Here is a 115343-nt window from a genome sequence, read left to right on the forward strand (position 1 = left end):
GCGAGCGGCAGGATTCGACGATGCCCGCGAGATCGGACGCGGAGGTTTCGGTGTGGTGTACCGCTGCACCCAGATCGGGCTGGATCGCACGGTGGCGGTGAAAGTCCTCACCGCCCACCTCGACGAGGAGAATCGGGCTCGCTTCTTTCGGGAACAGCGGGCCATGGGGCGCCTGACCGGACACCCGAATATCGTGGGCATCCTGCAGGTCGGAACCACCGATACCGGTCGCCCCTACCTGGTGATGCCCTACCACCGGCAGGGGTCCGTCGACACCAAAATTCGCGAGAACGGGCCGCTCGACCTGGAGGAAGTCCTGCGACTCGGGGTCAAGATGGCAGGCGCGCTCGAGACCGCGCATCGGCTCGGCATTCTGCATCGTGACGTCAAACCGGCCAATATTCTGCTCACCGACTACGGTGAACCGGCCCTGGCAGACTTCGGGATCGCACACATCGCAGACGGGTTCAAGACCGCGACCGGCACTGTCACAGGTTCGCCCGCCTTCACTGCTCCGGAGGTGCTCGGCGGTGAACCGCCCAGTCCGGCGTCCGACGTGTACGGGCTCGGGGCCACGCTGTTCAGCGCGCTCACCGGTCACGCGGCTTTCGAGCGCCGCAGCGGCGAGCAGGTTGTTGCTCAGTTCCTGCGGATCACCGCACAACCGCTGCCGGACATGCGCGAGCACGGCTTCCCTGACGACGTGTGTGGCGTCATAGAGAAGGCAATGTCCCGCGATCCGCTCGACCGTCCTTCCACATCGGTGCTGGGCGACGAACTACGGGAGTTGCAGGTCCGCCACGGATTGGTGGCCGACAGCATGGCGCTACGCGCGGAGCATGGGGCCGACCCGCGAGATCCGCGGCCGCAGCCGACGCGATGGCGTCCACCCGCATCGCCGGTGGTTCGGAGGGCCGACAAACATCTGCCGCTGGAGCTGACCAGCTTCGTCGGTCGACGCACCGAGTTGGCGGAGGTGAAGAATCTGTTATCGGTGTCGCGTCTGGTGACGTTGACGGGAATCGGTGGTGTCGGCAAGACACGTCTCGCGTTACGTGTCGCGTCGAATGTCCAGAAGGACTTCGTCGACGGTGTGTGGTTGGTCGAGCTGGGCGAGTTGCACGACGAATCGCTGGTGGTCGGCGCGGTGGCTGCAGCCCTCGGCGTACGTGACCAGTCATCACAGCCGCTGCAGGATATTTTGGTGGAGTTCCTGGCCACTCGGACGTTGCTACTGGTTCTCGACAATTGCGAGCAGGTGATCGATGCGGTGGCAGGGTTGGTCGAAGTGCTCCTGCGCGCGTGCCCGGAGTTGCGGATCCTGACAACCTCGCGCGAACCTCTCGGTATCGGTGGGGAATCGGTATTGCGCGTGTCTCCGCTGGCAGTCCCGGACCCGGATCGGGAGCCGTCACTGCGGGGGCTTCCCAGGTATGACGCGTTGACGTTGTTCGCTGAACGGGCAGCTGCTGCGGTCCGTGGTTTCGAAATCACGGAGGAGAACAAGGCAACGGTGGCCCGGATCTGCCAGCGTCTGGAAGGTCTGCCGCTGGCGATCGAGTTGGCGGCTGCCAGGCTTCGGGCGATGGCGCCCGAGCAGATCCTGGCGCGGTTGGACGATCGCTACGCGCTCTTGACCCGCGGCAGCCGGGGCGCTCCGACACGGCAGCAAACCTTGAGGTGGAGCATCGACTGGAGCTACGACCTGTGCACTCCCCGAGAGCAGGTGCTGTGGGGCAGGCTGTCGGTCTTCGCCGGAAGTTTCGAACTCGATGCGGCCGAGGCGATATGCGGTGGTGATCTGACACCGGAGGAACTACTCGACACGCTGGGGTCACTGGTGGACAAGTCGATCCTGATCCGGGAGGAATCGGACACAGTGGTCCACTTCCGGCTACTCGAGACACTTCTGGACTACGGCCGGGAGAAGATCCAGGAGGCGGGCGACTACGATGCGTTACGTCGCCGGCTCCGGGACTGGTACCAGCAATTGACGCTCGACGCGGAAGCCGAATGGATCAGTCCTCGGCAACTCGAGTGGATCGATCGACTCGATCGGGAGCGGCCGAACATACGGGAAGCGCTGGAGTATTGCCTCTCCGGCGACGACGAGGGTGTTGCCGCCGGACTACGCATGGCTACCGCGCTGTACCAGTTCTCGCTGACCCGCGGTCTGTACGGTGAATCTCGGCATTGGCTCGACCATTTTCTCGCCCGCGACGCCGGAAAGCCTACGGCGGAACGTATCCGGGCGATATACGCGGACAGCTTACTAGCGGCGGTACAGGGCGATCTGCTGGCGGCGACTGCACTGATAGAAGAGGGGCGCGCCCTTGCCGAGCAGTTCACCGATCCCCTTATTCACGCTCTTCTCGACAATGCAGATGGGATGCTTGCGCTGTACCGCGATGATCTTCCCCGTGCCGCCGTACGCCTCGAAGATGCACTCGAAGTGTTCGACGTACACGGCGACCTCGTTCTGGAAGTCGGTGTGCTGCAGACACTCGGGTTGGTGTACGAGATGCTCGACGAATCGAGGCGGTCGATCGGCTGTTACGAAAAAGCGCTCACAATCACCGAATCTCACGGCGAATCGGTGTATCGCTCATACACGTTGTGGGCCATGGGGGTCGCGGTGTGGAGGCAAGGTGACCAAGATCGAGCGGTGGTGTTTCTCGGGCAGGCGTTGCAGCTCACCGAACAGGTGAACTCCCCGCTCACCTGCGCAGCCTGTCTGGAGGTATTGGCCTGGATTGCGGCCGAAGAACCGAATCCTCGACGCGCCGCCGTGCTCATGGGAGCCGCCGAGGAATTGGGTCACTCCGTAGGCAGTGTCACGATCGTGTTCCCCACCTTGCAGCCCTACCACGATGAATGTGAGACGACGACGCGACGTGCATTGGGGGAGAAGGCATTCAAGGCTGCGCACCGGCAGGGTCGACTCATGACCATGGATGGAGCAGTCGCATTTGCGCTCGGCCGGCAGCCACTGGACGCGACGCAAACGGGGCCGTCGGTGGTGCTGACCAAGCGTGAGCGTGAGGTTGCCGACCTGGTCGCCCAGGGACTCACGAACAAACAGATCGCTGCCAAATTGGTGATCTCGCTCCGCACCGCGCAGGGCCATGTGGAGCACATACTTACCAAGCTCGGATTCACTTCGCGTACGCAGATCGCAGCCTGGGTGGTCGAGAAGTCCAGCAACGGGGAGGCGTGATTCTGCTGTGCGCCTTTATTAACCGCGGGCGGTTGACAAAGGCGCACAGCAAGCGCCCGGATCCCCGCATTCGAGGTCAAGTAAAATCCCTGTGACCAGTAACGAGAAGAGAAGGGGATCGAAGTGACCGCGCATACCGAGCAGCTCGAGTTCCAAGCAGAAACACGTCAGCTGCTGGATTTGATGGTTCATTCAATCTATTCGAACAAGGACAGTTTCCTTCGTGAGTTGATCTCCAACGCTTCGGACGCGCTGGACAAACTCCGTCTCGAGGCATACCAGGACAAAGACCTCAATGTCGACGTCTCCGATCTTCACATCGAGATCGACATCGACAAGGACGCACGCACGCTCACGATCCGCGACAACGGCATTGGTATGTCGCGTGACGAGGTCATCGACCTGATCGGCACGCTCGCCAAGTCCGGCACCGCCGAGGTGCGTCGCAAGCTCAAGGAAGCAAAGGACGCTGCGGCTTCCGAGGAGCTGATCGGTCAGTTCGGCATCGGTTTCTACTCCACGTTCATGGTCGCGGACAAGGTCACGTTGCTGACCCGCCGCGCCGGTGAAGATCATGCGACGCGCTGGGAGTCCACCGGCGCGGGCACGTACACGCTCGAGCATGTGAACGAGGCGCCGCAGGGCAGCTCTGTGACACTGCACCTGATGCCCGAAGATTCCGAGAACGGCCTGCACGATTACACGTCGGAATGGAAGATCAAGGAACTGGTCAAGAAGTACTCCGACTTCATCGCGTGGCCCATCCGCATGGATGTCGCTCGCACGTCGACGCCGGCCGAGGGTGACGAGCCCGAGGTCACGATCGAGACCGAGACAATCAACTCGATGAAGGCGTTGTGGACTCGCTCCAAGGACGAAGTGTCCGAGGAGGAGTATAAGGAGTTCTACAAGCATGTGAGCCACGCCTGGGACGAGCCGCTCGAGGTTATCCCGATGAAGGCCGAAGGTACTTTCGAATACCAAGCGCTGCTGTTTATTCCGTCGACGGCACCGTTCGATCTCTTCATGCGTGAGCGCAAGGCCGGCATCCACCTGTACGTCAAGCGCGTCTTCATCATGGACGACTGCGAAGAGTTGGTGCCCGACTACCTGCGTTTCGTCAAGGGTGTAGTTGACGCACAGGACCTCTCGCTCAATGTTTCTCGTGAAATTCTGCAGCAGGATCGTCAGATTTCGGCGATCCGTCGTCGACTGACCAAGAAGGTCCTCTCGACCATCAAGGACATGAAGGCAAACGAGCCCGAAAAGTACTCGACCTTCTGGACCGAGTTCGGCCGCGCGCTCAAGGAAGGCCTGATGGCCGATGCCGACAACCGTAAGACGTTGCTCGACATCTCATCCTTCGCCTCGACCAACAGTGAAGATGGCGTGACCACGCTCGCCGAGTACGTCGAGCGTATGAAGGACGGTCAGGAACAGATCTACTTCATGACCGGCGAATCTCGCCACCTCATCGAAAGCTCCCCGCACATGGAGGCTTTCAAGGCCAAGGGCCTCGAGGTTCTGATTCTCACCGATCCTGTCGACGAGATGTGGGTCGACGCGGTTTCGGACTTCGACGGCAAGACCTTCCAGTCGATCGCGAAGGGTGAGGTCGACCTCGACACCGAGGACGAGAAGAAGGCTGCCGAAGCCGAGCGTGAAGAGAAAGAAAAGGAATTCGGTGCGCTCCTGACGTGGCTGACCGAAACCCTGTCGGACGACATCAAGGAGACGCGACTCTCGACGCGACTCACCACGTCGGCTGCCTGCATCGTCGGCGACGCATTCAGCATGTCGCCGACGCTCGAGAAGATGTACCGGGCATCGGGACAGCCGGTTCCGCACAGCAAGCGGATCCTCGAGCTCAACCCGTCGCATCCTCTCGTGACGGGTCTGCGCGATGCGCAGGCGGCAGACGGCGATGCTGAAAACCTCACGGAGACAGCACAGTTGTTGTACGGGATGGCGTTGCTCGCCGAGGGCGGCGAGTTGAGCGATCCGGCGCACTTCACGCGCCTGCTGGCCGACCGTTTGGCTCGCACCGTCTGATCTTCGTTCCAGTTCGGTCGACACTCCCGGCATCCGCCAATCAGGTGGATGCCGGGAGTTTTTTGTGGCGAAAATTTTTAATGAGGACCGTTTCTGTCCGCAATAGGTTTTAACGTAGTTCTCACAGAGCTTGAACCCACTACCGAAGGAAACATCATGAACGCACCGACCCTCACCGTCACCGGCGAACGTGCAGATCTCCTCCAGAGCCTGCGTCAGCATCGCGAATTCCTTCTCTTCACCGTCAAGAACCTCACCGACGAACAGGCGGCATCGAGGCCGACCGTGAGCGAACTGTGCCTCGGTGGATTGATCAAGCACGTGGGTCAGTCGGAGCGGGGTTGGGTCGACTTCATCCTGGAGGGACCGTCCGGCCTGGGCGGAGATTTCGATCCCACCGAGTGGTCGGAGGAGATGCAACAGGAGCGCGCGAAGGAGTTCGCGATGGTGGCGGGCGAAACATTGGCCGGCATTGTGGCTGAATATGAGCAGATTGCTGCCAGGACGGACGAGGTGGTGGCATCCTTGGACAGCCTCGACCTCTCGCATCCGTTGCCGTCTGCGCCGTGGTTCGAGCCTGGTGCACGCTGGTCGGCGCGTCGAGCGCTGTTGCACATCATTGCCGAGACGGCCCAGCATGCGGGCCACGCGGACATGCTTCGCGAAGCGATCGACGGTTCCAAGACAATGGGATGATCGACCCGCGTATGTTTACACATTGCATCAATGTGTAACACTAGTATCTATGAGCACCGAGAGATCTGCCTTGCAACCGCCGATGCAATGGGACGCGTGGGGCGATCCGGCAAAGAAGCGTGAGCTGTCGGACGCGGTCATAGCTCTGCTGACCGGATTTCTTGGTGTATCGGCCCCGAAGCAATCCCGACAAGCCATTGAGGACGCGCGAGTGACGCCGTCCGCTCTTTCTCCGGCGCACGTCGAAGCGCTGGCCGATGTTGTCGGTGCGGAGTACGTGACGACCGAGGATTCGGATCGAATTCTTCGGGCGGGAGGCAAGAGCACGCCGGACCTGCTGCGTCGTCGCAGCACGGACCCCCAGGACGCGCCGGATGCCGTTGTCACACCGGGAACAGGCGCGGAGGTCGAGCAAGTTCTGCGGTACTGCTCGACCAACAGGATTGCCGTAGTCCCGTTCGGCGGCGGCACGAGCGTCGTCGGCGGACTTGATCCCATCAAGAACGGGTTCGACACGGTTCTTTCTCTCGATCTTCGACGGTTCGATCAGCTCGTTTCACTGGACGAGGAATCAGGCATCGCTACCTTCGGTGGCGGAACTACCGGGCCCCGCGCCGAGGAGTTACTGCACGAGCACGGATTCTCCGTCGGACACTTCCCGCAGAGCTTTCTCTTTGCCACGCTCGGCGGGTTCGCGGCGACGCGTTCCTCGGGCCAGGCGTCGGCTGGTTACGGACGTTTCGAAGACATGGTCCAGGGCCTCACCGTGGTCACCCCGAGTGGAACGCTCGAGACGGGGCGGGCACCGGCATCTGCGGCCGGTCCGGATCTCGGCGAGCTGTTCGTGGGCTCCGAGGGGACCTTCGGTGTCATCACGCACGTCCGGGTGCGTGTTCACCGACTGCCCGAGACGACAGTACGAGAGGGATGGAGCTTCCCCGACTTCGCGACCGGCGCAGCGGCATTACGTGAGCTTGTCCAGGAAGGTTCGGCTCCGACCGTACTGAGGTTGTCCGACGAAGCGGAAAGCGGCGTGAACCTGGCGACCACCGACAAGATCGGCGAAAACGCTTTCACCGGCGGCTGCCTTGGCATCACCACCTACGAAGGAACGGCTTCGCACACCGCAGAGCGGATGGCGGAAGCCCGCGCAATTCTCACGGCGCACGGCGGAACATCGCTCGGGGAGGAGCCGGGAAACAGTTGGGAACACGGACGATTCGATGCGCCGTATCTGCGCGACGCTCTGCTCGACGTCGGCGCCCTGTGCGAAACCCTCGAGACAGCAACAACGTGGGGCAACCTTGCGAACCTGCGCTCTGCGGTCACGGAGGCGTTGACCACGGCATTGGTGGAGCAGGGCACTCAGCCGCTAGTGATGTGCCACATTTCGCACACCTACAAGACCGGTGCGTCCCTGTACTTCACCGTCGTGTGCGCTCAGACCGAAGATCCGATCGCTCAGTGGCACAAGGCGAAGACCGCTGCCGGTGACGCCATCATCGCTGCCGGTGGCACGATTACCCATCATCATGCGGTCGGTGCGGACCATCGGCCGTGGATGAAAGACGAAATCGGCGAATTGGGCGCTGATATTCTTCGCGCAGTAAAGAATGCAGTGGACCCCGCCGGCATCCTCAATCCTGGAAAGCTGATTCCTTGAGCCAAACCCGCAGTCAGATCGAGAAGGTAACCGTCCTGATCAATCCGATGGCGGGACACGGGCATGCGCCCACTGCCGGCCGCAAAGGTGTTGCGCGACTGCGTGAACGTGGAGTTGCGGTAACCGAGATCATCGGCACCGACGCGGACGACGCCAAGAAGCTGGCATGCCGGGCAATCGCGGAAGGTACCGACGCTCTCGTGGTGGTCGGCGGGGACGGCGCCATCAGTATCGGACTGCAAGCGGCAGCGCTGACGGACACGCCGATCGGACTCATTCCTGCGGGCACGGGAAATGATCACGCCCGCGAATTCGGCATTCCCACAGGTGATCCCGAAGCTGCAGCCGACGTGATCGCGAACGGCATCGTGCAGCAGTCCGATCTCGCGAAGATCACGCTGGACGACGGGTCGGTGGTGTGGTCCGGCACGATCATCGCCAGTGGATTCGACTCGTTGGTCAGTGAACGGGCGAACAAGATGTCCTGGCCGAAGGGGCGGATGCGCTACAACCTCGCGATGCTCGCCGAGTTGGCAAAGATGCGGCCGCTGCCGTACCGGATCGAACTCGACGACGAGGTGATCACCATGGACGCGACGCTCGTCGCGGTGGGTAACGGGCGCTCGTACGGCGGCGGCATGCTTATTACGCCAGGGGCGTCGAAGACGGACGGTCTGCTGGATCTGACTGTCGTCGGTCATGGTTCGCGCTTTCGTCTGGTGCGACTCTTTCCGCGGGTCTACAAGGGAACGCACATCCATTTGGATGCAGTGCAGACGTACCGATCCAAGAAGGTCCGGCTTGTTTCCGAGGGCATCATCGCGTACGCCGACGGCGACCGAGTGGGGCCGTTGCCGATCACCATCGAAGCGGTGCCTGAGGCGTTGAATATTCTGAGCGCTCAACCTGTGTAGTCCGAGGGGTTTGCCGTCCAGACGCAGGTGCTGGCGCAGCCGACGGGATTTCTCCTCCGTCTGAACGAGTGGATCATGTGGGCGGCGTGGGCTGCTTTTGCAGTCGACTACGGCGTGCGGTTGTGGTTGGCACCGAACCGCAGCCATTGGTTCGTTCGGCACTTGCTGGACTTGGCGATGGTGGTGGTTCCGATGCTGCGTCCGCTTCGTTTGCTTCGACTGGTCACCCTTCTCGCAATAATTCATCGCTCGAGCGGGCAGAGTCTGCGCGGTCGTGTGGTTGTCTATGCCACCGGTGCGAGCGCGCTGTTGATCTGCGTTGCCGCCTTGGCGATGCTCGACGCAGAGCGTCATGCACCAGGGGCGGCGATCACGTCGTACGGACAAGCGTTGTGGTGGGCGATGGAGACTGTCACGACCGTCGGATACGGAGACATGGCTCCGATCACCACTACCGGGCGACTGATCGCCGGCGGATTGATGATCGGCGGAATTGCGTTGTTGGGCATCGTCACTGCGACGCTCGCTTCCTGGTTGGTCGAGCGAGTGGCGGAACAGGACGAGACCGCGCAGGCTGCGACGCGGAAGCAGGTGGCAGATCTGGCCGAGGAGGTTCGGGCATTGACTACTCGTCCGCGCGGTGCCGATCTCGCATCCGTTGACACCGATGTGCTGCGCCGTGAATTGGCGTCGAGAGGTGCTCTGCCGCTGGGCTCGCCGTCGGAGAACTGATTCGCGGGGCAGGTAACAATAGACTGGTGGTCTGATATTCTGTCCGGATGGTGGCGACTCACGGATTCCAGCGCGCGCGCAGACCGGAGCAGATCGAGGCGCGGCGATGCGCCATTCTCGATACCGCCCGCGCTTTGCTCGGATCCAGGCCTGTTGCCGACATCAGTCTGCGCGAACTCAGTGAAACCGTTGGACTGGCAAAGTCGAATGTGCTGCGGTACTTCGACAGTCGTGAGGCCATCTTTCTCGAAGTTCTGGACGAGAACTGGGTGGCGTGGCTCGACGGGCTGGAAGCGTCACTGATCCCCACTGACGACGAATCGCCGTTTGCCGCCGAAATTCATGTGGCCTCGACGATTGCGGAATCACTTGTCACTCAACGGTTGTTGTGTGAATTGTTGAGTGTCATGGGGAGTGTTCTCGAGAAGAACATTTCGGAAGAATTTGCGCGTGACTTCAAAAAGCGTGCAACGGTCAACATGACTCGACTTGCATCGCTGGTGCATTCGCAACTGCCTGACCTCGGGGACAGCGATGTGGCACATTTTGCCAAGGCGACCGTGGTAATCGTCGCCGGGATGTGGCCGTACGCGGAACCCTCGAAATCCGTCGCTGTTGTTCTCGATGAGATGCAGACACCGCCTGCCGCTGCAATGTTTGCCGAAGGACTCCGGGAGGGTCTGGTCAATCAGCTCGTCGGGTTGTCGGCACTAGCGGCGACCCGAACGAGCTGACGGACAGTTCAGGAGCTGTGCAAGGTCAGTACGGTGATCTCGCTCGGCGCGAAGACCCGGAACGGTGGGCCCCAGAATCCTGTGCCGCGGCTCGTGTACAGCTGCGTGCGTTCGCCATGACGGCTGAGTCCGGACACTGACGGTTGATCGAGTTTGACCAGTAAGTTGAAAGGCCAGATCTGACCGCCGTGCGTGTGCCCGGCCAGCTGCAGATCCACTCCAGCAGCAGCGGATTGGGGAACCTGTTTGGGCTGATGGGCGAGCATCAGGATAGGGAGGTCGGGATCGGCTCCGGTCAACGCCTCCTCGAAGTTTGCGCCATGCCCTTCCAGTCCTGACCCCAACGCGGTGGCGTCGTCGACACCGGCGATCACGAGGCGGTCGCCGCCCTTGGTGACAACGATGTGACGGTTGTGGAGCGAGTCCCAGCCGATCGACGTCATGTAGTCGAGCCATTCCTGTGCCTCGTGGAAGTACTCGTGATTTCCGGTCACGTAGACGCGGGCGAGCGAGGCGTCTACCGAAGCGAGCGGAGACGATTGGTTGCGTCGCTGCTCGACTGTTCCGTCGGCGATGTCTCCGACATGGGCCACGATGTCGGCGTCGAGTTCGTTGACGGCGGCAACAACGCTGGCGGACCACTTCGCCCGGTTGATCGGACCGAAATGGGTGTCGGTGATTGCGACGACGCGAAGCTTGTCCATCCCGGCGCCGAGGCGGGGAATCGTGACGTCCACGTGCTTGATCCGCGGCAATCGCATCGCTTCTCGATAACCCCAGATCAGTAGAACTACCGAGATGATCAGTGCTGCAACGGCAACGATGCGTGCGCGAAGTGGGTTCTCCACACCGCCGGCAAGTAGGCCGAGGCGTAAGACCTCACCGAGCAGTGTCCAGACGAACACCACCCAGATGATTCCGAGGAGTGCATCGCCGACCAGTCGAAGTCGATCACGATCGGTGTGTCCATTGCTGAGCACAATGGTCGCCGGCAGGGCGATCAGGAGGGCGGCAAATACAACGGTGCCGATTATGGTCACGGCGGTCGGCCAGTCCGGCCGAATGACCAAACTCCACCAGGGATAGCCGAACAGCAACGCCAAGATCGACGCAACGGTCGCGCTGATGGCGACGATTCGTAGTGGCTTGCGTCGCTGAACGTGGGCGACGTCGGTCGCCGGTGGTGTAGTCACCCCGTCCAGAGTAAAGGTCCACTGGTCTATTAACAAGGGGACGGCGGTCCGCTATTTGGACGTCGGTACCTTCGGATAGGTTTCGAGATGTTGGAGCTTGATCCGAGACCAGGTGGTGGCACATGGAAAAGTTCGACGTCAAAAAGGCGTACAAGGAACTGTATGCGCCCAGCCGGCGCGATTTTTCGCTGGTGACTGTGCCGCGTTTCGGCTACTTTGCCGTCGACGGTCACGGTGATCCCAATACTGCCACCGAATATTCCGAGGCGCTCGAAGCCCTGTATGCGCTCTCTTATGCGACCAAATTCGCGAGCAAGAAGGAAATGGACCGGGACTTTGTGGTGGGACCGCTCGAGGGTTTGTGGCGGGCCGACGATCCCGAGGTGTTCGTGACGCGAGACAAGGCGTCGTGGGACTGGACGATGATGATCGCGCAGCCCGAGTGGATCACGTCAGCTGAACTGTCGGCTTCGATTGCCTCGGTGGGTGCAAAGAAGAACCTCGCAGCTCTCGACAAGGTGCGATTCCTCGAACTGGAGGAGGGCTTGTCTGTCCAGATTCTCCATATCGGGTCGTACGACGACGAAGCTCCGACGTTGGATCGCCTGCACAACAACTTCATTCCGGCGAACGGTCTGAGTTTCAATGGAGATCATCACGAGATCTACCTCAGTGATGCACGTCGGACGCAGCCCGAGAAGCTCAAGACAGTTCTGCGTCAGCCTGTTTCGAGGCCGTGATTGCGGATCCCGGCATACGCGCGTGGTGCATATCGCGCACGTAGTGGCAGAAGATGCCAGAAACGATCCGACAGCGTCAGAAAACGTGCGAACCAGACGTAGAGGCGCTCATCTCGCGCAGTCCATTCCCATTCGAGGGTCGCGCGCGCCTTGTCAGGCATCAGTGCCTTGGAGATCCAGTTCGAGGCAGCAACCGTTGGGCGCGAGATGATCGTCCACGCCCAACGTGGCACCTTGGGCGGTGGTGCGATTCGGTGTTCGGCGACGCCTGTCGACCACTTGGTGGTGTGGGTATTGATCAAGTGATTATCTAGCATGTCTTCCCAGTAGTCGCGGAAGCTCGCGTAGTTGTCGAAAGCCGGCCGGTCGGTGAGGCCGTAACAGCGCCACCACGTTACGGCTTCGCGGACAAGCTGGTCCTTTTGTTTTTCGGTGAATTTCTTGTAGGCAAACCGTTCGTTGAAATCGAGGATTACCTCGAAGAACGTGACGTGTGTCCACCAGAAAGTGTCCGGAGCCAGTGCGTGATATCGCCGGCCGTTCTCATCGGTTCCCTTGAGTTCGGTGTGAAAGTTGCGTACCAGCGTCCCTGTGCCGTGATCGTTGCGGTCGTACACAACGCCGTAAATGGGGGGAAGCGAGCGGAACAGCCGATCGAGGGGATCGTTGAAGAAGTTCGAATGATCTTGCAGCGCACCGCTGACCGCTGGATGCATGTTCTGCAGGGTTCCCGCGCGTGCGAGGTACAGCAAGCCGCGATTGTCGCCGAAGTGACGCCATGTCAAGGAGCCTGGGCCGATGGGAGCAGCGCGAAGGGTACGCGACTCAGGATTGTCGACCGACTTCTCGGAAACCGTATCTGCATCGTTGGTCATTGCGGTGACCTCTGCCTCTCGCACGGAGATGACAACGCGTGTTGTCATATTTCGACTTTCGCGTCACCGAGCAAAAATGTCAATGGTTATCCGGAAATTGGCGCCATCGAAGTTCAGAGATCGATTCCCCGTAGTTTCTCGAGATCGCGTCGTTCGCGCTTGGTGGGGCGGCCCGCTCCGCGATCGCGCATCGGTATCGACGCCAACAGTTCCGGCGGTGGCGGCGGCGGCGAAATGTCCTTCAAGCAGTCGTCGACAAGGACTGCGCCAACCCGTTTGGTGATGGGTTTGACCACGACGACGATGCGCTCGACACCTGAAACGCGTACCCGAACTTCATCGCCGGCTTTCACTTGCTGAGCAGCTTTTGCCGATGTTCCGTTCACCCGCACATGGCCGGATCGGCACGATGCCGCAGCTTGGGACCGGGTCTTGAACAGGCGGACAGCCCACGTCCAACTGTCCACGCGGACACTGATCGCGTCGGGAGGTAGTTGGGCCATGGCCACGACGATACCGGCCGCGCGACTGCTGATGCGTCACGCACCTTATGTCGACGCGACTAAGGAACCTTGACGGCAGGCGATGCGTCCGCTGGCTCCTTTTGCTCGATGTCGGCCAGTTGCTCGATACCGGTTTTGGTGCCGAGAACGGCATTCGGGAGAAAGATGACGCAGATCAGGGCGATGACGGCAAACGGAATCGAAATGAGGAATACCTCCCCAATGCCCTGCCCGTACGCCGATTCGACGACGTTTCGTACCGGATCTGACAACGTGTCGATGTTCGGGAGCGAACCCTGCGTCAGGCCACTTGCCGATCGGGGAATGCCGGATTCTTGTAGTCCGTTCTCGATTTCGGTATCGACCCGCGTAGAGAGTGCTGCTCCGAGCATGGTCACGCCGAGGACGCCGCCCAGGCTGCGGAAGAATGCGGCGGCGGAGCTGGCCGCGCCGATCTCGCGAACGTCCGTGGCATTTTGTACAACAAGGACAAGGTTTTGCAGCAGCATGCCGAGGCTGAGACCGACGAGCGGAAGAGCAAGAAAGAGCACGGCGATATTGGTGTCGACTCGCAAGGTCGAGAGCAGGATGCTGGCGACGGTGAGTAGCGAGGCTCCCGTGATCAGCCACGGCTTCCAGTGTCCGGTGCGAGAGATGAGCCCACCCACGACGGTGGATGCGATGAGGTTTCCGGCGACCTGCGGGAGTGTGATCAGACCGGCGCCGGTGGCCGATGCGCCGCGGCTGAGCTGCATGTACTGGCTGATGAAAATGGAGACGCTGTAGAGGACTATGCCAACGCACATGCTGGCCACGATCGACAGGGTGAAGGTCCTTCCCCGGAACATGTGCAGGGGGAGGACCGGGTCCTTGACCTTGCTCTCGACGCCCAACGTCACGGCGATCAGCACCGCTGTGCTGACGCCCATGCACCAGGACACCGCAGAGCTCCATTCGAAGACCTTGCCGCCGAGTGAGAGCCAGATGAGGAGTGTCGAGATCGCGGCGGTGAGAAGGACGGATCCGATGTAGTCGATCCTTCCGGTTCCTTTTCGTCTAGGCAGGATGAGCTTGAACTGGATGACGATCATCGCGACTACTGCAAAAGGAATGACAATGTAGAAGTTCCAACGCCAGCCGATGGTGTCAGTGACGAGTCCACCCACGAGAGGTCCGCCGGCGGTGCCGGCCACGACGATGGCCCCGAGGACGCCCATGTACTTGCCACGTTCGCGAGGGCTGATGATGTCCGAGATGGCGATCTGGGAGAGGGTGATGAGCCCGCCGGTTCCGATTCCCTGAATCAACCGCGCTGCGATCATCATTGGCGGCGCGCTCGCGAAACCGGCAGCAAGGGAGCCGGTTATGAAGATCAGGAGCGCGATGTGCAGAAGAAGTCGCCTACTGACAAGGTCGGCAAGCTTGCCCCAGATCGGAGTGCACACCGTCACCGCGAGCAGTGACCCGGTGACGATCCAGGTGAGGGTTGTCTGGTCTCCGTTGAGATCGGTGACGATACGAGGAAGTGATGTGTTGATCACCGACGTCGACAACACGGCGACAAGCATTCCGATGAGGATTCCGCCGAACGCTTCGTTCACTTGGCGTCGAGACATTGTCGGCGCTGGTCCGTTTTCGGCGGTCGATTCCATCATTCGGTTTCCTCGCGTAGCTGTCAGACCCGGCAAAGTATGTGACTGAAGTCAATCATCTTTAGTTGATTGACGCAACTATTCCATGAGTAGGCCGACAGGGGAGGTTCTATGCTGACCAAGTGAGGTCGACACAACCTGAAGCTGATATTCACGCGATTCAATGGGCAATCCGGCGGCTCGTGCAAGGTTCCCGCAAGACACTGATTGCCGACGCGGGTGCGGTAGCGCCGGAGATGACGCCGGCTGCGTTTGTCATCATGACCCGCATCGTCGACATGTTCCCCGTGTCGCCCGCGGCCATCATCGGGGTCACAGGTTTGGATCGAAGTGTGGTGAGTCGTAATCTGACCGCCCTCACCAGAGAGGGCTACGTGGTGTCCGAATCCGATCCACATGACGGACGGGTTTCGCTGTTCTCCCCGACGCCGGATGCTGCGGCAAAGTTCGGCGACGTGAGACAGATGAATCACGACCGAATTGCCGACGTGCTCGGTGACTGGACGCACGAGGATGTGTCGACGTTCATCACGTTGTTGGAGCGATTCACCAAATCTGCCTACGAGAGTTGAAGGCGCGCTCTACTGAAAGACTTTCGGCCCCACACCTTCGAAAAGGTATGGGGCCGAAAGTAAGAGCTGAAACGGCTAGGCGTAGTCGTAGAAGCCGCGGCCGGTCTTCTTGCCGAGGCGTCCGGCGTCGACCATGCGGCGCAGCAGCGCCGGCGGAGCGTAGTGCGGCTCGGCGAACTCTGCGTACAGCGACTCTGCCGCTGCGAGAGCAACATCGAGGCCGACGGTGTCGAGGAGCGTCAGCGGGCCCATCGGGTAGCCGCAGCCGCCCTTCATGGCTTCGTCGATATCTTCTGCGGTGGCGTAGCCGGAATCGAGCATCCGGATCGCCTGGCACAGGTAGGGGATGAGCAGTGCGTTGACGATGAAGCCCGAACGGTCGCCCGCACGAACTGTCTTCTTGCGCAACGTGTTCTTCGCGTAGTCGGTGACCGCGAGGACGGTCTCTTCGGACGTGGTCAGGCTGACCACAATCTCGACGAGCGGCATGACCGGCACCGGGTTGAAGAAGTGAACGCCGACAACCTGGCCGGGGCGCGAGGTGGCCTTGGCGATCTTGATGACGGGGATCGACGACGTGTTGGTCGCCAGAATGCCGGCAGGCTTGACGATTTTGTCGAGCTTGCCGAAGATCTCGTACTTGAGGGCTTCGATCTCGGGAGCTGCCTCGATCACCAGATCGCGATCGGCGAACTCTTCCATGTCCAGGGTGACGCGGACGCGAGCGATGGCGGCGTCTGCTTCTTCCTGGGTGATCTTGCCCTTGGCTACGCCGCGGTTGATCGACTTGGCGATCCGCTCGCGTGCGGAAGCGGCAAATTCTTCCTTGGTTTCGAGCACCAGTACCGAGCTACCGGCCTTTGCACATACCTCGGCGATGCCGGCACCCATGGTGCCGCCGCCGATTACGCCTACAAGTTCCACAATTCTCCTCAAAAATTAGGGGCAAGCCCCTGTGCGCCGTTCCAGTAGTCAGAACTACCAGAAAGGCGCACAGGGGCGCGAAGTGCCTTACTTCAACAGCGCACGCGACATCACGACGCGCTGGATCTGATTCGTGCCTTCGTAGATCTGCGTGATCTTGGCGTCGCGCATCATGCGCTCGACGGGGAAGTCGGTGGTGTAGCCGGCGCCGCCGAACAGCTGAACCGCGTCGGTGGTGACCTCCATGGCAACGTCGGATGCAAAGCACTTGGCTGCAGCGGAGATGAAGCCGAGGTTCTTCTCGCCGCGCTCTGCGCGAGCAGCGGAGGTGTAGACCATCAGGCGTGCGGCTTCGACCTTCATCGCCATGTCGGCGAGCATGAACTGCACAGCCTGGAAGTCGCTGATGGACTTGCCGAACTGCTTGCGGTCCTTGGTGTATGCCAGCGCTGCGTCGAGTGCGCCCTGAGCAAGGCCGACGGCCTGGGCGCCGATGGTGGGACGCGTGTGGTCGAGGGTTTCGAGTGCCGTCTTGAATCCGGTGCCCGGTGCGCCGATGATGCGGTCGCCGGGGATGCGGCAGTTCTCGAAGTACAGCTCAGCGGTGGGGGAGCCCTTGATGCCGAGCTTCTTTTCCTTCGGGCCGACGACAAAGCCCTCGTCGTCCTTGTGGACCATGAAGGACGAGATGCCGTTTGCGCCCTTGTCTGGATCGGTGACAGCCATGACGGTGTACCACGTGGACTTGCCGCCGTTGGTGATCCAGCACTTGGAGCCGTTGAGGATCCAGTCGTCGCCGTCAGCCTTCGCGCGGGTGCGCATGGCGGCAGCGTCGGATCCGGCTTCGCGCTCGGACAGTGCGTACGACGCCATTCCGCCGTTCACGAGGTCCGGGAGAACCTTGGCCTTGAGCTCTTCGGAGCCCTTGAGGATCAGGCCCATGGTGCCGAGCTTGTTCACGGCGGGGATCAGCGAGGAGGAGCCACAGACGCGGGCAACTTCCTCGATGACGATGCAAGTGGCGACGGAGTCGGCGCCCTGGCCGTCGTACGCCTCGGGGACGTGGATGGCGTTGAAGCCCGACGCGTTGAGCGCGGTGAGTGCTTCCTCGGGGAACCGTGCGTTCTCGTCGACGTCCTTGGCGTGCGGCGCGATTTCCTTCTCGGAGAGTCCGCGGATGGCTGCCCGCAGTTCGTCGTGCTCTTCGTTCAGTGCGAAGAGATTGAAGTCCGGGTTTCCGGCCATGAGGACACTCCTTAGTAGAAGGTGGGTCGTGCGGCGCCGACAAGACCAGCATGGCTTGTCGGCGGACTGGTGCCAATGACGTCAGTCAAACACGGCACTCAGTGCCACGTCAAGGGAATGGAGTGTGACGTTGCGGTGTACGACGAGTATCAGCCGAGTTGTTCGTGAATCTTTTTGCTGATCTCTTCAGTCGAAGTCCCCGGAGGAAATGCCACTACCAGCACAGACTTCTCTTCTCGCGGACTGGACTTTGAACCAGGGGCAACGCCGTACGTGCGACGCACATTCAGCAGTGCTTGGCGCAGTGCGTCGGCTGTGGCGTCGGAATCGCCCTTGATCATGCTGCGCAAGAGGTAGTTGTGGCACGCGGTGACAGCGGCGGCGAATCCGACAACCTCTAGCACCGGTTCGCGCGGGACAGCGCTGCGCAGATAGTCGACAAAGAGTCGCTCGTACCGGAACCCTGTCACCAGTTCGCGGTCGCGCAAAGCAGGAACGTGCTGCACGACGCGGTATCGCCGCATCGACAGATCACGATTCTGCTGGAAGAAGTCGAAGACCAGACCGGCTGCTTCACAGACCGACGCCCACGGATCTGGCGACTCGGTGGACAGGAACTGCGCGACATGCGCGAGAAGCGACTCGTGATCGGCGAAGATCACGTCTTCCTTGGAACGGAACTGCCGAAAGAACGTGCGACGCGACACCCCGGCGGCGGCGGCGATCTGTTCGACAGTGGTGGCTTCGTAGCCGTTTTCCGAGAACAACCGAATGGCTTGGGACGCGACATGGACGCGGAACTCTGTCGGATCGGTTCCGGGAATGTCTGCGCGTTCACTCATACGGACAAGTATTGCGCCTGCGGTCATTCACGTGGTGTGACGGGCAGGTTGAGGTGCAGGACAGTTCTATCTCAACGGTGTGCGGTGGATGTGAATTGGTAGGTTGCCGCCTCGACGATCTCCTCGGGGGAGATAGCGATCTCCTCGTTCAACCATGCGGTGACCAACTCGGCGAGGCCGCCCACAAAGAGCAGTCCGTTGATCTGACCTTGACGAGGTGGCCAAGCTCGGTCGCCGTACATTCGCGTGGCTTCGTCCGCGACCATCTGGGCGAAGCCGTGCAGTACTGCGCGTCGGTGTGTACGAAGGGGTTCGTATGCAGCGGATTCGATCATTGCTACACGGCCCTTACGGGGATCGTCGGTGAGGATGGTGACAAACGACGCGATGGCATCTCGTACGCGCTGCTCGAGCGTCCCGTCGCTCGCTCGTAGTGCGGCCAGACCGGCGTCGCGGACCTCGTCGGCAATCCTGTCCAGGATCTTTTCCAGCAATTCGTCTCTGCTGGAGAAACTTTCGTAAAAGTAGCGTTCCGTCAACTTGGCCTGTGCGCAGATAGCGGTCATCGTGGCGCCGCGATTGCCTGCGGCCGCGAATAGTTCCATCCCTGCCTCGAGCAAGCTCTCGCGCCGCAGCGCTGAGCGTTGGTCGCCGCTCAGGCCGGCATATCGACGCGCCGTAGGGGGAGTCATAGGTCGATATTGACAGACGCATCAGTGTGACGCAGACTACAGTCAATCTGACAGGAGTCACTGTCAGATTGAGCGAGAGTAGAGGTCACAGTGCCCAAGATCCTGGCTCGACCCCCGATGAACTCGCCGTTGCACCCGATTTCGGGTCGTTCCGGGCTGCCCCTGGTCGGGCATGCGCTGGCATACATTCGCGATCCACTCGCTCTGATGCAAGAGAACTGGGATCGATTCGGCGAGGTGTCCTGGTTCTCCATGGTCGGTCGGCGATGGATCGCTGTACTCGGACCTGACGCGTGTCAGGAGGTGCTGCAGAACAAAGATCGGGCTTTCGTCAACAGCGACGGCTGGTCGGTGCTGATCGGTCCCTTCTTTCACGGTGGGCTGATGTTGCTCGATTCCGAAGAACATCTACGACACCGTCGAATCATGCAGCAGGCGTTCACTCGATCACGACTCGAGAAGTCTGTCGACGTTCTCAACCCGGCAATCGACTCGGCACTCGACGCATGGTCTCCCGCTGACGGATTCCGTGCCTACACGGCGCTGAAGACACTGACCCTCGATCTCGCCACCGACATTTTCATGGGCGGGGCGGAAGGAAGCACCGAGAGCGAAATATCTTCGGTGAAGAAGGCTTTCGTCGATTGTGTCCAGGCAGCGACGTCTCTGATCCGCTACCCAGTGCCGGGGACGCGATGGAAGCGAGGGCTCGACGGCCGCCGGGTCCTGGAAGACTTCTTTCGTCGTTACCTGCCGGCGCGTCGAAATCGCGAAACCGATGACCTGTTCTCCGTGCTGTGTCACATCGAATCCGAAGCAGGACAACGCTTCAGTGACGACGAAGTGATCGACCACATGATCTTCCTCCTGATGGCCGCACACGATACCTCGACCATCACCCTTTCCACGATGATGCAATACCTGGGTCAGCACCCAACGTGGCAGGACAAGTGCCGGACAGAATCGCTTGCTCTGGGGACCTCGATGCCGAGTTATGCAGATCTCGACGGGCTGAGCAGTCTTGATCTGGTGATGAAGGAATGCCTCCGACTCGTCTCTCCCGTACCGGTCATGGCGCGGCGAGCGGTCCGCGACACCCAAGTGCGGGGTCGCTTCGTACCGGCGGGAACGTATGCCGCCGTCGCCCCTCATTTCACACACCACATGTCGCAGTACTGGCCTGATCCCGAGCGTTTCGATCCCGAGCGTTTCGCCGAGAATCGACGCGAAGACAAGGTTCATCGATATGCGTGGGAGCCGTTCGGCGGTGGAGTGCACAAATGTCTCGGAATGCACTTCGCCGGCGCCGAGATCAAGGCAATCATGCATCACCTCCTCCTGCGCTTCGACTGGAACGTCGACGCCGATTACGTCGCCCCGCTCGACTTCACGTCCTTACCGTTCCCTTCCGACGGTCAACCTGTCGATCTGCGTCGGCGTTCCACTCCGGTGCGCTGAGCCCCTACGGCCGAGCTACTTCGACGCTCGCAGTTCGAACTTGAGGACCTTGCCGGTCGGGGTGCGAGGAAGGTCGAGGGGGAAGACGATGTCGCGGGGAACCTTGTACCCGGCCAGCAAGGTGCGGGTGTGCTCCACGATGTCTTCTGCGGAAGCCTGTAACCCCTTGCCCAGCACCACGAATGCTTTCGGACGCTCGCCCCACTTCTCGTCCGGAACGCCGACGACTGCCACGTCGATCACGGCAGGGTGGCTCATGATCGCCTGCTCCACCTCGACGGTGGAGATGTTCTCGCCGCCCGAGATGATGATGTCCTTCGCGCGGTCCTTGAGCTGGATGTAACCGTCGGAATGCATGACGCCGAGATCCCCGGAATGGAACCAGCCACCGGCAAACGCTTCGGCAGTCGCGGCCTCGTCGCGGTAGTACCCGAGCATCACGTTGTTGCCGCGGAGCACGATCTCACCCATCGTCTGACCGTCGGCGGGAACGTCGTTCATCTCGGCATCGACAACGCGAGCATTCTCGGCCTGCACCATGCCGACTCCCTGGCGGGAGAGAAGTGCGGCGCGCTCGGACTGAGGCTTGTCGTCCCAGGCTTCCTGGTACTCGCAGATCGTGTACGGCCCGTACACCTCGGTGAGTCCGTACACGTGGACGACGGTGACGCCGATGTCCTCGAGCTTTCCGATGATCGTCGGAGACGGGGGAGCACCTGCGGTGGTGATACGCAAGGTGTCGACCTTGTGGGCCTGTTCCGCGTCGGCAATGGTGGAGCAGACGGTGGGAGCGCCGCACAGATGCGTCACACCCAAGTTGTCGATCGCGTCCCAGATCGAGTCGGCACGGACGGCGCGCAGGCAGATATGGGTTCCGGCTGCCTGGGTCACGGCCCAGGGTGTGCACCAGCCGTTGCAATGGAACATCGGGAGCGTCCACAGGTACTTGGTGGACCCGGTGAACCCGTTGTGGAAGGTTTCGCCGAGAGAGTTCAGGTATGCGCCGCGGTGCGAGTACATGACGCCTTTAGGCTTTCCGGTGGTGCCGGAGGTGTAGTTGATGGCGATGCACTGCTGTTCGTCGTCGACACCCCAGTGCAGCGGCTGATCGGCGAGTGCTTCGCCTTCGGCCAGCAGATCGGCGTACTGCCCGGTGACGATTCCGGCGGGAACCTCCGGGTACGGCACGGTGGAGTCCGGAATCTCGATGATCTCGCGCAGGCTCGGAACGTTGGTCTTTGACGAGGAGACGGAACCGACGAATTCCGAGTCGACGAACAGGATGGTGGTTCCCGAGTGATCGAGAATGTACTCGAGTTCGGGACCGGCGAGGCGCGAGTTGAGAGCGATCAGGATTCCGCCGGCCAGAGGAACCGCAAAATGCGCGAACAGCATCTCGGGGATGTTCGGCGCCAGGTAGGCGACGCGATCACCGGGCTGGATGCGCTCGCGCAGAACTCGTGCCAGGGCGGCCACCTCGTCGCCGAACTCGCGGTAGGTGTACGTCCGGTCGCCGTGGATGACGGCAGTGCGATCAGGGAACACCGAAGCGCTGCGTTCGAGAAAGCGCAACGGGCTGAGCGGGGTGTTGTTGGCTGTGAGTGCGGCGGGTGCAGACACGGGTTCCTCCGAGGTTCGCGTAGGTCGGACGTTGCAGCTCACCCGTCATCGTGAATGTGATCGGCGCTACAAACGCTCGTGTTGGACGATATTGGGACGGCGCGCCGGCCGCTACCCTACGAGGTGGGTATCTAGTTTTTCCCCGACCATGGAGTGCACGTGAACAGGGTTTTGAGGCCGAGTGACGACGACGCGTTGCGTGCGGCGTTGCGACAGTTGCAGCCGCAGACTGAACTGCCGGTTCTGTTCGGCGGAGGCGTGAGTGGCAACTCGTTGACCATCACCAGTTACGTCGGCACGCACAGCACTCTGCTGCGCAACCTCGAGATCAACGCCGAATGTGGACTCGGTGGGCGGGCTATCGCCGAGCAGCGCCCGGGCGCTGTGCAGGACTACGCGAATTCGTCGCAGATCACCCACGACTACGACTACGAGGTCGGCACCGAGCGCATCGAATCGTTGATGGCGGTTCCCGTCGTCGTGCGAGGAAAGACCCGCGGCGCGCTCTACGGCGGACTGCGCGCCAACCTGCCGATCGGGGACGTCGTTGCAGACAAGATGATGCGCGCGTCGTACTCGTTGGCCCGCGAAATCGAGATCCGCGACGAGGTGGACCGCCGCGTCGCGATGATCGACGTTGCTGCCGTGGAACAGGTTTCGACCCGCGAGGCAAAAATCTCGGAGACGTTGACGGAGAGTTTCCTTGCGCTGGGCGAGATCGCGGCAGGCTTGCAGGACGAGACACTCAGTGCGCAGGTTCAAGCCGTCGAGGCAAAGCTGCGAGCCTTGACGGCGCCTGCCAAGATCGCGAGTGCAGTAGTTCTGTCACCGCGGGAAACCGATGTGATGAGGTACGTCGCGCTGGGTCTGCGCAACGCGGAGATCGCCGAGCGGCTCTCCTTGAGCGTCGAGACGATCAAGACCTACATGCGCAATCTCATGGCCAAACTGGACGTGCGGAGTCGTCATGAAGCTGTGGTGGAGGCTCGCCGTCACGGGCTGATTGTGTGAGTGAGTCCCGGTAAGCGGAATCCCGGCTACCTCCACAGGTTGTGGTTGATATGACGGACCTCACAATCGCACACGCAGCACACGAGTGATGAGGGCATCGATGCAGGATTTGTTCGACAACAGTGACATGACGGGCCTGGCCGGGGCGATTCGCGAGGGAGATGTTTCCGCCAAGGAGGTCTTGGAGTTCAGCCTTGACCGGCTCGACGAGCGCAACCCGGCCGTCAATGCGGTGATCAGTGAGCGCCGCGACGAAGCTCGGGACGAGGTCGCTGCCGGTCTTCCCGACGGTCCACTGCACGGAGTCCCGTTCGTGATCAAGGACCTCGGACTGGACGTCGCGGGCTTGCCGAGCACCAACGGATCTCGCTTGTTCGCGGACACTGTGGCACAGGAGGATTCGACGCTCGTCGAGCGATACCGTCGTGCCGGCCTGGTGATTGTCGGTAAGACCAACACCCCGGAGTTCGGCAAGAACGCGAGCACTGAACCTGCGCTGTTCGGCCCCACCCGCAACCCTTATGCGCTCGATCGTTCCCCTGGTGGATCGTCGGGTGGCACGGCCGTAGCTGTTGCCGTGGGAATCGTGCCCGCCGGCCATGCCAGTGACGGCGGCGGCTCGATCCGCATCCCTGCATCTGCTTGCGGCCTGGTTGGACTCAAGCCCAGTCGTGGTCGCACGCCGACGGCACCGGCGCGAACACTCTTCGCGTCGCCGATGGGTGTTCACCACGCGCTCACTCGAAGTGTGCGTGACACTGCGCTGCTCCTCGATCTTTCCGCCGGGCCCACGGTGGGCGATCCTTACGTGATCCTGGCGCCGAAGCGGCCGTACGTCGAGGAGGTGGGCGCGGATCCCGGACGGTTGCGGATTGCTCTGAGTAACGCGCTGCCCGACGGTACCCCGGTGGACCCGGAGTGCGCGGCAGTCACAACCGGTGTTGCCGGCCTGCTCGAAGAGCTCGGTCACGATGTCACCGAGGGTGCGCCGAATTTTCCGCTCGATGCGCTCACTGCCGGGCTTTCCGTGTTGATGGGCATTCCGATGACGATCGAGGTCGATGAACGACTCGAGACCCTGAACCGTGCAATCCGCGACGACGACCTGGAGCCGATGGCTCGGATGATCTACGACCGCGCGAAGTCCGAAAGTGCGACGAACGTCGTCAAGGCAATGCAGGAACTCGAGCGGGCAGCCCAGGTGATCGGTGCGTTCTTTGTCGATCATGACCTCTTGCTGACCCCGACGATGGCTCGGCCGGCAGCTCCCCTGGGTCTGCTCGATACGGCAAATCCCATGTCGATCTGGGAGCACTCGGCCGGATACAGCGGTTTGACCAGTCCGTTCAACAGCTCCGGTCAGCCTGCGATTTCCTTGCCTATGGGTCATGACTCGGCCGGTGTGCCCATCGGCGTGCAGTTGGTCGGCGCGTTCGGGCGTGAAGATGTGCTGATTCAGGTTGCGTCGCAACTCGAAACGGCACGTCCGTGGTCCATCGCTCCCGTGTGGCCGCCGACCCAGGGATAACAGCGCGACAACAGCGGTCCGGCGGTGATTCTTGTATGCCGCCGGGCCGCTTTGTCGTGCGCTGAGGTGGGTGATCTGGCCTCGCGAAACTCAAAAAGTATTTCTAATCGAAATATCGCATATCGAACGACTCTTCTGCGTAGTATCCACAATGAGCGGTGGTGAGTAGTCGCGCCGGTGTGGAGCGAACAGGCTCCGATCCACACCGGCGGGCCGCCCAGCGCGATCGAACTGCGTTGTCACAGAAATGGATCAAGGATGGTCGTTCAACCGGACATGGCATACCGGCGCTCTCTGGCTGTGGCAGAACTGACAAGCCAGGGGCAGTTGTTCGAGGTGGCTGATGAATCCGTGCGCGGGCACATCATGCCGGTGTTCAAGAATCGGGCGCACACGCTTCGTGAGATTCTGGCGGCATCGGTCAAGTACGGCGATACCGAGTATCTGGTGTGTGACGAACAGCGGATCACGTTCACCGACCACTTCGCGCGCGTGGCGTCACTGGCGGAGGAGTTGCGACGCACGTACTCGATCGGTAAGGGCGATCGCGTTGCGATTCTGTCGGCGAACAACGCCCAGTGGATCATCACGTTCTGGGCAGCGACGTCACTCGGGGCGATAGTGGTCGGGATGAACTCGATGTGGTCCGCTCCCGAGATCGACTACGGCCTGAAACATTCCACTCCGAAACTTGTTGTCGCCGACGCCAAAAGACGAGAACTGCTCGGTGACGTCGACGTGCCGGTGCTGTCCACCGAAGCCGACGTACCGCGGTTGTCCACACTGCACGACGGCGCAGAACTGTCGACTGTCGCCATTGACGAGGACGACCCCGCCGCCATCCTGTACACCAGTGGCACAACCGGGAGGCCGAAAGGTGCGACGCACTCGCACCGGAACATCATCACGGCAAACGACTTTCACCGATTCAACGACGCGTTGGCAACGCACTTCGGTAGCCCGCCCGCGAACCGGCGGTTTCTCCTGTCGAATCCGCTGTTTCACATCGCGTCGCTGCACAATCTCGCCGTGCCCCGGTTGTCGATCGGCGACACCGCAATCATCTACAGCGGCCGATTCGAGATCGAACGTGTGCTGCGATTGATCGAACGTGAGCAGGTCACCAATTGGGGAGCCGTGCCGACCATGGCGAATCGCCTTGTTTCACATGGTGATCTGTCCCGATATGATCTGTCCTCACTCAAGACGATGTCACTGGGATCGGCGCCGTCGTCAACCGCTCTGAAGGAGAAGGTTCGCGAACTGCTGCCGGTGGCAGGGCGTTCGTTGGGAACGACGTACGGGCTCACCGAGTCGTCCACGGGAGCGACCTTGGCAACAGCCGCCGATCTGGAGGAGTATCCCGATTCCGTGGGCCGCCCCGTCGTCACCATGAGTGTCGAGATCCGGGACGACAACGGGCATCGACTCCCGGACGGTTACGAGGGTGAGATCTGCCTGCGCGGACCACACGTGATGGTGGGTTACTGGAACAACGTCGAGGCGACAGCCGCTGCACTCGACGAGGAAGGCTGGCTGCGCACAGGCGATCTGGGGTTCATCGCCGACGGTCATCTCCGCGTCAGCAGCCGTCGTTCGGACTTGATTCTGCGCGGTGGGGAGAACATCTACCCGATCGAGGTCGAGAATGTCCTGAGCGAACACCCAGCGGTACAGGAATGTGCGGTGATCGGAATTCCCCACGCGGACTACGGCGAAGAAGTGGCCGCCATTGTTGTGGTCGAAGAGCCGGGATCCGTGACGGAGGCGGAGCTTCTCGGGTACCTGCGTGAGCGTCTCGCGAAGTACAAGGTTCCGTCGCGATGGCGACTGACAATAGAACCGTTGCCGCGCAACGCAACCGGCAAAGTTGTGCGCAAACAACTCGATGTCGATGCCGAACCGGAAATGGTCTCGGAGAATCGTCACGCGTGGACATCGCTACTGACGGCACTTGACGAGCGTCGCCGCGCGGCACGGGAGATGGGTGGCCCCGACAAACTACTGCGGTACCGGCGGTTCGGGCGCGTTGATGCGCGCGATCGAGTAGCAAAGTTCCTGGACCAGGATACATTTCAGGAGATCGGCCTGCTGGCCGGTGACGCGTCGATTCCGTCCGACGCCTTCGTTGCAGGGTCAGGGCTTGTCAACGGCCGGCCGGTTCTGGTCGGTTCGGAAGATTTCACGGTTGCCGGCGGATCCATCGGCACGGCAGCCGCCACTAAGCGCGCCCGGATTGCGGAACTCGCCAAGCGCGAACGGACTCCGCTGGTCATGATGCTCGAAGGCGCCGGGCATCGGGCAACAAATGCACTGCATCCACACCGGCCGGCACCCAACGATCTCCAGGCGATGGCTGAGCTTGCCGGGTTGGTCCCGACGGTCTCGATTGTGTGTGGACCCTCTGCCGGCCACGGAGCACTTGCCGCACCCATGTCGGATTTTGTCATCATGGTCAAAGGCCACGGCGCGATGTTCACGGCCGGCCCGCCGCTGGTGGAGGCGTCGCTTGCCGAGAAGGTGACAAAGGAAGACCTGGGTGGATCGACTGTTCACGCGGTGCAGAGTGGCATCGCCGACAACATTGCTGTGGATGTGGATTCGGCGCTCGACTTGACGCGTCGATACCTGTCCTATTTCCCGTCGAATGCATGGAACCGCGCGCCGATATCGGATCCTGACGCTCCGGTTGCCGCGCCGCGCTCCCTCGACGCCCTTCTCGACATAGTTCCGCCGAATCCTCGTGTCCCGTACGACATGCACGATGTGTTGTCCGTGATGGTGGACGAGGGCACACTCTTCGAACTGCAACCGCAGCACGGTTCTTCCGTCATCACAGCGCTGGCAAGGATGGGTGGCAGGGTTGTCGCCGTTGTCGCCAACCAGCCACTGGTTCTTGCTGGTGCATTGGATGTTGCTGCGGCGGAGAAGGCGTGCCGGTTCATCGAGATGACAGGCGCTTTCCATATCCCGTTGATCTTCCTGGCCGACAACCCGGGAGTTCTTGCAGGCAGTAAATCCGAACGGGACGGGATTCTTCGGGCGAGCGCCAGGATGTTTGCGGCGCAACATCGGTCCACAGTGCCGAAAATGCATGTGACAGTGCGCAAGGCTTTCGGATTCGGAGGCTCGGTCATGGGGCAGAATGCGTTCGACAACCAGACCGTGTCGTTGTCGTTCCCGGGTGGAATGCTGGGAGGAATTCCGGCTGCCGTGGGTGGGAGCACCTCGAAGGCAGACGAGCGAACACAGCGCGCCTTGATCGAGAACGAGGCTGCAGGTCCGTGGCGTCTGGCAAGTTCGGTGACCTACGACGATGTGATCGACCCCCGCGAGCTGCGTAACGCATTGCTCGGCGCGCTGAGGCTCTCCGGTGTGCGGGATTCGGAACCGGTTGCTCCGGTGGTGCACACCGGATACCTGCCCTGATGAAACCCGAAGTGGCACCGGGATTTCGGAGTAGATTTGGCGCCCGCTTGCGGATACCGCTTATCGCGGCCCCCATGTTGAGGGTGAGCGGGCCGGACCTCGTCGCGGCGGCGTGCGCTGCGGGCGTCGTCGGTGCCTTTCCGACGGCAAATGCGCGTACACCCGAAGAGCTCGATTCGTGGCTGGAGGCATTCGATCATGCTCACGAGGAGAGCGGCGGAGCACTGGCTCCGTACTGCCCCAATCTGATCATGAGAGCGCCGCGACTCGCAGACGACGTTGCGTGCTTGGTGCGCCGCCGAGTGGAAATGGTGATCGCGAGCGTCGGCTCGCCGGCCCCGGTCATCGGACCGCTCCACGACATAGGCGCTGCGGTCTTTGCCGACGTCGGCACGCTTCGTCATGCCGAAAAGGCAGTTGAAGCGGGAGCGGACGGACTCGTGTTGCTCTCGGCCGGTGCCGGCGGACAGACGGGGTGGATGAACCCGTTTGCGTTCATACGTGGTGTCCGTGAATTCTTCGACGGGACAGTAATTCTCGCGGGTGGAATCTCGGACGGGCACGCATTGTGGGCAGCTGAGGTGGCCGGATTCGACGCGGCCTACATGGGCACGCGCTTCATTGCCACAGACGAGAGTCTGGCGTCGACGCGGTACCAGGACATGTTGGTCGAAGCGACGATGGACGACGTGGTGTTGACCAGCGCCTTCACTGGACTGCGAACGAACATGCTTGCTCCGTCCATCAGAGCTCAGGGGCTCGATCCCGAGAAACTGAACGAGCAGATCTCCGTGAAGGAATCGGCGGAACTGTTCGGACCGACGTCGTCAGCGCCGGGGCCGAGAAGATGGACCGATGTCTGGAGTGCAGGGCATTCGGTGTCCGGGGTGAAACGGCGCGGTCCAATTTCGGACATAGTGCACGAAACCGTCGGAGAGTACGAGGACGCCCGAGCGAGGACGCTGTCGTTGCTGGCCGATCAACCATGAGCGGTTGTTGAAATCTGTTTTCGCTAGTCACCTTCCCAGTGATCGGGACATTTATGGAGAAGGTCTGTGCCGGTAGCGATCGTCAAAACCAGTTCCGAAAAAACGTATACCTAATAGACATATCCGGGTTAGTCTGCCTGTGAGCCGAAGAGACCGTGTGCGTGGGGGTTTCTCGCCGACTTTGATCTACTTCGAGAGGAATTCGATGAGCGGAAAATGGAACGGCAAAGGCAAGGTTGCCGCGGTGTCGTTGGTGGCCGCCTTGGCGGTCGCCGGCTGCGGCGGGGGCGGCGGCACCAGCACTGCCGGCGGCTCGACTGCATCGGCCGCGGATATCGACCGTGCGGCTGTACTTCGTGTCACCGCGTCGGCGCCGACCCGAAACCTCGATCCGTACCTCCAGACCAGCTACGGCGGTTGGGGATACCTGACTCCGATGTTCGATCGCTTGACCATGGTGGACAAGGACGGAAATCTTGTTCCGGGACTTGCAGAATCGTGGGAGTTTTCCTCTGACGGTGGCTATCTCGAGCTGAAGCTGCGCGACGATGTCTCCTTCCATGACGGCACCAAGTTCGACGCGGCCGCCCTCGCGGCGAATGTCCAGCGAGGAAAGACGTTGGCAGGCAGCACAGTTGTCGCTGCGCTCGACGATATTACGTCCGTCGATGTTGTCGACCCGACGACTGCCCGGCTGAACCTGACCAAGGGCTCCGGTGTGGAGCTACCGGGGTTGTTCAGCACCAACGTCGGCATGATGGTCAGCCCCAAGACCATCGAAGCCGGAACCGACATCCGAAACGATCCGGGCCAGAGCGGATCCGGACCGTACACCGTCACCAAATACGTACCGGAGGAATCTCTCGAAGTTACTCGCGCAGCGGGCGACTACTGGGATTCGGCAGCGGGTCTGCTCGGCGGAATCAGCTTCAAGACCATGCCCGACGCGACGACGCGTTTGAACGGAATGCAGACCGACGCCACCGATATCAGTTGGGTCAGCTCGGCCAACGAGATCGTTCAGGCCCAGTCGCTCGCGGACCGCAACGTCATGGGTATCGACAAGGTGAAGTTCCGCAACGTACTCGGTGTCTTCATGCGAGCCCGTGATGACCTCGCGAAACCTGAAGTGCGTCAGGCTGTTGCACACGCTATCGATCCTGAGGCCATCAGCGCGCTCTTCTCGGGAACCTGCACCCCGTACCGTCAGATGTATCCCGAATCGAGCTGGGCGGCCGACCCGTCGTACCAGTACCCGTACACCTTCGACGTGGACAAGGCCAAGAGTCTGGTCGCCGGTGCCGGTGGAGCCAAGATCACGCTGACCTTCGGTGCCGGAACAAATACGGAGAAGCCGGCTAACGTTATTCAGTCCTCCTTGGCGGCAGCAGGATTCGACGCCGAGCTCAACCCCGTTCCCAACACCCAGAATGAGCCCGGCTACATCGCCGGCACGTTCCAGTCGATGGTGTCGAACAGCTTCAGCCCCAAGGTAGATCCCGCCGAGACCGTCAATACGTTTGTTGTGGGACCCTACGACTTCGGCAATGGCAATCCCGAGATCGCCGCACTGGCGACAAAGGCTGCCAACCCGACGTTGTCGCAGGACGAGCGGGCCGAGATGTACCACGAGATCTGGTCGAAGACTCTGGCCGAGGCGATGTTCGTGCCGATCTGCAACCAGACGAACGCAACGATTTTCAGTGACAAGGTAGTCAATGCCGACAACATCCCGTGGGTTGACACCGGAATCTTCGATCTGCGCTACGTAGGAATGACCAAGTAGCAATCTCTTGCTGAATGACCGATCCGCTTCACGGGTGATGCGACAGAAGGATTCACGTAGTCGCATCATCCGTGAGGGAACCGCCGACAAGACCGGCTGTAAGCGCCGGTGAGGGGTGCTTATGTTGCGTTACGCCGGGCGACGGCTGCTGGCGGCGGTGCCGCTGCTGTTGATCGTGCCCTTGATGATCTTCTTGCTGATCGATCTCGCGCCGGGGGATCCGGCTGCGATTCTTGCCGGCGATGATCCGACTCCGGAGCGGTTGGCGGAGATCCGGTCCACACTTCACCTGGACGACAACATCTTTGTGCGATACGTCCGGTGGGTGGGCGGTGTTCTGCACGGTGATCTGGGTACGTCGTTTCTGTCGAATCAATCTGTGACGGAACTGATTTTCCGCCGGATGGCGACGACGTTGTCGTTGGTGATTTTCGCGATGGTGCTCGCGGTGACGATCGGCCTGATCCTCGGTGTCGTGGCCTCGCTTCGTCCCGGCGGAATTGTCGATCGCCTGGTGAATGTGGTGGCGTCGATCGCAATTGCGATTCCCGCATTCTGGTTCGGTCTGGTGTTGGTGTCGGTGTTCGCGGTGACCAATCAGATTTTCCCGGCTTTCGGCTATGCACCGCTGTCCGACGGTTTTGTGCCGTGGATTCAGCACCTCATCTTGCCTGGCACAGCGTTGGCGTTGTTGCCCGCGGCGGAGGTGACCTTGCAGCTTCGGTCGTCGCTGGGGCAGGTACTCAAGAGCGACTACATTCTCAATGCGGAAGCAAAGGGCCTGGGACGCGGGACGGTTGTGTTCAAACACGGGCTCAAGAATGCGTGTATCCCGGTGGTCACGGTGCTCGGCTTCCGTGTTGCCGAGGTCTTGGGCGGGGCGGTGACTATCGAAATCATCTACAGCATGCCGGGGTTGGGCAGCTTGGCTGTCAACAGCGTCCAGAACCATGACATTCCGGTGTTGCTCGGGTTTGTCCTTTTCACCACCGTGGTGGTGGTGCTGGTGAATCTGATTGTCGACATTTCCTACGGCTACTTCAACCCTAAGGTTCGCGCATGACAGATCCGAAGGTAGTGACCACCAAATCCGAGACGGCGGAGCGGCCTGCGAGGGGACAAGGCTTGAAAGCTGTTCTGCGTAAGCCGGTGACGATGGTGGCAGGTATTTTCATCCTGCTCCTGGTGATCATGGCTGTGTTCGCCCCCATCCTGGCGCCGCACGATCCGTACGTGCAGGACCTGGTCAACCGGTTGCAGCCGCCCAGTGCGGATCATCTGCTCGGTACCGACGACTACGGCCGAGATGTGCTGAGCCGGTTGATCTACGGTGCGCGGATCTCGCTGACGGCGTCGTTGCAGGCGGTGAGCGTCGCGCTGATTCTCGGCCTTCCTCTCGGCGTCATCGCGGGGTATCGCGGCGGCTGGGTCGATTCGGTGATTACCCGGGTGATGGATGCGCTGATGTCGGCTCCGTCGCTGGTGCTGGCAATCACGATCGTCGCGGTCCTCGGTTCGGGAATCACCAACGCAATGTTGGCCATCGGTTTGGTCATGGCGCCCAGGTTTTTCCGTGTTGCTCGCGCATCGACGATGGATGTGCGACACGAGACGTACATCGAAGCTGCGATCGCGTTGGGGTGCCGGCCGGTGCGAACGATTGTCAGGCATATTCTTCCGAACGTGATGCCGCCGGTGGTGCTGGTCATCTCGGTCTCTCTCGGTGCTGCGGTCGCGGCGGAGGCGAGTTTGAGCTTCCTCGGTCTCGGGGCGAAGGCTCCGGCGGCGAGTTGGGGTTCGATGCTCAGCACGGCGGCGTCGAATATGCAGCTCGCACCGTACTTGGTGTGGCCTCCCGGTGTGATGATCTTTTTGACCGTCCTGTCCTTCACCTATCTGGGCGACGGTGTTCGCCGATCCTTGCTACGGAGTCGTAATGGTGACAATGACTGATCTGATGCGAAAAGAAGAGCTCGGTGCGAGTGCTGAACCGCTGTTGCGAGTTCGGGATCTGACTATCGAATTCCCGGGCAGCGGGGGGTGGCAGACGACGGTCGAGGGTGTCTCCTTCGATGTCGGTGCCGGCGAGTCGGTGGCGTTGGTCGGTGAGTCCGGATCAGGCAAGACGGTGTCCTCGCTTGCGGTGATGGGTTTGACGCAGGCTACCGGCGGCCGGATTTCGCGGGGTTCCATCGAATTCGACGGTCGTGATCTGACGAAGGTTCCGGAGCGGGAGTGGCGCAAGCTCCGCGGCACCGGGATGGGCATGATTTTTCAGCAGCCTATTCGCAGTCTCAATCCGGCCTACACGGTCGGTGATCAGATCGCTGAATCCGTGCGCAAGCACTTGGGTTTGAGTCGTAAGGAAGCAATGGCTCGGGCGGTGGAGATGCTCGAGTTGGTGCAGATTCCCCGGGCGAAGGAGAGGGTAGGCGATTATCCGCACGCGTTCAGTGGTGGCATGTGTCAGCGTGTGATGATTGCGATGGTGATGGCGTGTAATCCGCGGTTGCTGATCGCGGACGAGCCGACCACTGCGCTCGATGTGACGGTGCAGGAGAAGATCCTCGATCTGTTGCGGGATTTGCAGGAGCAGACCGGTGTGGCGTTGCTGTTCGTCAGTCACGATCTTGCGGTGGTGGCGGAATTGTGTCAGCGGGTGGTGGTGATGTATGCCGGTGAGATCGCGGAAAACGCTGCGGCAGAAGAAGTGTTCTTCCGTCCTCAGCATCCGTACACGTCGGGGCTGCTTGCCTCGATCCCGCAGCCGGGGCTCAATACCGATCGTCGGCTGCATGCGATCCCGGGGGGAATCCCGGCGGCGGCCGACTGGCCGACAGGTTGCCGGTTCTCGCCGCGTTGCCCTCATGCCACACCGGGAGTATGCGATGTGGAGCATCCTTCGATGGCGAGTGTTCCCACCGGAGAAGCGCGATGCCTGCGCGTGCAGGACCTCGATCTGCAGGGAGTGAGTGTGCGATGAGTCTTCTCGAAGTGAAGAACGTGTCGAAGTCGTTTGCGTCGGGACGCGACTTTCTCGGCCGCCGCACCAAGTGGTCGCATGCGGTCAAGGATGTCAGCTTCAGCCTCGAGGCCGGTGAATGTCTTGCCGTGGTGGGGGAGTCGGGTGCGGGTAAGTCGACGGTGGGCCGGATTGCGCTGCGGTTGATCGAGCCGGATACGGGTTCCATTACGTTCGACGGTGTTGATGTGCGGGCTGCAAAACCAGCCGAATTGCGTTCGATGCGCCGCGGTATGCAAATGATCTTCCAGGATCCGCACAGCTCCCTCAATCCGCGGATGACCGTCGTCGACGCCGTAGTAGAACCGCTGATGGTTCACACCGACATGGGTCGCGGTGAACGTGAGAAGTTGGCGACGGCAATGTTGGACAAGGTGGGGATCGGCTCCCGCTATTTCGGCCGATATCCGGCGGAGCTCTCGGGTGGTCAGCTTCAGCGAGTGGCGATCGCTCGCGCGTTGACTCTCAATCCGAAGATGATCGTGTGTGACGAACCCGTGGCTGCGCTCGATGTTTCGGTTCGCGCTCAAGTCCTCAATCTGTTGCGAGATCTCCAGGAGGAGTTGGGTCTTGCGTATCTGTTCGTGTGCCATGACTTGGCGTTGATCGAAGTGATCGCGGATCGCGTACTGGTGATGGCGCGCGGTGAGGTAGTGGAAAGCGGGTCGGTCGCGGACATCTTCCAAAGCCCGCAGCAGGAGTACACCCGAACATTGCTCGACGCCATACCGGTGCCCGTTCCACGTTCAGTCCGTGGGCAAGCTCGCGAGGTCGTCCGAGCCGAACCTGTCAGTTGAGGAGAATTCGATGACATCGCTACCAGCAGCAGTAACACCCGCGCAGTCACGAACCATACTGCGTACCACGGAGTCCGGAGACTTCCTGATGAGTGACTATCTGGGTGAGCATTCGGACGGGTCGGCAACCGAGGGCTTTCAGGCTTACCTTGTCGGTCAGAAGGCGCCGAAGCTTCGGCCGCATTATCACGAGGTAGATCAGTTTCAGGTAGTTCTCGACGGCAGTGGACGGTTGGGTAGGCACGCCATCGGTTCGGGCACTGTGCATTACAGCGATGCGTACACGGTGTACGGCCCGATCTTTGCCGACGCACCGGAGGGGCTGTCGTACTTCACACTTCGGCTCGACCCCGCCGCTGGATTGAACTACATGCCGGAATCGCGCGTGAAAGGTGAGACGCGTGCCGGAGAACATTTCACCTGTGCGATCGACGACGCCGCAGAAGTGAAAGGAAAGCTGGATCTGCTGGCGCGTACCAGACGCGGCGCCGCGGCATTCGGTGTTGCGCTCGAGCCCGGTGCAGCATTGACTGCCGATGCGCTGGCCGAATGTGTGGGCCAGGGGTATGCGGTGGTGTTGTCCGGCAGTGCCTCGTTCGGCGGCCGTACATTGCCGCCGGGAAGTCTCATTCCGTTCGAGTCCGCTAGTGCACTGGAGGGGCTTTCGGGACAGTCTGATCGCACGAACCTGGCCCTGGTCGTCTTTGCCGCACTGAGCAAGTGAATCCGCTCAGCGGGAGCCGCCGAGTTGATCCGCTGCTTCTCGGAGAAGCTCGCCGTACTGCGTGAAGTGCTCCTCGGTCAGCCGCATCGCGGGCCCGCTGATCACGATTGCGGCGAGTGGCGATCCCGACGCATCCAGTATCGCTGCGGCGAGGCTGGTCGATCCTTGTTGGACGGCTTCCGCGCTGGCAGCCCATCCGCGGCCGCGAATCTCCCGGTACTCCTCCTCCCCGAGAAGGAGATCGGGCTGACCCGAACTGTTCACGCGTTCTTCTTGCGACAGATACGCGTGGATGACCCGGCCCGCGGCACTTGCTTCGGGTACGTGTACCTGTCCGATCTTCAGACCGGTCCGAACCATGTGGGTACCTTCGACAACCCCGAGAACGATCATGTGTTCGTCCTCGGTGACCGCGAGATGCACTGTCTCGCCGGTGGTATCCCGGAGCCTCGTCATGACGGGTTGTGCTCGGGCTGCCAGGGACGAGCCGTTGTAGACCTGTCCGGCAACGACAACGCAACGGGTGGAGAGCTCCCATCGTGGCGGCGCCTCGCCGACGGGGTGGATCCATTGCGCTTCATGGAGAGTCGCCAGGGTGCGTTGCATGGCGCTTTTGTCGACGTCGAGTAGGCGTGAGAGCGCGGTCAGGCCGATCGGCTGGTGGGCGGCAACGGCTTCGATGACGCGAAGTCCACGCGTGAGTCCGCTGATTGTCTTGACTGCGATCTGAATCACCCCTAATGTAGAACACGAATTGATACATAGTATCACATAGCGATACATGCTGCGTTAGAGATACACACTGCGCGATGGTCTTTCCGAAGTTCTCCCTTTCTTTCCTGCTGGCGGTCCAGTGCACTACCGAGAGGTTGCTGTGAAGAAGTTCAAACCCACTGTTGATCAATTGATCCCGAACCTGACGCCGGCGGAGGAGATAGTCCTGCTCGCGCGCGCCTTGTGGACCGAGGGGTATCAGGATCATCTTGCCGGGCACATCACGTACAACCTCGGCGACGGCACCATGCTGTGCAATCCCTGGTTGCTCACCTGGGAGGAGATCCTCCCCGCCGACATCATTCGCATCGATATGGACGGCAATGTTCTAGACGGCGATTGGCCTGTCCCGCTGGGAATTCCCCTGCACCTCGCGCTTCACCGCGCTCGTCCCGATGTCGGCATCGCGCTGCACAATCATTCGGAGTTCGGAACGGTCTGGGCCGATCTGGGTGAGGTTCCACCTGCCTACGATCAGAGTTCGAGCCTCGGCGGCGGGGAGGTAGTGCTTGTCGACGAATACGACGGTGGCGTCGACAACATGGAGGCGGCCGAGGCGGCGATTCGGTCGATCGGGCCCGCTGATCGAGCGCTGCTCGCCGGGCATGGTGTCTTTGTCACGGGTGGCACTGCTGCCGCCGTCTACCTGCGGGCGGTCGCACTCGAACAACGTTGTAAGAATGCCTGGATGGTCCGAGTGGCCGGTGGACCGGAGAAGACAGCACTGCCCGACTGGTGGCTCGATCGAATGGCCGGTAGTGACGGAAACAGTTACCACGGCTTCTGGGAGGCTGCGGTGCGCGCTGCGTTGCGCTCGGATCCCGAACTGTTCGAGAGCCTGCAGGCCTCCCAATGAACGACCAAGGCTTTCAAGCTATCAGCTGCTCCGGAACGGATACTCATGGATTTTGAACTCGACGCAGATCAGCGAGCGTGGCGCGAGGAGATACGTGCGTTTCTTCGCGAAAATGTGACGCCGGAATTGCGTGCGGAAATGGCCGAACACGACCTGGAGTTCATAGGCGGGGAGCTCACTGCATTTCGGCGAAAGATCGGGGCAAAAGGATGGTTCGGGCTCAATTGGCCCACAGAGTTCGGTGGGCTTGGCCTCGGGGCGGTGTATCAGCATCTCCTGGTCAGTGAATTCGAGTACTGGGGCGTTCCGGGACCGGACTTGACGGTCACGTCGGTGGCACCGATGATCATGCGCCACGGCACGCAGCAGAACCGGGAGGAGTTCCTGCCGCCGATCGCCCGCGGTGAACTGACCTGCGCCGTGGGCTATTCCGAACCCAATGCCGGAACCGACCTTGCGAGTTTGAAGACCAAGGCGGTACGCGAGGGCGACGAGTGGGTGATCAACGGTTCCAAGATCTGGAACAGTATGGCGCAGCGCGTCACTCACGAATGGTTGTGTGTTCGCACCAACACCGAGGTACCCAAACACAAGGGAATCTCGGTGATCATCGTGCCGATCGACGCTCCCGGCGTCGTGATTCGCCCGATCACCGCGTGGTCCGGGTATCGAACCAATGAAACGTTCTTCGACAACGTCCGTGTCCCCGTGACCAACCTGATCGGTGAGGTCGACAAGGGATGGAAGTACATCACCGGCGCACTGGACCTCGAACGTGGTGCGCTCACGAATGCCGGCGACCTTCGTAGAGCTGTCGACGATCTTGTGATTCTTGCGCGCGAGATCCGCGAAGACGGAACAAGGCCGCTCGACAACGCAGATGTACGACGAAAGCTTGCTCAGTTGGACGCGGATGTCGAACTCGCGCAACTCATGGGTTTCGAAGCGTCGTCGCTGCTCGAGAGCGGAACCATTCCGTCCGTGCTCGTCAGCGTCGAAAAGGTCTTCTCCAGTGAACTCAGACAACGGATTGCCGACGTCGGAACGTCGATGCTCGGTCCGGCAGGTTTGATCGCGGGTACAGATTCACATGCAGTGATGGCGGGAAAGTTCGAGCGACTGTACCGCGCCGCGCCGTTGCTGCGATTCGGTGCCGGAGCCAACGAAGTTCTGCGAGATGTCATCGCACAGCGCGGGCACTCTTTGCCGAGTTACGGGCGCTGACATGATTTCGACAATCCTTGACGGCGTAGGAGTTCGCTGATGAAACTTGTTGCTACCCAAGACCAACTCGATCTGCAGGCGATGTCGGCTGCCGTCCTGGCCAAACAATGTCCGATCAGTCTGGTGCGTGAACTGGCAGAACCGATGTCCGAGAGCCATCCGGACAAGCTGATGACGGCGCTGGCCGAGGTTGGTGTTCTGGGATTGGCGATCGACGAAGAATACGGCGGCGGTGGAGCGAGCCTGTACGAACTCGGTGTGTTCTTTCGAGAGGCCGGACGGGTACTGTGCCCCTCGATCGTCTACAGCACAGTGCAATTCGGTATCGCTGTCGGGCGACTGGCCACGCCGGCGCAACGCAGCAGGTATCTGCCCGCATTGGCCGAAGGTCGACTCCGGGCCGGCGTTGCCGCCTGGAATCCCGGTGACGCCGGTGATATCCGACCGACGGTGACGGCAACCCCAGTTCAGGGTGGGTGGTTGCTCAACGGAACCCTGTCATTTGTCGTGAACGCTTCGGCGTCCGATGTGGTCCTCGTGACTGCTCGCACCGCGGTGTTCGCTGAACCGGAACGATTGATCTGCGCCTTCGTCGAGCCGACAGCCACCGGGTGGAATGCCGTCGCGTTGTCGAACATGTCCGGAGAGAGACTCTCTCGGGTCGACCTTGTCGACATCTTCGTCTCGGACGAGTCGGTATCGCTCGGGGTGAGCGGGAACGGGTTGGGCGTCGACGATCTTCGATGGGTCGCCAATGCGGCAGTGGCGCTCCAGTGTATGGAGATGGCCGGTGGTGGCGCCGCAGTTCTGGATCGCACCGTCGACTACATTGCCCAGCGCGAGCAATTCGGTCGATCGATCGGCAGTTTCCAAGCCGCGCAACACATTGTCGCCGATATGCACATCGCACTCGAAGGTGCCCGCTTGGCTGCCGCACAAGCGGTGTGGTGGGTGGCTCGCGGCGAATCCGCCACTCGTGCGGTCGCGATTGCAAAAATGCAGTGCAACGAAGCTTACAAGCGCGCGACGCTCGACGCACATCAATTGCACGGTGGCATGGGATACGTCCTCGAAACCGATCTGCATCTGTGGTCGGAGCGGGCAAAGGTCACCGAAATCCGCTACGGCACAGCAGATGTTGCTGCGGGCTGGCTGCAGAAGGAGCTGAATCTTGCCTAGCGAGGCGAAGCCGGAACCGCGGCAGGCACTTCAGGATCTCCGGATCGTGGATTTGTCGAGATGGGTGGCAGGCGAATACGCAACGAAGATGTTCGCAGATTTTGGTGCGGACGTTGTCAAGGTCGAAAAGCCGGAGACCGGCAGTCTGACGCGGTCATGGGGGCCGTTTCCCGACGATGTTCCGAACGTCGAGCGTAGTGCTCTGTTCCTGCATCTGAACACCAACAAGAAATCGCTTGTCCTCGACCTGAGCTCGGATTCCGGGCGTGAGGCTCTCCTGAACCTCGTGGACACGGCGGACGCGGTGGTGGAGTCTTTCCGGCCCGGGCAGCTGGAGAAATTGGGCCTGGGGCCGGACGTGCTCCAGGCGCGCAACCCCTCGCTGGTGATCACGCGAATCAGTGCGTTCGGCCAGACCGGACCGTACCGGGATCGTGAAGCGAGCGGCCTGGTCCTGCAGGCTGCCGGTGGTCCGATGAATGCAACCGGCGCGGCTGATCGCGCGCCGTTGCGCAAACCGGGACTGCTCGAGCACTACACGATCGGCCGTACGGCCGGCGAAGCAACGATGGCCGGAATTTTCAGCGCGAAGCGCACGGGAAAAGGTTCGGTGATCGACGTGTCCGGGCAGGAGGTTCTGCTTTCCGGCGCCGATCGGCGAGCGTCGTATCTGGTCTCGGCAGCGTATTCCGGCATGAATGCTCCACGCGGAGTTCGAAGCCCGCATCGGCACGGCGTGACGTTCACCGGGCCGTTCCGGGCGAAGGACGGATTCGTGATGCTGTACGTGACCAATCAAGCGTTCTGGAATCGATTGGTCGACATCGTCGGTGAGCACGACAGCGAATTCCATGCGCGGTATCACGGGCGCGAGACGATCATGGGAACCGACCGTGACGAGTTCATGGGCTATGTCACCAAGTGGTTCGCGCAGCGACCGAAAGTCGCGATCATGGAACAGTGCGAGGCGGCCCGTATTCCCGTCACGGCGTATCTCGACGTCTCGGAATTGTTGAGTCACGATCACTTTCGTAGCCGAGGCGCGTTTGTCCGTGGTTCGCACCCGGTCGCGGGAACATTGGAGTACACCGGTGCCCCGTGGCGGATGGCCAACGGGTACCGGTTACGTCATACCGCACCGACTCTCGACCAGCACGGTCCACAGATCCGTGAGTCGCTGGCACAGACAGAGTCGCTGGCACAGACAGGGGAGCGATCGTGAGTTATCCGCTCGAAGGAATTCGTGTTGTCGACTTGACGGTTGTCTGGTCCGGACCCGGTGGGACAGCGATGCTGGGGGACTTGGGTGCCGAAGTGATTCGGGTGGAAGGGAACAACCGCGTCAGCCGGCAAGTATCGGCAAAGACCACGAAGGAATCGATCGCGCAGACCGGCTATCACGGCGGGACCTATCCGGAGAAGGATCCCGGCGAGCGGCCGTACGACCGCACAGCTCTGTTCAATTGGCATTCCCGGAACAAACTTTCGGCGTGCATGAATCTCGATACCGAAGCGGGACACGCAGCGGTGATCGAACTGATCAAGGTCAGTGATGTTCTGGTGGAGAACAATTCCAACGGCACTCTGGAAAAGTTGGGTCTCGGACATGAGCGTTTGCTCGAACTCAACCCTCGTTTGATCGTCGCTCGTATGCCTCCCCTCGGGATGACCGGACCGATGAGTGACTATCTCGGTTACGGGCCCAATTTCAATTCGCTCGTGGGGATCGCCGCAATGGACGGATACGAGGGTGAGGAAGCCGACTCGGCCGGCGAGAATTACCACATGGATGAGGCAGCGCCGGCGGGATTGGCCTTTGCTGTGATGGCCGCGTTATGGGACCGCGAGCACACCGGCGCCGGGGGACTTGTGGAGTTTGCGCAGGCGGAGAACGTCATGGCGGAGATCGGGGAATTTGTACTCGACGCTCAGGTAAACGGCAGAGTTCCGGAGATCCTCGGCAACTCCGATCCTCATGTGCTGCAGGATGTTTTCCTCAGTGCCGATGAGGACCGTTGGGTCGCAATATCTGTACGCAGCGATCGCGAGTGGACGGCATTGGCCGCAGTGATCGGCGGGGACGAACTTGCCGAACTTGGCGCCGATGCGGTCGCAAGACGGACCAACTCCGCGTCGATCAGGGATCGAATCGCGAATTGGGCACGGTCCAGGTCGGCCGCCGAGATCGTTTCGGTGTTGCAGGATTGCGCCGTTCCCGCGGGTGAGGTGATGAGAGAAACCGGATTGCTCGAGGACGACCACCTACGCGAGCGTGGCTGGTTCCAGGAGCGAACACACCCGTCCGTGGGAACCTATCGATATCCCGGACATCCCTGGCGGGTGGAGGGATTCGATCTGGCATTCGGGCGAGTGCTCCCGGGGTTCGGTGAGGACAACGAGTACGTCTACAAGAAGATTCTCGGCTATTCCGATGAGAAGTACGCAGAACTCGAGAATTCCGGACTGGTCACAGACCATCAAATAGCATGAGAGAGAAAGAATATGACTGAAAACGTAGCCGTGGTTCCGGATTCGGAATCTCTGATCCCCTCCGCTGTTGCCGATCGGGTCGGGGAAGTGGTCTCGAGGGCGACAGGAGCTGTCGTTGCGCGAGATTGGCAACGGTGGGCGGTGTCTGTCGGCGAGACCAACCCGCTGTACTTCGATAGTGCCTATGCCCGTGAGCACGGCTATCGCGATGTTGTTGCCCCACCGCTGTATTTGCAGTACGCGATTCTCGGGGTGACGCCGATACCGGAACTGCGGGTAGACGGGTCATCCGGGGCTGCCTCCGGGAATCTGGTTTTCCCCTTGTGTCCCAAGCGGATGGCCGGCGGCGAGAACACCACTTTCCTTCGGTCAGCCTACGACGGCGACGTGATCACCAGTGTGCGCGTCGTGGATTCGGTGGTCGAGAAGCGCGGTCGGTCCGGCCGGTTCGTGCTGGTGACGTGGAAAACCACGTACACCAATCAGAATGACGAGGTTGTGGCCGAAGCGACGACCTCGATGATCGCCCGTCCGTAGCTCGCCCTGCCGTATCCCGCAGAAAGATGAAAGTTATGTCACCGCAAGTGTATTTCGACGACATCGAGACCGGCGACACGATTCCGGTGTTGGCTGTCAGTGTCACTCAACTGCAGATGTTCCTCTTCAGTGCAGCGACGTACAACGGGCACCGCATCCACTACGACCGGAGTTGGGCCGTCGACGTCGAGGGCTATCAGGACGTCGTAGTGCAGGGGCCGCTCCAGGCGGCGCTTCTGGCGCGCGTTGTCACCGACTGGATCGGTGGCGCTGGATCATTGGTGAACTTCTCGGCCTCGAACCGCGCCGTAGCCTTTCCCGGCGAGCCGTTGGAATTCACGGGAACAGTGACCGGCAAGCGCGACGAGAACGGCAGAGCGTTGGTCGATCTGGACCTTGCGGGAGTGCGTGGCGGTGAGGTGCTGATGCCGGGAACTGCGACAGTACTGCTGCCGCGTCGGGGCACTGCCACCTCGGCCGGAGTGTCCTGATGGCGGGACTGCGCGGCGAGGCTGCCATCGTCGGATTCTGTGAACTGCCGGCCCAGCGTAAGCAGACCCGACCGGAGTTGTTCACCATCGAGCAGTGGGCAATGCTCTCGAAGCTGGCAATTGAGGACGCGGGGCTGGAGGCGTCACAGATCAATGGTCTTGTCACGCATGGTATTGCGGAATCCGATATGTTTGCTCCGGCCACACTGTCCGAATATCTCGGGATTCCCCTGAACTTCGGTGAGCGAGTCGACCTCGGCGGTGCAACGGCAGCGGGGATGGTGTGGCGAGCTGCCGCAGCCGTCGAACTCGGTATCTGCGACGCGGTGTTGGTTATTGTTCCTGGGTCGTACATGACACCGAAATCTCGGATTCAGCCCGCGGCGGATCCGGGGTATCTCGGTGCCTCGAGTGGCAAGTTCGGTTCTCCTCAAGCCGAATTCGAGATTCCGTTCGGTAATCTCGGGCAGAACGCGCCGTATGCTCAGATTGCTCGGCGGTACGCGGCGGAATTCGGGTACGACGAGCGCGCCACTGCAAAGATCGCGGTGGACCAGCGAACCAACGCCTGTAGTACTCCGGGAGCGGTGTTCCACGGAAAGCCGATCACCATCGACGATGTCCTGGCGAGTCCGATGATCGCCGATCCCATTCGGATGCTCGAGGTCGTGATGCGGGTTCAGGGTGGCGCGGGCATTGTCGTGGCGAACGCTGATATCGCCCGTCGCGGCCGTAACCGTCCGGTCTGGGTCAAGGGGTTTGGCGAGCACCTGTCGTTCAAGACGCCGACCTATGCAGACGACATGGTGCGCACGCCGATCGCGAAGGCTGCGGACACGGCATTCGACATGGCTGGAATCTCGCGATCAGCGGTGGATGTGGCTTCGATTTACGACTGCTACACGATCACGGTGGTAATGAGCCTCGAAGATGCAGGCTTCTGCGAGAAGGGGAAAGGCATGGAGTTCGTGTCGTCGAGAGACCTGACCTTCCGCGGCGACTTCCCGGTGAATACCGCGGGCGGCCAATTGTCCTACGGGCAAGCGGGAATGGCGGGCGGAATGCATCACGTGTGTGACGGTGTGCGTCAGGTGATGGGCCGATCCGGAGCGGCGCAGGTCGAGGACTGCAATACCGCGTTCGTGACGGGGAACGGCGGCATCATGAGTGAGCAAGTTGCACTGATACTCCAGGGAGACTAGGCATGTCGAACGAAAAGCCGTTTCCGGAACCGACGCCGGTGTCCGCACCGTTCTGGAATGCTCTGCGAGAGCGCAAGATAAAGATCCAGTACTCACCCTCGTCGGACGATTTTGTCTTCTATCCGCGTTTGCTGGCGCCGCGCACGTTGGCTGACGACCTCGAGTGGCGTGAGATCAGTGGATTGGGCACGCTCTACACCTATACGGTGGCTGACCGTCCGACGGCACCGCCGTGGTCGGATGCGTTGCCGCAGTTGTTGGCAGTGGTGCAGTGGGACGAGGGGCCGCGGTTCAGTACCGAACTGGTCGAGGTGGGCGATCGCGAGCTCAGCGTCGGTATGCGGGTGGAACCCGTGTTCTGTGACTATCCGGATCGTGACATCACTCTGCTGAGATACCGGCCTGTATCGCTCTGACACATTCGGTGCCAGAGCGATCCGAGCATTAGTCTTCGTGTTTGCGGAGCTCGTCCGGAGTGCGGGGTTCAGGCTTTTTCCGGCGTGCTTTTCCGGCGCTGGTTTTGTCAGATCCGAGTCGAGAGATGTTCTCCAACATCCAGTTTGCTCGGTCACGCTCTGATTCGTAGTACATCTCCGACCAACGCAGCACCAGTTCGGGATATGCCCATCCAGCTTCCTCGGATGCGCCTTCGGCATCGGCAATTGCGCGGATGCGCATCTTCTCGGACTGGTCGCGGTGTTCGGTAAGTACCGATTGCAGTTTGTCGGGGTCGGCTAGATGGCCGAGCCACATCCTGAGCATCACGCCGTGTTTGAGCACTGCGGGTTCGACCGGCGATTCGTTTGCCCACGTCGCTACCGCGTCGGTTCCGGCTGGAGTGATCGCGTACAGGCGCTTGCTCTTGACGTCGTTTGTGCTCACCACGCGGGAGGTGGCGTAGCCGTGCGCCTCGAGATTGCGTAGTTCACTGTAGATCTGGCTGTACGACGGTGCCCAGTAGAAGAACCGCAGGCTCCAGTCCGCCCATTTCTTGAGGTCGTAACCGGAGAGTTCGGATCCGAATGACAGGAGGCCAAGGACGGCCCAGCTTGTCGGTCGCAGAGTGGGCGCGTCTGCGGATGTTTTGTCCTTTGCCATGGTCGAAAGGTTACCTGCCGGTAGACCACAAGAGAGTATTTCGGTTAGAAATATGCTGAAAAGTAGTGCGGGAAGGTACGTATGAACGGCTCTCTGCGCCCCGGTCCCGGGGAACCACTCAGCGGGAGAGGTGCCAAGCCTACGTCGGCCGAATGTTTCAATGCAGACATGCCGCGTGATCTTTTGGTACCGACGCTCGACGCGCTCTGCCTGGACTTGGCGCAGCGGTGCGGAGACCGAGTGGCATTGCTCGACGGCAGCCAGGAGATCACGTACGGCGAACTGACGGACCACGCGCTGAGGGTGGCGACTGTTCTTGCGGATGCGGGCGTGCGACCGGGCTCGCGGGTGGTCCTCAGCGGCCGCAACACCACCGACTGGGTCTGTATCGCCCTCGGGATCCTGTGCGCTGGGGCGACTGTTGTTCCGGTGGGCCATGGCGTCAGCGACATCGAGTATTCACGAATTCTCGATGTCACAGAACCAGCCCTCGTAGTCGACGAACCACGGATCACCGGGATCATGGCAGCCGCCGGAGTCGCCACCCCTGATCCCGATCGGCCGGCTGCGAGTCCCGACGATGTTGCGGTGATTCTCTCGACCTCCGGTTCGACCGGAGTGTCCAAGCAGGTTCCCATGACCCACGGACAGCTGTCGCGGTTGTACTCGGCAGTGGCGCAGCGACTCGAATTGACCAGTGCGGATCGGGTGATCGGTGCCGTCCCGTTTGCACATTCGTTCGGTTTCAACGGCGTGCTGCTGACCGCGATGTGCGCCGGAGCCTCGGTGCGCGTCGTCGAACAGTACGACAGAGCCGACCTGGCCGACGTGATAGTCCGTGACCGCGTCACCGTGGTGATGGGGCCACCGACAATTCTCTTCGACCTGGTCGGCAGCGGCCGCGACGACATCGGGTTGGTATGCAGGATGGCGGTGAGCGGCGGTTCCGAAGTGCCGCTCGACCGTATGCGCGGAGCGTGCCGCGAACTCGGAATCGTGAACATGGTTGTCGGCTACGGACTTACCGAAGCGTGCGGGACCGTCGCCATGGGCAGTATCACCGAGGGCGAATCAGGTTCGCTCGCGATGTTGACCCCCGTCGACGGACTCGAGATCCGGATTGTCGACGACTACGGCTATCCGCTTCCCCCCGACGAGGACGGCCACGTGCTCTGTTCCGGGTACAACATCATGCACGGATACCTCCGAGCCGGAGACGATCCGGAATCAACGCTCGACGACGCGGTAGACGGTGACGGTTGGTTGCGAACCGGCGACATCGGTTGGTCGGACGACGAAGGACACCTGTACATCGTCTCGCGGTCAAAGGACACGGTGATTGTCAGCGGATTCAACGTGTACCCCCAAGAAGTCGAGACGGTGTTGATGGAGCACCCGTTGATCCTCGAAGTCGCAGTGATCGGTGTGGCCGACGAACGGCAAGGTCAGCGGCTGGTTGCCTGCATCATCCCGGTCCACGGACACTCCGTCGATTCGCAGGATCTGATCGAATTCTGCAAAGAACGGTTGAGCGCCTACAAGGTGCCGCGCATCTTTGTCGAGTTGGAGATGTTCCCGACAACGCACACCGGAAAACGATCACGTGAAGAACTACGCAAGCAGATTTCGCAGCGATTATGACCCGCGTGTACGGGCATCACGCAATGAAATGAATAGGCCACTGGCCGTTTACATCTGACACGTCTTTCCCCTGGCTGCTCAGGAATTCGGCAAAATCACGTTGCCGTTCGGCGTGCCACTGTGCCTGATCGACCATGAGATCAAGATCGTTGATCTCCGGAAAACGCACCGCCAGTTCTTGTGCGAGAGCGGCAGCGGCCATCGCATCTGCCTCTGCCTCGTGTGCGGATTCGAGGGTAATTCCGTAGAACTCGCAGACCGCAGACAGTGTTCGCTTCCCCTTGCGGAACTTGTCCATCGCGCGATCGATGACGTACGGGTCCACAACCATCCCGGGAACCAGCGCGGGCTTACCGATTCGTAGACCTTCGGAGTGCATGACCGTGAGGTCGTAGGACGCGTTGAACGCAACAACCGAATGATCACGGGCCCACGAATTGTGGAGAGCCTCACGGATCTCCTCGTACCCCTCGGCGTAGTCCTGGCCGTGCTCGGCCGCATGCTCGGTGGTGATGCCGTGGATGGCGATGGCACCGGCCGGAATATCGACGCCCGGGTTGAGTAACCAGGTGCGGGTCTCCACACTCGAACCGTCCACGACGGCAACACACGCGCTGACGATCCGGGCAGTGGATGGATCGCGCCCCGTGGTCTCGAGGTCGAACGCGCAGATCGGGCGATCGGACCAGTTGTTCATCGGGGGCCTTTCGGTGTGCAAGTTCATGTCCGGTTCACTATGCACGCAGGCACCGACAAACAACTGGCCCGCCGACAATCGGAGTAGCGGCCTCGTCGATGTCGTTCAGGCGGAAGGTTGCTCGGCTACTGCCTTCTCCACGAATCGGCGCGTCTGATCGAATGCCGCGGCAACCTGGACCGAGTTGGTCATGTCACTGATTTCGGCCCAGCGTTCGGCGACAACCTCGGGCGAGAGCGCATCCCGCGGGATGTAGACACCCTGTGACTCCTCCATGCGGGCAATCGCGAACACACCGGCGCCCGCGCTGAGGATCGTCTTGGTGGGGGCGTCGTCGGAGACCATGAACAGCGCGCCGGGTGAAATCGACTCGGGAGCAAGGAGTGCAAGGGTTTTCTCGTCGAGGAGGTCCTCGGTCATGCGAGTAGCCGCAGTGGGGGCAAGGGAGTTCACGCGAATGCCCTTGCGCTCGCCTTCGATGGACAACACGTTCATCAAACCGACGACGCCAGACTTGGCGGCACCGTAGTTGGCCTGGCCGAAGTTGCCGTAGATACCCGACGCGGACGTGGTCATGAGAATGCGGCCGTAGTTCTGCTCGACCATGTGCGGCCAGACGGCTTTGGACACGATGACGGAACCCATGAGGTGAACGTCGATGACCTTGCGGAAATCGTCCAGTTCAGCCTTCACGAACGACTTGTCGCGCAGGATGCCGGCGTTGTTGATGAGAATATCGACGCGGCCCCACTTCTCGATCGCAGCGGCGACCATGGCGGCAACTGCGTCGGCGTCGGTGATGTCGCAGTGGTCCGCAAGTGCTTCACCGCCGAGAGCCTCGATCTCGGCGACTACCTTTGCGGCTGCGGTATCGGCGCCGCCACTGCCGTTGACGGATCCGCCCATGTCATTGACAACAACGCGTGCGCCGCGCGCGGCAAGCGCCATGGCGTGTGCTCGGCCGAGGCCACCGCCTGCGCCTGTGATGATCGCGACCTTGCCTGAGAAATCCAGTGACATGGGAAAAACCTCTCTGATCTGGGATACTACTGAGTATTACTATGTCAAAGTGTGGAAACAAGTCAAGGCAGTGAAGGGTGAACGATGAGTGCTGACGCACCGGATATGCGCTCGGTGATCATCGAGACGGCCGCAGACGCATTTGCGGCGGACGGATATGCCGCCACGACCATCGACGACCTCGCCGATCGCGTCGGCGCTACCAAAGGTCTTGTCTACTACCATTTTCGGTCGAAGTTCGATATCTACCTGGCTATTTTCGAGCAGGGCATGAACAGGCTCCGCGCGGAAGTCGACCGAGAAGTGGCGGCGGGCGGCACCGGATTGGTCAAGCTGACGGCGATGTCGCGGGCCCATCTGATCAATCTGATGACGCACCTCGGACATCACCATGCAATTCACCAGGGCGTGCGGGGGCAGATGAATTCGGCACTCAAACTTCGCCAACAGCAGGCGCTCGTCGAACTCAACGACCTCCGGTTGGGCTACGAGAAACTCTTCGAACAGGTGATGATCGACGGAGTCGCCGACGGGTCGATCCGCGCGACGTCACCGCGGATGGCGGCAAAAGTGCTGCTCAGCAGCCTTAACGGTATCGATCTCTGGTATCGCCGTCGCGAAGGCCAGTCGCTCGCGGAAACCGAGGCGTTGGCCGACGAGATCGTCGAACTCTTGATCGGCGGGTTGCGCGCGCCGCACTAGCGCGCCGCCAGACTGTCCGTAGAACCGGCTGCGGTGGCGGACAGTCTGTCGGTTGTCGCAGCTCTCCCCGCACCCCAAGGTTCTCTTATGGCAATTACCGAGGGTGTAACCGGCGAGCAGACCGGGGCGGATCGCGAGTACGGAGACCGCGTACTTGCCGTCGAACCTGGCGGAAACGAGTTCATTCCCGACGAGGATCGCCACGGCACGCCCGGCCAGTTGTTCTGGACGTGGATGTCCCCGAACCTCGAATTCGCCACGATCTTCATCGGGGTTCTCTCCGTATCCGTGTTCGGCATGACGTTCTGGCAGGCAACCCTCGGGCTGGTCATCGGAACAGCTCTCGGTGCGGCCGCGCATTTCGTGCTGTCGGCACGCGGACCCCTGCACGGTGTACCTCAAATGGTGCTCGGCCGATTGGGATTCGGATACCGAGGCAATGCTCTGCCGTCGGCGTTCATGTCGATCATGTGCGGCGTCGGATGGTTTGCGACCAACAGTGTCAGTGGCGCTTTTGCGCTCAACACACTGACTGGATTGCCGCCGGTACCTTCACTGTTGGTGATCGTGGTCATCCAGACCGTGTTTGCCTTCTTCGGGCACAACCTCGTTCAGGCTTTCGAGCGATACGCGTTTCCCGTCCTCGCCGTCATCTTTGCGATCACTGCGATTGTCATTCTGACCAAAGCCAATCCAGGTGCACCGGCGATCGAGGGTGGCGTCGGTGGCCTTGGCGGGTTCCTTCTCACGGTGGGTACCGCGTTCGGGTACGCGGCCGGGTGGACGCCCTATGCCGCTGACTACACGCGCTACCTCCCATCGTCGGTCTCGACGTTCCGAACGGGCCTGTTCGCGTCGTCCGGGCTGTTTGTCTCCTGCGTGGCACTGTCGGTTGTCGGTGCAGCATCGGTCACGATCGGTGCAGCATCGTCGGATAACCCCGCCGACGCCTTCACTTCCAATCTGCCCTCGGCACTTGCCAATCTGACGCTACTGGCCATCGCGCTCGGAGCCGTTGCCGCGAATGCGCTCAATGTCTATTCCGGCTCGATGGCTTTTGTGACCATCGGCTTGAAACTCCCGGTGAAAACGCAACGCGCCATGGTCGCAATGGTCTTCGGAGTTGTCGGATTCCTCGTTGCATGGTGGGCGCTTGCCGACGCAGCAGCAAGCTACGAAGCTTTCCTTCTTGTTGTCGCCTACTGGATCGGGCCGTGGCTCGGCATCATGTTCGCCGACCAGTATCTGCGCCGCGGGCAGCGCATCGACAATCTCCTCTACGATCCCGAGCACACCAACTGGGGTGGATTCTCAGCCTTCGTGATCGCACTCCTCACCTCGGTTCTGCTGTTCTCCAATCAGGAGAAGTTTGTCGGCTACGTCGTACGGTCAGTCCCCGAACTCGGCGACATCACGTTCTTCGTGGGATTTGTCATCGCGGGCGGGCTTTATCTCCTCGTCAACGGTTCGAAAATCTCTCGCGGCAAGTCGGTGAGCACACAGCGCTAGAAGCAGAGTTGCGTACATCGACGGCGTCGACGGGTCGTATCCGAGTAGCGCCCGGATGCGATCGAGTCGTTGATAGAGCGACTGCCTCCCCAGATGTAATGCGGCCGCTGAACGTGTTGCGCTGCAACCGTGTCGGAGATGAACTTCGAGTGTTCCGGTGAGATTACTCGAATGGGTGTCGTCCCAGGAAACCAAAGGAGCGACGACGGAGACCATTCGCTCCCGGACGTCCACGGGCAACTGGTCCACCGCAAGTTCCGGTGCCAGTTCGCGCGTAGTTGTCACCACGCGTCCGGCGAGCCAGGTCCGACGAGCCGACGTCGCAAGGCGAAGCCCTGATCTGGCAGCGTGTAGTGCCGCACTTACCTCCGACGGCGTCAACGCACACGGGTCTCCGATCACCACCGTGACACCGTCGGTAATGTTGGACGACAAGGATGTTCCGAATGCCGCACTCACGGCTCCGACAGCATCGATTGTCTTGGCAGGCACCGCGACAAGACCGAAAGTGCTGGCATGAACTTCGGCTGCCAGATTGGGTTGACCGAGCAGTTTGGCTGCAGAATCAAGCAGACGTATCGCGATTCGTGAGCCAGGGGAGTCGATAGCGATCGCAACGACGCGGTGCCCGGGAGTGGGATGGAACCCGGCGGCCGCGGATCTGACGCGAAGGTCGATCTGCCGTACGTCGCCCCGCTCCAGCAGATCCGACACGAGGGTAGCGGCCGCTCGCTGGGGGCGGCCGGTCAGGCTTCCCGAATAGGTCAGTGCCAACCCCAACGAACCGGCAGCGCGTTGCAACAGCCCATGCAACGTCGCCGGATTCAGTGTCGAACCTGGTCCCGCCGTCAGGGTTCCCCAGATTCCGTCTCTGGAATGGATAGCGGCAGTGGCAGTTCCGGCGTCAGCGGCACGCCACGCAGATCGATCATCGTCGACGCCATGTGCCGCGACGAGGGCGCCGCTGCCGCTTGTCACGATCAACGGGCAGCCGGTTACGTCGCTGATGCGCTCGAGCAGAGTGGCGACACCGCTGCCTGCCATCAATTCGATTTCGAGCACCCGCGCAAGATCGTTTCCCAGGCGCAGGACCGAGACTTCACGCGAAATGATCTCCGTGTTCGCGTTCTGGCACAGTTCGATGAAAGGGACAACAGTTCGGAGTGCGATCAGCGGCATCCCCATGATCGATGCCTCCTCGATCATGTCCGGCGGAATCATGTCGAAGGTTCGCCCGAGTTCTACGGCAACCCCGGCGACGTTTCGATTCCCGACTTCTCGCAGATAATGCCGCCTTGTCCCCGGATCGACTCCGGACAGCCCCAAGCCGGTGGTGAGCAACAGTTCATCCCCGGACAGCAACGGACTGATCTCGTAGATCTCGCTCGAATGGACCCAACGGACCACCCGTCCCAACTGGCTGCCACCTGCTAGAACCTGCGGATCGGCCCCACGAAACTGGTTGTCGAGTAGCTCGCGCACGGTGAGAGTCATCGGTTCGGCTTTCCTCACTCTGGGCGACAGTATGTCCACACTAGGGGCGGCTCGTTACAACAATGTGTCAGTTGTGGATGTAGCCGGAACCGCAGAAGGTAGAGGTATGTCGACGACTGTGACGAGCGCTTCTCGCGCTCTCGACCCCCAGACAATGTTGCAGGCAGCGATAACCGAGGCTGAACTCGGCCGCAGTGAGGGTGGAATCCCCATCGGCGCGGCACTCTTCGCATCCGACGGCACCCTTCTCGGGAGTGGCAGAAACCGTCGAGTCCAGCATGACGATCCCTCGGTGCACGGTGAAACCGACGCCTTCCGTGCCGCCGGCCGGCAACGCGACTATCGGCAGACCATTATGGTCACCACTCTCTCGCCGTGTTGGTACTGCAGCGGACTCGTGCGTCAGTTCAACATCGGATCCGTGATCGTCGGTGAAAGCGTCACATTTACCGGCGGGCACGAGTGGCTCCGAGAGAACGGGGTGTCTGTCACCGTTCTGCGGGATCAGCACTGCATCGATCTGATGACCGAGTTCATCGAAACAAATCCGGCACTGTGGAACGAAGACATCGGAGTAGCAGAATGAAAGCTGTATCGACCGTGGATATTTCCCTGTGGCGAGCCGGCGGCCTCGGTGCCGAAGCTGTCGCGCGTGAGGTGGACGAAGGGCTGCAACGGGCGGGCTTCCTCCTCGTCCGTGGGCATGGGATCACGCGGGAACTTGCCGCCGACGTGCGCGCCGCGGCGCGGAAGTTCTTTGCACTACCGGAGTCGACCAAAGCCAGGTATGCCGCAGCAGTCGGCGAACGCGGATGGATCGGTCCGGGAATGGAGGCAAACGGCTACTCCGAGGGAACCGAAACTCCGCCGGATCTCAAGGAAACCTTTGCGATCGGAGCGGAAACTCGGACGGGAGATCCACTGGTCGACGACGTCTGGTTCCTCTCCAACGTCTGGCCGAGCGAGGTCGCCGAACTTCACGAACTCTTGACCGTCTACACCGCGCAGATGCGTCGACTGTCGGACGATTTGCTGGAGATGTTCGCCGCAGCACTAGGTTTGGCGAATAACCCGTTCGACGGGCTTGCCGACCTCCCCACCTGGACGTGCAACATCAACCACTACCCACCGATGAGCGTGGTGGGTGAGCCTGAGCCGGGACAGTTCCGCATCGGTCCGCACACAGATTTCGGAACGGTGACAGTTCTCGATCGTGAGCTCGGATCCGGCGGACTGCAGGTGTACACGGACGAGGGCGGCTGGGAAGACGCTCCGTACGACGCCGAAGCGCTAACGGTCAACATCGGGGACCTCCTCGAGTACTGGAGTGGCAAACGCTGGCCGTCGGGCCGGCACCGCGTGCTTCCTCCCCAGACGGACGCTCCGGAGGAAGATCTGGTCTCGCTCATCTACTTCTACGAACTCAATCACGACGCAGTGGTTACCCCGTTGGAGTTGCCGATCGGGCGGGTTTCCGGCCTGGAACCCGTCGTGTCGGCCGACTTCATCAAACTTCGGCTGGACGCGATCACTCTCTAGTTGGCGGAATCCTGGGTTTGTCCAGTTCCAGGAAGAGGGGTAGTGTGTGGGCGTCGTGCGCCGTCCGAGTGCATGATGATCGAGTAGGAATTCAGGGAAGAGGAGGTGTGGCTTGTAATGCGTGGCCAACCTCCGAGTACCAACTGAAGCTGTAGACCACCCGGATTGGCGGGTATTTTGCTGCAGCTTCATCGTGTGTTCATCGGCCTGACGATTCGCTGTGAAGCGAACCCGGCCGTTCACTCTTCCTTGAAAGCTGTTGCAGCATGTCTGAATTCAAGTCCCGCAGGTCGCCATTTCCACGTCGTTCGGCAGGTTTCGGTGACAGCCGAACCGGCCATGTGCGTGCCCGTACCGTCGTGAAGGCCGCACCGGCCGATGCGATTGCGCCGGTGGAAGCCACGGTGGTGAACAGTGGCGTGTACCGCGACGGAGCTCGTATCGCGTCGCCGTCCACGCTGGCCGAAGCGTTGTCGTGCCTGCCGGATTCGCAGTCGATGGCATGGATCGGGCTGTACCGTCCTGATGACGCTCAATTGTATGCTGCAGCACAACATTTCGATCTGCACGAGTTGGCTGTCGAAGACGCGATCGTCGCCCATCAGCGGCCCAAGCTCGAGCGCTACGGTGAGACCCTTTTTGTCGTGCTGCGCGCTGCGCGCTACCGCGACGAGACCGAACGCGTCGAATTCGGCGAACTGCACGTGTTCTGCGGCCCCAATTTCGTTCTCACTGTCCGTCACAGCGAATCGCCGGACCTCACCGCCGTGCGAACCAGAATGGAAAACGATCCCGATCTCCTCCGTCTGGGGACGGAAGCGGTTCTCTACGCGATCCTCGACGCGGTCGTCGACGGCTATGCGCCGGTTGTCGCCGGCCTGCAGAACGACATCGACGAGATCGAGACCGAGGTATTCAGCGGTGATCCCGGAGTGTCGCGTCGTATCTACGAATTGACCCGTGAAGTCATCGAATTCCAGAGGGCCACAAGGCCGTTGCTCGGTATGCTCCGTGGACTGTCCGCCGGATTCGACAAATACCACACCGACGAAGAATTGCAGCGGTATCTCCGCGATGTCACCGACCACGCGACAACGGTGGTCGAGCAGGCCGACGGGTTCCGGCAGCTGTTGGGAAACATCCTGACCGTCAATGCAACTCTGGTGTCGCAGAATCAGAACGAGGAAATGCGAAACCTCACGCACGCAAGTTATGCGCAGAACGAGGAAATCAAGAAAGTGTCGGCGTGGGCAGCAATTCTCTTTGCCCCGACACTGATCGGAACCGTGTACGGCATGAACTTCGACGACATCCCGGAACTGCACTGGCAGTTGGGGTATCCGTTTGCACTCTCGATGATGGTGCTGACATGTGGAAGTCTCTACACGATTTTCAAGCGGCGAGGCTGGCTCTGACTGTGCGCCTTTGTCAACCGCCCGCGGTTGACAAAGGCGCACAGCGATTACATGGTTGCCGTGCAGACGGTGAACTTGCGTTCGGCGTGCTCGAATCCCGAATCTGCGTCGGAACCACAATCGTCGATGGACGTCGAGCCCTGCAGGATTTCGATTACCTGGACAACGTCGCTTCCCGAATCGCCGCAGTCGATACGGGCCGGCTCGTCGTCGAGGCCGCCAGGTCCGAGATCCATGCATCCGCCGACGACCCAGTCGATGTCGAGGCAGACAGCGCCCTGTTCCTGACCGAGGAGAGTCTCGTAATAGGTCTGATCGATGTCGGACGCGCACTGATCCGACGTGGGGGCTTTGGAGACAACCTTGTAGTTGGATTCATCGCTGCCGCACACGGCGTGGTCGATTTCGGCGTCGTTCGCGGTGCCGCCGATCTTGACGCAGTCTCCGATGCTCACGTCGATATCGACGTCACCGCCCGCGTCGGTGCCCTCTTGACCGTCGATTTTCGAGGTCGTGGGACTCGCTGACGTGGTGGTCGAATCTGCCACGGATGATGATGATTCCGCGATGGCTTTGGGTTCGATGTCAGATCCGCACCCGACGGTGAAAATGGCGATCGCAGATGTCGCGATTACCGCTGTACACAGGCGTCCGAAGATTCCGGACATGAAGCCCCCTTTGCTAGATCTTGAACTGTTCGGGATCTATTCCACTTGACCGCTAGTCGAATTGCGAATTGGACTGTCAGTATGAGTGGGTGGACCTCCCTCAGATGCCGCCGCTCGCCCCGATGTTGGCGAAGGCCGCTACGACAGTGCCGGTACAACCCGAATCCGATGAGCCGATGTGGTCGTACGAACCGAAATGGGATGGCTTTCGGTCGATTGTCTTCCGCGACGGGGACGAGGTGGTCCTCGGTTCTCGAGGCGGAAAGGACCTGGCACGGTACTTTCCCGAAATCGTCGAAGCAGTGAAAGCGGAACTGCCTGACAGATGCGTGGTGGACGGCGAGCTCGTCGTTCCTCGGGAAGTGAACGGTGTGACGCGGCTGAGTTGGGAAGCGCTGTCCGAACGTATCCATCCGGCGGCCAGCCGGGTGAAATTGCTCGCCGAGCAGACACCAGCGCAATTTGTCGGATTCGACCTGCTGGCGCTTGGAGATCGCGACGTAGCGGCCGAAGATTTCACGCTACGACGCGCATTGTTGGTCGACACGATCGGCGGCGGTCTCAGCTGCCATGTCACGGCTGCCACTTTCGACAGCGGTGAGGCGATGCGGTGGTTCGAGATGTTCGAAGGCGCTGGTCTGGACGGTGTGATCGCCAAGAAGCTGGTCGGCCCCTACCTGCCGAACAAGCGCGAAATGATCAAGGTCAAGCACGCTCGAACGGCAGATGTCGTACTGCTCGGATATCGTCCGCACAAGAGCCAACCGGGGATCGGGTCGATGCTGCTGGGTTTGTTCGACGGCTCCGAATTGAAGATGGTCGGTGGCGCTTCGGCATTCACCGCGGCGCGGCGCATCGAGTTGCTGGAAGAACTCGAACCGCTCCGCGTCGGCGACGACGTGGTGGCCGAAGGGGAGGCAAGCCGATGGAAGTCGGCGGCCGACCGCTCGTGGGTTCCGCTCCGCCCGGAGCGGGTGTTGGAAGTGGCATACGACCAAATGGAAGGGGAACGCTTCCGGCACGCAGCGCGTTTTCTGCGGTGGCGTCCGGATCGGGTTCCCGACGAGTGCACGTTCGATCAGTTGGAGGTTCCGGTGCGGTACGACTTCGCGGATGTCCTTGCAGGTGGTGTGTGATGGCCAGTCCGGCAGTGGAACTGGATGTCGACGGAATCGCGGTTCGTCTCTCCAGCCCCGACAAGATCTACTATCCGCAATTGGGCGCAGACGGCGGGACCAAGCGTCATCTTGTGGAGTACTACCGCACAGTCGCGTTACAGGGCGCCGCGGTGGCCGCACTGAAGGATCGACCGACTCACCTTCAACGTTTCCCCGACGGTATCGAAGGCGAAGAGGTCTACCAGAAACGGTTGCCGGCAAAACGACCTGAACACGTCCAATCCTGTGAGGTCATGTTTCCGTCCGGGCGCAAGGCCGATGTCCTGCGAGTACAGAACGCTGCCAACATCGTGTGGGCAGCGAACCTCGGGACCATCACGTTCCATCCTTGGGCAGTGCGCTGCCCGGATACCGATCACCCGGACGAATTGCGGATCGACCTCGATCCGCAGCCCGGTACCGGCTTTGCGGAGGCCGTTGCGATCGCTGACGATGTACTGCGTCCACTCCTGTCGGAATTGGGTTTGGAAGGGTTCCCCAAGACGTCCGGCGGACGGGGCCTGCACGTGTACATTCCGATCGCGCCGCGCTGGGATTTCATCGAGGTTCGCCACGCGGGAATTGCACTTGCCCGTGAAGTCGAACGACGCAGCGGCGATCGAGCGACAACGGCGTGGTGGAAGGAAGAACGTGGTGAGCGGATCTTCATCGACTTCAACCAAAATGCCAGGGACAGAACGATTGCCGCGGCCTATTCTGCGCGCAAGACGCCGATAGCAACCGTGTCGACGCCGGTGACGTGGGACGAACTGCGCGACGTACACCCCGATGACTGCACTATCGCGACGGTCCCGAGTCTGCTCGCCGACCGCGGTGATCCGATGGCAGCGATGCACGAGAAAGCCTTCGAACTCGATGTTCTTCTGGAAATGTTCGACAAGGACACCGCGGCTGGATTGGGAGACCTCCCTTATCCGCCCAACTACCCCAAAATGCCGGGTGAGCCGAAACGGGTGCAACCGAGTCGCGATCGAGATCGGAAGGAGCCGGAAACCGAGTAGCGTCTGAATCGGACAAATCCGAGACTCGCGAGTGCATTGTGAGGTTGAAATGGATCACCGGGGCGCACGGGTAACCGGATTATTGATGGGTGGCGGGATAATTGCTGCTCTGAGCATTGTCGGCGCAACTTCACACGCGTCGGCCGCAACGTTGGACTGCTCTGCGAGAGGGCTCGACCAGACTCTGGTGGACGGCTCGTCGGCCTGCCGGGCGGTGGCCGATGCCGGCAGTTCCGCTATCTCGCATGTCGAAGGTGACGGAGTGGGGGCCGCGGACTCGCGTGACGGCGGCACGTCTGCTGGGCTTGCGATGTTCGGTGGTGTCGCGGCGGCGGAAACACGCGGTGGCATGCTTGCTGCCGTTGCTTTCGGGCGGGATTCGTTAGCTCTCGGCCGCACCGCGTCACCCTTTGCACTCGTGTTGGCGGGTCCAGGCGGTCGCGCCGCCGTCGGCGACGCCGACGTTGGCGCAATCTGCGGCGGGGGCCCTGCGCTGGTTTTCAATATCGCGACTGCTCAGGGGTGTTTCAGCGATGGAATATCGACCTGGACGCTGCCGTGACGGTACCTCGCACTACAGTTCACATCGTGACACCGGTCACAAGGATGTAAAGCTGTGGTGGGTCGATCAGGGCAGTTGGCCGTGATCAAACGGGGATCGGAGGACGCGATGACTGCAAACGCACGGCGCGGTTCACTCGCATACACAGAGTCGCCGGCGCGGACCGAGTTGTATGTGGATCGTCGATTCCTGCCACTGGCAGACCGGTTCTTTGCGATGTACCGGCAACCGCAGCAAGGCGGCGGCGCTTTGGTCGCGTATCAGGGCGGCGAGAAAGTACTCGACATCTGGGCCGGATATGCCGACCGTGACCGCCGTTGGGACCACGACACGATCTCGCTCTCCTTCTCCACCGGCAAAGGCGTGGCCAGTACCGTCGTACATCGTTTGGCTGAGCGCGGATTGATCGATTACGACGCACCCGTTGCGCAGTACTGGCCTGAGTTCGGCGCCGCAGGCAAAGACAAGATCACCGTTCGTGAATTGATGACGCATCGCGCCGGCCTGCACAAGGTGCGTGGGTTGATGCGCAATCCGCTCGATCTCATGGACTACGACGCCGTAGTCGCCGCGCTGGCTGAGAGCAAGCCGGATCCGCGCCGGCTCAAGGGACCCGGATACCACGCGGTGACCTACGGATGGTTGGTAGCCGAGTTGGTTGCGCGGGTGACCGGACTTCCCTTCACAGACGTCGTCGAGGCGGAGATCGCGAAGCCTCTCGGTGTCGACGAATTCTGGTTCCGGGTACCCATCTCCGAGCGGACGCGTATCGCGAAACTGTTTCCGCACATCAACCCGGCAGGCCTCAACTGGGCGTTTGCCTCCACGGTTCTCTCTCATGTCGGACCTACTCGAGGTCTGGCCGAGGCGGCGATGCCCGACGGGTTCGACGTGATGGTTCGTAATCCCGCGGTGCACGATACGGTGATGCCGGGTTGGAACGGGGTCTTCAGCGCGCGGGCGCTGGCGAGAATGTATGCGGCAATTGCCAACGGCGGCATGCTCGACGGAAAGCGGTTCCTGAAAGAGTCCACCATCGAACAGATGGCGACCATTCAAACGCGAGAGCGTGACTACGTGCTTGCCGTTCGGCCCAATTGGGCTCTCGGCTATCACCCGCCGATCATCGCGGCACGCCGTCAACCGCGCAACGCCATCGGCCATTACGGGGTCGGTGGTTCGGGTGCGTACGCCGACCTCGACAGTGGTCTGTCCTTGGGTTTCACGACCAACCGATTGGGTAGTGCCGTAACAGCGCTCGGCGACCTTCGTCTTGCCAGGCTGGGAGCCGAGGCACAGGAGTTGGCGCGTCGAACATAGGCGGGTGAGGGGAAAATGGTCGTCGATCTTGCGGCAGCAACACGATTTCTGGCGGGCAACGGCCGGATACTCGACCGTCACCGGTTGAATTTGGTTCTGGGACAAGGTGATCGCGATGGTGCCTTGGCGTCCGTCGACGGCTACCGAAATCCCGACGGTGGGTACGGCTGGGGTCTCGAGCCGGACCTGCGCTCGTCAAGCAGTCAACCAGGTGGCGCACTGCATGCGTTCGAGGTTTTTGCCGATGCCGGTACGGCGACCCCGCGGGCCCTGGAATTGTGTGACTGGTTGCAGTCGATATCGCTCGTCGACGGCGGTTTGCCCTTTGCCCTTCCGATTTCCGAGCCGGCGGGGTGCGCGCCGTTCTGGGTCGACGCGGATCCGACCGTGTCGTCATTGCAGATCACGACCATCGTGTGCGCTACGGCGTTGCGGGTGGCCGAATTCGATTCCGCAGTGGCCCAGCACCCCTGGCTCGACTCGGCGGTTCGGTTCTGCCTGGGTGCAATCGAGCGTGCCGGGACGTTCAGCGCTCTCGAATTGGCGTTTGCGTTGCAGTTCCTCGACGCGGCGAACGAGGTTCGGTTGGTGGCAAAGCTCGGTGCGCTGATTCCTCCCGACGGAGTGGTGCACGTGGACGGGGGTGCCGACGACGAGTACATGCGCCCGCTTGATTTCTCGCCGTATCCGGGAGGACCAACCCGCACGCTGTTTCGTGGGGACGTGATCGAGGAGGAACTGTCCGCGTTGGCGTCGCGGCAGTGCGACGACGGCGGATGGACGGTAAATTTCGACAGTTATTCACCCGCTGCTGCACTTGAATGGCGTGGTCATGCCACCGTTTCTGCAGTTGACTTGTTGAAACGCAACGGCGTGATCTGAAAAGCGTTCTCGCACCAAATTGGAACACGTTATAGTCTGGAAAGTAGACGTGCTTTGTGGTTCAGGGATAGGGGAGAGCAATGGCGTATGTGATCACGCAGCCGTGCTGTAACGACGCCTCGTGCGTGGACGTGTGCCCGGTCAACTGCATTCATCCGACGCCTGACGAAGCCCAGTTCGCCACCACCGAAATGCTCTACATCGACCCGGACACCTGCATCGACTGCGGTGCCTGTGTGGACGAGTGCCCGGTCGAGGCCATCTACGCCGACAACGAACTTGCCGAAGCTGACGCGCCTTACCTCGAGATGAACGCGTCGTACTTCGAGAAGCATCCGATGGGGCCGGACTGGCCGGAGCCGATAACCATGGCCAAGATCCCTCCCGAGTTGGGGATACTTCGGGTCGCGATAGTCGGTTCGGGGCCGGCTGCGTGTTACGCGGCGATGGAACTGACCGGCAAGCCGCGAGTCGAGGTCGACATTTTCGATCGCCTGCCGACGCCGTACGGGTTGGTCCGAGCGGGCGTGGCTCCCGATCACCCGGGTACCAAGGGCGTCACCGACCAGTTCCGGGCCGTGGTGTCGAAGAAGACGGTGCACTGCCATTTCAATGTCGAGGTAGGTAAGCATATTTCGCATACCGAACTGCTCGAGCACCATCACGCGGTGGTCTACGCGGTAGGCGCGGCGGGTGACCGCAAGCTCGATATTCCGGGTGAAGATCTTCCGGGAAGTCACGCCGCTACCGAATTCGTAGCCTGGTACAACGGTCATCCGAGTTACGCCGACCGTAGTTTCGATCTGTCGGGGGAGCGGGCCGTCATCGTCGGCAATGGCAACGTGGCACTCGACGTCGCGCGCATACTTGTCACGGACCCCGAGGTTCTGGCCAAGACGGACCTTGCGGATCATGCCCTCGCAGCGTTGCGTAACAGCAATATTCGTGAAGTGGTGATCCTCGGTCGCCGGGGTCCGGCCCAGGCTGCCTACACCAACCCCGAATTGCTGGCGCTGGGCCAGATGGCTGATGTGGACGTCGTCGTGGATCCGGCAGAGGCGGAACTCGACGATTCGAGTCGAGCTTTTGTCGAGAGCGACGCAGCAGAGCCGTCGGTGCTTCTCAAGGTGAAGCAGGCCCAGGAATTTGCCTCGCACACAGCCGATCCCACGCGTAAGCGCATTGTTCTTCGATTCCTCACCTCGCCGGTGGAAATCCTCGGCGACGGCAGTGTGGAGCAGATTCGCATCGTGAAAAACGAACTGATCGCAACACCCACCGGTCAATTGTCCGCGCGGCCCACGGAGGAAACCGAGACCCTCGACACCGGACTGGTATTGCGCTCCGTCGGGTATCGAGGAACGCCCGTCGCGGACCTCCCGTTCGACGACGCACGGGGTGTGATCCCGAACGAGAACGGCCGCGTGATCGATCCGGAATCAGGGATGCCCATGCCGGGTGTTTACGCGGCGGGGTGGATCAAGCGTGGACCAACCGGTGTGATCGGCACGAACAAGTACTGCTCGGCCGAAACCGTTTCGATGATTTTCGACGACTTCGCCGCTGGGCGTCTTGCAACGCCGAGCGCCGAAGCGGAGAAGTTGACGGTACTTCTCGCTGACAGGTCACCGGATCAGGTGGACTACCAAGGCTGGCAACGAATCGACAAGGCCGAGCGCGCATCCGGGTCGGCAGTCGGCCGTCCGCGAACCAAGCTTATTTCGATCGAATCGATGCTCGCGGCCGCTCGCGAGGAAGGCTAGCGGAGATTGTTTTCAACCCACGTGCTCGGTGAGTGACCATTGTCCCGAACCCTGCAGTTCGAGTTGCCGATTGTGAAAGACGTTGAGGGTGCTGCGATGCCCCACGCTGACCATGATGCTGTCGGGCAGTTCGCTGCGAAGCATGCGGTAGAGCGAGTATTCGAGGCCTTCGTCGATCGCGGATGTCGCTTCGTCGAGGAACACGGTGCGGGGATTGGCCAGAACGACCCGGGCAAACGAGAGTCGCTGCTGTTCGCCCGGAGACAGGATTCGCGTCCAATCGGCTACCTCGTCGAGGCGGTCGGTCAGATGCGCCAGATGTACTTGGCCGAGTACCTCGTGGAGTCTGCCGTCGGGGGCGATCGATTGATCCGGATACGCCAGTCCGGTGCGCAGCGACCCCAGTGGCAGGTACGGGCGCTGGGAAAGGAAGAGGGACTTACCGGCCGGCCGGGTTACCGACCCGTCCGCGTACGGCCACAATTGTGCGAGGCTCCGAAGCAACGTGGTCTTACCGCTGCCGGACGCACCCTTGACCAGCAGGGCGTCGCCGTGATCGAGCGTCAGATTCAGCTCGGAGATCAGAGTCTCGCCGGACGGCTTGCGTACGTGGAGTTTTCGGATGACGAGTTGATCTCCACCGTCCGAAACATCGAGCGTCGGTAGCGCCCGAGCTTGTTTGTTGGCGTCGGCGAGGCCGGTCAAGCGAATGAGGGTGGCGCGAAAACTCGCGAAATCGGCGTACGACTCGCGGAAGAACGACAGCGAGTCGTGGACTTGGCCGAACGCCTGCGCCGTTTGCATGACGTCGCCGAAAGTGACCTGCCCCTTGAACAACCGATCGCCCTGCACCAAGAACGGGAAGATGACCGCGGTCTGGTTCACGGCGAGATTGAAGCCGCTGAACTTCAGCGTCCGGAATACGATGGCCCACATGTTGCGGATCACGGCAGCGAAGCGTGTTGCGAGAGTTCGACGCTCGACGTCCTCCCCGCGATAGAACGCAATGCTCTCGCCGTACTCCCGCAATCGCACCAGCGCATAGCGAAAGGTTGCCCCAAATTTCTCATTCAGAAAGTTCAACATGATCAGCGGTCGGCCGATCCAGAATGCCAACGCGGTGGTCACCAGCACATAGATGTAGACCAGGAAGATCATCGCCCGCGGAATCTCGGTACCGAAAATGGTCAACGGTCCGGAGAGATTCCACAGGATTGCGGTGAAGCTCACAATCGACACCATCGCGGTGACGGCACCCATCGACAACGTATTGGCTGATGTGACAAATGCGGTGATGTCCGCCTGGATACGTTGATCCGGATTGTCGATCGGGTCGTGCAGGAATTCTCCGCGGTAGTACGCAAGACCGTCGAGCCAGTCGTCGGTCAAGTTGTTGTTGAGCCAGATGCGCCAATTGATGACGAGGGCCTGCCCGACAAAGTATGTGAGGAGCGAGCTCACGACGTGGATGACAGCCAAGATGGCGAACACTCCGAGGTAGTGCCAGAATCCGGCTTCGTCGAGGTTTTGAATCGTGTCGTAGAAATCCTTGTACCAGTACGAGAACAACACCGTCACGCGCACAGCCCACACTGTGAGCAGCAGGAGTACCGCAAGGATCAGCAACGGGACGGGGCTGCGACGGGGGTTGAAATACGGCCAGGCCATCCGTCGAAACTGACTACCCCAATGGGTGAAGCGAGCCAGCAGAATTGCCGTGATCGCGAAGGCGGCGGCGGTGATCGTATATGCCTTTGCCAGCCACAACGCACTGTCCGGAACTGCGGTGCTCCAGTTCACGTGCACCTCCGTCGCAGAACGGAAAAGGCGATCCCGTCGGATACGGAAGCTGAAAAACGGATTCACCGAAGTGAGCGCCGCCAAACCTGGAAAGTCGAGCTGCATGACCGTTGACAGCTACGGTTCAGCGAACCTTCGTATTGCTGGATTTCTCGTTTTATGTGTTAATTACAAGGGAATTGTGCGGTTTGCTCCGAATGGCGCGTTGACGTCGATGCCAGGCGGGTATCGACGTCAGCCACGCATGACCAGCAAATGCACGTTGTCGAAGGAAAGTAGTGAGATGGTCAGCAAGCGAGTGCGTCGGACGTCCCGGATAGCTGTGGCAGTTGTCGGAGTAGTGGCTGCAGGCCTCACCTTTGCCGGACCGGCCGCGGCTTTCCCTCTCTTTCCCGGTGGTCCGGAGATTCCCGTACCCGTCGTCGCAGGTGTTGCCGGCCTCGACCCGGCGCTCCCCGGTTTCATGGGCACAGCGGATCAGATCCCCGCCCCGGTTCCCAACTTCTCGGCGCCGTCGGTGAACCCGTCCAACGGTGAGCGAGTCGGCATCGCCCAGCCTGTCATCATCCGCTTCAACGAATCGATCGATGACCGTGCCACCGCGGAACGTGCTATTCGCGTCACCACCAATCCGCCGGTCGAGGGCAACTTCTACTGGATCAACAACAGCCAGGTGCGGTGGAAGCCGACGCAGTTCTGGCCCGCGAACATCTCCGTGACCGTCGACGCCGGTGATTCGCACTCCACGTTCAACATCGGTGACGCGCTCGTCACCGTCGCGGACGACAACACGAAGCAGGTCACCGTTACCCGCAACGGCGAGGTGGTGCGCACCATGCCGACGTCGTTCGGCAAGCCGGGACACGAAACACCGAACGGTACGTACATCGTCGGCGAGCAGCTGCGCGACATGTACATGGATTCGTCCACGTACGGCGTTCCGATCGATTCTCCGGAGGGCTACCGCACCTACGTCGAGTACGCGACACGAATCTCCTACAGCGGCATCTTCGTCCACGCCGCTCCGTGGTCGGTTGCGCAACAAGGTTTCACCAACGTCAGCCACGGCTGCCTCAATGTCAGCACCGAGAATGCCAAGTGGTTCTTCGAGAACGCAGGCAAGGGGGACCCGGTGATCGTGCAGAACACCGCCGGTGGAGTCCTCAGCGGCGCCGACGGATTGGGTGACTGGAACCGCTAGAGCTCGTCGACGAAGGCCCTGCGCGAGAAGTATTCGCGCAGGGCCTTTTTCGTGTCTCGTTCAGCTCGAGTGTCTTGTGCGTTCACCATTCATTCTTTGCGGGCGGTCAGACTGCCTCAGTGAGATCGAGTCCGGAAAGAACGCTGCCCACATCAGGCAAGCCAGGTCTGTGGGGCAGACCATGGCGTGACTACGCGCTCTTTGCGCTCTTGGTAGGTCCCAATCTCGCGTTGCTGATCTTGTTCACCTATCGTCCGTTGGTCGACAACATCCGACTTTCGTTCTTCGACTGGAACATTGCGGATCCGAAGGCGACGTTCATCGGTCTGAGTAACTACCGCGAGTGGTTCGGACGAAGCGACACCTGGCAGATCGTGACCAACACAGTGGTATTCACGTTGGTCACCGTGGTGGGTTCGATGGTCATCGGTTTGGCGTTGGCCATGCTGCTCGATCGCAAGCTGGTCGGGCGAAACCTGGTCCGTTCGGCCATCTTCGCGCCGTTCGTGATCTCCGGAGCAGCGATCGGTGTCGCGTTTCAGTTCGTCTTCGACCCCAACTTCGGGTTGATCCAGGATCTCCTGCACCGGGTCGGTCTCCAATCGCCGGACTTTTATCAGGATCCCCACTGGGCGCTGTTCATGGTGACCGTGACGTACATGTGGAAGAACCTCGGCTACACGTTTGTCATCTATCTCGCTGCGCTGCAGGGAGTTCGGCAAGAGTTGAACGAAGCGGCCGAAATCGACGGCGCCAAACCGTGGACCAAGTTCCGCCGAGTGCTCCTGCCTCAGTTACGACCGACCACGTTCTTTCTTTCCATCACTGTCATGCTCAACTCGCTCCAGGTCTTCGACATCATCAACGTCATGACCCGTGGTGGTCCACTGGGGACGGGGACGACGACCATGGTCTACCAGGTTTACAACGAGACCTTCCGAAACTTCCGGGCGGGCTACGGCGCGACGGTTGCCACCATCATGTTCCTGATCCTGCTGATCATCACCGTCTACCAGGTTCGTGCCATGGATCGGGGAGAAGAAAAATGACAGCAGTAGAGGAAAAGAAAAGCGCTGCTACGACTTCCGTCGTCAGGGTGGGGCCGGATCGCAAGAACGTGGATCGGCGTGAGGTCGGCGTCAAGATCCTCGGCTACGCGGCAATGGTGATCGCCTTGGTCATCATCGTCCTGCCGCTGTACTGGATCGTGATGACCTCGTTGAAGGAGCGGCCGGAGATCTACACCCAGCCGGCAACGTGGTTGCCGTCGTCGCTGCATCCCGAAAACTATTCCGAAGCAACAACATCGGTCCCGTTCTGGATGTTTCTTCGGAACTCGATTGTGATCACGACGATTCTGTCCGTGGCGAAGTTCGTTCTGGGGACTCTCAGTGCCTACGGGTTGGTGTTCCTACGCTTCCCGGGGAAGAATTTCGTCTTCCTCGGAATTATCGCAGCGTTGATGGTGCCGAACCAGATCACCGTTATCTCGAACTACGCGCTCGTGGCAGAGTGGGGTTGGCGTAACACGTTCCAGGGCATCATAGTTCCGCTCGCGGGTGTAGCCTTCGGTACGTTCCTCATGCGTAACCACTTCCTTTCGATTCCTTCGGAGATCATCGAGGCGGCGCGAATGGACGGCGCCGGCCACTGGCGACTGCTCTGGCGCGTGGTGCTTCCGGTGTCCGGACCGACGATGGTGGCGTTCGGGATCATCACGGTGGTGAACGAATGGAACGAGTACCTGTGGCCGTTCCTCATGTCCGACGATTCCTCGGTGGCGCCACTACCGATTGGATTGACCCAACTGCAGAACAACGACGGGCTCACCAACTGGGGTCCGGTCATGGCAGGAACGGTGCTGACGATGTTACCGATTCTGGTGATTTTCCTTCTGCTGCAACGACACATGATCAAGGGCCTCACCTCCGGTGCGGTCAAGGGCTGACAGCTTTCCCGTCACATTTCTTTCTCGAGGAGCAGCAATGGCAAACATGAACAGGCGCGGATTTCTGAGCCTCGGCGGTGCAATCGCCGCCGGCGCCGCACTGACCGCGTGCGCGGGTTCCGGCGGATCCAGCGCTGATGCTGCGGAAACATCCGGTGCTTCGGGTGATTCCAACACCATCACCTTCTGGTCGAACCACCCGGGCAAGTCCACCGACGTAGAGAAGGAACTGATCAACCGGTTCCAGACCAAGTACCCGGACCTGAAGGTCAACCTGGTGGACGGTGGCAAGAACTACGAAGAGGTGGCGCAGAAGTTCAACGCTGCACTCTCCGGCGGAGACGTTCCCGATGTGGTTGTGCTCTCCGATGTCTGGTGGTTCAACTATGCACTGGCCGGAGCGATCGAGCCGCTCGACGGGCTCTTCTCCGAGGTGGGCGTCGACTCGGGTGACTACGTCGACTCGCTGCTCGCCGACTACCTGTTCCAGGGCAAGCACTATGCGCTTCCCTACGCGCGGTCGACGCCGTTGTTCTACTACAACAAGGCGGTCTGGTCGCAGGCAGGTCTTCCCGACCGTGGGCCGGCGACATGGCAGGAGTTCGACGAGTGGGGACCCGAGCTGCAGAAGGTCGTGGGCAACGGCAAGTTGGCACACGGGTGGGGCAACGCGAAGGATTACCTCGGCTGGACCTACGAAGGCCCAATCTGGACGTTCGGCGGCTCGTACTCCGACCAGTGGAATCTGCAGCTCGACAACGAGAAGACCATTGCCGCAGGGCAGTTCCTCTCCAGCATGATTCACGACAAGAAGTACGCCGCGGTCTCCACTGACATCGCGAACGAATTCGGTACCGGCATTCTGGCGTCGACCATCGCGTCGACGGGCGATCTGTCCGGCATCAAGAAGACTGCCAACTTCGACTTCGGCACCGCTTTCCTCCCGGCAGTGGACGGAACTCCCGGTTGCCCCACCGGCGGTGCCGGGCTTGCCATCCCGTCCAAGATCTCCGATCAGCGTAAGAAGAACGCGCTCAAGTTCATCGACTTCATCACCAATGGTGAGAACACGGCGTACTTCTCGCAGAACGTCGGCTACATGCCGGTCCGCAAGTCGGCAACCTCGGAGCCGAGCATGAAGGCGTTCCTCGACGCGAACCCCAACTCCCGTACCGCTGTGGATCAGCTCTCGCGTACGCGCTCGCAGGACTACGCACGCGTGTTCGTCCCGGGTGGGGATCAGATCATCGGCACCGGACTCGAGCAGATCGCTCTCCAGAAGGCCGACGTCGCATCGACATTCGCCGGCGTTGCCACGCAGTTGCAGCAGATCATCGACCGGCAGATCACCCCCAAGCTGCCGAAGTAGTAGGAGAGAACACTCATGGCCAACGTGCAATTCGCGGGAGTCACGCACCGCTACGAAGGAACCGATCGACCGGCAGTCGACCGTCTCGACCTCGACATCGCCGATGGTGAGTTCCTGGTACTCGTAGGACCTTCCGGTTGCGGTAAGTCCACCAGCCTGCGAATGCTCGCCGGTCTCGAGTCCGCGTCGGACGGCCGGATCGAGATCGGCGGCACGGACGTCACGCACCTCGCTCCGCGAGCACGTGACGTCGCCATGGTGTTTCAGAGTTACGCGCTGTACCCGAACATGACCGTCGAACAGAACATGGGCTTCGCGCTGCAGAATGCCGGAGTAGGAAAGACCGAACGCCGGGAGCGGGTACTCGAGGCGGCGCGGATGCTCGAACTCGAACCGTTGCTCGGACGTAAACCGGCAAAGCTGTCCGGCGGGCAACGTCAACGAGTTGCCATGGGTAGAGCCATTGTTCGCCATCCCAAGGTGTTCTGCATGGACGAACCACTCAGCAATCTCGACGCCAAACTGCGCGTCAGTACGCGGTCGCAGATCGCCGCTCTGCAGCGTCGTCTCGGTACCACTACGGTCTACGTCACCCACGATCAAGTGGAAGCGATGACGATGGGTGACCGGGTGGCGGTGATGCTCGACGGTAGGTTGCAGCAGGTGGCGAAGCCGCGCGAGCTTTACGACAACCCTGTCAACACTTTTGTGGCCGCCTTCATCGGGTCACCGGGCATGAACCTGATCGAAGCGCCGGTCGAGGGCACCGTCGCAGTGCTCGGTGATCTGCGGATACCGATTCCGACTGGTGCATCTGATCGGGACAGAATTGTGGTGGGCGTCAGGCCGGAATCGTGGAGTTTGGCGGGGGCGTGGCGTGAAGGCTCGCTCGCCGTCGACGCCGATTTGCTCGAAGAGTTGGGCGCCGAATCATTCGTCTACGCAAAGGGGGAGCCCGCCGCGAAGTGGAAGAGCCGATCGGGAAGAGTAGTGGTTCGGCTCGACCGGAAGACATCGATTCTCCCGGGAGAGAGGATTCACCTGTTGCCGAATCAGGACGAGGTGTACTTCTTCTCGGCGGAGACCGGTGCCCGTTTGTAAACGCTAGTCTGTGCCCCATGACCGTCGCCCGCTCGCTTTTGCTGTTCGTTCTTGCCGCCGTACTCGAAATCGGTGGAGCCTGGCTGGTGTGGCAGGGAATTCGCGAGAACAAGGGCTGGATCTGGGTCGGCCTCGGCGTGATCTCGCTCGGCCTCTACGGACTGGTCGCGACGATGCAGCCCGATGCCAACTTCGGTCGCATCCTCGCCGCGTACGGCGGCATCTTTGTCGCCGGATCCTTGCTGTGGGCGGTAGCGATGGACGGTTTCCGCCCCGATCGATTCGACATCACCGGTGCGCTGATCTGCCTCGTCGGAGTTGGCGTGATTATGTATGCGCGCTAATACTGCTGTGCGCCTTTGTTAACCGCGGGCGGTTAACAAAGGCGCACAGCACATGCTCACGCCTTCGCCCGAACCACCAGAACAGTGCCGGGGAATTCGGCGGCAAGTTCGCGGCGAGCGTGCTTGATGCACGCCGTGCCGTAGCCCTTCTTCCTGGCCTGCGGTGCGATCCAGATCGCAACGTTCACTTCCTGATCGGTGAGCTCACCGAATACCAGGCCGACGCTCGTCGGAGTGTCGGACGAAAGATCCTCGGCGACAAACCAAGCCGCGCTTTCGTCGTCGATACGACCCAGGCCGGCAGTGCGCTCCGACTCGACGCGATCCGACGCCCACGGAGTGCCGCTGTCGTCGAGCTGCTCTGTGGAGCGCTCGGCGAACAGTGCTGCATCGTCGGCGCTGTCGGTGAACGGGCGCAGGTTGAAGTTCACGCCGCTGCTTGCCGGGCGGTCTACGGCGGTCCATTCCAAGGTGGCGTCGAGGTTTTCGAGTTCGCCCTGAATGCGGTCGCGTGCTGCTTTGGTCAGTGCGCTGAACTTGAGGCCCAACACTGCTTCCGCGTTGGACTCGGACGTTCCGAGTAGTTCTGCAACCGTTGCCACTGCTGCCTGATGGTCTGCGCTGTCGACAACGGCGTCCAGTACCTCGTGTCGGCGTTCCAAGGCGCGAACAAGTGCGGCGGTGAGCTCGCGACGGTCCAGGATCTGATCTTGAATGTGCGTCGTCATAAATGCGACTCCTTGCTGTTCGAGGCTACAAGCGCTTGCCGTGCGGACCGTACTGGTCAATAGTGCTCCAACTTGCACGTTATGGCACGTGTTCAGCCTGTGGTGCGCCGGACGAGTCGTTCGTAGCGCTGACGTGCAGCCTGTGTGCTGCCGAGACCGAGTCCGAATGCGATGTCCTGCCACGTCATCCCGCGTTTGCGTGCGACCGCGAGGAAGAGTGCTTCGTCCTGGTCCATTTCGGCGCGGGCCTTGGGGATCAGACTCAAGGCGGCCATGACATCGGCGTCGTCGACGTCCGGTTCGCCGGGTTCGAGTGTGCTGCTACCCGCGGCGAGACCGCCGACGACGCGGATCGCGCCGTACGGTTCGAGCATGTGGGGGAGGGATTGCCTGGCGCGTTGGCTCTCGGTTGCTCCGTGTCGTTCGTTGATCCGAAAGAGCCCGGCGTACTCGCGGTGTGCGCGCTCTCGGCCGGGCTCGATCGGTCGGAATTGGTCATCGGTCATGCATGTCAGGTTTGCATGAACCGCTGGCAATGTAAACACTTTGTTGTAAACAAATTGTTCATTTGGTGATGAGTGGCTCGCACACGATCACGGGGATAACCCGATCGGTCCAGGCTTGGTAGTTGTCGAAGTCGGCATACATCGCAACCAATTTGGGCCACAACCGAGCGCGCTCGTCGTCGGTGGCGACACGAGCTTTCATCGACCGCACGCGCGACTTGATCTGGACGGTCACCACGGGATCGGCCTTGATGTTGAGATACCACATCGGGTTTTTCGGCAGACCACCTTGCGACGCCACCAGAATCACGTTGTCGTCGTCCTCGAGAAACAGCAACGGATTGATCCGTTCTTCGCCGGACTTACGCCCGGTCGTGGTGAGCAGGCAGATCGGCAGCCCGCGTGGAAACGCGCTGCCGACCCGCCACTTGCTGCCCAGCATTCCGTCGGTCGCCCGATACATCGCGACGTTGGCTTTCGACATCCACTTGATGATCGTGACTGTCGCCGGAGCGTCGAGTCCCTTGGGTTTAGCTGGGGGAGTGCTCATGTCAGATGCGCTCGATGATCGTGCCGGTGGCCAGTGCGCCGCCGGCGCACATCGTGATCAACGCAGTCGAACCGTCGCGGCGCTCGAGTTCGTGCAGAGCCGTCGTGATCAGTCGCGAGCCGGTGCTGCCGACCGGATGGCCGAGAGCCAGAGCGCCGCCGTTGACGTTGACGTTGTCGAAATCCGGCTCGTGAACCTGAGCCCAGGACAGGGCGACAGAGGCAAACGCTTCGTTGACCTCGAAGAGATCGAGGTCGCCGATCTTCATGCCGCTCTTCTCGAGAACGCGGGTCGTGGCCTGGACCGGACCGTCGAGGTGGAACTCGGGCTCGGACCCGACGAGAGCCTGAGCGACGATGCGGGCGCGCGGCTTCAAACCGAGAGCGCGGGCCTTGTCCTCGTCCATGAGCAGGACAGCCGCTGCGCCGTCGGAGATCTGCGAAGACGTTCCGGCAGTGTGGATTGCGCCCTCCATAACCGGCTTCAAACGAGCCAGGGCCTCGGCCGTCGTGTCACGCAGGCCTTGGTCGCGATTGACCAGCTTGGTCTCGCCCGTCAGGTTGCCTTCCTTGTCGATCTGAGGCGCCGACAGCTCGAGTACCTCGCGATCGAAGCGACCTTCTTCCCAGGCCTGCTTGGCGAGGGCCTGGGAGCGGACGCCGAGAGCTTCGAGGTCCTCTCGGGTCAATCCGCGACGACGCGCGATGCGCTCGGCCGCGCCGAACTGATCGGGCAGGTCGATGTCCCAGGTGGCGGGGCGACGCGGTCCGGCGAGAGTTCCGACGTTGGCTCCGAGTGGGACCTGGCTCATCGCTTCGATGCCGCAGGCGATGCCGGCGTCGATCGCACCGGTGGCGATCAATCCGGCGATCAGGTGATTGGCCTGCTGCGCGGATCCGCACTGGCAGTCGACGGTGGTGGCGCCGGTCTGCCAGGGCAGTCCGGCGTGCAGCCATGCTGTACGGGTGATGTTGTTGGACTGTGCGCCGGCTTGGGTGACGCAGCCGCCGATCACTTGCTCGATCAACATCGGGTCGATTCCCGAGCGATCGAGAAGACCCTTCTGAGCAGCCCCGAGAATTTCGGCAGCGTGCAGGCCGGCGAGCCAGCCTCCACGCTTACCGATCGGTGTGCGGACGGCCTCGACGATTACTGGTGTGCCCACTGTGGGTTCCTTTCCTTGTATTGAAAAAGTAGAACAAGTTCTTAGGTAGAAGCAAGAGCTGTCTACTGTTTCCTTTCCTAGTAAGCGTGCTTGTGTTTCAATGTAAGTAGAACGTGTTCCACATTACGGATGGTCATCACCGCGGTGGTGAAAAGGCTCATGGCAGGAGACATCAGTGGCACAGCCCGCAATCCCCCAGGGGATCGACTTCACGGACCCCGACATCTACGCAGAGCGGATGCCTTTCGAGGAATTTGCGCAGCTGCGTAAGACTGCTCCCGTGTGGTGGAATCCGCAGCCGCCGGAGATCGGCGGGTTCCAGGACGAGGGCTACTGGGTGGTCACTCGACATGAAGAGGTCAAGGAAGTCTCGCAGCGCAGCGACATCTTCTCGACCCACGAGAACACTGCGATCCCGCGTTTCGCCGACGACATCCCGCGTGAGAACGTCGAAATGCAGCGGTTCATCCTCATCAACAAGGACGCTCCCGAGCACACCAAACTCCGCAAGCTGATCTCGCGTGGGTTCACACCGCGAGCTATCAACAGCCTGCGCGACGAACTGACCGAGCGGGCCGAGCAGATCGTGAAGACCGCCGCCGAAAGCGGTGCCGGAGACTTCGTCACGCAGGTGGCGTCGGAACTTCCGTTGCAGGCGATTGCCGAGCTTCTTGGCGTGCCGCAGGAAGATCGTATGAAGCTCTTCGACTGGTCCAACCAGATGACGTCGTATGACGACCCCGAATTCGACATCGACCCGCAGGCTGCGTCGATGGAGATCCTCGGGTACGCGTACCAGATGGCGGATCAGCGCAAGAAGTGTCCCGCCGATGACATCGTCACCAAGCTCATCGAAGCTGACATCGACGGAAATGAGCTCTCCCCTGAGGAATTCGGCTTTTTCGTGATTCTTCTTGCGGTCGCCGGAAACGAGACCACTCGCAATGCGATCACACATGGCATGGTGGCGTTCCTGGACAATCCCGACCAGTGGGAGCTGTACAAGAAGGAACGCCCCAAGACTGCTGCCGACGAAATCGTTCGCTGGGCCACCCCGGTGACGTCTTTTCAGCGCACCGCTCTCGAGGACACCGAGCTCGGTGGACAGAAGATCAAGAAGGGCGATCGCGTCGTCATGATGTACGCGTCGGCCAACTTCGATGAAGAGGTCTTCGAGAACCCCACGAAGTTCGACATCATGCGCGACCCCAACCCGCATCTCGGGTTCGGCGGCACCGGTGCGCACTACTGCGTCGGCGCGAATCTGGCTCGCCTCGAAATCGACCTGATCTTCAATGCGATCGCCGATCATCTCCCGGACATCACCCGGCTCGGAGATCCTCGTCGTCTGCGTTCAGGCTGGCTGAACGGCATCAAAGAGTTTCAGGTTGATTACAAGACCGGCGGCTGTCCGGTCAAACACTGAACCAGCCCTATACTGAGCTGGTAACCGGCAAGTAGGTATGTGCCAAGTAGGCAAGTAGGTATGTGTATGGAATCGAAGGTTGGCACTGCGCTTTCGACTGCACAGAACTACAGTTGACGTTCTGAGGAGCCACTAGCTGGCTACTTGGAACTGCGGCGGCGTCTGTGGGATCCCTCATCTCCCGCAGGCGCCGCCGTTTGTAGTTCGCGAGAGTTAGCCGCCGTATGGTTTGGTGATCGCTTCGAGGAAGTGTCCCGACGGGTCGAGGAAGTAGACGCCGCGCCCACCGTCATTGGTGTTGAAGCCGGTGCTCGATTTTCGCGGATCAGCCCAATGTTCGAGTCTGAGGGCGAGTATCCGCTGGTAGATTCCGTCGAAGTCATTCTCGGAGACCAGGAATGCGTAGTGCTGTGGTGAAATCTCAGCGCCCTGCTCCACTTGTGCATAGTCCAGCATCACTCCGTGCTCGAGTTCGACGGAGAGGAAATGCCCGGCCGGAGTGGGATCCGGAAGACCGAAAATGTGGGTGAAAAACCACGCAGACTCTTGTCTGTCGTGCGCTGCGATGATGGTGTGATTGAACGAAATGGTCATTGGAGAACCCTTGGTGTACGACGCCTCCATGCCTGGCGCAGTCCGCCATCGACACGCGACGATAAAGACCAGGAAACCATTCTCGTGAACCTTGCGCAACAGTGAGGGCTCCGGTCGTGTGACCGGAGCCCTCAATTGTTTGTTTGTACGATCAGGCCTTGCGAGCTGTTTTCATGGCGCGTTCCACTTCCCAGAATGCGCGAAGCGACTGGATTTTTCCCTCGTCGTTGACGCGGTAGACGAATACGCCTTCGGCGTCGATGACGGATCCGGCGATTGTCGTCCGTATCTTGCCGATGTTGACGTTCTCGTTACCGCACACCAAGGAATCGTCGATGAGGAACTCGAGTTTGTCCGTGTTCGCGATCGTCATATCGTAGAACTTGGAAATGGCCTCGCGGCCATGATGGCCTTTGCCCTCGGGGTCGAAGCCTGAAGGACCGACGGGATCTTCGACCCAGCCGTCCTCGGCAAAGAGATCCAGCCAGGCTTCCTTGTTCTTTCCGCTTGCTGCTGTCCGCGATGCGTTGCCCGCTACGCGGGCGGGATGTTCGGTGGTCATCGATTTTCCCTCACTGGATGTATTTCTCGGCGAACCTGCGCATGGAATCCTGCTTTGCCTCGAGCGGTGCGTCGAACCCGATACCGTCGAAAACCCAAGGAACGGTGATGATGTCGGTGACACCGGCGTCCTCGAGCTCGGCGTAGCCATCTTTGCCGAATCGGTCGACGCACACAGTCTGGATCTCGTACGGTTCGTTCTCCTTGCCGTACTCGGCACGAAGTTCGCGCAATCTGGCGATGACACCGACCAGATCGTCGAACTTGATCATCGCCGACGTCCAGCCGTCGCCGACCCGTGCTGCGCGCTTGAGAGCAACCTCGGTGTGGCCACCGACGTAGAACGGAACCGGTTTGGTGGGAGTCGGACTCATCTGCAGACGATCGAAATCGAAAAACTCGCCGTGGTACTCGACCATACCGCCGCCGAGGATCAGCTTGATGACGTCGATCATCTCGTCCACCCGGGCGCCGCGACGCTGGTAGGGAGCTCCGCACCACTCGAATTCTTCCGGAGCCCAGCCGATTCCGACACCGAATCCGAAACGGTTGTTCGTCAACGCGGCGACCGACCCGACTTGGCGGGCGAGAAGCACCGGATTGCGGCTACCCAGTTTCAGTACCTGCGTGTAGAACTCGATTTTCTCGGTGACAGCGCCCATCGCGGCCGCGGCGATCAGCGGATCGACCCAGGGGGTCTCGGCAGTCCACATCCGAGACCCGTCCGGCGTATACGGGTAGTCCGCCGTCTGGGTTTCCATGAAGAACAGTGAATCCGGCAACGCAATGGACGTAAAGCCGCACTCTTCAGCGGTTTTGGCGATACCGGGCAGCTGATCCAAGGGGTTCATCGCAACCCCGACGGTGTACTTCATCTTCGACTTCTCCCTGATCGACGGTTGGCGTGCTTACGTGGTGGGGCGTTCGGAGCCGACAACCCACATCGAGAAATACTGTGAGCCACCGCCGTACGCGTGACCGAGAGCCTTACGTGCACCGGCTACTTGGTGGTCGCCGGCGCGGTGCATCACCTGCATCGCGGATTCGGCAAACCGGATCATGCCGGACGCACCGATCGGGTTGGACGAGAGAACGCCACCCGACGCGTTGACGGGAAGCTTGCCACCGATGGCTGTTTCGCCGGCTTCGGTGAGCTTCCATCCCTGGCCTTCCTCGGCAAATCCGAGGTTCTCGAGCCACATCGGTTCGAACCAGGAGAACGGCACGTAAATTTCGGCGCAGTCGATCTCGTTGAGCGGATCCGTGATTCCGGCCGCCTTCCACAGGGCTGCCGCAGCATCGCGTCCGGCCTGCGGGTTGACCTGGTCGCGACCCGCGTAGGTCGTCGGTTCGGTGCGCATCGCCGTTGCATGAATCCATGCGACGGTACGGCCCTGTGCCTCGATCTCGGCGGCAGCCTCTTCGTTGCCGATCACCAGCGCGCACGCGCCGTCGGAAGACGGGCACGTCTCGTCGTAGCGGATGGGATCCCACAGCATCTGTGACGCTTGAACGGATTCGACCGTGATATCGGGTTGCTTGAGGTGTGCGTAGGGGTTGATGCTGCCGTTGAGGCGGTCTTTTGCGGCAACAATGGCACCGATGTGCGAGGGCGCCCCAGATCGGCGGATGTACGAACGGACGTGCGGCGCAAAGTAACCGCCGGCTCCGGCCCCCACCGGCATGTTGAAGGGGATCGGCGTGGACAGTGCCCACATCGCATTCGACTCGGACTGCTTCTCCCAGGAAACCGTCAAAACCCGTTTGTGAACTCCGGATTTGACGAGGGTCGATGCCACGATCGCTGTCGAACCACCGACAGACCCGGCGGTGTGGACGCGAAGCAACGGTTTCCCGTTGGCGCCGAGAGCATCCGACATGGCCAGTTCCGGCATCATCGATCCCTCGAACAGGTCGGGGGCCTTGCCGATCACGACGGCGTCGATGTCGTCCCAGCCGACCTGTGCGTCGAGCATCGCGGCGTCGATCGCTTCACGGACCAATCCGGCCATCGACACGTCGTGACGCTTTGCGACGTAATGAGTCTGGCCGGTGCCGAGCACGGCCGCGAGTTGTGGCGTTCCGGCCATCAGTTCCGTCCCTCCAAGACTGCTACCAGGTTCTGTTGCAGCACTGGGCCGCTGGTTGCATGGGCCAGTGCGCGATTCGCCTGGCCTCCCCAAATTGCCTGTGCTGCGTAACCGATACGTTCGAGACCACCCGCGAACATCGGGTTGCCACTCAGCGGGCCACCCGACGGGTTGATCGTGGTGGCATCCGTGAGACCGATTGCCTCCTTGAGGATCAGTTCCTGATGGCTGAACGGTGCGTGGAGTTCGGCGATGTCGATGTTGCTGACATCACCGCCCGTCGCAGCCTTCGCAGCGGATGCCGTCGACGGTGATGTCGTGAGATCACGCGCCCCTAGGTTGGGAGAGTCGATGCGGTGTTCGATGCCGGAAATCCAGGCGGGGCGCTCGCACAGGTCACGAGCGCGGGTGCCGGATGCCAGCACGATGGCGGACGCGCCGTCGGTGATGGGCGCACAATCATGGGCGCGTAACGGATCTGCCAGGAAGGGGCTGGCCAGCAAAGCCTCGATGTCGACCTCGCCGGCGAGCTGCGCATTGGGGTTGCTCATTGCGTGACGACGGCTGCGAGCGGTCACTTCGGCCATGTCCTCGTGCGTCCACTTGCCTGCGTCGAGACCGAGCCGCGCTTGCAGCCCGGCGAGGGATACCGAGTCGGGCCACAGGGGCGCAACAAGATACGGATCGAGCTGCATGGTCAGGATCTTGCGCAGGTGCCCTGCGGACGATTTGCCGAAGCCGTACACGAGTGCGGTATCGACCTCACCCGTCAAGATTTTGATCCAGGCTTCGTAGAACGCCCAGGCCGCGTCCATCTCGACGTGTGACTCGTTGATGGGCGGAACGGCACCGATGGAATCGATAGCCGAGATGAAGGAAAACGATCGTCCGGCAAGGTAATCGGAAGAACCTGAGCACCAGAATCCGATATCGGACTTGGTGATCCCCAGGTCCTTGTACAGCTGCTGGAAACAGGGGACCAGCATTTCGACGCCATTGGTGGTGCCGTGGGTCTCGCGTACGTGCGGGGCTTGTGCAAAGCCCACCACTGCGATGTCTGCAGAAGTCATGTCAGAAGCCCTCACAGGTGGTGTTGGAAGGTGGAGTACTCGGCGTCGGGTTCACCGGTCGGCCTGAAGTATTCGATGTTCTCGAGCGTGTAACCCCACTCCTCGCGTGGCTTCCACTTGGCCTCGACGCGCATCCCCATCCGCACGTCGGCCGCGTCGCATTCCAGGATCAGATGCAGGAACGGAATGTCTGCGCCGTCGAGCAGCACATACGCCGCGACGTATGGCGGCTTGATCCGCTGACCGAGGAACGGAACGTTGACGATGCAAAACGTCGTGACAGTGCCTTTGTCCGGTAGTTCGATCTGTTCGTTTGTCGGAAAACCGTTGGTGGGGTTAGCGCCGCGCGGCGGGATGTAGACCTTGTCGCCCGGGCCGCTCCGTCCGCCGATGAGCTTGCCCTCGGCGAGCCCGCGGAGGTAGAAGCTCTCTTCAGCCGACGCGGAGTGCATGAAGTTCAAGTCGATGGGCGTCGTGATCATGGTGACTGGATCCGCGCTCGAATCGACTGAGGCGATGCCATTTTCGCTCTCACCAGGCTCGAAGCACTCGATGTCCTTGATCTGTCCGACTCGCTCCGACGCCCACCGAGCGCGCACCCGCATACCGGTGCTGATTGCGCTGGGGGAGTCGACGTCGACCGCGTGAAGCATCGCGGTGTCTGCGCCGTCGAGTCTGATGAGGGCCCATGCGAATGGTTTCGTGAGTGGTTGGCCGTCGATCGGTTCCGGCATCCACGACCAACTCACGACGGTTCCGCCGTCGGACACTCCGACGAAGTCGGTGAGTGGTTCGGCGGTGTCGGGATCGAATTCGGGAGGCGGCACAAAAACTCGACCGTTCGACCCGCGCGCCCCGATCACCTTGCGATCACGCAAGGCAGTTACGAATGCGCCGATGGTCGGCCCCGTCGATCTGGTGTAGTCGAAATGAAGATTCAATGGTGCGCTCAGCGGCTTTTCGGCCACCCCGCTCTTTCCGATGGTCACAAGATCGAGTAGAACAGGTTCTAGAGATTGTGGCAAGGGTCACTTCTGATCACCGGAGACGTGGAGGCGCAAGATGAAGCTTGGGTTGCAACTCGGATACTGGGGCGCACAGCCCCCCACGGCCGCTCCGGAACTGATCGAAGCGGCCGAGAACGCGGGCTTCGACTCGGTCTTCGCCGCGGAGTCCTGGGGGTCCGACGCTTTCACACCACTCGCGTGGTGGGGATCGCGGACCGAGAACATTCGGCTGGGCACGTCCGTCGTCCAAATTTCAGCCCGCACGCCCACCAGTTGCGCCATGCATGCGCTCACACTCGATCACCTCAGCGGCGGTCGGACCATCCTGGGACTCGGCGTATCCGGACCGCAGGTTGTCGAAGGGTGGTACGGGCAACCGTTCGAAAAGCCGCTCGCGCGGACCCGCGAATACGTGGACATCATCCGCCAGGTCCTGGCTCGTGAAAAACCTGTCACCAGCCTCGGACCGCACTACCCGCTGCCGTACAACGGGCCAGGTAATTCCGGTCTTGGCAAGCCGCTCAAGGCGATTACACATCCGCTGCGCGCCGATATTCCGATCTGGCTCGGCGCCGAAGGACCCAAAAATGTTGCCCTTGCCGGAGAAATCGCCGACGGTTGGCTAGCGATCTACTACACCCCGCGGCTCGCCCCGATGTACAACAAATGGCTCGACGAAGGATTCGCTCGCACCGGAGCACGTCGCAGCCGTGAAGACTTCGAGGTAGCCGCGACCTGTCAGGTCATCGTCACGGACGATCGCGCGGCAGCCATCGCGAAGCTCAAACCGATGACAGCCCTCTACGTCGGCGGAATGGGCGCACCGGAGTTGAACTTTCACGCCCAGGTCTACAAGCGCATGGGTTACGAGAAGGAGGTCGACGAGATCGGCCGTCTCTTCATGTCGGGGCGCAAGGAAGAAGCTGCGGCCATCGTCCCCGACGAGATGGTCACCGAGACCATGATCATCGGCAACGTCGACGAGGTGCGCGCGGACGTGAAGCGCTGGGAAGACGCCGGCGTCACGATGCTGTTGGTGACCTGCCGCGACGCCGATCATGTGCGGGAATTGGCGGCCGCGGTGCGGGGCTGACATTTTTTGAGCGAACGTACCTTTCAGCGCCCCATCGACCGCGTGAACGTATCGCTGCCCTTGTCAGACAGGGGGAGCGATACGTTCACGCGCCGAAATGTTATCCACAGCCCTGTGAATAACCCCGAATTTTGAGACAGTTCACCCTCAGCGATGACCCATGCTGTTTCCATGCGAAGAGGACAGTGGGGCGACGATCCGAGGTTGTTGTACGCAGCGAGCGCCGACGGAGTGATTCGGGTGGCAGAACTGACGCGGTTGGGAGTTTCAGACACTGCAATCGCGGGGCGATGTAAGCCGGGAGGTGCGTGGCAGCGATTGTTGCCCGGGATCGTGATGCTGAGCAACGGCCATCCGAGTCCGCGCCAACGCACCATTGCAGCACTCATGTTCTGTGGTCGCGGGTCGATGGTCACGGGACGGGCGGCAATGACTCAATATGGGTACCGCGCGCATTCGGGGGACGTTCAGTTGTTGATGCCCATGCACCGTCGCGTACAGTCGACGGGTTTTGTCGTCGTCGAGCGCACCGTCAGATTGCCGGACCCATTGACCCGTAACGGAATCGACTGCGCACCATTGGTTCGTTCGGTACTCGACGTTGCCCGGCGATGCAAGACGCTGGATGCTGCTCGCGCGGTCATTGCAGAAGTCGTTCAGCGTGGCGATGTTTCAGTTCGTGACCTGTCGAAGGAACTCGAAGCTGGAAGCATCCGAGGAAGCGCGTTGCCGCGCGAAGTCCTGCGTGAGGTCGACGCCAATGTCCACTCGGTACCCGAGGCGCAGGCTCGCAGGCTGTGGAAACGGAGTGGGCTGCCCGAGATGGTCTTCAACCGCGAAATCTGCGACGTAGATGGGAGATTCATCGCTATGCCGGACGGGTGGATCGATTCTGTCGCGTTTGCCTGGGATATCGATTCACTGGACTGGCATCTTTCACCCGATGATTACCGTGCGACAGTTGAGCGTCGGACGAGGATGCAGAACGCGGGAATCATCGTCCTGCCGACGGTGCCCAGCGCCTTGCGCGTTGAGCCTGAGCGCGTGATCGCAGATCTGCGCGCGCATTATGCGTTGGCGGCGTCACGGCCACGCCCAAGGGTGTCCATCAGCGCCAGACCCGGAGGGTGAACGTATCGCTCCCCCTGTTGGACAGGGGGAGCGATACGTTCACGCGATCGACGGGAGCGGGCGGGGTCGGGGCAGGGAACGAGGGCTAGCCTCAGACTCCCTTGAACTTGGGCGCCCGCTTCTCGCCGAAGGCTCGGGGGCCTTCCTTGGCGTCCGCGCTCATGAAGACCTTCATGCCCAGTTCCGCATCGATGCGGAAGGCTTCTTCCTCGTGCATGCCCTCGGTGTCGCGGATGGTCTTGAGGATCGCCTGGACTGCGAGAGGTCCGTTGGCGCTGATCAGTTCGGCAAGTTCGAGTGCCTTGTCGAGGGCTTGACCGTCCGGGACTACGTGGCCGATGAGTCCGATTTCCTTGGCTTCCGGCGCTTTGATGTGGCGTCCGGTGAGCAGAATATCCGCGGCGATGGTGTACGGAATCTGCCTGACCAGGCGCACTGCTGAACCGCCGAGCGGGAAGAGCCCCCACTTGGCCTCGGACACTCCGAATTTGGCGCTTTCACCGGCGACGCGGATGTCGGTGCCTTGCAGGATTTCGGTTCCGCCGGCGATGGCGGCGCCTTCGACGGCTGCGATCAAGGGCTTGGTGAGCCGTCGGCCTTTGAGGAGACCTTCGATTTTGGACATGTCGACACCGCCGCCCGCAAAGGCGTCTCCCGGGGGTTTGGCGGACATGTTCTTGAGGTCGGCGCCGGCGCAGAAGTCGCCGCCGGCTCCGGTGAGGACGGCGACGCGGATGTCCGGGTCGTTGTCGACCTGATCCCACGCGTCGACCATGATCGCCATCATGTCGCCGGTGATGGCGTTCTTCCGCTCGGGGCGGTTCATGGTGATGATCAGGACGTGACCGCGTTTCTCCACGAGGCAGTGCGGTGCGGTTTCCGAAGTGTCGGATTTCTCGGTCGTCGTAGCGGACACTGATGGCTCCTGGTGAGTCTGTGAGCTGGCTCTCAAATTGGGTCTTGCCAGAAAAGGTAACACGTTCTACTTTGAAGGGCGTGGCCCTTAACATCGCAGACTTCGTAGAGCACTCGATCGACCTCGTTCCGGACCGGGTTGCACTGGTCTCCGATGATCGGGAGGTGACGTACGCGCAACTCGAGGACCGCGCCAACCGGCTTGGTCATTACCTGCGCGAACATGGCGTGAAGCCGGGTGACAAAGTCGGCATCTACTGCCGCAATGTCATCGAGGCGATCGAGGCTATGGTCGCGATCTTCAAGATCCGGGCGGTGATGGTCAACATCAACTACCGCTATGTCGAGAACGAGTTGCAATACATCTTCGACAATTCGGACATGGTTGCGCTGGTCGCTGAGCGCCGTTATGCCGACAAGATCAAGAACGTTCTCCCGAACGCGCCCCTCGTCAAGTCGGTTGTCATCATCGACGACGGCACCGATGCCGACTACTCGTCGTTCGGTATCGAGTACGAAGCCGCACTCGCGCAGAGTTCGGGCGAGCGCGATTTCGAGGATCGCAGCAACGACGACATCTTCATGCTCTACACCGGCGGCACGACGGGTAGCCCGAAGGGCGTCATGTGGCGTCACGAGGACTGGTGGCGCGTGCTCGGTGGTGGCATCAACTTCGTCACCGGAGTTGCGGTCGAGGACGAGTACGAGATGGCGAAGGTCGGTGCTGCCAATCCGAGCATGGTTCGCTACCCGATTCCCCCGATGATCCACGGTGGCTCGCAGTCGGCAGTGTTCCACAGCCTCTTCGGTGGCGGCACCTGCTTGATGCACCCCGAGTTCGACGCCCACGAGGTGTGGCAGAACATCGACAATCACAAGGTCAACCTCATCTTCATCACCGGCGATGCCATGGCCAGGCCGATGCTCGACGCTTTGATCGCCGGAAACCCGAAAACGGGTGAACCTTACGACCTTTCGTCGCTGTACGTCATGGCCAGCAGTGCGGCGCTCTTCTCGCCGAGCATTCAGGAGCAGTTCCTGGAACTGCTGCCCAACCGTCTGCTCACGGACTCCATCGGAGCGTCGGAAACCGGTTTCGGTGGCCTCGCGGTTCTCTCCAAGGGGCAGAAGCACACTGGCGGCCCGACGGTCAAGATCGACGCCTCCACAACGGTTCTCGACGACGACGGCAACGAGGTCGAACCGGGATCAGGTCAGCGCGGCATGCTTGCGCGCAAGGGCAACATCCCGCTCGGGTACTACAAGGACGAGGTCAAGACGGCGGAGACGTTCCGCACCATCAACGGTGTTCGCTACTCGATCCCCGGTGACTATGCGCAGGTCGAGGCCGACGGTACGGTCACGATGCTCGGACGCGGTTCGGTGTCCATCAACAGCGGCGGCGAGAAGGTGTACCCGGAAGAGGTCGAAGGTGCGTTGAAGGCGCACCCGGATATCTTCGACGTGCTGGTGGTCGGTATCCCCGACGAGCGTTTCGGGCAGCGAGTTGCCGCAGTGGTTCAGGTCCGCGAAGGCACATCTCCGACGCTGCACGACATCGCTACGGCGGCACGCAAAGAGATTGCCGGATACAAGGTTCCGCGCAGCGTGTGGTTTGTCGACCAGATCAAACGCAACCCAGCAGGTAAGCCGGATTACCGATGGGCCAAGGCCGAAACGGAATCCCGTGAAGCCGACGACCACAACGGGAACAGTGCTCCCGAGGCAAACAGTGCAGAGAGTGTGGAAGCCTGATGCGATCCGATCTTGCCGACAAGTTCGGCATCGAATACCCGATCTTCGGATTCACTCCGTCGGAGCATGTCGCGGCTGCGATTTCTCGCGCCGGTGGACTCGGAGTCCTGGGTTGCGTGCGATTCAACGATCCCGAAGAACTCGAAGCGGCGCTTACCTGGATGGACGAGAACACCGACGGTAAGCCGTACGGCGTCGACATCGTCATGCCCGCAAAGGTTCCCACCGAGGGCGGCGCGATTGATCTCGACAAGCTGATCCCGGCCGAGCACCGCGCGTTTGTCAACCGCACCCTCGACGAACTCGGTGTACCGCCCTTGTCCGACGACGTCGAACATGCCACCGGTGTGTTGGGCTGGTTGCATTCCGTGGCCCGCTCGCACGTCGATGTAGCTCTGGGGCATCGAATTGCCTTGATCGCCAATGCTCTTGGTTCACCGCCGAAAGATGTCATCGATCAGGCGCACGCAAAGGGTGTGCCGGTCGCGGCGTTGGCCGGTGCGGTCGAGCATGCCCGTCGTCATGTGGAGAACGGCGTCGACATAGTGATCGCCCAGGGCTACGAAGCCGGCGGGCACACCGGTGAGATCGCCTCCATGGTGCTGGTTCCCGAGATCGTCGACGCACTCGGTGACAGTGCGGCCGTGTTGGCTGCCGGCGGAATCGGAAGCGGCCGACAGGTCGCCGCAGCCCTCGCGCTCGGTGCATCCGGAGTGTGGATGGGTTCGTACTGGCTCACCACGTCGGAATACAAACTGGGCAGCGCGTCGGGGGATGACCCGTCAGCCATTCAACGGGCGCTGCTGAAGGCGACGTCGGCGGACACCGTTCGGTCCCGGATCTACTCGGGCAAGCCCGCCCGACTGCTCAAGACGAAGTGGACTGAAGCCTGGTCGAAGCCCGGAGCGCCGGACGCTTTGCCGATGCCGCTGCAGAATCTTCTGGTGAGTGATGCGCACCAACGTATTTCGGCGTCGGAAAATCCTGACGTCGTGGCAATGCCGGTCGGTCAGATCGTAGGACGGATGAACGAGATCCGTCCGGTCGCCGAGGTTATGGCGGAGTTGGTTTCCGGATTCGAGGATGCACGTGCGCGCCTGGACTCCATGAAATAGAACGCCGTGAAATAAGCAGGCAGGGCAAAAGGCTCTCGACCACAAGAGTGGTCGAGAGCCTTTTGTTTGTTTCAGCCCGCGAGGTCGTCCGGTCCGACGCTGTCGGCCAGCCATTCTCCGCGACTGAGCACGCCGCCGTCATCTCGACGACGGGCGATCACGAAAATGACCAGGGCAGCGGCGGCGACCAGCGCGAGGATGCGCGACGGCGTCAGGTTCGGATTCTTCATGCCTGCAATTTTGCCGCAAGATCCGTCGACATGGGGGATCGCGTGTCCAAAATCAACGCCTGGCGTGAGCGCTAGTTCGAACTCTCCGCGTGCAGACTTCCGATCCGCTCCCGGAGGCCACCGAAATGCACGTCGAGACTATGTGCGGCTTCGATGGCGTCACCGGTACGAATAGCGTCGAGAATTGCGCGGTGCTTCGACGCTATATCGACGAGCGGTGTATCCGAATGACCGATTGCCTGCTGGATTTCGCTGTACACCTGCCAGAAGACATCCATCAACTGCGCAAGCACCTGATTGTCGAGCGGTGAATACAACCGGCTGTGGAAAGTCGCATCGATATCGGAGAAGTTCTTTCCGGCAGCTGCGCGGACTTCCATTCCGGTGACGAGTTCGTCGAGAGCGTCGTGATCTGCGGTGGTCATTTCGGCCATTGCGGCGCCGATCAGACCGGTTTCGAGAGCCTGACGGATATCGACCAATTCCATTGCTTCGTGGCCGGTGCCCTGGAGCGACAATCGGCCGCGGAACGTCAGACCGTCGGCCAGAGCGTCGAAGTTACTCGGGGCGACAAACATTCCGAACCCGTGCCGGATTTCGACGACGCCTAAGGCCTGCAGAACCTTGAGAGCCTCGCGCAGTGTGTTCCTGCCGATTCCCAGTTCTTCGGAAAGTTCGGCTTCCGTCGGCATGGGATCACCGGGGCAGAGTCGACGATCCAGGATCAAGTTCATGATGTCGGATTGAAGCGCACGCATACGGTTTTGCGCGCTGAAACGAGCACGCGGTGTGCCATTCCGAACAGACATCGATTCCCCTTTTCCGAATTGAACGTCCTTCATCCTATGTCCGCTTGTCGACTCCATCGGTTATCACGCATCCACGGTGCGTTGAAGCAGGCTCGGTGCCGCGCCGAGCAGCTTTGCGGTATAGGCGTCTGACGGGTTGTCGAACACTTCGCGAGCTGTTCCCTGTTCGACGATCCGGCCGGCATTCATGACGACAATGCTGTCGGAGACGTAGCGGACGGTCTGGATATCGTGCGAGATGAAGACCATGCCGAGCCCGAGTCGTGCCTTGATGTCGCTGAGCAGATTCAGGATCTGCGCGCGCACCGACACGTCAAGCGCGGATGTCGGCTCGTCGGCCACGATCACGTCCGGTTCGAGTGCCAGCGCACGAGCGATCGCAACTCGCTGACGCTGTCCGCCCGAGATCTGACTCGGGAGGACTTCGAGCGCTGACGGGGGAAGCCCGACCAGTCCGACAAGTTCGCGGACCCGAGCGGTGCGGGTCGAACGATTGCCGATCCCGTGAACGTCGAGCGGATCGGTGAGGATGTCGGCCACCGTCATTCGCGCATTGAGCGCGGTGGCCGGATCCTGGAACACGATGGAGATCGCGCGCCCGAATTCCTTGCGCACCGACGCCGATCGGGTCAAAGCGCTCTGTCCACGGAAGATGACGTCGCCCGACGTCGGCTTCTGCAGCCCGACCATGACCTTTGCGAGCGTCGACTTACCGCAACCGGACTCGCCCACGATGCCGATCGTCGCCCCTCGTCGAACGGCGATACTGACATCGTTGACGGCGTGCACGGTTCCGGGTTTGAACAGCGATCCCGAACGAGTCTTGTGGACGACGTGAATGTTCTTCAGTTCCAGGATGGGTGTTTCAGCTGTGGTCATCGCACGCTCTCCAATTCCGATTCTGCGGACAACGGTGCCGCGGACTGGTTGGCGAACCAGTGCTCGGTTCCGTCGATCCGAACCATCTCGGGCTTTCGGTGGGGATCGGAATCCGGACGCAGGGAACGTTCGGCAAAGCGGTCGCCGGTGGCGAAGCTGCCGGGCGACGGCACGGTTCCCTGGATCTGGTGGAGCCTCGGAGCCTCGTCCTCGATGGAGAGAACAGCGCCGAGAAGACCCTGGGTGTATTCGTGGCGGGGATCGACGAGCAGATCGCGGGTAGGCGCCGACTCGACGACCTGACCGGCGTACATCACCGTGATCTTGTGAGCGAGTGAAGCAACCAGAGCAAGATCGTGGCTCACGAAAACCATGGCAAAGCCGAGCTTTTCCCGCAGATCGTTGAGCAGATCCACCACCTGAGCCTGGACGGTGACGTCGAGAGCAGTGGTGGGTTCGTCGGCGACGATCAGGCGCGGGCTACGCGTGAGGGACATGGCGATGAGGACACGCTGGCGCTGGCCACCGGACAACTCGTGCGGGTAGCTGGCGAGCGTGCGAACCGGGTCGAGTCCGACGAGTTCGAGCAGTTCGTCGGCGGTACGCGTTCCGCCTCGTTTGGTGAGCTGCTTGAACTGGGCGCGGATCAACATTGCCGGGTTCAGGGAGCTGAGTGCGTCCTGGTAGATCATGGCCATGTCGTGTCCGCGCAGCTTGTTTCGCTCCCGGTTGTTCAGCTCGAGGACGTTGACCCCGTCGAACAGGATTTCGCCGGTCACCACTGCGGTCTTGGGGAGTAGGCCCATGATCGCCAGCGACGTCAACGACTTGCCACAGCCCGATTCGCCGACAAGAGCCATCGTTTCGTTCGGGCGGACGGTGAAGCTCACGTTGTCGACGATTGCCGTGTCGCCATAGCGTTCCGGGAACCGGATCGTGAGATTGCGCACCTCGAGCAGCGGAGCGGCATCACCTTCGTACACAAGACGATCGGTGCGTGTCCGTTCGGTTTCCGCCAGGATCTTCAGGTGCGTTTCGAGTGGCGTCGGTGCGGCAACCGGTTTGAGCGCCTTGCTGACGATGACACTCGAGTCGGCGAAGTCGTCGTCGATGACCGTCAACTTGGCATCCGATGCGGCTTCCGCTTCGAGAATGAGCTCGTTGGACGTTTCCTCGGCAGCGGCGGTGCGGGCGGCTTCGAGAGCCGTCTTCTTGGTCTTCTTGAGGCTCGGATCAGCCATCGCGTCGGTGAGACCCTCGGCAAGCACGTTGAGGGAGAGCACCGTCAGCAGAATCAGCAGACCGGGGAACACCGTTGCCCACCAACCGCCGAGCAGGACCATGTTCTTACCGTCGGCGATCACCGATCCCCATGACGGGTCCGGCGGGCGCACACCCGCGCCGATGAACGACAGGCTGGCTTCGAGCACGATCGCGTCGGCGACCATGACCGTGCAGAACACGAGGACCGGTGCGGCGCAGTTGGAGATGACGTGTTTGACGACGATGTGGAAAGTGCTTGCTCCGATGACCTTTTCGGCTGCAACGTAGTCCTCGCCGTACTGAGCGAGCACGTTGGCGCGAACGACACGGGCAACCATCGGGGTGTAGAGGAAGGCGATGGTCACGATCAGGGTCGGGATCGAACCACCGAATGCCGCGACGAGGACGGCTGCGAGTGCAATACCCGGGAATGCCATGACGACGTCGAGAACACGCATGATGGTCTCGTCGACGGCTTTACGGCTGGTAGCCGCCACCGAACCGATGAGAGCACCGACGCACAGGGCCAGGAATGTGGAGCCAAGGCCGATGGCGAGTGACCAGCGCCCGCCGTACAGCAAGCGGCTGAACAGATCTCGTCCGAGACTGTCCTGACCGAACCAGTGGTCAGCGCTGGGTCCGGCCGTACCGACGGCCTGCTCGAGCGGGCTGTACTGCGTGACCAGTGGCGCGAACAGACACGCGAGAACGATGATCGCGAGGACTGCCATGGACAGCCAGGCGGAGAGGGGAAAGCGTGAAAAGGTGATACCGGGACGCGAAAGCTTCTCGGTGAGTTTTCTTCTCATCATGCTGCGCTCCGAAGTCGTGGATTGACAAGCAGGTAGAGGATGTCGACCACGAGGTTGACGACAACGAAGCCAACTGCGATGACGATGACAACACCCTGGACAACCGCGGGGTCACCGTTGGTGACGCCGTTGATCATGAGCTGGCCCATGCCGGGAAGGCCGAAGATCTGCTCGATGACCACGGCGCCGCCCAGGAGGTAACCGACGCGCAGGCCCAGAACGGTGAGCGGGTTGATCAGGGCGTTACGCAACACGTTTCGCCCGATCACCACGGGGTAGGGCAGGCCGCTTCCGATTGCCGTGCGGACGTAGTCCTTGTCCAATTCCTCGACCATGGACGTGCGGATGATGCGAGTGAGTTGGGCTGCGACGGGGAGCGACAGAGACAGTGCCGGCAGCGCCATGTACCAGAGCCAGTCCGTGATGGAGTCGGCCGGATTGACGTAGCCGCCGGTGGGGAACCAGCCGAGTTGGACGGCTAGGTACTGAATCATCAACAGTGCCAACCAGAATGACGGCGCGGCCACGCCGCCGAGTGAAATCACTCGAATGACCTGATCAGGCCAGCGATCACGGAACAGTGCACTGGTGACACCGAAGATCAGCGAAAGCACGATGGCGATCACGAGTCCGAGCACCGTGAGCTGGATGGTCAGCGGCAGCGCCGTGGAGATCGAATCCAGTACCGGGGTACCGGAAATCAGGCTGTCACCCATGTTGCCACTGACAAGATCGGTCACGAAGTGGACGTACTGCAGCGGCAGTGGGTCGAGCAGTCCGTTCTCTTCCTTGAACTGCTGCAACTGTTCTGCCGTCGGGTTGCCACCGTTGAACGCCGCAGTCGCGGGATCGGTGGGCGCGAACTGCATCACGATGAAAACGAACGCGATGATGCCGAGGATCAGGGGGATCAGTATCAGTAATCGCCTGATCAGCATGGGGAGGACTCTTGCCATCGGGGGATCTCTCAGTCGATAGGAATGGCCGCGCGCAGCGTCAGGCGGGCTTTGTCTGAAGCAGGTTGACACCGGGGTACGGCAGGGGCGTGACGTCGGCGACCTTCTGCGGATCCCAGGCGGTCAGCAGTTCCTGATGCAGAACCGGGTAGTAGACAGCGTTTTCCGCGATCTGGTTCAGGTACGACTGCACGAGGGTGCTCCGCTTGGCGGGGTCCGTCTCACGGGTTGCCTCGTCCATCGTGGCGTAGATCTTCTGTGCTTCCGGGGTGTCGTCCCACTTGGCGTAGGTCTTGGTCCACAGGCCGCCCTTGCTGTACGTGTAGCGGACGAGCAGGTCGACGTCGGATCCGAAAGCCTGCGGGTTGGACGTGCCGGCCGCGATCTGGAACTTCTGGCCGCTGTTGAGCTTGCTGACCATTGCGCTGGTGTCCTGCGGTTCGAGCGTCGTCTTGAATCCGACTGCGTCCCATGACTCTTTGATGGTCGGCAAGCAGTCAGACAGCCAGCTGACGTTGGTGGAGAGCAGTGTCAGATCGAGACCACTGACGCCGGCAGCGGAGAGCAGCGAGCGGGCCTTGTCCGGATCGTAGGAGTACACGGTCGACGCCCGCACGTAGTCGGGGTTGCGCTCGTACAGGTAGCTCGTGGCCGGTGCGGCCTTGCCGCCGAGGGCGATCTCGATCATCTTCGGAGTGTTGATCGCGTAGAACATCGCCTGACGAACGCGAACATCGTCGAACGGTGCCTGCGTCGTGTCGAAGAGCAGGTACATCAGGTTCATGCCCGGATTACCCTCGACGGTACGTCCGCCGGACGTCAGCGTCGGGACGTTGGCGACGGGGATGTTGTCGGCGAGCTGAGCGCCGGCATTGTTGCCGGACACTCGCGCGATACGCGACGACGTGTCGACGATGGACAGCCAGTTCATGGTCGTGAAGTTGGCCGGACGCGGTCCGTTGTACGCGGGGAAAGCCTCGAATGCCGTGTTGCTCTTGGGGGTATGGCTGGTCACCTTGTACGGACCGGAACCCACCACGAGCGTGCCGGACTTGGCTTCGTCCCAGTGACCGTCGAAGACATGCTTTGGCATGATCTTGGCAATCGACAGGCGTTGAGCAGCAGCGCTGAACGGGTAGTTGAAGTTGAGCGTCACGGTCTGATCGTCGACCTTGGTGACGGACTGCAACCAGGAAGAGAAGAAGGAGCGGATCAGCACGTTCTGCTGGGGATCGAGAATGCGCTCGAAGCTGAAGACGACGTCGTCCGAGGTGACCGGAGTGCCGTCGTGCCAGGTGGCGCCGTCGCGGATCTGCATGGTCCAACTCGACGCGGTGGCGTCGGTGGGAACCGTCTTCGCCAGTGCGGCATACGTCTCGCCGGTGGCCGGATCGTTTTCGAGCAGACCTTCGTACACGTGGTTGACCGCAGCCATCAGGAAGCCCGACGCGGTCTGCATCGGATCGAAGCTCTGGTCGTTTCCGTATCCGATGGCGGTGGTGAGATCGCCCGTGGACGAGGAGCCGCCCACGACCGAGGTCGACGACGGGCCGCCGCCGCACGCTGCGAGGGTTGCGGTGATACCTGCAGCGGCTCCGATGAGGCCGGTGTACCGGAACAGGTCCCGGCGGCTAATGGCGGAGCTCAGCGGTCGTTGGTTCTTCAAGGCGGCCTCCAAGGCGGGGAGCGGGACATCTCGGGTGGGATAGGGGATGTCCTATGTTCGACGTCCGATGTTGCGTAACCTACATTGTGGATCAGAAAGCGTCTAGAGACTCTTTGGAACTTGTTGCCCGAAAATTCATCTTTCAGCGGGTTTCGCGAACCTTTTGATGCCTCTACCTGCATAGATGAAGACTGTGTTACCGACCTCGAATTGACGGTCGATCACACTGGCCGTATAACATAGGACATCCCTTATCCAATCTTTGGAGACTTCATGACCCGATACAAAGTCGGCGTGGTCGGTTGCGGATTCTTCGGTAGTTCACTCGCACGCGAGTTTGCTGCCCATCCACGTTTCGAACTCACGATGCTCTGCGACCGAGATCTAGAACGGGCAACGGAAGCCGCCGGAGAATTCGGCGCGACCCCCACCAACGATCACGATGATGTGGCGGCTGACGCGACGATCGACCTTGTTGTAGTCGCGACCCCCAATCACACGCATGCAGAACCGGCACTCGCCGCACTGACACACGGCAAGGCAGTGTTCGTCGAGAAGCCACTGGCAGTCGAGCTCTCCGACGCTCGCGGCATGATCGAGTGCGCCGAGACCAACGGTTCGACGCTCATGGTCGGACACATCATGCGGATGATGCCGGGTGTGCGACGTCTGGCCGCGTCGGTCCGGTCCGGAGAGATCGGTGACGTCAATGCCATCGAGACGTCGCGGTCGCGCTGGATCGACACCGCCGGAGCGGACCCGCAGTGGTGGAAGCTCGACAAGAGCCAGACCGGCGGCGAACTCACCCACGAAATCCATGAACTCGACCTACTGTGCTGGCTCGGTGGCGACGTCAGCGCCGTGTCGAGCATCGCGACGCCGGACGACGGATTCCGTACAACTGTTGTGAAGTTCTCGAACGGCGCGGTCGGCACGCACACCATCTCGACCCGCTCGCACACGTCGTCGTGGGATCTGACGGTCAATGGATCGAACGGCGCGCTGCGGGCAGATTTCCGTACCGGACTGGTGGAGAAGTCCACGGATGGTCAGGTTGTCGAATCCTGGCCCATCTTCGACGATGCGGACGAGAATCAGTCCTTGATCGACTCGGCGACCAAGACGCAGAAGTACAACTCCGGCGGCGGGGCGTCGTCGGTGTGGATGCAGGCCGCAATCCGTCACGAAATCGACGAGATCGCACGGGTTCTCGATTCCGGTGACGAATCGCCTCTCACGGCGGCTACCGATCGAGCTCTGCTCGTGGCGCAGCAGGTACGAGTTGGACAGGCGGAGCCCGCAGACCTTCGAGTTGCGCGATGACCGTCCGCGTTGCCGTGATCGGCAGCGGCGGAATCGCCCGGGACCACGTACGTTCGCTCGGCAGTCTGCCAACGGTGGAGGTCGCGTACGTCGTCGGTAGTGACTTGGGCCGGGCCGCCTCGGTTGCGGCTCTCGCACCGGGAGCGCAGGCGAGCACCGATCTGGACCGAGTTCTGGCGGATCCGTCGATCACGGCCGTCAACGTCGTCGGGGCAACTCCCGATCATGCGCCGGTGACGATTGCAGCCGGCCTGGCGGGAAAGCATGTTCATGTCGAGAAGCCGGCGGCACTGACCGTCGCAGACTTCGACGCCATGGTTGCCGCCACCGAAGGTAACGGCACGTCGTTGATGGTCGGCCAGACCGTACGGTTCCAGCCGTCGATCACCTCGATCGGCGCTTCCGTTGCGCAGGGCGCTATCGGTGATCCCCGCTTGATCCATCTGAGTTGGTACACCGGCCACGTCTGGCCCGGCGGCTGGCGCGGGTGGCAACACGACAAGGAACGATCCGGCGGCCACCCCGTTCACAATGGAACTCACGCACTCGATCTGGTGACCTGGCTGATCGACCGCAAGCCGATTCGGGTGTTTGCCCGCAGCTTCCCGACCTTTGCCGCCGGCATGCCCGTTCACGACAGTTTCCACCTGACCGTCCGATTCGAGGACGGTTCCCTGGCGTTGATCGAACTGGCGTACGCGTTGCCACAATCGGGAAAGATGGTGCGACGCATCGTAGTCTCCGGCACGCGAGGAACTCTCGCGCACGACACGGGTGACGATCCGGGACTCATGTCCGACACCACCAACGCTCCGCCGTCGTCGATCGAAGACGCCATGACACATCAGATGCGCCACTGGATCGGCACTCTCGACGGTTCCGTGACACCGCTGGTCCAGAACTGGCAGGTGCGCGCGGCGCTGGCGACCGCGGTGGCCGCCCAACAGTCCCTCGAAACCGGGCGCGCAGTTGCAATCGGAGGACAGCAATGACCGGCACCGGCTCGATCCGTATCGGATTCATCAGCGGCGTAAGGCATGCCGGTTCGTACGCGGACCTGTTGCGAGCCGACCCTCGCGTGCAGTTGGTCGGTGTCGCCGACGAAACATCGGTGCCGGACTGGATCCGCGACGACGGAATGAAGATGGCTGCTTCCGCTGACATCCCGTGGATCGACGATCTCGGCGAGCTTCTCGATCCCGACCGCATCGATCTGGCGGTCATCTGCAGCGAACCGACTCGGCACGCCCGGCTCGCCATCGCCGCCTTGAACGCGGGACTTGATGTGCTCGTGGACAAGCCGGTGGGAATCGACGAGGCAGAAGCCGCTGCCGTTCAGGAAGCAGCAGAGGCAAACGGACGCATCTGCACCGTCGTCAATCGCACGCATTCACCTGCACTGCGGAGATTGCGCCGCTGGATCGACGCGGGAAACCTCGGACTTCCACGCCACGTCGATATCGAGTTCCTGGCCAGCGGAACACATTTTGCGACGTCCGTGGAGCGGCCGGAGTTGGTTGTCGACCCAGCGCTGTCCGGTGGCGGAGAAGTTGTGAACTTCCTCGGATACGCCGCCGACTATCTCCGTTACCTCACCGGCCTCGACGTCACCGAGGTGTACGCGGAGACAAGCACGTTGTACGGCGGCGCACACGAGAAGTTCGGTGTGGAAGACACCGCCCTTGTTTCGCTGGCTCTTGCACACGGCGTGACCGCGACCGTCACAGTCGGAAGAATCCCGGCTGCACCGGGTTTCGGTGCAAACATCGCAACGGTTCGGGTCCTCGGATCGCACGGCTACGCCAGTTCGGACGACGACAAACCTGCTGTCATGCAGTTCGGTGGTTCCGGTGATGTCACCGCACTACCCATCGGGGGATTCGGATCCGACAACGCGGTTTCGAGCTTCCTCTCGCACCTCCTCGATCGTTTTCCGAAGCGCATCGAACCTGATTACTCCGTAGCCGACGCTCGTGCGTCGATGCGTGTGATCGACGCCGCGTACCGGTCCGCCGCGTGCGGGCAGCCGGTTTCCGTAGCTTGACCACCCTGTAAATGTTTTGCCCCGCAATTTAATCCGATAATCAAAGTACGGAGACCCCATGAGTACCGACACCACGACCTTCAGCGGAATTGTTCCCCCGATCGTCACACCCCTGACCATCGACGGTGACGTTGACACGAAGTCGCTCGAGCGCCTCCTGTCGATGCAGATCGAAGCCGGCGTCGACGGACTGTTCATCCTCGGTTCCTCGGGCGAGGTCGGTTACCTCACCGACGCTCAGCGCGCCCAGGTCGTGCAGACCGCCATCGGCCATGTCGGCGGCCAGTTGCCGGTGCTGGTCGGCGTCAACGACATGACCACGAACCGCGTCATCGCCGTTGCCGAGCAGGCACGCGACGCCGGTGCCGACGCCATCGTCGCGACAGCTCCGTTCTACGCGATCACCAACGCCGAAGAGACAGCCACGCACTTCCGCTCCATCCATGCCGCAGTGGATCTTCCGCTGTTCGCCTACGATGTTCCGGTTCGCGTGCACAGCAAGCTTCCCGTCGCAATGCTGGTCGAACTCGGCCGTGAAGGTGTCATCGCCGGTGTGAAGGACTCGAGCGGCGACGACGTCAGCTTCCGCATGCTGCTGCGTCAGTCTGTCGACCTCGAGAACTTCGCGGTCTTCACCGGCCACGAGGTTGTTGTCGACGGCTGCTTGCTCATGGGTGCATCGGGTGCAGTGCCCGGCCTGGCCAACGTCGATCCCCACGGCTACGTGCGCCTGTGGCGCGCCGCGCAGGCCGGCGACTGGGCCGCAGCCAAGACCGAGCAGGACCGTCTCACGGACCTCTTCTCCATCGTCGAGGCTCCGGCACCGGGTCGAGTCAGCGCCGGCGCCGCCGGTCTGGGCGCCTTCAAAACCGCCTTGGCTCTGCGAGGCGTCATTTCGAGCAACACGATGTGCGCACCGATGCTCTCGCTCGACGAGTCCGAGGCTGCAGCGATCAAGGTCATTCTCGAACGCGCCGGACTGCTCTGACATGACGCACGGGCAGGAGCGTTGGATCGGTGTCGACATCGGCGGCACCAAAGTGGCTGCAGCGGTGGTCACCTCCGCAGGTGAAGTGATCGAATCCGTCCGCGCGGCTACACCTGCGGCCGGCAAAGCCGCAGTGCTGGACACGACTGTCGCGCTGATCGACCAGTTGCGCGCCGAACACACCGTCGACGGAATTGGTGTGGGTGCACCGGGAATCATCGACCGGGCAGCTGGACGAGTGCTGTTCGCTTCCGACATCCTGCCCGGATGGATGGGCGCCGAGGTGCGCGGCGAACTCGAGGCTCGCACGTCACTGCCGGTGACCGTGGACAACGATGTACGTGCCATGGCACACGGCGAGAACATGATCGGTGTCGGCTACGGCCGCAGTTCGGTGCTGTTCGTCTCGATCGGCACCGGCATCGGTGGTGCACTGTCCGTCAACGGTGAACTGCGGCACGGCGCGCACGGAACCGCCGGCGAACTTGCGCATCTACTCGTTCCCGCCTCCGGTGCCATCGGTTGCGGCTGCGGTCGCACCGATCATCTCGAAGCTGTGGCGTCGGGCCCGGCGATGGCAGCCGAGTACGCCTCCCGCGCAGGCGTACCTGTGCAGCCGCTGCAGAAGGTGGTATCCCTGATGCACTCGGGCGACCCGATCGCCCGGGCCGTGATCACCGATGCCGGTGAACTGCTCGGGCGAGTTCTCTCCGGTGTCGCCACGGCCTTCGATCCCGAGGTGATCGTGATCGGGGGAGGCGCAGCCCAGATCGGACCCGATCTGCTTTCCCCGCTGGTGGCCGCGTTCCGCCTCGAAGCCATGCGCCCGATCGCTGACACCGCCATTCTCCCCGCACATCTGGGGACCGACGCGCCACTGGTGGGCGCCGCACTACTCGCCGCCGCAACACGAACAGAGGTATCACGATGACGCTCGACCAGTTACTGAAGATCATCAGCGGGAAGCTGGTCGTCTCGTGCCAGGCGGGACACGGACACGCGCTGCGCGACACGGCGACAATCGAGCGGATGGCCAGGGCAGCCGTCGACGGCGGTGCCGCCGCGATTCGTTGTGGTGGAGTGGGTGGAACACCCGACGTCGCGGCTGTTGCCGCTGCGGTGACGGTGCCGGTGATCGGCCTGACGAAGATCGGATCCTCCGGGGTGTTCATCACTCCGACACGAGAATCCGCGTTGGAGGTTGTCGATGCCGGCGCGCAGATCGTGGCAGCCGATGCGACGTTGCGGCCACGTCCGGACGGATTGTCGTTCGCGGATACCGTAACGGCAGTGCACGCGCGAGGCGCTCTCGTGATGGCTGACTGCGGAACTCTCGAAGATGGCATTGCCGCCGCAGAGGCGGGTGCCGACATCATCTCGAGTACTCTCGCGGGCTACACCGAGAACAGCCGACGCCTGAGCGGTCCCGATCTGGAGCTCATTTCGGAACTGCGGGCTGCGCTTCCCTCCGCCGTGATCATCGCCGAGGGCCGTTACCACAGCCCGGAAGCAGCCGCGCAAGCAATTTCGCTCGGCGCGGATTCGGTTGTGGTGGGTACCGCAATCACGGATCCGGCATTCATCACCTCGAAGTTCGCTGCCGCAGTATCAGACGCAGGGAGTGGTAGACGATGACTGCGGAACGCCGCAGAATCGAAGCGTTGCTGAAAGATTCGGCAACACCGATCCGGTGGGTGTTCACCGGAGACAGCATCACACAGGGCCTCGCACATACAAACGGATACCGCAGCTACGTCGAGCACTATGCAGAACGCATCCGCGGTGAGATGTCGTTGTTCAATCACATTGTGATCAACACCGGTGTGAGTGGTAACCGCTCAATCGATGTCCGTGACGGATTTGCGCACCGTATCGAGGTTTTCGAACCGTCGGTGGTCCTGATCATGCTCGGTACCAATGACGCTCTCGACGGTGCCGACGGCCTAGAACGCTTCCGGGCGGACCTGTCCGACATCATCTTCCGCTCTCGTGCTCTCGGTGCCGTACCGATCCTGCAGACACCGCCGCCCATCGACGTCCCGAACGCACCGACGCGAGCTGCTTTGATCGACTACGTCGAGGTGACGCGTCAGGTTGCCGCATCGACGCGCGCGATCCTCATCGATCACTACGAGCAGTGGTATGCGGATTCACCCGAAGGCCCGCCGGCGTCGCTCTTGGCTGATGCGTTCCATCCGAACGAGAACGGGCACTATGTGCTGGCGGACGCGATTCTGCGCGAATTGGGGATCGCTGACATGGACAGTTCTGTTGCAACACAGGTGATGTCGTGATCCTGCGTGGGAAGCTGATCACCGGAGGCCGACTGCTGGCCGACGGAGTTGTCGAAACGGCCGGTGATCGAGTGGTGTGGGCCGGCCCCGCATCGGAGCGAACGGATCCTGTCCCGGAACCCGCAGCTCCGGGCACTACGATCATTCCCGGTCTTGTGGACGTGCACTGCCACGGCGCCGGCGGATTCGGTTTCCCGGAAGCTGATCGGATAGGTTCCACCGCAGCGGCGGATCACCACCGGCACAACGGAACTACCTCGGTAATCGGGTCGCTGGTGTCGGCGCCGCCGCAGGTCCTGCATAGTCGCATCGACCTGCTGGCATCGCTGGTGGAGCGCGGCACACTTGCCGGAATTCACCTCGAGGGGCCATTCCTTTCGGTACTGCGTTGTGGTGCACAGGATCCTGCCAGCATTCTCGATGGCGACCCGGCTCTGCTCGAGTCGCTGCTGGCTACCGGACGGGGCCACATCCGCTCGATGACGATCGCGCCCGAGACTGCATATTTTACCGAACTGTCGACCATGCTGGCCGAGAACGGCGTAGTGGTCAGCGTCGGACATACCGACGCGTCGAATCCCATCGCGACTCGATCGATCGCACATTCCGCGCACGCACCGCTCAGTGCCACACACCTTTTCAACGGCATGGCGCCCATGCACCACCGCGCGCCGGGCACGGTGGCCGCATGCCTCGCTGCCGCAGCCCGTGGTCAGATGGTGGTCGAGTTGGTCGGTGACGGTGTTCATCTGGCCGACGAAACCGTCTCCACCGTATTCGATCTGGTCGGCCCGCATCAGATTGCTCTGGTCTCCGATGCCATGGCGGCAGCGGGTATGCCGGACGGACGATACCCGCTCGGTCCACTCGACGTGGATGTTGTCGACGGAGTGGCCCGATTGGCCGGACAGGGCGACACTGCAATTGCCGGCGGCACCAGCAGGCTGATGGACATCGTTCGGCGAACGGTGCTTGATGCCGGCGTTGACCTGCTGTCGGCAGTCACCGCCGCAACTGCAACTCCCGCTGCGTTGTTGGGATTGACCGGGATCGTCGGCGACCTCGTCCCAGGATGCCGCGCCGATCTTGTCGTGACCGATGAAAAACTTTTGCCCCGAGCAGTCATGGCTTCGGGAAACTGGCTTACGAACACCATGGAAAGCTGAGGGGAAGAACTCCGATGGAAATTGTCATCGTCAAGGACGCGGATACCGCCGGTACGGTTGTCGCCGACATCTTCGATCACGCAGTGCGCTCCGGCGCAAGAACGTTGGGCTTGGCTACCGGATCGTCACCGCTGTCCGTGTACCGCGAGCTTGCGCGGCGCCACCGCGAGGAAGATCTGAGTTTTGCCGGCCTGCAGGCGTTCCTGCTCGACGAGTACGTCGGCCTCCCGGATGGGCACCCCGAGTCCTATGCGCAGGTGATCCGGACCGAGTTGGTCAATCACCTCGACCTCGACAGTGCTCGCGTATTCAGCCCGAACGGCACTACGGGAGACCCGTTCGGCGCCGCCGCGGCCTACGATCGCGCGATCGCCGCCAACGGACCGGTGGATGTGCAACTCCTCGGCATCGGAGCCAACGGCCACATCGGATTCAACGAACCGACATCGTCGCTGACCTCACGCACACGGGTGAAGACGTTGACCGAACAGACCAGGATCGACAACGCACGCTTCTTCGAGAGCATCGACGACGTCCCGCGCCACGTCATCACCCAGGGCCTCGGAACGATCTGCGACGCACGGCATCTTGTGATGATCGCGACCGGAGAACACAAGGCCGACGCGATCGCCGCAGCAGTCGAAGGCCCCCTCGCGGCGGTCTGCCCCGCATCGGTTCTCCAACTGCACCCGCACGCAACAGTTGTCGTCGACGAAGCCGCAGCCTCCAAACTTCAACTCACCGAGTTCTACAAGACGGTGTCAGCGCACAAGCCGGTCGCGCAACACTACTGAGCTGCCGCACCCTCACGAACGACCGCAACCTTTTCGAGTGTGAGCGCCCGCTCCGGAGTGAGCAACTGGAAGTGGGCCTCGCCGCGTTGACGGATCCAGACCGGATCGCTGGTGTTCCAGCGTTCCGCGCTCTGGGTGCGGGTGACAACTTTGAAGGTTGCGGTCCGGGGGAATTCGCTACAGACCCGAATGAGGGTGGGCTTCTGCTTCGGGCCCAGTTCGGGACGTGAGTCTATGTAGGCGGCAACCGCTTCGGGATCGAAGTTGGTGACATCACCGACCGGGATGACCGACGCCATCACTCGATCGCCGACATCGCTGTCCGGGACGGCGTAGACGGATACCTGCGCAAAGCCGGGGTATGCAGTCAGCGCACGTTCGATGGGGGCAGCGCCGATGTTCTCGCCGTCGACGCGCAGCCACCCGGAACTGCGCCCCGCGAAGTAGACGTAACCGTCGGCGTCGGCGTACGCGAGGTCACCGGTCCAGTACTGCCCGTTCCGCATACGTTCGGCGTCGGCTTCGGGATTCTTGTAGTACCCGGCGAAGGCTCCCGGGCCGGTCACGTTGACCATTTCACCCGTTGCCTCGTCTGCGTTGGTGATCCGGCCGTCTGCGTCGAATTCTGCAGGTGGGCAGGGAACTCCGGTCTCGGGATGAAGAATCTTCACGCCGTCGGGAAGCAGTCCGAGAGTGCCGGCGCGGGGGACAGGAGCGGCGCCGATGGACACTCCGCCTTCGGTGGAACCGAATCCGTCGATGACGCGTGCGCCGAACCGACGGATGAAGGTGGCGACCGCCGGAGCGGCGCCCTCGTTGCCGTACATGATCTTCAGGGTGTTGTCATGATCGTCGGGTTGCTCGGGTGTCGCGGCGATGAAGGAGAGCGGTTTGCCGACGTAGTTGGAGTATGTAATGCCGAACTTGCGGACGTCGGGGAGGAATCCCGAGGCAGAGAACTTGCGACGCATGCCAATTGCGCACTTGCGATGCAGCGCGATCGCCCACGCTGCCATGATCGCGTTGGAATGGAACATCGGCATTGCCATGTAGATGACATCCTGCGGACCGAGTTCGAATCGATCACCGAGCATGATCGCGGGATCGGCGATCTTGAAGTGCGTGCAGCGAACCGCCTTGGGATCACCGCTGGTCCCTGAGGTGAAGATGAGCATCATCAGGTCGTCGGGAGACACCGCGTGCGGCTTGTGCGGGGAATTGGCGAAGGGCGCCAACAAGTCCGCCCACTCCGGCGAGTCGACGTTGATCACCCGAACGTCGCCGAGGTCGACTCCGTCGAGGAGATGCGCCTGACTGTTCTCGGTGAAGATGATCTGGCAGTCGGCGAGCGCGACATCGCGGGCCAGCGCCGGACCACGCCGGGTGGTGTTGAGGCCGGCCAGAACCGTGCCGGAGAATGCCGCGGCGCCCAGCAGCAGTGAGAACTCCGGAATGTTCTCCATCAGCAACCCGAAATGTCGTGGACGCTCGTTGTCGAGCAGCGCGTCGAGCAGCGCGGCCCGGTCGAACGACGCCTGGACATGCTCGCGCCAGGTGATGGCCTGGTCCTCGAATCGAATGCCGTACGAGTCGATCTCGCTGACTCCGAGGAGCAGATCTGAAACGGTGGGGCTCTCACTCATAGCTGCATCATTACCGATTCGTCGAGGACCAGGTTCGAACATTCCGCTTGGTGGGACCGTGGCAAATGTGGGACAGGGTCAATGTGGGACAGGATCAAGCAGGCACGTCAGCGAGCTCCTTACCCAAACTGCGCAGCAGATCGGTGGTGTTGCCGAGCAGGAATTCGTGCCGCTTGGCGGCGAGGAAATACCGGTGAATCGGGTGATCCTCGTCCAATCCGACGCCGCCGTGGACGTGGACAGCGGTGTGTGCGACGCGATGGCCGGCGTCGGCAGCCCAGAATTTTGCGGTCTTGACGGCCTCGGTGGCAGGGAGACCTTCGCTCAGTTTCCAGGCCGCTGCCCAGAGTGTCAGACGCACTCCCTTGACGTCGATGTATCCGTCGGCCAGTCGCTGAGCCACGGCCTGGAAACTGCCGATCGGGCGTCCGAATTGGACGCGCTCGCGCGCGTACTCCGCTGTCAGTTTCAGGGCCTGATCGAGTACGCCGTATTGGTATGCGCTGGAACCGAGTCTGGCGCGTTCGACGATCCATTCGCTGATCTCGGAGCCCCGAGCCACCGAGCCGAGCACCCGGTCAGCAGGCAGCTGGACCGCATCGAGATCGACCTGACCCGCGCTGCCGAAGTCGACTATCGACTGCCGTGCGACACTGACACCGACATCGCCTGGCTGCACCAGGAATACGACAACACCGTCGTCGGTGCTTGCGGGAACCAGGAAGAGATCGGCTATCGGTGCGCTGTCGACCACGATCTTCGTTCCGGTCAGCTCCCAACCGCTTTCCGTCCGGTGTGCATGCGTGAACGGGAGAGCCGGGTTGTCGCTCCATTCTTCGGACAGCGCTGCCGTCAGGATCTTTTCGCCGCGCGCTGCGGGCGCCGCCCAGTCGGCGCGCTGGGTGTCATTGCCGAATTCTGCGATCGCGGCAGCGGAAGACACGATGGACGTCAGATACGGTACCGGTGCGACAGCTCGACCCAATTCGACAAGAATGCTGCACTGCTCGAGCACACCAAATCCGTCGCCGCCCACCGATTCCGGCAAGGCTGCGCTGAGAACACCGGACGATGCGAGAGCCGCCCACAGCGTACGGTCGGTGCGGTCCTGCGCTGCGTCGAGTTCACGGAGACGGTCGTTGGTGACCAGTTCGGTGACAATTCCGCGGGTGAGGCCGGCCAGATCGTTCTGGGCCTCGGTGAAGGTGAAATCCATGTCGCGAGGTGTCCTTATCGCTTTGAGGGCGGCAAGCCCAGGGCCGTCATACCGATGATGTCGCGCTGCACTTCGTTGGTGCCGCCGCCGAACGTCAGGATCAACGAGGATCGGTGCATCCGTTCGATTCGTCCACGCAGAACCGCACCGGGGGAGTTCTGCCGGATTACCGCCGACGGGCCCAGGATTTCCATCAGCAACCGGTAAGCCTCGGTGGCGAATTCGGTGCCGAACACCTTATTGGCCGATGCCGCCTCCGGACCGGGAGAGTGGTCGGTGGTAGACGCGATTTCCCAGTTCATCAGCTTGAGGTACTCGGCCTTGGCGTGCACCCGAGCCAGGTTGATCTGCACCCACTCCTGATCGATCATGCGTCGGCCGTCGGGAAGTTTGGTGTTCTGGGCCCACTCGCGGACTTCGCGCTGCGCCGTCAGAATAGGGCCTGCCGAGGTGAGCGCTACCCGTTCGTGATTGAGCTGATTGGTGATCAGGCCCCAGCCGCCGTGTTCCTCGCCGACGATCGACGACGCCGGAACCCGCACATCCTGGTAGTAGGTAGCGCTCGTGTCGGGTCCGGCCATGGTGTGCACCGGTGTGTAGGAGAATCCTTCGGCGGTGGTGGGGACGATCAGCATGCTGATTCCCTTGTGCTTCTTGGCTTCCGGATCGGTACGGCAGGCGAGCCAGATGTAGTCCGCGTACTGGATGAGGCTTGTCCACATCTTCTGACCGTTGATGATGTAGTCGTCGCCGTCCTTGACGGCGGATGTGCGCAGCGACGCCAGGTCGGTTCCGGCTCCTGGTTCGGAGTATCCGATGGCAAAATGCAGTTCGCCGCGCGAGATCTTCGGCAGGAAGAACGCCTTCTGCTCGTCGGAGCCGAAATGCATGATTGTCGGGGCGACGGAGTTGATGGTCAGGAAGGGCACCGGTGCCCCGGCGATCGCGGCCTCGTCTGTGAAGATCAGCTGGTCCATCGCGGATCGTTCCTGCCCGCCGTACTCCTTGGGCCAGCCGAGCGTGAGCCAGCCGTCCTGGCCCATCTGTGCCACAACTTCGCGGTACACGTTTCCTTCGCCGTACTCACCGGTGGTGGCTGCGAGGGCTTCGCGGCGAGCCGGGGTCATCAGTTGAGCAAAGTATGCGCGCAACTCCTCCTGAAGCGCTTGTTGCTCAGGTGTGTAGGTGATGTGCATGGTTGCCTCTCGAAGTAGAGATACAAATCGACTAGCTGGCACAGGTTCTATAGGCAGATTTTCCGGGCGCGGCACGCAGGTGGGCGAATCCCGGCACTCGTTTCTGCTACTTTTCCGAATCATTGCACACGACTGGAACAGGTTCTAGTGTTATGGCAGGAACGGTGCCGCGCACAGCCCTGCGATGCCCGTTTCTCCACCTGTCTGTGACACCCGAATGCGTGAGTAGAGAAGAGGAATACCCATGGAGGTCAGGGTTGATTTGGACCGTTGCGAGGCCAATGGAGTCTGCGTCGGTATCGCCCCCGATATTTTCGACCTCGACGACAACGAGGAGTTGGTGATCAGTTCGGCGCGTCCGCCCGCGGATCGGTGGGACGATGTTCGCTCCGCGATCGCCCAGTGCCCGCGCGCCGCGTTGACGGAACATCCGTAAGGACTATTGCTCAAAACAGGAACACGTTCTAAAGTTGCGAAGTCGTGAGGCTCGACAGGCTCTGCCGAGACGGTCGGGTTCACGATCGCACAGAACTGGGAGAACGCGTCGATGAATGCTGTGAAGAGCGGGAACACCAGTCTCGAAGGCAAAGTTGCCATCGTGACCGGTGCCGGATCGGGACTCGGAAAGTTCGAGGCCATCGCCCTGGCACAATCCGGAGCGTCGGTGGTTGTCAACGATCTGGCGCCGAACGAGGCCGTCGAATCAACTCTCGAAGAGATTCGTGGACTAGGCGCCAAGGTTGAGTTCGTTGCCGGCAATGTCGGCGAACGGTCCACCGCGGACGCGCTCATGGAGAAGGCTCAGGGCCAGTTCGGCAGCGTCGACATCGTGGTCAACAACGCCGGCGTCGTCCGCGATCGGATGCTGTTCAACATGTCGGACGAGGACTGGGATCTGGTACTCGAAGTCCATTTGCGTGGCCATTTTCTGTTGTGCCGCAACGCTGCTGCGTATTGGCGCGCAAAGTCGAAGGAAGCCGGCGCGCCGGTGTACGGGCGCATCGTCAATACGTCGTCGGAAGCGGGATTGCTTGGGCCGGAAGGCCAGCCGAATTACGGCGCCGCCAAAGCCGGCATCACTGCGCTGACACTCTCCGCCGCTCGCGGGTTGTCTCGCTACGGAGTGCGCGCCAACGCCATCTGCCCACGGGCGCGCACGTCGATGACCGAGGGCGTTTTCGGTGACGCACCGGAAGAGGGTATCGACCCGCTCTCGCCCGAGCATGTGGCGTCGCTGGTGTCCTATCTGGCTTCGCCGGCGGCGGACGCAATCAACGGTCAGGTTTTTGTCGTCTACGGTCCGATGGTTGCGCTGATGGCGGCGCCCGTGGTGGAGCGGCGGTTCGATGCCGACGGGACGGCCTGGTCACCTGAGTCGTTGTCCGTTGCGATCGGTGATTACTTTGCCGACCGGGATCCCGCCGCGATGTTCTCGGCCTCCGCTGCGCTTCGGGAGCTGGGCTGACGCACGTTGCTGCCGGCTTGCTCACGACACGAAACCCAAATTCACAGATATCGCAGTAGTTGTCGTCATTTTTGGTAGAAAGAGCATGGTCGCACGTCCGAATGACTGATTTGTCCCGTTATGAGACTGTTGGTCTTCAAAAAACTGGACTGTGTTCCAATTTCGCACGTCGTTGGCAGGGTGGTAGAACCGTCAACCAGGGCGCATCTTCCGGTTGTCCGCGACTTCCTGAAAACATCCAGCATCCGCCAAAAGTATTAATTTGCACGATAATTCGATCATTTTTCCACAAATGGCGGACAATGTAGGACGTGTTCGATTGACGGTTTCCCAGCCGCCATATTGGGATATCCACGGTGATATGTACCCGTTTTTGACAGGTGAACACGTTCTAGTTAATATGACCTGAGTCACAAGCTGCCGGGGGCTGGACCATGCAAACAGACAGTGCTGCGGCAACAACAGACGAGGAGGACGGATGGTAGACCTCGTCGAGGTGCCATTACGGGCGGTCGGTGGCTTCTTTCAGATGTCAGCGGAAACCTTGCGGGCAGTCTTTTCTCGTCCCTTCCAGCGTCAGGAATTCATCGATCAGGCCTGGTTCGTAGCCAGGGTCTCGATGGTCCCCACCGTGCTGGTCGCCATCCCGTTCACCGTGCTCGTCAGCTTCACCATCAACATCCTGCTTCGGGAAATCGGCGCCGCCGATCTCAGCGGCGCGGGAGCCGCGCTCGGTACCGTCACGCAGGTCGGACCCATCGTTACCGTCCTGATCGTGGCCGGTGCCGGCGCCACCGCAATCTGTGCAGACCTCTCCGCCCGCACCATTCGCGAAGAAATCGACGCCATGCGAGTGCTCGGCATCAACCCGATCCAGCGGCTGGTTGTTCCCCGAGTACTCGCGTCCACCGGAGTGGCTCTGCTGCTCAACGGCTTGGTTGTCACCATCGGCATCCTCGGCGGGTTTGTGTTCTCGGTCTTCATCCAGGACGTCAACCCCGGCGCATTTGTCAACGGCATCACCCTGCTGACCGGATTCGGCGAGCTGATGATCTCGATGGTCAAAGCCGGACTCTTCGGCATGATCGCGGGACTTGTCGCCTCGTATCTCGGGCTCAACGTCAAGGGCGGGGCGAAGAGCGTCGGCGACGCCGTCAACCAGACCGTTGTTTTCTCGTTCATGGCGTTGTTTGTCGTCAACGTCCTCATCACCACCATCGGCATCAAGTTGACGGCCGGATGAGGCACACGGCAAGCACGGGCACTGTGACACACCACGACGGGACACACCACGACGGACGGGAGGCGTACTGATGGCACTGGCAGCAGCAGGCCGTTTCCCGCGAACTCGTCGGCGCATCCGATCGGTCTCTCGCGGCGTAGACAGCATCGGCGACCAGGCACTGTTCTTCGCGAAAGCGATCGGACATGCGCCAAAAGCCTTGATGCGCTATCCGCGTGAGACGCTTCGGCTGATCGCCGAGATCAGCATGGGAACGGGCGCGCTCGCCGTTATCGGCGGCACCGTCGTGATCGTCGGCTTTCTGACCCTCTTCACCGGCGGCACCATCGCAGTGCAGGGCTACAGCTCACTCGGCAACATCGGCGTCGAAGCACTGACGGGATTCTTCGCGGCCTTCATCAACGTTCGTATCGCAGCGCCTGTCATTGCGGGAATCGGGTTGGCCGCCACCATCGGTGCCGGCTCCACCGCCCAACTGGGAGCAATGCGCGTCTCGGAGGAGATCGACGCCCTCGAGACCATGGCCATCCCATCCATCCCGTATCTGGTCAGTACCCGTGTCATGGCGGGCATGATCGCCATCATCCCGCTGTACTCACTGGCGGTGATTGCGTCGTTCATTGCCAGCCGGTTCGCCACGGTGTTCCTCTACGACCAGTCCGGTGGTGTGTACGACCACTACTTCACAACCTTCCTGATACCCACGGACATACTGTGGTCGTTTGCCCAAGCAATAGTCATGGCCCTGGCCGTCATGTTGATCCACACCTACTACGGCTTCAATGCAACTGGCGGCCCGGTCGGCGTCGGCGTAGCTGTCGGTAATGCCGTGCGCGCCTCGCTGATTGCGGTAGTCACCGTCACGCTGCTCATCTCACTCGCCATTTACGGTGGGTCCGGCAACTTCAACCTGTCGGGATAAGGGGGCGAGGAAGAATGACAGTTCCCAGTTGGCACAAGAAGCTTGCCGCGGCCGGTTTGATCCTCGGACTGGCGGCCATCGTGGCCGTTGCGCTCACCATGTTCTCGGGCGGATTCACCAAAAGCACCCCCATCACGGTGACGTCGTCGCGCGCCGGCCTGGTCATGGAACCCGACGCCAAGGTGAAATTGCGCGGCGTGCAGGTGGGAAGCGTCGAATCCATTTCACTCGACGGTGACCAAGCCAGTCTGCAGTTGGCGATGTTCCCCGATCAGATGTCGAAGATTCCGTCCAACGCCGGCGTGGAGATCAAGTCCACCACCGTGTTCGGCGCAAAATACGTCAACATCGTGATCCCGGACAATCCGTCGAGTCAGCCGATTCAAGAAGGTGCGGTCATTGCCTCCGACAGCGTGACCGTCGAGTTCAACAGCGTCTTCGAACATCTTTCGGAGGTGCTGGCCAAGGTCGAGCCTGAAAAGCTGAATGCCACACTCGGAGCCATCTCGACGGCACTCAACGGACGCGGCGAATCACTCGGCGAGGTCCTCGAATTGGGCGATACCTACTTGAAGAAGATGAATCCCACGTTGCCGCAACTGCAGGAGGATCTGGCCAGCGCGTCCACGGTTACCAACCTGTATGCGGACGTGGCGCCGGATCTCCTTCGCGTCCTCGACAATGCAACCACCACAAGCGGTTCGATCGTGGCCGAGCAGGCCAATCTGGATCTGCTGTTGCTCAACATCACGGGCCTCGCCAATACCGGTAACGCCTTGCTGACCGACAACGAGCAGGCCCTCACCACGTCCCTGGACACCCTGACGGCAACCACGACGCTGCTCGAGGAATACTCGCCCGGGCTGACCTGCTTCCTCGTCGGATTGAACGACGGCCGTATCAAGTTCGAGCCGATGGCCGGCACGGGCGACAAGGCCGCCCTGATGCTCAGTGCGAGCTTTATGTGGGGTTCAAAGGCGTACACAAATCCGGAATCGCTCCCCAAAGTTGCAGCATCGGGCGGACCGAATTGTTACGGCTTCCCCACTTTTGATCCGAAGATCGACGGTAAAGCTCCGTTTGCCGTCACCAACACCGGAAATGTGCCGTTCGTGCCCAACACGGAATTCGAAGTCACAGTTCCGACGATCTTCCAGTTCCTCTTCGGGGACTCCTACGAACAGGACCGGGAGTGATGAGACCGACAACGGTAAAACTCTTGATCTTCACACTCGTCATGTCGGTGATCTTTGCCGGTCTGGCCATCGTGTTCAGTCAGGTGCGATTCAGCAGTAGCAACGGATTTCACGCCACATTTGCCGATGTCTCGGGACTGAAATCCGGAGACAAGGTACGGATCGCCGGTGTCCCGGTCGGATCAGTGACAGGCGTGTCCATCGATGACTCCAACCAGGCCGAGGTCAGCTTCGACGTCGATACTCAGTACTCGTTGATGAAGAGCACCAAGGCAACAGTTCGCTACGAGAACCTGGTCGGCGATCGCTACATGGAGCTACTCGAGGGCACCGGGTCGACCGAGACCTTGTCGTCCGGTGGTTCGATTCCGGTCGACCAGACATCGCCGGCACTGGACCTGGATTTACTGCTCGGCGGCTTCAAGCCGCTCCTGCGTGCGCTTGACCCTCAGCAGGTCAACGATCTTTCCGGAGCGCTGCTTCAGGTACTGCAAGGACAGGGGGGAACTCTGGTTTCGCTTCTCGGAAACACCAATTCGTTCACCAACACCCTGGCGGATCGTGATCAGTTGATCGGCGACGTGATCACCAACCTCAACGACGTCCTCGGCACGATCAACGACAAAGGCGATCAGTTCTCCACCACGATCGACCAACTCCAGCAGTTGGTCAGCGGGCTGGCGCAGGACAGCGGCCCGATCGCCAACTCGATCACCGAGATCGCCGGTGCAACAGGGGACCTCGCATCGCTGCTGGGAGCCACTCGCCCCGACATTCAGACGCTGATCGGTGAAACCAACCGCACCATGACACAACTCGATCTTGGCAAGGAAGACATCAACACAGCTCTCGCGCGTCTGCCCTCGGACTACCAGAAACTCATCCGAGTCGGAACCTACGGTTCTTTCTTCCAGTTCTATCTGTGCGCCAACACCTTCAAATTCTCCGGCCCGGACGGAACCACGATTATCCTGCCCACGGCAGTACAGACCACGGGAAGGTGCGCGAAGGCAGAATGAGTCCTACCCGTGAACGAAATCCCGTACAGATCGGCATCGTCGGTCTGGTCCTGGCTGTCGCGACGGTCGGCGCCGCACTGCAATACGATCAGCTGCAGTTCCTGTCCGGGGGAATCCGGCACTCCGCCTATTTTGCCGACGCCGGCGGTTTGGTTGCCGGTGACAACGTGACATTGGCGGGTGTGAATGTCGGCAAGGTCAGCGAGGTCGAACTCGATGATCAAAGCGTGTTGGTCACCTTCACCGTCCAGGACGGCATTGCGCTCGGCGAACAGACGTCCGCCGACATCAAGACCAATACCGTGCTGGGCCGCAAGTCGCTCGCAGTTCGGTCCGAGGGGCCAGGCCTTCTGCGGACCGGTACGCCGATTCCCTTGGAACGCACCAACTCTCCGTACTCGCTCAACGACGCTCTCGGGGACCTGGGCACTACCGTGTCGGAACTCGACACAGCGCAGATCAACGACTCTCTCAATGCGATCTCGGATACGTTGGCCGACACCCCGCCTGAATTGCGGGGAGCGCTCGACGGCATGACTCGCCTCTCACAGAGCATCAACGCGCGGGACGAGAGTTTGCTCCAATTGCTCTCTCGCGCCGAGGACGTCACCAAGATTCTTGCGGACCGTAGCGGACAGATCGACTCGCTACTGGTGGACGGAAACAAGCTGTTCGGTGAACTGAGCTTGCGCCGCGATGCGATCAGTGAGCTGATCGTCAATACTTCGGCGGTGTCGCGTCAGCTCTCGGCGTTGGTGTTGGAGAATGAGGCTCAAATGGGCCCCACCCTGGAGAAGCTGAATTCTGTAGCCGAGGTTCTCCAGAACAACAAGGACAATATCTCCGGCGCGCTCGACGGTCTCGGTCCGTACATCACGGCACTCGGTGAGACCGTGGCAAGCGGACCGTTCTTCGACGCTTTCATCATCAACATTCTTCCCAGCAACTGGTGGAAAACACTGGTGGACAGCAGTGTTGATCCCGAACAACTTCCGTCGGATCTCGAGGACTTCTTTCCCGGGATTCCGCCGACGACCAGGGGGCCAGGAGAATGACCGACACAACAGCCTCCACCGGTTCGCGTAAGAAGTGGGTACTGATCGGCGCCGCGGCACTGGTGCTCCTGCTCGTCGCCGCTGCGGCCTACCTTCTGATTCCTGGCCTGGGCAAGACCAAGGTCTCCGCCCACTTCGTCTCCACGACGGGACTGTACGAAGGCGACGTCGTCCGAGTTCTGGGCGTCAACGTCGGCAAGGTCACGAAGATCGAGCCTCGAGATCAGGACACCTACGTCGAGATGAAGATCGACTCCGGCGTTGATATTCCCGCAGACGCAAAGGCGCTCATAATCGCCCAGAGCCTCGTGTCCGCACGATTCGTTCAGTTGACCCCGGTGTACTCCGGTGGTGACCAGATGCCCAACGGCGGCGTGATTCCGATCGAACGCACCGCGGTCCCGGTCGAATGGGACGAGATCAAAACCGAGCTAGCCAAACTGTCGGAGGCACTGGGCCCGGAAGGCGTGGACGACGAAGGCTCATTGGGGCGCTTCATCAATACGCTCGGTGACAACCTCGAAGGCAACGGAGATTCCATCCGAAAGACGTTGCGTGAGTTGTCCGACACGATGCATACGCTCTCGGAGGGACGGACGGATCTTTTCTCGACTATCCGGAACCTGCAGGCGTTTGTCACCGCGCTGTCCTCGAGTAACGAGCAGATCGTGCAGTTCAGCGGCAACCTCGCGTCAGTCAGTAGTGTGCTCGCCAGCAGTTCCGACGAATTGGGTACCGCCCTGAGCGATCTCGATCTCGCGGTGGGAGATGTCCAGCGGTTTGTCAACGACAATCAGGCAGGACTGAGTGAATCGGTGGCGCGTCTGGCGGACGCAACGCAGGTGCTGACCGACAAGCGTCCGGAGATCGAACAGGTACTCCACTCCGGCCCGACGTCGCTGGCCAACTTCTACCAGATCTACAAGCCCGCACAGGGGAGCATGACCGGTGCAATCGCACTCAGCAACGTCAAGAATCCGATTCAGTGGATTTGCGGTTCCATCGAAGCCATCGACACCGGGGACGCCCAGAGAAGCGCCGACCTCTGCAAGGAGTACCTCGGCCCAGTACTCAGCACGCTGATCGCGAACTATCCGGGATTCTTGTTCAACCCGGTCTCCGGAGTTCAAGCCTTCCCGGACCAGATCGTCTACACCGAACCAGGTTTGGAAGCAGCGGCAAATCAGGGCAAAGCCGCGTCCAGCCCGCAGGCTGCAGCCGGTCCGCTCGATGGTGTACCGATGCCCTCTGTACCCAAGGACCTCACCGAGCTCTTCAACATGGGGGGAGGCAACTGATGCGCGCCAGAGGTAAAGCGGTAGTGGTGGCACTGACCGTCGGCGTTGCTCTCGGCGCCAGCGGTTGCGAATGGAACGGGCTGAACTCCGTGCCCATGCCAGGCACCCAAGGGCGAGGCGAGGGCTCGTACGAGGTTCAGATCGAAATGCCCAATGTGACGACGCTGTCGCAGAACTCACCCGTTCGGGTGGACGACGTGGCCGTGGGGAGCGTCTCCAACATCGAGGTCCAGGGCTGGCATGCTCTGGTGACGGTCTCGCTCAACCCCGAGGTTCAGTTGCCCGCCAACGCCACCGCGAAGATCGGGCAGACCAGCCTGCTCGGATCTCAGCACATCGAGTTGGCGCCGCCGGTGGAAGAGGAACCGGAAGGGCGCCTCGAAGCCGGGGACGTCATTCCCCTCGAACGAGCGGGTGCCTACCCGACCACGGAACAGACACTGTCTTCGCTGTCCGTTGTGTTGAACGGTGGCGGACTCGCCCAGATACAGGACATCACCACGGAATTGAATGCGGCACTTGTCGGGCGAGAGGATGCTGTCCGCGATCTGCTCCCGCAACTCGATCAGCTCGTCGGAAGCCTGGACAAGCAACGCGGAGACATCATTTCGGCGATGGAAGGAATCGACCGGCTGTCGTACACCGTCGAGGCGCAACGCGACACGCTGAACAAAGCGCTTGACGAAATTCCGCCGGCACTGGACATCCTGGTGGCACAACGCCAGGACATCACCAACGCGTTGACGTCCCTGGGTGGTCTCAGTGAGGTGGCGAGCCGCGTCATCAACGAAAGCGGTGACGATTTTGCCACCAACGTCCGGTCGCTGTCCCCAACTCTGAAAGCACTTGCCGATTCCGGCAACGCGCTGACCCAGGTGCTCGGCGTCCTGCTCACATTCCCGTTCCCGCAGAACGGAATCAACAACGTCATCCGAGGCGATTACGCCAACCTGGCAATGACCATCGACGTGACACTGCCGCGACTCGACGCGAACTTCCTCACCGGTACACCGCTTGCCGGATCCTTGGCCGGCCCGGAAGGTGTTCTCGGCACGCAAGCCGGACTGGGCGGGCAGGCAGGCAACCCGTTGAGTGATCCACTGCGACCGGCCGCCGCTCCGGCTCCGGCGGCAGAGGCGCCCGCTCCAGACCCGAACACCATAACGATCCCGGGACTTCCGCCGATCACCATTCCAGGACTTCCTCAGGGGGCACCAGCACCATGATGCTCACAAAGTTCGTCCGCATCCAGTTGGTCATCTTTGCGGTACTCACCGTCATCGGTCTGGTCGTGATGGCAACGCAGTACGTGCGGGTTCCGGCGATGATCGGGATCGGACGCTACGCCATCACCGTCGAATTACCTTCCACCGGTGGGCTGTACAAGAACTCCAACGTGACCTACCGCGGCCAGAGTGTCGGCGTCGTCAAGGCCGTCGAGTTGTCGCAAACCGGTGTGAACGCCCAGTTGTCCATGGACAGCAGTGTCGAGATTCCGGCTGACGTCGACGCGGTAGTCAAGAGTGTGTCCGCGATCGGCGAGCA

107 protein-coding genes and 1 pseudogene (2 of these 108 cut by a window edge) are annotated in these 115343 nt (G+C 61.3%); 72 read left to right on the forward strand and 36 right to left on the reverse strand.

Annotated features, from left to right (window positions below; genetic code table 11):
• The 7 genes from FFI94_RS04230 to FFI94_RS04260 form a co-directional block, all read left to right on the forward strand.
• On the forward strand, positions 1-3217 hold the 3' portion of the coding sequence (locus FFI94_RS04230) for a protein kinase domain-containing protein (protein ID WP_138871886.1). Its footprint begins 62 nt before the window's first position; the window shows 3217 of its 3279 coding nt (coding positions 63-3279); the start codon falls outside the window, past its left edge; the stop codon is at positions 3215-3217.
• A gap of 123 nt (positions 3218-3340) precedes the next feature.
• Positions 3341-5269, forward strand: a complete 1929-nt coding sequence (gene htpG, locus FFI94_RS04235; RefSeq protein ID WP_138871887.1) for a molecular chaperone HtpG — start codon at positions 3341-3343, stop codon at positions 5267-5269.
• A 156-nt stretch (positions 5270-5425) separates the two neighbouring features.
• Positions 5426-5965, forward strand: coding sequence for a DinB family protein (locus tag FFI94_RS04240; protein ID WP_138871888.1), 540 nt, complete (start codon positions 5426-5428; stop codon positions 5963-5965).
• 82 nt (positions 5966-6047) lie between these two features.
• Positions 6048-7628 carry an FAD-binding oxidoreductase gene (locus FFI94_RS04245; protein WP_138873590.1) on the forward strand — a complete coding sequence of 527 codons (1581 nt, stop codon included), beginning with the start codon at positions 6048-6050 and terminating at the stop codon, positions 7626-7628.
• Positions 7625-8542, forward strand: a complete 918-nt coding sequence (locus tag FFI94_RS04250; RefSeq protein ID WP_138871889.1) for a diacylglycerol kinase — start codon at positions 7625-7627, stop codon at positions 8540-8542. The genes FFI94_RS04245 and FFI94_RS04250 overlap by 4 nt, the downstream gene beginning before the upstream one ends.
• 75 nt (positions 8543-8617) lie before the next feature.
• Positions 8618-9274, forward strand: coding sequence for a potassium channel family protein (locus tag FFI94_RS04255; RefSeq protein ID WP_138871890.1), 657 nt, complete (start codon positions 8618-8620; stop codon positions 9272-9274).
• A gap of 47 nt (positions 9275-9321) precedes the next feature.
• Entirely contained in the window at positions 9322-10008 is a 687-nt protein-coding gene (locus FFI94_RS04260; protein WP_138871891.1) for a TetR/AcrR family transcriptional regulator, read from the forward strand.
• Positions 10009-10016: 8 nt separating this feature from the next.
• Here the strand turns inward: FFI94_RS04260 and FFI94_RS04265 are convergent, their stop codons facing one another.
• Positions 10017-11201, reverse strand: a complete 1185-nt coding sequence (locus tag FFI94_RS04265; RefSeq protein WP_138871892.1) for a metallophosphoesterase — start codon at positions 11199-11201, stop codon at positions 10017-10019.
• Between the two features lie 122 nt (positions 11202-11323).
• Here FFI94_RS04265 and FFI94_RS04270 point away from each other — a divergent pair, with 122 nt between their 5' ends.
• Positions 11324-11941, forward strand: coding sequence for a GyrI-like domain-containing protein (locus tag FFI94_RS04270; protein WP_138871893.1), 618 nt, complete (start codon positions 11324-11326; stop codon positions 11939-11941).
• Here FFI94_RS04270 and FFI94_RS04275 read toward each other — a convergent pair.
• The 3 genes from FFI94_RS04275 to FFI94_RS04285 all read right to left on the reverse strand — a co-directional run bounded on the left by FFI94_RS04275 (position 11920) and on the right by FFI94_RS04285 (position 14974).
• Positions 11920-12864 (reverse strand): oxygenase MpaB family protein, encoded by a 945-nt coding sequence (locus FFI94_RS04275; RefSeq protein WP_260683845.1) that lies wholly within the window; start codon positions 12862-12864, stop codon positions 11920-11922. The genes FFI94_RS04270 and FFI94_RS04275 overlap by 22 nt on opposite strands.
• Positions 12865-12929: 65 nt before the next feature.
• Complete coding sequence (locus tag FFI94_RS04280; protein WP_033232374.1) at positions 12930-13319, reverse strand: RNA-binding S4 domain-containing protein; 390 nt, start codon at positions 13317-13319, stop codon at positions 12930-12932.
• A 59-nt stretch (positions 13320-13378) separates the two neighbouring features.
• On the reverse strand, positions 13379-14974 hold the full coding sequence (locus FFI94_RS04285; RefSeq protein WP_138871894.1) for an MFS transporter: 1596 nt from the start codon (positions 14972-14974) through the stop codon (positions 13379-13381).
• Positions 14975-15093: 119 nt separating this feature from the next.
• Here FFI94_RS04285 and FFI94_RS04290 point away from each other — a divergent pair, with 119 nt between their 5' ends.
• A complete protein-coding gene (locus FFI94_RS04290; protein ID WP_138871895.1) occupies positions 15094-15543 on the forward strand; it encodes a MarR family winged helix-turn-helix transcriptional regulator in 450 nt (149 codons plus the stop codon).
• A 75-nt stretch (positions 15544-15618) separates the two neighbouring features.
• Here FFI94_RS04290 and FFI94_RS04295 read toward each other — a convergent pair whose 3' ends face one another.
• The 4 genes from FFI94_RS04295 to FFI94_RS04310 form a co-directional block, all read right to left on the reverse strand.
• Complete coding sequence (locus FFI94_RS04295; protein ID WP_033232372.1) at positions 15619-16467, reverse strand: 3-hydroxybutyryl-CoA dehydrogenase; 849 nt, start codon at positions 16465-16467, stop codon at positions 15619-15621.
• 87 nt (positions 16468-16554) lie between these two features.
• Positions 16555-17712: an acyl-CoA dehydrogenase gene (locus FFI94_RS04300; RefSeq protein ID WP_033232371.1), complete on the reverse strand. Its 1158-nt coding sequence runs from the start codon at positions 17710-17712 to the stop codon at positions 16555-16557.
• A 149-nt stretch (positions 17713-17861) separates the two neighbouring features.
• Positions 17862-18554 carry a TetR family transcriptional regulator gene (locus FFI94_RS04305; protein ID WP_138871896.1) on the reverse strand — a complete coding sequence of 231 codons (693 nt, stop codon included), beginning with the start codon at positions 18552-18554 and terminating at the stop codon, positions 17862-17864.
• A gap of 71 nt (positions 18555-18625) precedes the next feature.
• Positions 18626-19246 (reverse strand): TetR/AcrR family transcriptional regulator, encoded by a 621-nt coding sequence (locus FFI94_RS04310; protein ID WP_138871897.1) that lies wholly within the window; start codon positions 19244-19246, stop codon positions 18626-18628.
• A gap of 90 nt (positions 19247-19336) precedes the next feature.
• Here FFI94_RS04310 and FFI94_RS04315 point away from each other — a divergent pair, with 90 nt between their 5' ends.
• Complete coding sequence (locus FFI94_RS04315) at positions 19337-20704, forward strand: cytochrome P450 (protein WP_138871898.1); 1368 nt, start codon at positions 19337-19339, stop codon at positions 20702-20704.
• A 15-nt stretch (positions 20705-20719) separates the two neighbouring features.
• On the opposite strand, the gene FFI94_RS04320 is transcribed toward FFI94_RS04315, so the two are convergent.
• Positions 20720-22324, reverse strand: a complete 1605-nt coding sequence (locus FFI94_RS04320; protein WP_138871899.1) for an acyl--CoA ligase family protein — start codon at positions 22322-22324, stop codon at positions 20720-20722.
• A gap of 159 nt (positions 22325-22483) precedes the next feature.
• On the opposite strand from FFI94_RS04320, the gene FFI94_RS04325 reads away from it, so the two are divergent.
• From FFI94_RS04325 to FFI94_RS04375, 11 genes and pseudogenes are all read left to right on the forward strand, one after another.
• The gene (locus tag FFI94_RS04325; RefSeq protein ID WP_138871900.1) at positions 22484-23335 is read left to right on the forward strand and encodes a response regulator transcription factor; all 852 of its coding nucleotides are present in this window, start codon (positions 22484-22486) and stop codon (positions 23333-23335) included.
• 100 nt (positions 23336-23435) lie between these two features.
• Entirely contained in the window at positions 23436-24863 is a 1428-nt protein-coding gene (locus FFI94_RS04330; protein WP_138871901.1) for an amidase, read from the forward strand.
• 258 nt (positions 24864-25121) lie between these two features.
• Positions 25122-26756: pseudogene (locus FFI94_RS34680) on the forward strand (class I adenylate-forming enzyme family protein); the annotation flags it as partial.
• 15 nt (positions 26757-26771) lie between these two features.
• On the forward strand, positions 26772-28292 hold the full coding sequence (locus FFI94_RS34685; RefSeq protein ID WP_221937786.1) for a carboxyl transferase domain-containing protein: 1521 nt from the start codon (positions 26772-26774) through the stop codon (positions 28290-28292).
• Between the two features lie 74 nt (positions 28293-28366).
• Entirely contained in the window at positions 28367-29281 is a 915-nt protein-coding gene (locus tag FFI94_RS04345; RefSeq protein WP_260683846.1) for a nitronate monooxygenase family protein, read from the forward strand.
• 205 nt (positions 29282-29486) lie between these two features.
• A complete protein-coding gene (locus FFI94_RS04350; protein ID WP_138871903.1) occupies positions 29487-31067 on the forward strand; it encodes an ABC transporter substrate-binding protein in 1581 nt (526 codons plus the stop codon).
• A 121-nt stretch (positions 31068-31188) separates the two neighbouring features.
• A complete protein-coding gene (locus tag FFI94_RS04355) occupies positions 31189-32130 on the forward strand; it encodes an ABC transporter permease (RefSeq protein ID WP_138871904.1) in 942 nt (313 codons plus the stop codon).
• Complete coding sequence (locus FFI94_RS04360; RefSeq protein ID WP_138871905.1) at positions 32127-33020, forward strand: ABC transporter permease; 894 nt, start codon at positions 32127-32129, stop codon at positions 33018-33020. The genes FFI94_RS04355 and FFI94_RS04360 overlap by 4 nt, the downstream gene beginning before the upstream one ends.
• Positions 33004-34050 carry an ABC transporter ATP-binding protein gene (locus FFI94_RS04365; RefSeq protein WP_138871906.1) on the forward strand — a complete coding sequence of 349 codons (1047 nt, stop codon included), beginning with the start codon at positions 33004-33006 and terminating at the stop codon, positions 34048-34050. Before FFI94_RS04360 ends, FFI94_RS04365 begins: the two co-directional genes overlap by 17 nt.
• Complete coding sequence (locus FFI94_RS04370) at positions 34047-34886, forward strand: ATP-binding cassette domain-containing protein (protein WP_138871907.1); 840 nt, start codon at positions 34047-34049, stop codon at positions 34884-34886. Before FFI94_RS04365 ends, FFI94_RS04370 begins: the two co-directional genes overlap by 4 nt.
• A 10-nt stretch (positions 34887-34896) precedes the next feature.
• Complete coding sequence (locus tag FFI94_RS04375; RefSeq protein ID WP_138871908.1) at positions 34897-35610, forward strand: hypothetical protein; 714 nt, start codon at positions 34897-34899, stop codon at positions 35608-35610.
• Between the two features lie 6 nt (positions 35611-35616).
• Here the strand turns inward: FFI94_RS04375 and FFI94_RS04380 are convergent, their stop codons facing one another.
• Positions 35617-36345, reverse strand: coding sequence for an IclR family transcriptional regulator (locus FFI94_RS04380; RefSeq protein ID WP_138871909.1), 729 nt, complete (start codon positions 36343-36345; stop codon positions 35617-35619).
• A gap of 139 nt (positions 36346-36484) precedes the next feature.
• Between FFI94_RS04380 and FFI94_RS04385 the strand changes: the two genes are divergently transcribed.
• From FFI94_RS04385 to FFI94_RS04425, 9 genes are read left to right on the forward strand one after another with little or no spacing between them, the layout of a single operon-like run.
• Positions 36485-37240 (forward strand): class II aldolase/adducin family protein, encoded by a 756-nt coding sequence (locus tag FFI94_RS04385; RefSeq protein WP_138871910.1) that lies wholly within the window; start codon positions 36485-36487, stop codon positions 37238-37240.
• Positions 37241-37285: 45 nt separating this feature from the next.
• Positions 37286-38464 carry an acyl-CoA dehydrogenase family protein gene (locus FFI94_RS04390; RefSeq protein ID WP_138871911.1) on the forward strand — a complete coding sequence of 393 codons (1179 nt, stop codon included), beginning with the start codon at positions 37286-37288 and terminating at the stop codon, positions 38462-38464.
• 39 nt (positions 38465-38503) lie between these two features.
• Positions 38504-39643, forward strand: a complete 1140-nt coding sequence (locus FFI94_RS04395) for an acyl-CoA dehydrogenase family protein (RefSeq protein ID WP_138871912.1) — start codon at positions 38504-38506, stop codon at positions 39641-39643.
• A complete protein-coding gene (locus FFI94_RS04400; protein WP_185993118.1) occupies positions 39636-40865 on the forward strand; it encodes a CaiB/BaiF CoA-transferase family protein in 1230 nt (409 codons plus the stop codon). The genes FFI94_RS04395 and FFI94_RS04400 overlap by 8 nt, the downstream gene beginning before the upstream one ends.
• Positions 40862-42133: a CaiB/BaiF CoA-transferase family protein gene (locus tag FFI94_RS04405; protein ID WP_185993119.1), complete on the forward strand. Its 1272-nt coding sequence runs from the start codon at positions 40862-40864 to the stop codon at positions 42131-42133. The genes FFI94_RS04400 and FFI94_RS04405 overlap by 4 nt, the downstream gene beginning before the upstream one ends.
• A 12-nt stretch (positions 42134-42145) precedes the next feature.
• Entirely contained in the window at positions 42146-42670 is a 525-nt protein-coding gene (locus tag FFI94_RS04410) for a MaoC family dehydratase N-terminal domain-containing protein (protein ID WP_138871915.1), read from the forward strand.
• A gap of 35 nt (positions 42671-42705) precedes the next feature.
• Entirely contained in the window at positions 42706-43161 is a 456-nt protein-coding gene (locus FFI94_RS04415; protein ID WP_138871916.1) for a MaoC/PaaZ C-terminal domain-containing protein, read from the forward strand.
• A complete protein-coding gene (locus tag FFI94_RS04420) occupies positions 43161-44363 on the forward strand; it encodes a thiolase family protein (protein ID WP_138871917.1) in 1203 nt (400 codons plus the stop codon). Before FFI94_RS04415 ends, FFI94_RS04420 begins: the two co-directional genes overlap by 1 nt.
• 2 nt (positions 44364-44365) lie before the next feature.
• Positions 44366-44779: a Zn-ribbon domain-containing OB-fold protein gene (locus FFI94_RS04425; RefSeq protein WP_138871918.1), complete on the forward strand. Its 414-nt coding sequence runs from the start codon at positions 44366-44368 to the stop codon at positions 44777-44779.
• A 28-nt stretch (positions 44780-44807) separates the two neighbouring features.
• Here the strand turns inward: FFI94_RS04425 and FFI94_RS04430 are convergent, their stop codons facing one another.
• Positions 44808-45461, reverse strand: coding sequence for a PadR family transcriptional regulator (locus FFI94_RS04430; RefSeq protein WP_138871919.1), 654 nt, complete (start codon positions 45459-45461; stop codon positions 44808-44810).
• Between the two features lie 168 nt (positions 45462-45629).
• On the opposite strand from FFI94_RS04430, the gene FFI94_RS04435 reads away from it, so the two are divergent.
• The gene (locus tag FFI94_RS04435) at positions 45630-47102 is read left to right on the forward strand and encodes a class I adenylate-forming enzyme family protein (RefSeq protein ID WP_185993120.1); all 1473 of its coding nucleotides are present in this window, start codon (positions 45630-45632) and stop codon (positions 47100-47102) included.
• Positions 47103-47118: 16 nt separating this feature from the next.
• Here FFI94_RS04435 and FFI94_RS04440 read toward each other — a convergent pair whose 3' ends face one another.
• Both FFI94_RS04440 and FFI94_RS04445 read right to left on the reverse strand, forming a co-directional pair.
• Positions 47119-47799, reverse strand: coding sequence for a 3'-5' exonuclease (locus FFI94_RS04440; protein ID WP_138873593.1), 681 nt, complete (start codon positions 47797-47799; stop codon positions 47119-47121).
• A 105-nt stretch (positions 47800-47904) separates the two neighbouring features.
• A complete protein-coding gene (locus FFI94_RS04445; protein ID WP_138871921.1) occupies positions 47905-48819 on the reverse strand; it encodes an SDR family NAD(P)-dependent oxidoreductase in 915 nt (304 codons plus the stop codon).
• An 84-nt stretch (positions 48820-48903) separates the two neighbouring features.
• Here FFI94_RS04445 and FFI94_RS04450 point away from each other — a divergent pair, with 84 nt between their 5' ends.
• Positions 48904-49521, forward strand: coding sequence for a TetR/AcrR family transcriptional regulator (locus FFI94_RS04450; protein WP_138871922.1), 618 nt, complete (start codon positions 48904-48906; stop codon positions 49519-49521).
• A gap of 87 nt (positions 49522-49608) precedes the next feature.
• A complete protein-coding gene (locus FFI94_RS04455; protein ID WP_138871923.1) occupies positions 49609-51030 on the forward strand; it encodes a cytosine permease in 1422 nt (473 codons plus the stop codon).
• On the opposite strand, the gene FFI94_RS04460 is transcribed toward FFI94_RS04455, so the two are convergent.
• Positions 50911-52524: a PucR family transcriptional regulator gene (locus FFI94_RS04460; protein ID WP_138871924.1), complete on the reverse strand. Its 1614-nt coding sequence runs from the start codon at positions 52522-52524 to the stop codon at positions 50911-50913. The two genes, FFI94_RS04455 and FFI94_RS04460, sit on opposite strands and share 120 nt — an antisense overlap.
• Before the next feature lie 106 nt (positions 52525-52630).
• Here FFI94_RS04460 and FFI94_RS04465 point away from each other — a divergent pair, with 106 nt between their 5' ends.
• From FFI94_RS04465 to FFI94_RS04475, 3 genes are all read left to right on the forward strand, one after another.
• Positions 52631-53110, forward strand: a complete 480-nt coding sequence (locus FFI94_RS04465) for a nucleoside deaminase (RefSeq protein WP_138871925.1) — start codon at positions 52631-52633, stop codon at positions 53108-53110.
• On the forward strand, positions 53107-54063 hold the full coding sequence (locus FFI94_RS04470; RefSeq protein ID WP_138871926.1) for an isopenicillin N synthase family oxygenase: 957 nt from the start codon (positions 53107-53109) through the stop codon (positions 54061-54063). The genes FFI94_RS04465 and FFI94_RS04470 overlap by 4 nt, the downstream gene beginning before the upstream one ends.
• Before the next feature lie 266 nt (positions 54064-54329).
• Positions 54330-55478 (forward strand): magnesium and cobalt transport protein CorA, encoded by a 1149-nt coding sequence (locus FFI94_RS04475; protein WP_138871927.1) that lies wholly within the window; start codon positions 54330-54332, stop codon positions 55476-55478.
• 47 nt (positions 55479-55525) lie between these two features.
• On the opposite strand, the gene FFI94_RS04480 is transcribed toward FFI94_RS04475, so the two are convergent.
• Complete coding sequence (locus FFI94_RS04480) at positions 55526-56146, reverse strand: hypothetical protein (RefSeq protein WP_138871928.1); 621 nt, start codon at positions 56144-56146, stop codon at positions 55526-55528.
• A gap of 89 nt (positions 56147-56235) precedes the next feature.
• On the opposite strand from FFI94_RS04480, the gene FFI94_RS04485 reads away from it, so the two are divergent.
• The 6 genes from FFI94_RS04485 (at position 56236) to FFI94_RS04510 (ending at position 62852) form a co-directional block, all read left to right on the forward strand.
• Positions 56236-57282 (forward strand): ATP-dependent DNA ligase, encoded by a 1047-nt coding sequence (locus tag FFI94_RS04485; protein WP_138871929.1) that lies wholly within the window; start codon positions 56236-56238, stop codon positions 57280-57282.
• Positions 57282-58325 (forward strand): non-homologous end-joining DNA ligase, encoded by a 1044-nt coding sequence (gene ligD, locus FFI94_RS04490; protein WP_138871930.1) that lies wholly within the window; start codon positions 57282-57284, stop codon positions 58323-58325. The genes FFI94_RS04485 and ligD overlap by 1 nt, the downstream gene beginning before the upstream one ends.
• 49 nt (positions 58326-58374) lie before the next feature.
• Positions 58375-58887 (forward strand): DUF6764 family protein, encoded by a 513-nt coding sequence (locus tag FFI94_RS04495; protein WP_260683847.1) that lies wholly within the window; start codon positions 58375-58377, stop codon positions 58885-58887.
• Between the two features lie 108 nt (positions 58888-58995).
• A complete protein-coding gene (locus tag FFI94_RS04500) occupies positions 58996-60207 on the forward strand; it encodes a serine hydrolase domain-containing protein (protein ID WP_138871932.1) in 1212 nt (403 codons plus the stop codon).
• Positions 60208-60222: 15 nt separating this feature from the next.
• Entirely contained in the window at positions 60223-61089 is an 867-nt protein-coding gene (locus FFI94_RS04505; protein WP_138871933.1) for a hypothetical protein, read from the forward strand.
• 80 nt (positions 61090-61169) lie between these two features.
• A complete protein-coding gene (locus FFI94_RS04510) occupies positions 61170-62852 on the forward strand; it encodes an FAD-dependent oxidoreductase (RefSeq protein WP_138871934.1) in 1683 nt (560 codons plus the stop codon).
• Between the two features lie 12 nt (positions 62853-62864).
• Here the strand turns inward: FFI94_RS04510 and FFI94_RS04515 are convergent, their stop codons facing one another.
• Positions 62865-64652, reverse strand: coding sequence for an ABC transporter ATP-binding protein/permease (locus tag FFI94_RS04515; protein WP_138871935.1), 1788 nt, complete (start codon positions 64650-64652; stop codon positions 62865-62867).
• A gap of 283 nt (positions 64653-64935) precedes the next feature.
• On the opposite strand from FFI94_RS04515, the gene FFI94_RS04520 reads away from it, so the two are divergent.
• The 6 genes from FFI94_RS04520 (at position 64936) to FFI94_RS04545 (ending at position 70615) form a co-directional block, all read left to right on the forward strand.
• Positions 64936-65853 carry a L,D-transpeptidase gene (locus FFI94_RS04520; RefSeq protein WP_138873594.1) on the forward strand — a complete coding sequence of 306 codons (918 nt, stop codon included), beginning with the start codon at positions 64936-64938 and terminating at the stop codon, positions 65851-65853.
• 74 nt (positions 65854-65927) lie between these two features.
• The gene (locus tag FFI94_RS04525) at positions 65928-66902 is read left to right on the forward strand and encodes a carbohydrate ABC transporter permease (protein ID WP_397495233.1); all 975 of its coding nucleotides are present in this window, start codon (positions 65928-65930) and stop codon (positions 66900-66902) included.
• The gene (locus FFI94_RS04530; RefSeq protein ID WP_138871936.1) at positions 66899-67801 is read left to right on the forward strand and encodes a carbohydrate ABC transporter permease; all 903 of its coding nucleotides are present in this window, start codon (positions 66899-66901) and stop codon (positions 67799-67801) included. The genes FFI94_RS04525 and FFI94_RS04530 overlap by 4 nt, the downstream gene beginning before the upstream one ends.
• 37 nt (positions 67802-67838) lie before the next feature.
• Entirely contained in the window at positions 67839-69170 is a 1332-nt protein-coding gene (locus tag FFI94_RS04535) for an ABC transporter substrate-binding protein (protein WP_138871937.1), read from the forward strand.
• Positions 69171-69185: 15 nt separating this feature from the next.
• The gene (locus FFI94_RS04540; RefSeq protein ID WP_138871938.1) at positions 69186-70271 is read left to right on the forward strand and encodes an ABC transporter ATP-binding protein; all 1086 of its coding nucleotides are present in this window, start codon (positions 69186-69188) and stop codon (positions 70269-70271) included.
• A gap of 17 nt (positions 70272-70288) precedes the next feature.
• Positions 70289-70615 carry a YnfA family protein gene (locus FFI94_RS04545; RefSeq protein WP_138871939.1) on the forward strand — a complete coding sequence of 109 codons (327 nt, stop codon included), beginning with the start codon at positions 70289-70291 and terminating at the stop codon, positions 70613-70615.
• Positions 70616-70671: 56 nt separating this feature from the next.
• Here FFI94_RS04545 and FFI94_RS04550 read toward each other — a convergent pair whose 3' ends face one another.
• The 4 genes from FFI94_RS04550 to FFI94_RS04565 all read right to left on the reverse strand — a co-directional run bounded on the left by FFI94_RS04550 (position 70672) and on the right by FFI94_RS04565 (position 73564).
• Positions 70672-71343, reverse strand: coding sequence for a GNAT family N-acetyltransferase (locus tag FFI94_RS04550; protein ID WP_138871940.1), 672 nt, complete (start codon positions 71341-71343; stop codon positions 70672-70674).
• Between the two features lie 92 nt (positions 71344-71435).
• Positions 71436-71849: a DNA-binding protein gene (locus tag FFI94_RS04555; protein WP_138871941.1), complete on the reverse strand. Its 414-nt coding sequence runs from the start codon at positions 71847-71849 to the stop codon at positions 71436-71438.
• Between the two features lie 58 nt (positions 71850-71907).
• Entirely contained in the window at positions 71908-72399 is a 492-nt protein-coding gene (locus FFI94_RS04560; RefSeq protein WP_138871942.1) for a nitroreductase family deazaflavin-dependent oxidoreductase, read from the reverse strand.
• Position 72400: 1 nt separating this feature from the next.
• Entirely contained in the window at positions 72401-73564 is a 1164-nt protein-coding gene (locus tag FFI94_RS04565) for a steroid 3-ketoacyl-CoA thiolase (protein ID WP_138871943.1), read from the reverse strand.
• A 175-nt stretch (positions 73565-73739) separates the two neighbouring features.
• Between FFI94_RS04565 and FFI94_RS04570 the strand changes: the two genes are divergently transcribed.
• A complete protein-coding gene (locus tag FFI94_RS04570) occupies positions 73740-74990 on the forward strand; it encodes a cytochrome P450 (RefSeq protein ID WP_138871944.1) in 1251 nt (416 codons plus the stop codon).
• A 213-nt stretch (positions 74991-75203) separates the two neighbouring features.
• Here FFI94_RS04570 and FFI94_RS04575 read toward each other — a convergent pair whose 3' ends face one another.
• The 6 genes from FFI94_RS04575 to FFI94_RS04600 form a co-directional block, all read right to left on the reverse strand.
• Positions 75204-75584, reverse strand: a complete 381-nt coding sequence (locus FFI94_RS04575) for a VOC family protein (RefSeq protein WP_185993122.1) — start codon at positions 75582-75584, stop codon at positions 75204-75206.
• 151 nt (positions 75585-75735) lie between these two features.
• Positions 75736-76146, reverse strand: coding sequence for a nuclear transport factor 2 family protein (locus FFI94_RS04580; protein WP_138871945.1), 411 nt, complete (start codon positions 76144-76146; stop codon positions 75736-75738).
• Between the two features lie 10 nt (positions 76147-76156).
• The gene (locus FFI94_RS04585) at positions 76157-77020 is read right to left on the reverse strand and encodes a TIGR03619 family F420-dependent LLM class oxidoreductase (protein ID WP_138871946.1); all 864 of its coding nucleotides are present in this window, start codon (positions 77018-77020) and stop codon (positions 76157-76159) included.
• A gap of 33 nt (positions 77021-77053) precedes the next feature.
• A complete protein-coding gene (locus FFI94_RS04590) occupies positions 77054-78235 on the reverse strand; it encodes a thiolase domain-containing protein (RefSeq protein ID WP_138871947.1) in 1182 nt (393 codons plus the stop codon).
• On the reverse strand, positions 78235-79305 hold the full coding sequence (locus FFI94_RS04595; RefSeq protein WP_138871948.1) for a thiolase domain-containing protein: 1071 nt from the start codon (positions 79303-79305) through the stop codon (positions 78235-78237). Before FFI94_RS04595 ends, FFI94_RS04590 begins: the two co-directional genes overlap by 1 nt.
• An 11-nt stretch (positions 79306-79316) precedes the next feature.
• Complete coding sequence (locus FFI94_RS04600) at positions 79317-80294, reverse strand: Zn-ribbon domain-containing OB-fold protein (protein WP_185993123.1); 978 nt, start codon at positions 80292-80294, stop codon at positions 79317-79319.
• Between the two features lie 73 nt (positions 80295-80367).
• Here FFI94_RS04600 and FFI94_RS04605 point away from each other — a divergent pair, with 73 nt between their 5' ends.
• Positions 80368-81405, forward strand: a complete 1038-nt coding sequence (locus FFI94_RS04605; protein WP_138871949.1) for an LLM class F420-dependent oxidoreductase — start codon at positions 80368-80370, stop codon at positions 81403-81405.
• 171 nt (positions 81406-81576) lie between these two features.
• Complete coding sequence (locus tag FFI94_RS04610; RefSeq protein ID WP_138871950.1) at positions 81577-82536, forward strand: hypothetical protein; 960 nt, start codon at positions 81577-81579, stop codon at positions 82534-82536.
• 91 nt (positions 82537-82627) lie between these two features.
• On the opposite strand, the gene FFI94_RS04615 is transcribed toward FFI94_RS04610, so the two are convergent.
• A complete protein-coding gene (locus tag FFI94_RS04615; RefSeq protein ID WP_138871951.1) occupies positions 82628-83452 on the reverse strand; it encodes a crotonase/enoyl-CoA hydratase family protein in 825 nt (274 codons plus the stop codon).
• A gap of 80 nt (positions 83453-83532) precedes the next feature.
• Here FFI94_RS04615 and FFI94_RS04620 point away from each other — a divergent pair, with 80 nt between their 5' ends.
• Entirely contained in the window at positions 83533-85206 is a 1674-nt protein-coding gene (locus FFI94_RS04620) for an acyl-CoA synthetase (protein WP_138871952.1), read from the forward strand.
• A complete protein-coding gene (locus FFI94_RS04625; protein ID WP_138871953.1) occupies positions 85206-86321 on the forward strand; it encodes a nitronate monooxygenase family protein in 1116 nt (371 codons plus the stop codon). The genes FFI94_RS04620 and FFI94_RS04625 overlap by 1 nt, the downstream gene beginning before the upstream one ends.
• Before the next feature lie 71 nt (positions 86322-86392).
• Here the strand turns inward: FFI94_RS04625 and FFI94_RS33550 are convergent, their stop codons facing one another.
• From FFI94_RS33550 to FFI94_RS04650, 6 genes are all read right to left on the reverse strand, one after another.
• Entirely contained in the window at positions 86393-86551 is a 159-nt protein-coding gene (locus tag FFI94_RS33550; RefSeq protein ID WP_185993124.1) for a hypothetical protein, read from the reverse strand.
• Positions 86552-86622: 71 nt separating this feature from the next.
• Positions 86623-87360: a FadR/GntR family transcriptional regulator gene (locus FFI94_RS04630; protein ID WP_138871954.1), complete on the reverse strand. Its 738-nt coding sequence runs from the start codon at positions 87358-87360 to the stop codon at positions 86623-86625.
• A 63-nt stretch (positions 87361-87423) separates the two neighbouring features.
• Entirely contained in the window at positions 87424-88239 is an 816-nt protein-coding gene (locus FFI94_RS04635) for an ABC transporter ATP-binding protein (RefSeq protein WP_138871955.1), read from the reverse strand.
• Positions 88236-90311, reverse strand: a complete 2076-nt coding sequence (locus FFI94_RS04640) for a dipeptide/oligopeptide/nickel ABC transporter permease/ATP-binding protein (RefSeq protein ID WP_185993379.1) — start codon at positions 90309-90311, stop codon at positions 88236-88238. Before FFI94_RS04640 ends, FFI94_RS04635 begins: the two co-directional genes overlap by 4 nt.
• Complete coding sequence (locus tag FFI94_RS04645) at positions 90311-91270, reverse strand: ABC transporter permease (RefSeq protein WP_138871957.1); 960 nt, start codon at positions 91268-91270, stop codon at positions 90311-90313. Before FFI94_RS04645 ends, FFI94_RS04640 begins: the two co-directional genes overlap by 1 nt.
• Before the next feature lie 40 nt (positions 91271-91310).
• A complete protein-coding gene (locus FFI94_RS04650; RefSeq protein ID WP_138871958.1) occupies positions 91311-92936 on the reverse strand; it encodes an ABC transporter substrate-binding protein in 1626 nt (541 codons plus the stop codon).
• A 273-nt stretch (positions 92937-93209) separates the two neighbouring features.
• Here FFI94_RS04650 and FFI94_RS04655 point away from each other — a divergent pair, with 273 nt between their 5' ends.
• From FFI94_RS04655 to nagB, 9 genes are read left to right on the forward strand one after another with little or no spacing between them, the layout of a single operon-like run.
• Positions 93210-94259 (forward strand): Gfo/Idh/MocA family protein, encoded by a 1050-nt coding sequence (locus FFI94_RS04655; protein WP_138871959.1) that lies wholly within the window; start codon positions 93210-93212, stop codon positions 94257-94259.
• On the forward strand, positions 94256-95251 hold the full coding sequence (locus FFI94_RS04660; RefSeq protein WP_138871960.1) for a Gfo/Idh/MocA family protein: 996 nt from the start codon (positions 94256-94258) through the stop codon (positions 95249-95251). The genes FFI94_RS04655 and FFI94_RS04660 overlap by 4 nt, the downstream gene beginning before the upstream one ends.
• Positions 95248-96303: a Gfo/Idh/MocA family protein gene (locus FFI94_RS04665; RefSeq protein ID WP_138871961.1), complete on the forward strand. Its 1056-nt coding sequence runs from the start codon at positions 95248-95250 to the stop codon at positions 96301-96303. The genes FFI94_RS04660 and FFI94_RS04665 overlap by 4 nt, the downstream gene beginning before the upstream one ends.
• Positions 96304-96361: 58 nt before the next feature.
• The gene (locus tag FFI94_RS04670; protein ID WP_138871962.1) at positions 96362-97291 is read left to right on the forward strand and encodes a dihydrodipicolinate synthase family protein; all 930 of its coding nucleotides are present in this window, start codon (positions 96362-96364) and stop codon (positions 97289-97291) included.
• 1 nt (position 97292) lies between these two features.
• A complete protein-coding gene (locus FFI94_RS04675) occupies positions 97293-98222 on the forward strand; it encodes an ROK family protein (protein ID WP_138871963.1) in 930 nt (309 codons plus the stop codon).
• Positions 98219-98926, forward strand: a complete 708-nt coding sequence (locus FFI94_RS04680) for an N-acetylmannosamine-6-phosphate 2-epimerase (RefSeq protein ID WP_138871964.1) — start codon at positions 98219-98221, stop codon at positions 98924-98926. The genes FFI94_RS04675 and FFI94_RS04680 overlap by 4 nt, the downstream gene beginning before the upstream one ends.
• Positions 98923-99585, forward strand: coding sequence for a GDSL-type esterase/lipase family protein (locus FFI94_RS04685; protein WP_138871965.1), 663 nt, complete (start codon positions 98923-98925; stop codon positions 99583-99585). Before FFI94_RS04680 ends, FFI94_RS04685 begins: the two co-directional genes overlap by 4 nt.
• On the forward strand, positions 99582-100751 hold the full coding sequence (locus FFI94_RS04690; protein ID WP_138871966.1) for an N-acetylglucosamine-6-phosphate deacetylase: 1170 nt from the start codon (positions 99582-99584) through the stop codon (positions 100749-100751). The genes FFI94_RS04685 and FFI94_RS04690 overlap by 4 nt, the downstream gene beginning before the upstream one ends.
• Before the next feature lie 14 nt (positions 100752-100765).
• Positions 100766-101545 carry a glucosamine-6-phosphate deaminase gene (nagB, locus tag FFI94_RS04695; protein ID WP_138871967.1) on the forward strand — a complete coding sequence of 260 codons (780 nt, stop codon included), beginning with the start codon at positions 100766-100768 and terminating at the stop codon, positions 101543-101545.
• Here the strand turns inward: nagB and FFI94_RS04700 are convergent.
• The 3 genes from FFI94_RS04700 to FFI94_RS04710 form a co-directional block, all read right to left on the reverse strand.
• Complete coding sequence (locus FFI94_RS04700; protein WP_138871968.1) at positions 101539-103188, reverse strand: long-chain-fatty-acid--CoA ligase; 1650 nt, start codon at positions 103186-103188, stop codon at positions 101539-101541. The genes nagB and FFI94_RS04700 overlap by 7 nt on opposite strands.
• A 94-nt stretch (positions 103189-103282) precedes the next feature.
• A complete protein-coding gene (locus FFI94_RS04705; protein WP_138871969.1) occupies positions 103283-104404 on the reverse strand; it encodes an acyl-CoA dehydrogenase family protein in 1122 nt (373 codons plus the stop codon).
• Positions 104405-104418: 14 nt separating this feature from the next.
• Complete coding sequence (locus FFI94_RS04710; RefSeq protein WP_138871970.1) at positions 104419-105600, reverse strand: acyl-CoA dehydrogenase family protein; 1182 nt, start codon at positions 105598-105600, stop codon at positions 104419-104421.
• Positions 105601-105844: 244 nt separating this feature from the next.
• On the opposite strand from FFI94_RS04710, the gene FFI94_RS04715 reads away from it, so the two are divergent.
• The 10 genes from FFI94_RS04715 to FFI94_RS04760 all read left to right on the forward strand — a co-directional run.
• A complete protein-coding gene (locus FFI94_RS04715) occupies positions 105845-106036 on the forward strand; it encodes a ferredoxin (protein WP_138871971.1) in 192 nt (63 codons plus the stop codon).
• A 111-nt stretch (positions 106037-106147) separates the two neighbouring features.
• Complete coding sequence (locus FFI94_RS04720) at positions 106148-107065, forward strand: 3-oxoacyl-ACP reductase (RefSeq protein ID WP_138871972.1); 918 nt, start codon at positions 106148-106150, stop codon at positions 107063-107065.
• A gap of 478 nt (positions 107066-107543) precedes the next feature.
• Positions 107544-108308 carry an ABC transporter permease gene (locus tag FFI94_RS04725; protein ID WP_138871973.1) on the forward strand — a complete coding sequence of 255 codons (765 nt, stop codon included), beginning with the start codon at positions 107544-107546 and terminating at the stop codon, positions 108306-108308.
• A gap of 70 nt (positions 108309-108378) precedes the next feature.
• Positions 108379-109230, forward strand: a complete 852-nt coding sequence (locus FFI94_RS04730) for an ABC transporter permease (RefSeq protein WP_092806314.1) — start codon at positions 108379-108381, stop codon at positions 109228-109230.
• A gap of 14 nt (positions 109231-109244) precedes the next feature.
• A complete protein-coding gene (locus tag FFI94_RS04735) occupies positions 109245-110426 on the forward strand; it encodes an MCE family protein (protein WP_138871974.1) in 1182 nt (393 codons plus the stop codon).
• Positions 110426-111445, forward strand: coding sequence for an MCE family protein (locus FFI94_RS04740; protein ID WP_138873598.1), 1020 nt, complete (start codon positions 110426-110428; stop codon positions 111443-111445). Before FFI94_RS04735 ends, FFI94_RS04740 begins: the two co-directional genes overlap by 1 nt.
• Positions 111442-112500: an MCE family protein gene (locus FFI94_RS04745; protein ID WP_138871975.1), complete on the forward strand. Its 1059-nt coding sequence runs from the start codon at positions 111442-111444 to the stop codon at positions 112498-112500. Before FFI94_RS04740 ends, FFI94_RS04745 begins: the two co-directional genes overlap by 4 nt.
• Positions 112497-113798: an MCE family protein gene (locus FFI94_RS04750; RefSeq protein ID WP_138871976.1), complete on the forward strand. Its 1302-nt coding sequence runs from the start codon at positions 112497-112499 to the stop codon at positions 113796-113798. The genes FFI94_RS04745 and FFI94_RS04750 overlap by 4 nt, the downstream gene beginning before the upstream one ends.
• Entirely contained in the window at positions 113798-115024 is a 1227-nt protein-coding gene (locus FFI94_RS04755) for an MCE family protein (RefSeq protein WP_138871977.1), read from the forward strand. The genes FFI94_RS04750 and FFI94_RS04755 overlap by 1 nt, the downstream gene beginning before the upstream one ends.
• On the forward strand, positions 115021-115343 hold the beginning of the coding sequence (locus FFI94_RS04760; protein WP_138871978.1) for an MCE family protein. It continues 1075 nt past the right edge of the window; the window shows 323 of its 1398 coding nt (coding positions 1-323); the start codon lies at positions 115021-115023; the stop codon falls past the right edge of the window. Before FFI94_RS04755 ends, FFI94_RS04760 begins: the two co-directional genes overlap by 4 nt.

This window comes from Rhodococcus sp. KBS0724 (genome assembly GCF_005938745.2).
Classification (GTDB): domain Bacteria; phylum Actinomycetota; class Actinomycetes; order Mycobacteriales; family Mycobacteriaceae; genus Rhodococcus_F.

Bases quoted from the DNA above. Each gene is read 5' to 3' on its own strand.
- FFI94_RS04240 (WP_138871888.1), top strand. From the start codon at position 5,426: ATGAACGCACCGACCCTCACCGTCACCGGCGAACGTGCAGATCTCCTC.
- FFI94_RS04245 (WP_138873590.1), top strand. From the start codon at position 6,048: ATGCAATGGGACGCGTGGGGCGATCCGGCAAAGAAGCGTGAGCTGTCG.
- FFI94_RS04255 (WP_138871890.1), top strand. From the start codon at position 8,618: ATGTGGGCGGCGTGGGCTGCTTTTGCAGTCGACTACGGCGTGCGGTTG.
- FFI94_RS04260 (WP_138871891.1), top strand. From the start codon at position 9,322: ATGGTGGCGACTCACGGATTCCAGCGCGCGCGCAGACCGGAGCAGATC.
- FFI94_RS04270 (WP_138871893.1), top strand. From the start codon at position 11,324: ATGGAAAAGTTCGACGTCAAAAAGGCGTACAAGGAACTGTATGCGCCC.
- FFI94_RS04275 (WP_260683845.1), bottom strand. From the start codon at position 12,864: ATGACAACACGCGTTGTCATCTCCGTGCGAGAGGCAGAGGTCACCGCA.
- FFI94_RS04280 (WP_033232374.1), bottom strand. From the start codon at position 13,319: ATGGCCCAACTACCTCCCGACGCGATCAGTGTCCGCGTGGACAGTTGG.
- FFI94_RS04285 (WP_138871894.1), bottom strand. From the start codon at position 14,974: ATGATGGAATCGACCGCCGAAAACGGACCAGCGCCGACAATGTCTCGA.
- FFI94_RS04300 (WP_033232371.1), bottom strand. From the start codon at position 17,712: ATGGCCGGAAACCCGGACTTCAATCTCTTCGCACTGAACGAAGAGCAC.
- FFI94_RS04305 (WP_138871896.1), bottom strand. From the start codon at position 18,554: ATGAGTGAACGCGCAGACATTCCCGGAACCGATCCGACAGAGTTCCGC.
- FFI94_RS04310 (WP_138871897.1), bottom strand. From the start codon at position 19,246: ATGACTCCCCCTACGGCGCGTCGATATGCCGGCCTGAGCGGCGACCAA.
- FFI94_RS04330 (WP_138871901.1), top strand. From the start codon at position 23,436: ATGCAGGATTTGTTCGACAACAGTGACATGACGGGCCTGGCCGGGGCG.
- FFI94_RS34685 (WP_221937786.1), top strand. From the start codon at position 26,772: ATGGTCTCGGAGAATCGTCACGCGTGGACATCGCTACTGACGGCACTT.
- FFI94_RS04345 (WP_260683846.1), top strand. From the start codon at position 28,367: ATGTTGAGGGTGAGCGGGCCGGACCTCGTCGCGGCGGCGTGCGCTGCG.
- FFI94_RS04350 (WP_138871903.1), top strand. From the start codon at position 29,487: ATGAGCGGAAAATGGAACGGCAAAGGCAAGGTTGCCGCGGTGTCGTTG.
- FFI94_RS04355 (WP_138871904.1), top strand. From the start codon at position 31,189: ATGTTGCGTTACGCCGGGCGACGGCTGCTGGCGGCGGTGCCGCTGCTG.
- FFI94_RS04360 (WP_138871905.1), top strand. From the start codon at position 32,127: ATGACAGATCCGAAGGTAGTGACCACCAAATCCGAGACGGCGGAGCGG.
- FFI94_RS04365 (WP_138871906.1), top strand. From the start codon at position 33,004: ATGGTGACAATGACTGATCTGATGCGAAAAGAAGAGCTCGGTGCGAGT.
- FFI94_RS04370 (WP_138871907.1), top strand. From the start codon at position 34,047: ATGAGTCTTCTCGAAGTGAAGAACGTGTCGAAGTCGTTTGCGTCGGGA.
- FFI94_RS04375 (WP_138871908.1), top strand. From the start codon at position 34,897: ATGACATCGCTACCAGCAGCAGTAACACCCGCGCAGTCACGAACCATA.
- FFI94_RS04390 (WP_138871911.1), top strand. From the start codon at position 37,286: ATGGATTTTGAACTCGACGCAGATCAGCGAGCGTGGCGCGAGGAGATA.
- FFI94_RS04395 (WP_138871912.1), top strand. From the start codon at position 38,504: ATGAAACTTGTTGCTACCCAAGACCAACTCGATCTGCAGGCGATGTCG.
- FFI94_RS04410 (WP_138871915.1), top strand. From the start codon at position 42,146: ATGACTGAAAACGTAGCCGTGGTTCCGGATTCGGAATCTCTGATCCCC.
- FFI94_RS04415 (WP_138871916.1), top strand. From the start codon at position 42,706: ATGTCACCGCAAGTGTATTTCGACGACATCGAGACCGGCGACACGATT.
- FFI94_RS04420 (WP_138871917.1), top strand. From the start codon at position 43,161: ATGGCGGGACTGCGCGGCGAGGCTGCCATCGTCGGATTCTGTGAACTG.
- FFI94_RS04425 (WP_138871918.1), top strand. From the start codon at position 44,366: ATGTCGAACGAAAAGCCGTTTCCGGAACCGACGCCGGTGTCCGCACCG.
- FFI94_RS04430 (WP_138871919.1), bottom strand. From the start codon at position 45,461: ATGGCAAAGGACAAAACATCCGCAGACGCGCCCACTCTGCGACCGACA.
- FFI94_RS04435 (WP_185993120.1), top strand. From the start codon at position 45,630: ATGCCGCGTGATCTTTTGGTACCGACGCTCGACGCGCTCTGCCTGGAC.
- FFI94_RS04440 (WP_138873593.1), bottom strand. From the start codon at position 47,799: ATGAACAACTGGTCCGATCGCCCGATCTGCGCGTTCGACCTCGAGACC.
- FFI94_RS04445 (WP_138871921.1), bottom strand. From the start codon at position 48,819: ATGTCACTGGATTTCTCAGGCAAGGTCGCGATCATCACAGGCGCAGGC.
- FFI94_RS04450 (WP_138871922.1), top strand. From the start codon at position 48,904: ATGAGTGCTGACGCACCGGATATGCGCTCGGTGATCATCGAGACGGCC.
- FFI94_RS04455 (WP_138871923.1), top strand. From the start codon at position 49,609: ATGGCAATTACCGAGGGTGTAACCGGCGAGCAGACCGGGGCGGATCGC.
- FFI94_RS04460 (WP_138871924.1), bottom strand. From the start codon at position 52,524: ATGACTCTCACCGTGCGCGAGCTACTCGACAACCAGTTTCGTGGGGCC.
- FFI94_RS04465 (WP_138871925.1), top strand. From the start codon at position 52,631: ATGTCGACGACTGTGACGAGCGCTTCTCGCGCTCTCGACCCCCAGACA.
- FFI94_RS04470 (WP_138871926.1), top strand. From the start codon at position 53,107: ATGAAAGCTGTATCGACCGTGGATATTTCCCTGTGGCGAGCCGGCGGC.
- FFI94_RS04475 (WP_138871927.1), top strand. From the start codon at position 54,330: ATGTCTGAATTCAAGTCCCGCAGGTCGCCATTTCCACGTCGTTCGGCA.
- FFI94_RS04480 (WP_138871928.1), bottom strand. From the start codon at position 56,146: ATGTCCGGAATCTTCGGACGCCTGTGTACAGCGGTAATCGCGACATCT.
- ligD (WP_138871930.1), top strand. From the start codon at position 57,282: ATGGCCAGTCCGGCAGTGGAACTGGATGTCGACGGAATCGCGGTTCGT.
- FFI94_RS04495 (WP_260683847.1), top strand. From the start codon at position 58,375: ATGGATCACCGGGGCGCACGGGTAACCGGATTATTGATGGGTGGCGGG.
- FFI94_RS04500 (WP_138871932.1), top strand. From the start codon at position 58,996: ATGACTGCAAACGCACGGCGCGGTTCACTCGCATACACAGAGTCGCCG.
- FFI94_RS04505 (WP_138871933.1), top strand. From the start codon at position 60,223: ATGGTCGTCGATCTTGCGGCAGCAACACGATTTCTGGCGGGCAACGGC.
- FFI94_RS04510 (WP_138871934.1), top strand. From the start codon at position 61,170: ATGGCGTATGTGATCACGCAGCCGTGCTGTAACGACGCCTCGTGCGTG.
- FFI94_RS04520 (WP_138873594.1), top strand. From the start codon at position 64,936: ATGGTCAGCAAGCGAGTGCGTCGGACGTCCCGGATAGCTGTGGCAGTT.
- FFI94_RS04530 (WP_138871936.1), top strand. From the start codon at position 66,899: ATGACAGCAGTAGAGGAAAAGAAAAGCGCTGCTACGACTTCCGTCGTC.
- FFI94_RS04535 (WP_138871937.1), top strand. From the start codon at position 67,839: ATGGCAAACATGAACAGGCGCGGATTTCTGAGCCTCGGCGGTGCAATC.
- FFI94_RS04540 (WP_138871938.1), top strand. From the start codon at position 69,186: ATGGCCAACGTGCAATTCGCGGGAGTCACGCACCGCTACGAAGGAACC.
- FFI94_RS04545 (WP_138871939.1), top strand. From the start codon at position 70,289: ATGACCGTCGCCCGCTCGCTTTTGCTGTTCGTTCTTGCCGCCGTACTC.
- FFI94_RS04550 (WP_138871940.1), bottom strand. From the start codon at position 71,343: ATGACGACGCACATTCAAGATCAGATCCTGGACCGTCGCGAGCTCACC.
- FFI94_RS04555 (WP_138871941.1), bottom strand. From the start codon at position 71,849: ATGACCGATGACCAATTCCGACCGATCGAGCCCGGCCGAGAGCGCGCA.
- FFI94_RS04560 (WP_138871942.1), bottom strand. From the start codon at position 72,399: ATGAGCACTCCCCCAGCTAAACCCAAGGGACTCGACGCTCCGGCGACA.
- FFI94_RS04575 (WP_185993122.1), bottom strand. From the start codon at position 75,584: ATGACCATTTCGTTCAATCACACCATCATCGCAGCGCACGACAGACAA.
- FFI94_RS04580 (WP_138871945.1), bottom strand. From the start codon at position 76,146: ATGACCACCGAACATCCCGCCCGCGTAGCGGGCAACGCATCGCGGACA.
- FFI94_RS04585 (WP_138871946.1), bottom strand. From the start codon at position 77,020: ATGAAGTACACCGTCGGGGTTGCGATGAACCCCTTGGATCAGCTGCCC.
- FFI94_RS04590 (WP_138871947.1), bottom strand. From the start codon at position 78,235: ATGGCCGGAACGCCACAACTCGCGGCCGTGCTCGGCACCGGCCAGACT.
- FFI94_RS04595 (WP_138871948.1), bottom strand. From the start codon at position 79,305: ATGACTTCTGCAGACATCGCAGTGGTGGGCTTTGCACAAGCCCCGCAC.
- FFI94_RS04605 (WP_138871949.1), top strand. From the start codon at position 80,368: ATGAAGCTTGGGTTGCAACTCGGATACTGGGGCGCACAGCCCCCCACG.
- FFI94_RS04610 (WP_138871950.1), top strand. From the start codon at position 81,577: ATGCGAAGAGGACAGTGGGGCGACGATCCGAGGTTGTTGTACGCAGCG.
- FFI94_RS04625 (WP_138871953.1), top strand. From the start codon at position 85,206: ATGCGATCCGATCTTGCCGACAAGTTCGGCATCGAATACCCGATCTTC.
- FFI94_RS33550 (WP_185993124.1), bottom strand. From the start codon at position 86,551: ATGAAGAATCCGAACCTGACGCCGTCGCGCATCCTCGCGCTGGTCGCC.
- FFI94_RS04630 (WP_138871954.1), bottom strand. From the start codon at position 87,360: ATGTCTGTTCGGAATGGCACACCGCGTGCTCGTTTCAGCGCGCAAAAC.
- FFI94_RS04635 (WP_138871955.1), bottom strand. From the start codon at position 88,239: ATGACCACAGCTGAAACACCCATCCTGGAACTGAAGAACATTCACGTC.
- FFI94_RS04640 (WP_185993379.1), bottom strand. From the start codon at position 90,311: ATGAGAAGAAAACTCACCGAGAAGCTTTCGCGTCCCGGTATCACCTTT.
- FFI94_RS04645 (WP_138871957.1), bottom strand. From the start codon at position 91,270: ATGGCAAGAGTCCTCCCCATGCTGATCAGGCGATTACTGATACTGATC.
- FFI94_RS04655 (WP_138871959.1), top strand. From the start codon at position 93,210: ATGACCCGATACAAAGTCGGCGTGGTCGGTTGCGGATTCTTCGGTAGT.
- FFI94_RS04660 (WP_138871960.1), top strand. From the start codon at position 94,256: ATGACCGTCCGCGTTGCCGTGATCGGCAGCGGCGGAATCGCCCGGGAC.
- FFI94_RS04665 (WP_138871961.1), top strand. From the start codon at position 95,248: ATGACCGGCACCGGCTCGATCCGTATCGGATTCATCAGCGGCGTAAGG.
- FFI94_RS04670 (WP_138871962.1), top strand. From the start codon at position 96,362: ATGAGTACCGACACCACGACCTTCAGCGGAATTGTTCCCCCGATCGTC.
- FFI94_RS04675 (WP_138871963.1), top strand. From the start codon at position 97,293: ATGACGCACGGGCAGGAGCGTTGGATCGGTGTCGACATCGGCGGCACC.
- FFI94_RS04680 (WP_138871964.1), top strand. From the start codon at position 98,219: ATGACGCTCGACCAGTTACTGAAGATCATCAGCGGGAAGCTGGTCGTC.
- FFI94_RS04685 (WP_138871965.1), top strand. From the start codon at position 98,923: ATGACTGCGGAACGCCGCAGAATCGAAGCGTTGCTGAAAGATTCGGCA.
- nagB (WP_138871967.1), top strand. From the start codon at position 100,766: ATGGAAATTGTCATCGTCAAGGACGCGGATACCGCCGGTACGGTTGTC.
- FFI94_RS04700 (WP_138871968.1), bottom strand. From the start codon at position 103,188: ATGAGTGAGAGCCCCACCGTTTCAGATCTGCTCCTCGGAGTCAGCGAG.
- FFI94_RS04705 (WP_138871969.1), bottom strand. From the start codon at position 104,404: ATGGATTTCACCTTCACCGAGGCCCAGAACGATCTGGCCGGCCTCACC.
- FFI94_RS04710 (WP_138871970.1), bottom strand. From the start codon at position 105,600: ATGCACATCACCTACACACCTGAGCAACAAGCGCTTCAGGAGGAGTTG.
- FFI94_RS04715 (WP_138871971.1), top strand. From the start codon at position 105,845: ATGGAGGTCAGGGTTGATTTGGACCGTTGCGAGGCCAATGGAGTCTGC.
- FFI94_RS04720 (WP_138871972.1), top strand. From the start codon at position 106,148: ATGAATGCTGTGAAGAGCGGGAACACCAGTCTCGAAGGCAAAGTTGCC.
- FFI94_RS04725 (WP_138871973.1), top strand. From the start codon at position 107,544: ATGGTAGACCTCGTCGAGGTGCCATTACGGGCGGTCGGTGGCTTCTTT.
- FFI94_RS04730 (WP_092806314.1), top strand. From the start codon at position 108,379: ATGGCACTGGCAGCAGCAGGCCGTTTCCCGCGAACTCGTCGGCGCATC.
- FFI94_RS04735 (WP_138871974.1), top strand. From the start codon at position 109,245: ATGACAGTTCCCAGTTGGCACAAGAAGCTTGCCGCGGCCGGTTTGATC.
- FFI94_RS04740 (WP_138873598.1), top strand. From the start codon at position 110,426: ATGAGACCGACAACGGTAAAACTCTTGATCTTCACACTCGTCATGTCG.
- FFI94_RS04745 (WP_138871975.1), top strand. From the start codon at position 111,442: ATGAGTCCTACCCGTGAACGAAATCCCGTACAGATCGGCATCGTCGGT.
- FFI94_RS04750 (WP_138871976.1), top strand. From the start codon at position 112,497: ATGACCGACACAACAGCCTCCACCGGTTCGCGTAAGAAGTGGGTACTG.
- FFI94_RS04755 (WP_138871977.1), top strand. From the start codon at position 113,798: ATGCGCGCCAGAGGTAAAGCGGTAGTGGTGGCACTGACCGTCGGCGTT.